Source organism: Emticicia aquatilis (assembly GCF_014644295.1).
GTDB classification, from domain to species: Bacteria; Bacteroidota; Bacteroidia; order Cytophagales; family Spirosomataceae; genus Emticicia; species Emticicia aquatilis.
Genome location: NZ_BMKK01000005.1, coordinates 403700 through 519042 on the forward strand (window position 1 = coordinate 403700; position 115343 = coordinate 519042).

Sequence of the window (115343 nt, forward strand, 5' to 3'; positions counted from 1 at the left end):
ACAATTATTTTTTATTGGTGCAAAATGCTTCTTCGGTGGTTTCGACTTCGCTCAACCAACGAAGAACCGTTGCCTGAGCGAAGTCGAAGGCAGCGGTTGGTTCTTCCCCACAAAATACCGTAATTTGTATTCAATTTTAAAAAGAACTCGTGCAGAATAATTATTATTTCCTTCGTCAGCTTACTAAGCAAATCGAAACCAAGATTGTGGGCTTGAAGCTGATGGAATGTTTTAGTCAGGAAAAAGATGAATTAGTATTTGGTTTTGCGGCGGCTCGTGGCAAAAACCGAAACTATAAAGAGTTTTTTATTAAAGCCGTCATTTTGCCCGATTTTGCTTCATTGTATTTTACTGATAAATTTGAGCGTGCCAGACGCAACAGCGTTGACTTGTTTGAGCAGTTGATGGATTTAGAGGTTACGGGCGTTCGACAATTTCTGAACGAACGTTGCTTCGCAATAGATTTTGAGCAAGATTTTTCGATTGTTTTCAAAATGTACAGTACTCGCTCGAACCTTATTTTGTGTCATAATCAGGAAGTAATTGAGCTTTTTCATAGCCGAATCGTCAGTGATAAAAACTTAGTAATTAATGAGTTAGATAGACCAATTGACCAATCTTATGAGCGTTTTTTGAGCGAAAAACAAGATTTTAGAAAATTATTCCCAACCTTTGGGAAAGTTGTAAATGCTCAGTTGGAAGTTGGTAAAAGCACTTGGGAGGACGTTCAGAAAATAGTTGAACAGCTCGAAAACCCTCGTTATTATTTGGTACGTTGGGAGCATCAACTGCACCTTTCATTGCTACCAGTTGGAGAAATCATTCAAGAGTTTGAGCAGCCGATTGAGGCCATGAATGCCTTTTATATTGCTTATAATAAACTCAATACGCTTGATGATGAGAAAGTAGAAGTACTACGGAGACTCACCAAAGAAAAAAAGCAAACCGAAGCTTATTTACAAAATTCGTATCAGCGAATGGAGTCGCTTGATTCGGAAATAAAAAATGAAGAAATTGGGCATATTCTGATGGCGAACTTGCACCAAATCGAAGAGCGAGCCGAGCGAGTGGAGTTATTTGATTTTTACAGAAATCAGAATATCACAATCAAACTTCGGGCCGACCTTTCGCCACAAAAGAATGCCGAAAACTTTTACCGAAAATCGAAAAACGAAAAAATTGAACTCGAAAAACTGATGGAAAACATCGAAAGTCGAGAACAATTACTGACGGTCATCAATAATCATATCGAAGCTATTGAAGCGGCCGAAAATCTGAAATTTTTGCGTAGTTATCTGAAATCCAACGGTTTATCGCCGAATACAAAACTCAAAATACAGTCTTATAGAGAGTTATTTAAGCGTTTTGAGGTAGAAGGATTCGAGATTTTGGTCGGTAGAAACTCAAAAAACAATGATTTACTCACGCAGCAATATGCTTACAAAGAAGACCTTTGGCTACACGCTCGTGATGCAACTGGCTCGCACGTAGTGGTGAAGTATCGAGCAGGCAAAAAATTCCCGAACTCGGTCATAGAAACTGCGGCATCACTGGCAGCTTATTTTTCTAAACGACGCAACGAAACACTTGCACCAGTAATCGTAACACCTAAGAAATTTGTACGAAAACCAAAAGGCTTTGCCGAAGGACAAGTAATCGTAGAAAAAGAAGAAGTAGTAATGGTAGAACCGAAATTAATCCAATGATAGAATGAAGGAATGATTGAATGATAGAATATTTTTAATTTTTATTCACTCATTCTATCATTCAATCATGCAAAATTAAATTGTTTCCAACCTTTTTAAAACAAAAACAGTCAAGCATGTCAAACAACGATATTTTAAAGAAACTGCGTGTTGCTCTGCAACTACGTGACGACCAAATAGTAGAGATTTTGAAACTGGCCAACTTCAATGCCTCGAAAGCCGAAATTGGTGCTTTTTTCAGAGATAAAGAACACCCCAACTTTAAACCTTGTGGCGACCAAATCCTGAGAAAATTTCTTGACGGACTCATCATACACTTACGTGGGCCAAAAGAAGACAAAAAGCCTTCGATTATTAAGAGCAATATCTTGGTTCAAGACCCCAAAACACCTACCAAATAGTGTTGCGTAGAGCGTTGGCTGGCGTTTCTCTAAAAGTCGAATTATTCACTTTTGGAGTTTTTCTCCGCTAAACCTCAATAACACTGTGAGATTATTATCGCAAAAAATCTTCATGGGCATCGTATGCCTGTGCGTTTTGGCCTGCTCGCAACCTGAATATCAAATCGAACCAATTTCAAAGGAAATAACGATTCCTAAAAACACCGTTACCGTACCCAAAGACATTATTATTGTGCCGAAAAAAGACACGATAGTTGTAAAAAAAGATACAGTGGTTGTGAAAAAAGATACGGTAAAAACAGTAGCTGTACAAGATTCGGTCAAGAAAAAAACTATTGGTGACGAGATTTTTGAGTTTTATGCTATTACTTCGCCCGATATTTCAATCAGTTTACCCTCGCACAGCATCGTGATGATACCCGTAACGAATGTCGGAAAAGACATAGGAGTAGCGAATAGTTTCTGCGAATATTGGCTCTATACAAAAGATGGGAAATTGGTTTGCTATTGCAAAAATACGGTGAGTGGCTTACACCCAGTTTATGGAAATAGTTTCAATACAAATAATCATTTACCGCAGTTTACGAAGAAAATCTCCTACGGAGAATATCGCTTAGTGTATAAAAATATCTCGAAAGACCCCGTGAGACAAGATTTGGTTTTTGGAACTATCATCAGCGAAAACAAAGACCAAATTAATGTAAAAGTAGATAGTGGTGAAACTCGTGAGTTTTGGATAAAAATTTATCCATCAGAGAGTAGTTTCAAAATGAATAATAATAACAAAGAGAAATTGTAGATAGTCAACAGTCGATAGTCCACTGTCCACAGTGGTGTAAATAGTTGCTGACTATCTGTTTTTTATATTCACTATGGTCTATCAACTGTTGACCGTGGACTTCTTAATTATGACTTTCCGAAATCGTTTACAATATTTATTGGTCGTAAGGCTACAAATCTCAAATAAGGAGGCGTTGTACCTTATTTTTTCGGGGAAAATTTTGGTAAATGGCATTGCTGTGAAGTCAAACTGTGAAATCACACAAACCGATGAAGTTGTGTATGAGGGGAAAGTTTTGCAGGAAGCAAAAAAACTAATTTACATTGCCTATTACAAACCACGAGGCATTGAAACAACGCTCAATACGGCAATTGAAGACAATTTAAAAGCAATTTTACCTTTTGAAGAAGAAGTTTTTCCTGTCGGAAGGCTCGATAAAGAATCAGAGGGCTTATTGCTTTTGACTAACGACGGAACGGTTTATGATAAAATTCTCCGCAACGAAAACAAGACTGAGAAAGACTATATCGTTGAAGTAGATAAGTTAATTACGACTGATTTTTTGGAGAAAATGTCAGAGGGAATTGTGATTATGGGCAAGAAAACTTTGCCTTGCAAACTGGCTCAGATTGATGATTTTACCTTCAAAATAACACTAATTCAAGGTCTAAATCGGCAGATTCGACGAATGTGCTATAAACTTGATTATGAGGTTCTGAGCTTAAAACGAGTAAGAATTGGCAATATTCACTTGGAAGATTTAAAAGCGGGGGAGTATCAAATTTTAAAAATGTTGTAGGGGCATATACATAATTGAATTATGCACAAGCCCCTGCAACATCAATTTCTTCCCTTCGGTTTATTACCAACTTTTTTGATTGGTCGTCCATATTTTGCCCATTTTTCGGCCTTAATATCTCTTCTTACGTTTACTTTTTTGTTTTTTTCTGCTTTTTCGTGAAATGCTGGCCCCACATCTTCTTTTTTCGGCACTTTCACCAAAATGTTTTTCATTTTCACCTGTGGCATTTCGGCTTCGGTGAGTTTATCAGAAATTGTGAGATTTTCGGGCAATTCCAATACTGGAACTTTGTATTTCATTACGCTCTCAATGGCTTCGAGTTGCTCTTTTTCTTTCTCAGTTACAAACGTTATCGAAACGCCTTTTTTATCAACACGGCCAGTTCGACCAATGCGATGCACGTAGTTTTCGGGTACTTCTGGCACATCAAAATTTATCACGTGCGAAACTTCCGCAATATCAATACCACGAGCAATAATATCGGTGGCAATCAACATCGTACAGCTACCATCTTTGAAAGCTGTCACGGTATTAAAACGATTATTTTGAGCTTTATTTGAGTGAATTACGCCTACTTTTTCGCCGTATTTCTTTGAGATTTTATCGTAAAGCTGGTCAGACAATTCTTTGGTTGCCGCAAAAATCAATACTTTACTCATACTTACATCTTCGGTAAGTAGGAGTTCAAGCAAATTTACTTTCGTATTGAAATTCGGAACGTGATAAAGCGTTTGCGAGATATTATCCAAAGGCGAACCCGCTGGAGCAGCTTCTACTCTGATTGGCTCATTGAAATAAGTTTGAATCAATTGCTCAACTTCATCGGTGATTGTTGCCGAAAAAAGCAAGTTTTGGCGTCGAACTGGCAATAAATCAAGAATATTTTTGAGTTGAGGTCTGAAACCCAAATTGAGCATTTCATCAACTTCATCAATGATGAGTTTCTTGAGAGATTTTGTCTTGATAAACCCACTTGTGAGCAAATCAATCAATCGTCCTGGCGTTCCTACCAAAATATCCGCACCTTCTTTGAGTTCCAAGATTTGCGATTTGATATTGACGCCACCATACACACCCACAGTCATTACGCTCATGTAGGTTGTTAGTTTTTGGATAGCTTCCACGACCTGCACGACCAACTCACGAGTTGGAACAATGATAAGTACCTGCGGAGTTTTATCTTTTGAAAACTGATATTGACGCAAACTTGGCAACAAATAAGCGAAAGTTTTACCAGTACCTGTTTGTGCGATTCCGCACACATCTTTGCCCGACATTACCACCGAAAAAACCTTTTGCTGAATGGTCGTTGGTGTAGTGTAACCCAACTCTTCGAGGGCATTGAGAAGCTGTTTATTGAGATTTAATTCGTTGAAAGTCATCATATTTTTGTCGATTGACCATCTAAATGGCCGTTTGCTATCAGATTTAGATAACAAAAATTCCTTACTTATGCTAAAAATAGCCCACAAAGGTAACGCTATTTTGGCACAAATAAGGAGTTTTTGACTAATCCGTACTATTATGGTTTGTTTTGGAGAGTTTTTTATCTAATTCAACGCTCAAAAATCATAATTCCAAGACTTGTTTTTCTTTCAAAAGCTCGGTTTTGAGTTGAGAGTATGGAATTTTATGCGGAATAGTTTTAGCATTGATTGCCATCACGGCCGCTACTGCTGCCGACTGCCCCAGAATCATAAAAACAGGTTCCATCCGAATCGAGCCATAAGCAATGTGCGAACTTGACACACAGACAGGTACTAACAAATTTTTACATTCATTTTCTTTGGGCAAAATTGACTCATAAGCTATCGAATAAGGTTTGTCGGGATGCACGCCAATATCGCCTTCATTCTGCACATAGCCATCGGGGCGGCCTTCCGTGGCTTTTACATAACGTTGGGCATTGTGAGCATCTAAAGCATAAGAACCCATTCCGATTGGGTTTGGAACTACGGTTTTGCCCAAAGCATCGGCTTCTTTCATTACAAATTTTCCTATCATGCGGCGAGCCTCACGAATGTAAAGTTGGTGCGGCCAATTTCCGTTATCAATAAATTCATCTTTTGGTAAACCCCATTGTTGCATTTTTTCTTTCACATCATTTGGCACACGACTGTCGTTTTGCAAAAAATACATCAATCCTTTTTGGTATAACTCGTGTTCCTTAATTATCTGTTGACGTCGCTCATAACTTGCTTCTGGATAATCGTAGTTTTTCCCGATATAGTCAGTGCTAAATGGCCCGTGATTATTTGTATCAGTTTTGCGATTTGGAATAGCATCAAACTTATCGAAAGTTTCACGCCAACCGCTTGCAAAAACTCTTGCATAAAGCTCATAACGTGCGGGGTCGTAGCCATCGGGTTTGGTAAACGGAATTCGATTTTCGGGATGATTACTCAAACACATTCTGAAACAATACGCTTGAATTTTATTATCGCCCGAGCCATACTCGCCCGCTGGTTCGGCTGAAATTTCGGGTAGAAGTCCACTTTTGGGGTCGTTTTCTACAATATAAGGACTTATTTTTACTTTAAAATGATGTCCGTGCTGAAAAACTTCGGTCTGAACGCCATTCCATTTTTCGCCATAAACGCTATTGGCCTCACGCCCAACGTGGTAGCTTACGCCAGCAGCAGCCATCAAATCACCTTCGTAAGTGGCATCAATAAACATTTTGCCTTCGTAAACTTGCCCACTCAAAGTACGAAAAGAACGAATACTTCCCGATGTTTTAGTGATGCCTTTAGCTGAGCGGTCAAGCCATTCGTTGCGATAGATAACGAGCTTATTTTCTTTCACGAAATCTTCAAAAACCTGCTCGGCGGCGTGAGGCTCAAAAATCCACATTGTGCGATTTGCTCCATCGAGGGCGGGCGTACCTTGTCCTTTATTGCCATATTCTTCTCTCTTTTGCCATTTCCAAGAATCGGTATTTTGATAATGTGTGTAAAGGCGTTGGTAAAATTCACGAGAAAGACCACCAATGACTTGTTTATTACCTGTATCAGTAAAGCCCAAACCTCCCGACGAAAGTCCACCCAAATGTTTATCGGGCGAAACAACGATAACCGATTTGCCCATCTTTTTTACTTGCACGGCGGCTGTTATTGCAGCGGAAGTTCCACCATAAATAATGACATCGGCTTTTCGGATTTTGGGTTGAGCGAAAGTATATTGAAATAGAAAAACACCGAGAAATATACTCTTATAAAAAGAATACCGCATGACTGTTTGAGTTTGATGGTTAAATAGAAGTTTTCAGATTAAAGTTAGTGAAAAAGTAGGGTTTGTTTTGTAAGTTTTTATAAAAAGACAAAATAAAAATAGCCAGTAGAAGACGTTTCCTACTGGCTATTTTTATTTAAGTACATGGTGAAAATGGTTTATAGTAGAGTGTTTTTGTTCGACCCCATTCGGGGTCGCATATCGGTAGAAAATGGCTTGATTACTACCAATATCTGACCCCGAATGGGGTCAAACTTCAAGTTTTCTGATTAAACTAATTATACAGCTACTTAATTTACTCCATTGCTTTCAACGCAGCAATGAGCATATCAATTTGCTCCATTGTGTTTGATGGGAAATTTGAAATTCTGATTTGTGTATCTTTATTTGGGCCGTAACCACTTCCCACAATCATGTTTTTTTCTTTCAAAGCTTCAATGATTCCCTTTGAAGATTTTTTAGTATCAGCAACTACCACAGTTTTCGAGCGATGCTCTGGATTTTTTACCGCAATGCTGCACAAATTGCTGGTTTCGAGGTATTTATAAATTTTCTTGGCTTTTTCGTCGGTTTCTTTTCTGATAGTTTCGATACCGGTTTTGTTCATTTCTTCGGCAACTTTTCCGAGCAAATAAATTCCCAAAACATTTGGTGTCGCTGGGGTTTCGTAAGTCTCATAATTTTTCCACAAAACTGGTAAATTATGGTGAGCTCCAATCGTTACACCATCGTATTTTGCTAATCGTTTGGCTTTCTCAAGACATTTTTCGTTGGCAATCCAAACGCCCAAACCTGCTGGTAAACCAAAGGCTTTTTGCACCGAAAAGAAGGCCGTATCAATCAAATCTAAGTCAAGTTCTGGAATCGGTGCCGACGAAACCATATCAACCGCCATTAAGCGTTTTTGGTTGCTGCGTTTGAGTTTATGAATATCGGCCTCACGCATTTGCACGCCCGTACTGGTTTCGTTTTGCGTTACGCAGATAAGCTCAGCGTATTCTGGCACTTCTATTTCTCCGTAGCTAAAGCCTTCGCCGATTGGTTTTTCAAACTTGTGGGCGAATTTTTGAGCCGAAACTGCGTATTTGTAGAATTTATCAGAAAACGAACCATTTACTAAGTGAAAGCTTTCGTGTTCTACTAAGTTCAATAAAATACGTTCCCACACTTCGGATGCCGAACCTGTAAAGAAAATACCCGACGACGCAGGAATATTCATGAGTGTGCGTAGGTTTTCAACACAATGTTGATAAATCTTACGAAATTGTCCGCTTCGATGAGAAATTGAACCAATTTGCTCGTCAATAGCTTGACGCATGAACTCTTCAAACTTAGGATTCAATTCGGCGGGACCGGCAGTGAAATAAATATTTTTCATGAATGGTTTTGTTACGGAGAATCCAAAAATAAAAAAAGTCGGTGAGATACTCATCCAACCGACCTTAAATGCTTCAAAAAGTATAATTCTTTCTTGAATTGTTATTATTATGTAGCACAATTTTTCAAATTGTGAAAAATCGCAATTTGAAAAATTGCGTTACTGCTCAGGTAAAAAAGTGAGATAACTCAACTGAGATTCATCAAACATATCATTTGTAATCTCTTGTAGCTGAGTGGCTTCAATGTTTTTTATTTCGGTGAAAATACCTTCCAATGACTCTACTTTTCCAATATCCAAAATGCTTTTGGCCATCATCAACATAAAACTCTGATTACTTTCTTCGGCCATCGCCAACTGACCCATCAACTGCTCTTTTACGGTATGTAATTGGAGTTTTCCGAGTGGTTTTTCTTTCAAAAGTTGCATTTCTTTCAAAATCAACGCATTAGCTTTATCAAGATTCGATTTATCGGTTGCGAAATAAATACCCAAAAAACCAGTATCAGTAAATGGCGAATAAGTAGCATCAATACCATAAACTAAACCGTATTTTTCACGCAAAGTCATGTTTAGGCGAGAGTTCATGCCTGGTCCACCAAAAAGATTGACCAACATAAAAAACGGTAAACGTCGCTCATCGAGCATGGCATACGATGGCCGACCAATAGCACAATGGGCTTGCGTAATTTTCTTCGGAATCGTGATTCGTTGAGGCTTATATTCGCTCGGAGGTGTGCGTTTCAAATCTGATTTTTTTGCAGGAATATCTTTCAAATATTTCTCGGCAACTTTTATGGCTTTGTTGAAAGTAATATTACCCACAATCGACATCACGATTTTCTCTGTGTCTATGTTTTCGGCAATAAAATCTTGTAGCTCCTTGCGAGTGAAGCCTTTAACGCTTTCTTGCGTTCCCAAAATATTTGCTCCGAGCTGGTGATTGGCAAATACGATTTCGTCGAAATCATCTTGCAAAGCATCTTCGGGCGAATCTTGGTACATCGACATTTCTTCCAAAATCACACCACGTTCTTTCTCAATTTGATTTTCTGGAAAAACCGAGTCGAAAGTAATATCAGCCAAAAGTTCTACTGATTTCTCGAAGTGAGCATCAAGTACCGAAGCATAAAAACATATTTTTTCTTTGGTCGTGTAGGCGTTTAATTCACCACCAACCGACTCCAATCTATTAATAATGTGGTAAGATTTCCGCTTTTTCGTACCTTTGAAGGCCATGTGTTCCCAGAAATGGGCAAGACCAAGCTGATTAGGTTTTTCGTCACGGCTACCCATGTCGAGCATGAGTCCACAATGAACCACCTGTGTATAAGGTACTTGTCGGTGTGCAATTCGGATGCCGTTGGGCAAAGTATGTATTTGGTATTCGGTCATAAAACCCCCGCCCCCTAAAGGGGAGGAAAAATATTGATATTAATAATAATTGACAAATTTAAGCAAAAGATAGTTCAATGCGTATAGGATTTGATGCAAAAAGGGCTTTTAATAATCATACTGGTTTGGGGAATTATAGTAGGTTTGTGATTGAAGCCCTGCTAAAATATGCTCCTCAACACGAATATTTGGCATATACTCCAAAACCACCACGAGACAACAAAGCTGGACTAAAACTATCTCCAAAACTGCCCACTACACTCGTGGGTGGCGGACTTTGGCGTAGCTGGCTCATCAATAACGATTTGAAGAAGGATAATGTTGATATTTTTCACGGTTTAAGCAATGAAATTCCTTTTGGAATCAGAAAATCGGGGGTAAAATCAGTCGTCACGATTCATGATTTGATTTTTGTACGTTATCCAGAGCTTTATCCAGCCATCGACCGATTTTTCTATCAACAAAAATTTCGATACGCTTGCGAAAACGCCGATGCAGTGGTGGCTGTTAGCCAACAGACCAAAGATGATATTATGGAGTTTTATAAAATTCCTTCCGAACGCATTCGAGTGATTTATCAGGATTGTCAGCCAATATTTTTCCCTTCGGCTGGAACGCCAGCCGCTACGCTCAGGGAACGGCTTGGAGAGGATATTTTAGAGAAATATTCTCTCAATAAACCCTATATTATTTGTGTTTCATCTTTCAGCGAAAGAAAAAATCAGAAGCGTTTGGTAGAAGCCTTTCAGCAGCTGGGTTTGAAAGATTATGAATTAGTCTTGGTAGGCGGAAAATCGAAGTATGCTGAAGAAATAACTCAAAATTCTCCCCAAAATACAAGGATTTTATACGGAGTTCCTTCTGCCGATTTACCCGCTTTGTATCAAGGTGCTTCCTTGTGCGTTTATCCTTCGTTTTTTGAGGGTTTCGGTATTCCGATTGTCGAAGCATTACATTCAGGGATTCCTGTGGTAGCGGCTACTGGCTCGTGTTTAGAAGAAGCAGGTGGAGATGGTGCGTTGTACGCTAATCCACTTGATGTCAATGATTTAGCTGATAAAATGCGACAGGTTTTGATAAATGATTCGCTAAGAAATGATTTGATTTTGAAAGGGAAAGAGCATATTAAACAATTTTCTTCCGAAAATATTGCGGGGCAATTGATAAAACTTTATCAAGAATTGTAGGATATTGCAACCTGTCAATCAAGCGAAAAATAAATGCCAAATCACACTCAAATCACCCTATTTTCTTAAACTTTTAGCAGTTTTGACTTGTTAGTTTTATAAAATTAACCCCTCGAAAATCAAAATTATGATTCAAGCACAAACACTACAATTTCTTTCAGCACTCAAAGAAAACAATAACAAACCTTGGTTCGATGCCAACCGCAAAACCTACGAAACAGCTAAGAAAAACTTTGCTGAAGTGGTGGAGGAACTCATCAAAGGCATCGAAAAATTTGATAGAGGTATCGAAGAAGCTCAACTGGAGGTAAAAAACTGTACATTCCGAATCAACCGTGATGTGCGTTTTTCTAAAAATAAAGACCCATACAAAACCAATTTTGGAGCATCGTTTAGTAAGGGTGGTAAAAAAGCCCATTCGGCTGGTTATTATCTACACATCGACCCAACCGAGTGTTTTTTGGCGGGTGGAATCTGGATGCCCGAACCCGATGATTTGAAGAAGATTCGCATCGAAATTGATTATAATTTTGATGAATTTAGTAATATTTTAAATGCGGAAAGTTTCAAAAATATTTTTCCAAACGGGCTTGATAGAGACGCTGCAACCGTTCGTCCACCCAAAGGTTATGACGATGCTAATCCTGCCATTGAGTTCATTAAACTTAAAAGTTTCACCGCTTCTTCAATCGTAGATTCAAAAGAAATCTTAAAACCTAATTTTACTGAAACAGTTTTGGAAGGCTTCAAAGCAATGCAGCCATATATTTCTTTTTTGAATCGTGCGATTGAGGGATAAAACTCCCAAAAAACCATAAACAACTAATAATCAATAACTTAAAATTATCAATTATCATTTTTTAATTATTCATTAATCAAGATTGAACTAATTGAAAAATAAATATGTATATACATTAAATGTAAATGTATTTTAATTATGAAAACGATATTTCACAAAGCCGACGAACGTGGACATGCCAATCATGGTTGGCTCAATAGTTATCATTCTTTTAGTTTTGCTGGTTTCCACGACCCAAACAAAATTCATTTTGGTGCTTTAAGAGTTTTAAACGATGATACCGTTTCGGGTGGAATGGGTTTTGGTACGCACCCGCACGACAACATGGAAATTGTTTCGATTCCGCTTTCGGGCGATTTGGAACATAAAGATAGCATGGGTAATACGGCCGTTATCCGAAAAGGCGAAGTGCAAATTATGTCGGCAGGAACGGGGATTTATCACTCCGAAAAAAACAAAAATCATGGCGAAGCCGTGAAGTTTTTACAAATTTGGGTATTTCCGAAACTCCGCAATATTGAGCCTCGTTATGACCAAAAAGAGTTTTCGATTGAAGAACGTAAAAATAAATTTCAGACGGTGGTTTCTCCGCTCGATTCAAACGATGGTGGCGTAGGCATTAATCAAGATGCGTGGTTTTCGCTCGGAAATCTCGAAACAGGTGTTGAAACTTCTTACGAAATCAAACGTCAAGGCAATGGTGTTTATGCCTTTGTTTTGGAGGGAGAAATTGAAATAAATGGTCAGAAATTAGGTCGCAGAGATGCTTTGGGTGTGAGCGAAACCGAGGCGATACAAATCAAAGCAAGCAGCGATGCAGAAGTTTTGTTGATGGATATTCCGATGAGTTTTTGATTCTTTAGTCCACTGTCCGTGGTCAACAAGTCCACAGTAATACAGCTAATTTAAAGTAAGTTGTCTAACTGTGTAAAAGTTGATTATGGTATTCTATTATTTGATAAAGCATTTATGAAAATTGAAATTATTTCGGGTAGCCCCCGACACGAGAGCGTAACGGTAAGAGTTGCGAAGTTTTTGCACAAATTCTTGTCAGAAACAACCACACACGAAGTAAATCTGCTCGATATCAGAGACTTTCCTCTTCCATCCATTCAAAAAGTATGGACATCGCTCGAAGCAGTTCCCGAAGAATGGAAACACTTGGGAGAAAGAATATTTTCGGCCGATGCTTTTATTTTGGTTACGCCCGAGTTTAATGGTGGGTATTCGCCCGCATTGAAGAATCTGCTCGACCATTTTCCAAAGCAAAGCCGCAAGCCTTTTGGAGTTGTTACGGCTTCGGTTGGAGCAATGGGCGGAATGCGTGCAAGCCAGCAAATGTTGCTATTAGTTGCTGCATTTTTTGGAGTGGTTTCACCGCAAATGCTCGTTACGCCATTGGTTGATAAAAAGTTTGATGCCGAAGGAAATCTGCTCGATGAATCATTCCAAAGACAAGTAGATTCGTTTGTGAAAGAATATTTGTGGTTGGCCGAAAGTTTGGTGAAGTAAATATATTTTGAGCGAAGTAGGGTTGTGAAAAATTCTATTTCGCTCTTTTATTTAACGAAACTGGAGTTTCGTTCCACATAGCTTAGGCACTATAAACGTTTGCGAATGTGCTTGTTAAGCCAATTTCTGGTAAAATTGCTTTTAAATGGTGTTTTAAATGCTCGGCATAATCCTGCATAATAAATTCGAGTTTGAAAAGTCCAACGCCATTGATGGTAATCGTGTTTTGCAGAAAATCAGGATTTACAAACTCGATAATGTGTGCAATATGTTGATTATAAGCATACCACAAATCAATTAGTTCTGTCCAAGATGCTTGATTATAATGCTGCTCACTTACCCAAAAATCTTGAGCATAACCCACAAAATCAAGGTGTGGTTGTGCCATCATTCTAACAAATTTCTGCTGATTATTACAGGCCGAATCTATCAAATGCCCTAAAATCTCTTTTTTTGACCATTTGTGGGGTAAAGGCTTAATACTTGCTTCTTCGTCAGTAATAGCTCTTAAAAAAGGCAATATGTAATCGATAGTTTGGCGTAAATGTTGAGCAGTAGCTTGCATGAAATCGAAAATTATCTGGTTTTGATTTTATTATGCATCATTTCTATGGCTTTCAATAGTCTGTTCTGGCGAGTCTCTTCTTTTTTAGCATCTAAAATCCACTGGACGTATTCTTTTTGGTGCGTAAACGATAAACTATCAAAAAATGGTTTTACATCGGCAGCTAACATTGCTTCGAGCAAATCTTGTGGTATCTCGACTACTCGTGGCTGAGTATCTTCTTCAATAGAAATATGCACCGTATCGCCGTAAGTTTTGCCTACTTTATCACGCACCTCTTTGTTCATAAAAAGGCCGTATTTACCACCCATTGGCGTAAGCAGACCACGGTACTCGACCGTATCAATAATAGCTTTGATTTTTAGTCTTTTCTTACCAAAAGTTTCGAGAACATCAAACGGAATATCGCAGTAAGAACCATTGTGTTCTTCGTCTTTTTGGATGATGGCGTCGTATTCGATTTTCATAAAGTATTTAATAAAATTAATCGTTCGTATCATCATTGGGGTTCGACCATCCAATACCGAGTGTAAAGCCTAAGCCCAAAGGTGAAAATGGATGGTTCGATACAGTTTGAAATGCTCCAAGAGAAAATTTTGCACCATAATGTCTTATCGACATAATTCTTTGGTGTGTCGTAAGCCCAATAAAAAAATTGGAAGTTTTTTCAGTTTTAACTACTCCAATTGGCATATGAAACGCTAAGTTACCATACCAATGATTCTTAATTCTTTTATAAATATCTCCTCCCAATAAAAGCGAAACTTCCGTCCACCCCTCATCATTATCAAACTCATAAGGAATTTGGGAGCCATACGTAAAGCAACGACCAATTCCCGTTTTATCATTTATTCGTAATTTGTTTGCATAAGTGGCTTTCATCATAAAACCTCTATTAAAACTCCCCATCTCAACTAAAAAAAGCGATATATCGGTAAACGGGCTTACTGGTGAGTAATTAGTAGTGCTTTTCTGAGACTGTATTAAGAAATTCCACTGAACATTTTGCAATTCGGTTAATACTTTTTGTAACAGCTCTTTGAAGGCGGTTTCAATATCATCAATTTTACTGTATTGTCCTACCTTTTTCTGAGTGATACTCTTAACTAAAATCTCTTTATTTTGATTGAAATCAAAGTATAAATAATCAAAAACCAAATTTATTTCTCTCAAACTATTCGATGTCTCTTTGAGTGAAAAATCCTTGATTATCAGATTGATAGCTACTTGTGAATTATCCGTATGTATAAGTGTTTTTTTTAGATAATTTCTAACCTCAAAACGTACATCTGGTATGCAAACCAAGGATACCTTCGCTCCATTAATGGTCAACATCCCAACTTCTTTTGTTATTCTTTCATCTCGAATTTCATTGATATAAAACCCTCTGTTTTGAAGGTCAAAATTATCATTTTTGAGAAAAAGAGATACTTTTTGAGAAAATACTTGCGTAGAAAGTAATAATAGTAGAATTGTTTTGTTCATTAGTTGTGAATTTTTTCAGATTCAGTATATTGCAAAACAATTTTACAAAATTTCTTTCAGTTCGACCAATTTCTTTATATCAAAAGTTGGTTTTTGTCCAGTCGGAATATTATCTGGGTTATAAAAAACTGTATCCATATTGGCATTGATTGCCCCCAGAATATCGGCTTCATAGTTATCGCCAATCATCAAACTTTCGGCCAAATCGGCTTTTGTGACCTCTACGGCATAATCAAAAATTCGACGGTCGGGTTTTCGAGTCCCAGCCAATTCGTTGGTAATGATTTCTCCGAAATAATGATGTATTTCGGAGCTTTTCATTTTATTTACTTGAATATCATGCCAGCCATTGCTGATAATATGTAATTCATATTTGGGCAAAAGGTAATCAAGAACCTCAACCGCCCCTTCAATCAAATGAGCCTTTTTGGGTAAGAGAGCTAAAAAATATTCATTGATTTCTAAACCAAACGATTTTTTTAGGTCTTTTACGCCAAGATTTTCGAGCGTTTCTTGAAATCTGCGTCGGCGAAGTTCATCATGCGTAATCAGGTTTTGTTCGAGCAAACTCCAATGGTGTTTATTGACAATCGAAAATTCTTGCTGAAAAGCCTCTAAACTACTGATATTAAGACTTTTAAAATCAAAAATTTCATATATATCAGCCAAACATTCAGCCGAGTTTCGTTCAAAATCCCAAAGTGTATGGTCGAGGTCAAAGAAAAGATGTTTGTAAGCCATAAAATTATGCTTTTGGTGCAAATTTTAATTGCAAACGCTCAACAGGTTGGTCGTTTACTAAATGGCTTTCTACGATTTCTTTGATGTCAGATGGCTGTACATTTCCGTACCAAATACCTTCGGGATATACTACAACCGACGGCCCAAATGCACAAACATCTAAACAACCCGATTTTTGAGCTCTAATTTCGGTCAATAAATTTCGGTCTTTTAATTCTTCTTTGAAGGCATCAACCAAGGCCATACCTCTTTCACTTCCACAACATTTCTTTGGTGCTTCTTTATCGTTTGTACAAACAAATACGTGCTTTTTGAATTTCATCTTTAAAACTTTTATATGATATGTATTTAAAACAGGAACGCCACAAAGTTAAGAAAAACTTCGTGGCGTTTGCGTTATTTTTTTGTTGGTTATTACCAGCCAAAAGGATTCCAAAGTCCACCAACACCCCAAAGGATAGTGGCAATTAAACAACCCCAAAATGCCATACGAACTTGGTCTTTGTCGTGGTCAGTAACAAAATACACCAAAGCCAAGCCAACTACTCCAAGGCAACAACCCCACCAAAAACCACCAACTAAAGGCATATCTTTGGTTGGAACTAAGTTAGTGTTTGTGTTAGAAATCAAATCTACGCCCTCTAAAAGCTCTGGTTTTGCCTTTTTTACTTGTTCATAAGTCATGTTTGGGTGTTCGGCCAGATACTGTTCCAATTTATTTACTTTCGCAAACTCATCTTCTACCGTTACGGCCTTATACTCTAAATCGGCGTTGGTGGCGAAAGCGGTGCTGGCAACAAACGATAACATGATAAACAAGAATTTCACTGCTGTCTTCATAAAATTTTGAAATTGTTTAGTGGTTTATAATTTAACGGATATTTACAAGATGATATTATCGGGCAAATCGTTGCACCAGTTTTTTCTTATGACAACTTGAGTTTATTTTTCCCCTATTTGGTTTCAATGAAAGGAAGACTTCGCTTTGAGCGAATGTCGCCCAGCGAAGTCTTCCTTAAAAATTTATGAATTCCAAACCTCCCAAGCTTTTTCGGCTTGCAAATGAAGCATCGGTAAGCCATTATGGGTTTTTGCTCCTTGTTCTTTTCCTTTTTGCAAAAATAGGGTTTCGAGTGGATTATAAACTAAATCATAAAGAAAATGATTTTCGGTCAGAGATTCGTACGGAATAGCAGGACATTGGTCAGATTTTGGATAAGTGCCAACGGGCGAACAGTTGATAATCAATTGATAATCAGCGATTAATGCAGGGGTTTCATCGTAAGAAATATTTTCTTCTGATTTGGTACGAGAAACTGTTTTATAGGCGATTCCTAAATCTTTTAGTGCTGCCACAACTGCTTTTCCTGCTCCACCATTGCCCAAAACAAGGGCTTTAATTGATGGAATATTGACTTCTGAAAGAAAATCTTCGAGCGAAGTTTTGAATCCGTAATAGTCTGAATTATAACCGATTAGACGACCATCCTCCATAAATTTAATGACATTCACTGCCCCAACTTTTTCGGCCGAAGCATCGAAACCATCTAAAAAAGGCATTACCGCCTGTTTGTGCGGAATCGTCACGTTTAAACCTTTCAGATTTGGTTCATCTTTCAATAATTGCGGAAATTGTTGAATATCCGACAACTCGAAAAGTTTGTATTCGTGGGTTTCGGAAAGACCCATTTGCTCAAATTTTTCGGTAAAATATTTTTTTGAAAATGAGTGTCCGAGCGGAAATCCAATTAGGGCGTAGACGTTCATGGATAGTTTATTAGTGGTTGCTTTTCGTAGGATAGGGGTTGCACCCCTATCCTACGAAATATTTATTCGATACTTACTTCTTTTTTCGGCGGCGGACTACGAGTTCTTTGTAGCCAAAGGTTGGGTCGGGTTCTCGTACGAAATCATAATTGGGCATGATTCCGAGTACGATTTCAGCAGTTGTATAAATCAAACTTTCATCGCCCAAATGTCCGCCAATGGTTTTTCCTGTCGAATCGCTCACCGAAATATGAATATGCGAGCCGTTTTTCGACAAAACACCAACCAAGGAAACAATCTCGAAATGCCCTTTGAGCAGTTCGTATTTTTCTTGGTTGGCGTATCTGATATTTACTGATGTCAGGCTACCTACGCAGGTAAGTACGCAAGCGGCCGATATTTGTTTTTCGTCAATGAATCGTTGAAGTTCTTTCTTTAAATCCTGATTGGGTCGTAGTCTAAAAGCATAGCTTTGTGTGACCGATGTCGATGATTGCTGGGCATTGGTTTGCATAGCGAACAGACTGATTATCAAAACTTTAAAGAATAGTTTCATGATTATGCTTTAGCAAATTTTGCTCTCAAGATACCAATAATCATTGGTAAAACTGAGATGAAAACAATTCCTAAAACAACTTTCTCGAAATTGTGCTTTACCCATTCGTTTGAACCTAAAAAGTAACCTAAAAGCGTAATGCTCGTTACCCACAAAACCGCTCCTAAGACGCAAAACGTAATGTATTTACCGTATTTCATGCTACCCGCACCCGCCACAAATGGAGCGATTGTACGAATAATAGGCATAAAACGAGCAATAATTACGGCTTTTCCGCCATGTTTTTCGTAAAACTCTTCGGTTTTTGTGATGTACTCACGCTTTAAGAAAAGTATTTTTTCACGAGATTTGATAAAATTACTGAAGTTTTTCCCGACTAAATAATTCACATTATCACCCAAAAGTGCCGCAATAATTAACATCGGAATTACAAAGGCAATATCAAGCTTGCCAGTGGTAGAAGCCAACAATCCCACCGCAAAAAGCAGTGAATCGCCTGGTAAAAGTGGCATAATGATAAAGCCTGTTTCTACAAAAATAATGAGAAACAAGATAGCATAAGTTAGCGTATCGTATTCGGCCAAAAACCACTGAAGCGTAGTTAATGGGTCTTTCAAAAAATCTAAGATAAAATGTATGAATTCCATGATGAGAGTTCTGAGTATTGGTAACTTATGATAAAGGTAAAAAACATTAAAAAGAGTAAAAGCTTGTTTTAACCACGGAGACACACGAAGTTTTGCACTGAGTAACACTAAGAAGTAGAGAACGAAACTCTGTGAAACTCAGTGTAAGACTCTTTTAACTCTGTGGTAAAAAACTTAAATTATTCTTTATAACTCAAAATTACTCGTCTTGCGTGATACGCTTATCGCCGCTGTATTTGCCGAGTTTGAAACGTTTTTTGGTTTTTTCTGGTAAGAAATTAGCAAAAGTATCTCCACGAAGTCCGATACGGATGGTTTCAAGTGGAATTACTTCGTTTGGTGCAATATTTCCGAGGTTTACGTTTGTTCCAACCAATTTTACGAAGTAAACTTGTTGTGATTTTTGTGGAGCTTCCCAAATGATTTTTTCGGCCGGAATCGCATGAATGATTTCATCAACCAAACCTTGACGTACTTCACCGCTACTACGGAAAAGACCCACATTTCCACCCTCACGAGCTTCACCGATTACTTTCCAAGCACCTGCATCAAGCTCCGACTGCATCATTTCAATCCATTTGTAGGGTGCAAAAATCTTTTCAGCATCTTTCGAGCCTACTTCAGAAAGCACTTTGGCACGAGTAGCCAAACGACGGATGTATTCACATTTTTCATCGCTCGGAATTTCGATTGAACCATCCGAAACTTCGGCGTGTTCGAGTTTGTATTGGTCTAAAACTCGTAAATAATCTTCAAACTGGTCACGAGCCACGAAAGCCTCGAAAAGTGTTCCTCCGAAATAAATCGGAATGCCAGCATCTTGATATACTTTTACTTTATCTTTTAGATTTGGCGTAACAAATGAAGTTGCCCAACCCAATTTTACAATATCTATATGCGGTGCCGAAATCGACAACATATCTTCTACTTCTCTGATACTAAGACCTTTATCCATCACCATCGTTAGGCCAGACTCACGAGGTTTCGCTGTACGTTTCGGGACGTGATTTAAACTATAATTCATCATCTACTTTATCGTTATATTAGAAACATCGGCAAAGATAATAAATTTTGTGTTAAGGGTCTAAGACAAATGGCTTATAAGTCGATAACTATACGTTTGTGTTGGTGAAGTTGCTTTTTTTCAGCACGAAACAGATAATTTTATGACTAAAAAAAACAAAGTCCTGTGAGAAATTCCCACAGGACTTTGAATGTTCGACACCTTCAGTGTCGTAATCAAATTTTTTATTTATTTCCCAAAATTGCATTCTGGGCTATTGGTGTTTGCCCACAAAGTGGTCATTCTTCCTTAATTCTACCACCTTACAACATATATTTCAAGCGAATAACTTCTTTTTCAGTCAAGAAACGCCATTTTCCACGAGGGAGGTCTTTTTTGTCAAGGCCAGCATAAGTGGTTCGGTCGAGTTTCAAGACTTCGTAGCCCAGATGCTCAAAAATACGACGTACGATGCGGTTTTTACCACTATGAATCTTGATTCCTACTACTTCGGCATCAGGCGTAACGAGGGCCAATTCATCAGGCTTGATGAAACCATCTTCCAACTCGATACCGTTAATGATTGCCTCAAAATCTTCGGTCGTAATTGGTTTATCTAACTCAACTTGGTAGATTTTCTTCACTTCGTTTGATGGATGCGAAAGCTTTTCGGCTAATTCTCCATCATTGGTTAGTAGCAATAAACCCGTTGTGTTTCTATCCAAACGACCCACTGGATAGATACGCTCTGGACAAGCGTTTTTCACTAAATCCATCACCGTTCTACGCTCATCTGGGTCTTCGGTAGTCGTGATAAAATCTTTCGGCTTGTTCAATAAAACATATACCAATTTCTCACGACTCAAAATCTTCTTACCGTATTTTACTACATCGTTGGGCTTCACTTTATAACCCATTTCTTTGATTTCCTTGCCATTAACAGTGATTTGTCCAGAAGCGATTAACTCATCTGCGTCACGTCGAGAAGCAATTCCTGCATTAGAAATATAGCGGTTTAGTCTGATTAGCTCATCTTTTCCCGAATCTTTTTCTTCTTTCAAAACTTTCTTTTGAAGTTTCTCGGGTAATCTGCTTTTCAAACGCTCTAAATCGTAGTTAGGTGCTTCTGGTCTTGACGATGTAGCCTGATTTTCTTTTGGCTCAAATTTATTTTTAGATTTGAAATCTCGGTTATGAGGTTCGTTTTTCTGAAAACGAGGCTTGTCGGCCGAATAAGCATTTTTGCGGTCGTTTGAAGTCGGACGACCACTATCATCTCTTTTCTTGAAAGGATGTGCGGGTCTATCACCACCAAATGTTCTTGGTCTATCTTCAAAAGATTTTGGAGCAGCGTCTCTTGTTTCACCATAGGGCTTGCGGTCAGAGCTTTCTTCTCGTTTTTGGTAAGGACGGTCGCTGTTGAAAGGTTTGCGTTCGCCAAATGGCTTGCGGTCAGAGCTTTCTTCTCGTTTTTGATAAGGACGGTCGCTGTTGAAGGGTTTTCTATCGCCAAATGGCTTGCGGTCAGAGCTTTCTTCTCGCTTTTGATAAGGACGGTCGTTGTTGAAAGGTTTGCGTTCGCCAAATGGCTTACGGTCAGAGCTTTCTTCTCGTTTTTGGTAAGGACGGTCGCTGTTGAAAGGTTTGCGTTCGCCAAATGGCTTGCGGTCAGAGCTTTCTTCTCGTTTTTGGTAAGGACGGTCGCTGTTGAAGGGTTTTCTATCGCCAAATGGCTTGCGGTCAGAGCTTTCTTCTCGCTTTTGATAAGGACGGTCGTTGTTATATGGTTTTCTATCGCTGTAAGTTTTATTTTCGCTATCGCTCGTTACAATACGCTTTCTTTCACCGAAACCACCAACGCCATTTTCTCTTTTTTTGAAGGCGGGTTTATCACCAAATGCTTTCTTTTCGCCGAAACCACCACGGTTATCGGCCTTTTTAGGTCTATCTGAATTCCTCATTGGATTTGCAGCATCACTGCTGTAATTAAATAACTACTTGATTATCAAGCACAAAGATACAGCTTTTTAATTAAAAATGTAGAGTTAAGAATTAAGAATTTTGTGTAAAACTCTTTATTAACACAAAAGCCACAGAAATTACTCCGTGGCTTTCATGACTTTTAATCATTCTATTAAATTGGTTTGAAAATCAAATCACGGTAATCTAACATTGATTTACGGATTACTTCGTGGGCATCTTCACGGCCATAAACGTTTGAAATTTCGATGGCGTTTTTCTCGTCTGGTAAGCTCTTGTAAGTCAAGAAATAGTGTTTCAAACGAGTGATGATAGCTTCTGGAAGCTCGCTAATATCAGTATATTTTTGGTAAATAGGGTCAGCAACCAATACTGCAATGATTTTATCATCGGCTTCGCCTTTGTCGAGCAAACAAAGTCCACCAATCGGAATCGCTTGCAATAAAATATCGCCATGCGGAATATGGTGACTCGAAAGTACGCAAATATCCAATGGGTCGCCATCACCTTCTTGTACTTTGTCGGTTCCACGTTCACGAGCCAATTTGGCTACTTCTTCACCACAATAAGTTTGCGGAATAAAGCCATATAACGATGGAATAATGTTAGAGTATTTTTGTGGACGGTCAATTTTCAAATAACCCGACTCTTTATCTACTTCATATTTAATAGTATCTGACGGAACGATTTCGACAAATACTGTAACTCTCTCTGGGGCATTTTCACCTGCCGAAATGCCATGCCACGGGTGTGCTTTGTAAACTGGTTTCATAATCTAAGAATTCAAATTTTACGCAAAGAAACGCAATAAACAAGGATTTGGCAAATCAGATGTGTTATATTAACACATTGACAACAAACACAAAGAGAAAGTTTGAGTAGTTTTACTTAGCTGATTTTTATCTCGGCCCTACTCCCCTAATAAATATTGGGCAAGAAGTTTTAAAGAAATCAAAGATTGGTTAAGTTTGATGAATAAACACTCGCATTGTGTCGAGAATCATTTACCTAAATTTTATCAACAAAGAAAACATCTGATGAAAAAACTCCTAACTCTGGCTCTTTCGTTGTCGGCAATTTGTTCGTTTGGACAAAGCTCATTGAAAGTAAAAATTAATGCAAAAGCTGATGCCATCGACTCAAAAGTGATTACTTGGCGAAGAGACATCCACCAAAATCCCGAACTTGGTAATCGTGAATTTAAGACTGCCGCAAAAATTGCCGCCCACCTAAAATCGCTCGGAATTGAAGTACAAGAAAAAGTAGCTTATACAGGCGTTGTGGGAATTCTAAAAGGCGGAAAACCTGGTCCAGTTGTACTGCTAAGAGCCGATATGGACGCTCTACCAGTAACCGAAAGAGCTGATATTCCTTTCAAATCAAATGTTGTGACGGAATACAATAACCAAAAAACTGGTGTAATGCACGCTTGCGGACATGATACGCACGTAGCGATTCTGATGGGTGTGGCCGAAGTACTTTCGTCGATGAAAAATGAATTGGCAGGAACGGTGAAATTTTGTTTCCAACCAGCCGAAGAAGGAGCTCCAGCGGGCGAAGAAGGTGGAGCCGATTTGATGATAAAACAAGGCGTAATGGAAAACCCAAAAGTGGATGTAGCTTTTGGTTTGCACATCAATTCTCAGACCAATGTTGGGCAAATCAGGTACCGCTCTGGCCCAGAAATGGCTGCTGCTGACACTTATACACTCAAAATTAAAGGAAAACAAACGCACGGAGCAAGCCCATGGAGTGGCGTTGACCCGATTGTGACTGGCTCACAAATTGTGATGGCTTACCAAACAATTATCAGCCGAAATGTAGATATTACCGAAAACCCTGCTATTGTAACGGTTGGGGCTTTCAATGCGGGAATCAGAAGCAATATTATTCCTGAAGAAGCAACAATGATTGGTACAATCAGAACTTTTAGCGAGGCACAACAGCAGCTTATTCATAGAAGAATGCAAGAAATTGCAACTAATATTGCCGAAAGTGCAGGTGCAACGGCCGATTTGAAAATCAATATTGGCGTACCTGTGACCTACAACGACCCAAAATTAACCGAAAAAATGGTGCCAACGCTAACAGCTTTGGCAGGAAAAGAAAATCTGCTTCAAGCACCGCTGGCTACTGGTGCCGAAGATTTTAGTTTCTTTGGCAAAAAAGTACCTGCGTTTTTCTTCTTTTTGGGCGGAAAACCAATCGGAAGCACGGCGGCAGCTCCGCACCATACGCCAGACTTCTTTATTGATGATAGCGGTTTAGGCCTCGGCGTAAAAGCCCTTTGCCACTTGACAGTTGATTATTTTGAGAAGAAGTAAATGGAAAAATAGCGTAATCTATAAATTCATATAAATTTGTAGATTACATTCTATAAATTTATTCAAAACAATAAAAAAATTACTCATGCTATGCGAAGTTTCTGAATTTCGCAAGTGCGTAATACATTCTTTTGAACGCTTTTACAAAATGACATCAGGAGCCTCTGCGAAGATTTAAACTTCGCAGAGCAACCTCCCTACCTAAACCCCACAACCAAAGTAACCACTGACTCAGCAGGTATTTCAATACTCGTACCTTTAATTTTACTATAAGCTAAGTTCTTATCTTTTGATGTTATGTAGGCATTAATTATTTGATTTTTTGTAAGACTTGGCAGTTCAATTTGCTGATTTTGGGCAGGATTTACAATCACTACCACCAACTCTTTTGCACTTTTATAGGCCGAAACCATCAAATCTTTATTGTCGGTTTCGATTTTTATACGCTGCATTTGTGGTCTGACAAATCTTGAAAAATTACCAAATGCCCAAAGGAGTTTTGAGTCATAAACTTCGGCATCGAATTTATTGCTGTCATTTTCGCCTTTTACGCCATTATTGGCTACGTAAATCAAGCCATCTTTATAGTCATTGGCACTGACCGAAAGCCACCAATGCCACGCCGAAGCATTAGCGTAAGTCAAATCGGCATGAATAACTTTGGCTACGTATAAAGCGGTTTTCATGCCTAAATCTTGCCCACCACCTTCAATTTCGCCAGCGTTATCGCCCAAAATACAATATTCCGACTGCCAATAATTGATTTTTTGTTGCTGAATTTTAGCCGATAACTCTTGACGTTTACCGATTAGTTCGCTACTCGGAGAAGTCGTAAAATAGCTATGTCCACAAATCAGTTTTTCGACCGAATTTAAGTTGCCAACGTAGTTTTTGCTCGACTCCGAAAAGAAACTTTCAATCTGATTATCTTGTCCAACTTCGCTTCGGTTGCTCTTCGATTTGTACAAATAATCAATCTGTGCAGCATCCGAAATCACAACTTTTGTGCTTAGTTTTCGTTCGGTCATTTTTGTGTCGAGTTTCCGCACTGCCCAAGCCAAATCTTCATTGTTGATGGGCGTTCCTTCCTGCGAGCCAAATCCCGATTTTGATTTTGGCCCCCAATCCCACTGCGGTTCATTGAATGGACTGATATAATCGAATTTCAGTTTTGCCGAAACTTCCGCCAGAAAACCAGTAAAATCATCAATTTTGTTTTTATCGAAATTCCAATCTCCCAACTTGCCGCTACCAATTGCTAAGCCATTTTTTGTCATCGAAACTGGGGCAGAATTCAAGAAACCCAGCGTAAAATCTACGCCGTTGCGTTTGGCTGCTTCCAAAAACCATTGTTGGCCACGTTGTTTGTTCCAGTTATATTTTCCATTCTCTAAAAAGCACTCGGCTCTACGCCATTCGTTCGTGATTTTGCTATCAATTCCTTGTTCTGTACTGCCCGCACCGATGTTAAATCTCCACATCGAAAGCCCAATTCCTTTTGGATTTCCTGCTTGGTCGAGTTCTTTGCTAAATAAAAGACTCGCAATTTTTTCTCGCTTTTCGACAGGATAATTTTCTCCCACCATCTGCATCGACCAGCAATCCGATGCCCCAAAACTGTGAATCGTTTGGTAGGTAGTTTTTGTGTCTATTTTTAGTTTTTGAGAGAAACTGATTTGAGAAATAAATAAGAGAGAGACGAATAATTGCTTCATTGGCTTTGGTGAATTGAATAAAATGAGACTGCAATTATAAGCAAAATCTCATTACTAATTCTTAATCCTTCAAACTCAATATTTCTTCAAACAAAAGAAACTCTATCACCCAAAGTTGTGTTTATATTCAGATAAGCTATTTCTATTTCTACCCAAAATTATGCAATACAAACTCGTTTCTGACTACAAACCCACTGGCGACCAACCGCAGGCAATTACCAAGCTCGTTGAGGGTATCAAAAAAGGCGAACGCTCGCAGGTACTACTTGGCGTAACTGGCTCTGGTAAAACCTTCACGATTGCCAATATGATTGCTCAGCTCGACCGCCCAATCTTGATTTTGAGTCATAACAAAACGCTGGCGGCCCAACTTTATGGCGAGTTCAAAAGCTTTTTTCCCGAAAATGCCGTCGAATATTTTATTTCTTATTACGATTATTACCAGCCCGAAGCCTACATTGCCACCACCAATACTTATATAGAAAAAGACCTTTTGGTCAATGAAGAAATCGACAAACTCCGACTTTCGGCGGTTTCATCGTTGATGTCGGGGCGGCGTGATGTCATTGTAATTGCATCAGTTTCGTGCATCTATGGTGCGGGAAATCCGACCGAAATGAAACGTAGTATTATTCAGATTGGGGTCGGACAAATCATTTCTCGCAATCAATTCTTGTTTCGTTTGGTCGAAATTCTTTATTCTCGTACCGAAGGCGAATTTATGCGTGGAAACTTCCGTGTCAAAGGCGACACCGTTGACCTTTACCCAAGTTATGCCGACTTTGCTTTTAGATTTATATTTTTTGGTGATGAAATCGAAGAAATTCAACGAATCGACCCATCAAATGGCAAAAAACTAAGTTCTGAAAAGCAAATTGCTATTTTCCCAGCCAATTTATTCGTCACTGGTCGAGACGTAATGGCCAACGCCATGCACCAAATCCAAGATGAAATGGTGAAGCAAGTAAAATATTTTGAATCTGATGGCCGATTATTGGAAGCTCAACGCATACAAGAACGCACCGAATTTGACCTTGAAATGATGCGAGAATTGGGCTACTGCTCAGGTATAGAAAATTATTCTCGTTATTTCGATAACCGTCAAGCGGGGCAACGACCTTTCTGTTTGCTCGATTATTTCCCCGAAGATTATGTAATGGTAGTGGACGAAAGCCACGCTTCAATTCCACAAATCAGATCCATGTGGGGAGGCGACCGCTCACGTAAAGAATCTTTGGTTGAATATGGTTTCCGACTTCCATCAGCCATGGATAATCGTCCGTTGAAATTCCAAGAGTTTGAAGAAATGGTTGGTCAAACCGTTTTTGTAAGTGCCACGCCAGCCGACTACGAAGTACGTTTGACAGATGGCGTTGTTGTAGAACAAATCATTCGTCCAACAGGCTTGCTCGACCCCGAAATTGAGGTTCGCCCAAGTATCAATCAAATTGATGATTTATTGGAAGAAATCAACGTAAGAGTTCAGCGAAAAGAACGTGTTTTGATTACGACTTTGACCAAACGCATGGCCGAAGAATTGAGTAAATATCTCGATAAAGTGGGCATCAAAGGTCGATATATTCACTCAGAAGTAAAAACTTTCGACCGTGTAGAAATCTTGCGTGAATTGCGTTTGGGTGTGTTCGATGTGTTGGTGGGTGTAAACTTATTGCGTGAAGGTCTCGATTTGCCCGAGGTATCGCTCGTGGCCATTATGGATGCCGACAAAGAAGGTTTCTTGCGTGATATTCGCTCTTTGATTCAGACCATTGGTCGTGCCGCACGTAATGAAAACGGCAAGGTTTTGATGTATGCCGATAGAATTACAGGCTCAATGCAGAAAGCTATTGATGAAACCAATCGTCGCCGAGCCATTCAGATGGAATACAATGCCGATAACGGTATTACGCCAAAAACTATCTTCAAATCGAGAGAAGCCATTATGGAACAAACTTCGATTGCCGACAGCAAGGCCACAACCAAGATGTATTACAACGAGCCTGAGCAAATTTCGATTGCTGCCGACCCAATTGTGGGCTACATGACCAAACCACAGCTTGAAAAACTCATAGAAGAAACCCAAAGAAAAATGGAGCGTGCCGCCAAAGATTTGGATTTCTTAGAAGCAGCTCGATTTAGAGATGAAATAGTGCAGTTGAGAGAGAAGATAAAAACCCCTAACCAGTAACGACTGCCGCCCTAAAGGGGGATAAAAGTAAGTTCAAGAGTTGTTTTAACTCTTGAACTTACAAAAAATCGTAGAAACAGAAACTCCCCTTTAGGGGCGGGGGGTGATTAAAACGGCAAATCATCGCTATTTCCACCAGCTAAATCGGGTGGCGGTGGCATCGGAACTGGAGCTGCTTTTGGAGCATAATTATTCGAGCTACCGCTGTTTCCAGCATAAGACGATTGTCCGCCCGATTCCGTTGATTCACCACCACGACGTCCGCCAACTAACTGCAATGTATTTGCTCTGATTTTCACGGTAGTTCTTTCTATATTCTCTTTATCAGTCCATTTTTCGGTTCTGATACGTCCCTCAATGTAAGCCGTGTCACCTTTTTTCAGGTATTGTTCGGCAATATTTGCCAAATTATCCCAAAGTTCAATTCTGTGCCATTCGGTTTGCTCAACACGCACCCCTTCTTTATTATTATAACTTTCTGAGGTGGCAATACTAAAAGTCACTACTTTACCTCCACTCGGAAGCGTTCTGACTTCGGGGTCTGAGCCAAGATTCCCCAATAAAATCACCTTATTTACTCCAGCCATTTTATATAAAATTGTTTAAAGATTGTTACGTAAATTTAACAAAAACTCGATACATCACAACTACTTCTTTGCCGAAAACCACGCACCTTTCAAATACTTTTCAATCAAAATCGGCTTTGGCAAAGCCTCTACTTCATCTAACGAATAAAACTCATATCCCGCAGGAGCAGTAACCTCTTCATTCAGTACAATGTGCCAAAACCTCGCCTCAATTCGTTGATGAGTTAGAATATGCTTGATGCTTTCAGAATATCCCTTAATTATTGCTTTCGACAGAACTTTGTTCAAAAAGTCATCATTGATTTCGTCCAATTCCAAAAGTTTTTCTTCGTTTTCAACCAAATAAAAATCATTCAGTCCAGTCCAAATATCACCTTCGGGGCGTTGGTGCATCAGAAAACTACCGTTTTGTTCAATGACAAAATAATCAAAGAAACGATTCCGCACTTTCACTTTTTTTGATTTTATCGGTAAAATCGCCTGCATTCCTTTGGCATTCGCCACGCACGATTCGGCAAACACACAAAACATACAATCAGGATTGGCTGGTGTGCAGTGAATCGCCCCAAATTCCATAATTGCCTGATTATAAACACTTGGCGACTCAGCCGAAATCAATTCATTGGCCAATTCCCCGAAAACTTTCTTTGCCTCATGACTCGAAATATCGGTCTCAACACCAAAAACTCTCGCCAGAACCCTGTACACATTTCCATCAACCACCGCTACTTTTTCATCAAACGCAAACGAAGCAATTGCTGCCGCCGTATAAGGCCCAATACCTTTTAGTTTTAGTAACCCAGCATAAGTATTCGGAAAAACTCCATCAAAATCATTTACCACAATTTTGGCCGTAGCGTGCATATTTCTCACCCTCGAATAATAACCCAAACCTTGCCAAAGCCGTAGCACTTCCTGCTCATCGGCACTTGCTAAGTCCACGATGGTTGGGTAATTTTCTACAAATTTTTCATAATATGGCGAACCTTGTGCCACCCGAGTTTGTTGGAGAATCACCTCCGAAAGCCAAATTTTATATGGGTCTTTGGTTTTTCGCCACGGCAAGTCCCTCTTTTTTGTGTGGTACCAAGCAATCAGAGCCTCAGAAAAAACATTTGTTTCCAATTTTTATAGAAGTTTGATGGTGTTTTATCGAAAAAATATTGTCTAAAAAGCACTCTTTGCCACCAATATATTTTGTAACTAACTAATTATGAAGTAATTACAAAAAAAAAGTTTAAAACTTTTTGGCAGAGTCTTTATAAATCCGCTATCTTTGCAAACCCAAAAACAAACCAAAGAGTTTGAATGTATCAAAGTGAAGTTTTCAAGACTGAAAATTTTGGTGTAAAAATTGTTGTATTTCACCTTGGTATTTTTTGAAAGTTAATTGATAATCTAAATAAACGTTTTAATCGTGACTAAAGCAGAAGTTATCGTTGCAATTGCCGACAAAACTGGCGTGGACAAAGCAAGTGTATCCACAACACTTGAATCATTTTTTGAAATTGTAAAGGACACATTGGCACAAGGCGATGCAGTTTATGTGAGAGGGTTCGGAAGTTTCGTAAATAAGCACAGAGCAGCCAAAAAAGCTCGTAATATTTCGGCAAAAACTACCGTTATGGTTCCTGCTCATTCGGTTCCAGGTTTCAAACCAGCCAAAGAATTTACTGAACAAGTAAAAGCATCAGTAAAATAATCTTTTAAGAATATTATGATTCTTTGAATAAATCATGGATAGCCCAACAATTTGGCTATCCATGATGTTCTTTAAGAGTATCATACATTCACAAAAACATGAAAAAAAACTTCATCATTCTGATTGTCATTGCGGTAGCCCTCACGGGCTTTCTTTATTCTCGCCCAAAGGTAGTCGTGAAAGACGAAGCTAAAGCGAATAGAGATAAGGTGTCGGAAACAAAGTCGGACGAAAAACATTCCGACGACGATGGCCACGACCACAGCGAGACTTCTCAAGCACCTAAATTATCGGCCGAACAAGAAAAACAATTAGCCGCACTGAAACAAAAACTGGCTTCGGCAAGCGATAAAAACCCTTTGTACGAGCAAATCGCACAGGTATTTATCAATGCCAATCGTTTTGATAGTGCCGCAGTTTATGCCGAAAAAATAGCCATCGCCAACCCAAGCACCGAAAACTGGATGCGAGCTGGCGACACTTATTATCAAGCATTTACGTTGTCGCTCCGCCAAGAAAATGTGGCTAACTACGCCGAAAAAACTCGTGCGTGTTACCAAAAAGTATTGGAGAAAAACCCACGACAACTACAAGCCAAAACAAATTTGGCAATGACCTACGTACAGTCAGACTCGCCAATGCAGGCAATCATGATGCTTCGTGAAGTAATTACCGAAGAACCAAACTTTGAGCCAGCTTTGATGAATCTGGGCGTACTTTCGATGCAATCGGGACAATACGATAAAGCCGCCGACCGCTTCAGACAGGTTATCCGAATCAACCCAAATAATTTCAATGCACTATTGGGATTAGGGTATAGTTTAATCGAATTGAAGGAAAAATCGCAAGCAAAAATTATTTTTGAAGATTTAAAGAAAAAAGTAAAAGAGCCAACTTTATTAGAAGAAGTAAATAAGGCTTTGGAGAGTTTAAAATAATTTGTTATCTTTGCGGTTCGATAAAAGCCTCGTCACCCCAAACCCCTAAAGGGGAGCGACGAAAAACAAAGGAAAATGCTTCTGGCCCAAAAACAGGTTAGAAAAATATATTAAGTTTATAATTATTAATTAAAAATATACTTTCACTCCCCTTTAGGGGTTGGGGGTTTAAATTATTACTATCATGCCTTGCGGAAAAAAAAGAAAAGGTCATAAAATGGCCACGCACAAAAGAAAGAAGCGTCTTAGAAAGAATCGTCATAAGAAAAAATAATTTTTCTTGAGGGTTAATAATCATTCATTACTTAAAGTAAACTATGATTATTAATCCTCCCCTTTTCATAGTCAAACCTAAACAAGTCATTAACCCCTTGATTCTACCTCAACTTTGAGTAACGAATTATATATCAGTACCACACAGAAAGGTGATAGAATAGCCCTTGTACAAGACAAAAGGCTAATCGAATATCACTTTGACGAGACGGAACATCAGTTTGCCGTCGGAGATATCTATTTGGGGGTAGTCAAGAAAGTTGTGCAAGGTAATAATGCCGCTTTTGTTGATGTTGGCTATGATAAAGATGGTTTTCTTCACTACAACGAGATTATCTCGTACAATTCTCTCAACAAATTCGTAAAAGACGTCATTGCCAAACGCCCAGTTAATCTTCGTTTGAAAGGCTTCAAGATGGAACCCGAAATCGAGAAATTTGGCAAAATCAATGATGTTGTTACGAAAAATACTCCCGTACTCGTACAGGTTGTAAAAGAGCCTATCTCTACCAAAGGCCCACGTCTTTCTTGCGATATTTCGATTGCAGGACGAAACGTGGTTTTAGTGCCTTTTGGCAATTCAGTTAATATTTCTAAAAAAATCACGAACAAACAAGAGCGTCAGCGACTACACAAAATGGTGTCGTCGGTGAAGCCCGAAAACTTTGCGGTGATTGTACGAACTGTGGCCGAAGGCAAAGATATGGAAGAGTTGAGCCGTGATATTGAGTTTTGTGTGGAGAAATGGGAAGAAGGAATGAAGGCTTTGCGTGATGCTAAGCCTCGTGACCGTATCATCAGCGAGATGGGTCGTGCATCATCAATATTGAGAGATATGCTCAATGATGATTTCGACAACATTTATGTTGATACTAAAGAAAATTTTGAAGGCGTAAAAACGTTCTTGCATACCATTGCACCCGATAAAGAGAAGATTCTGAAACTCCACACGGGCAAAAACAAACTTTTTGAGCAATACGGTATCGAAAAACAAATAAAATCGTTGTTCGGACGCTCAGTTAGCTTGCCAAACGGAGGCTATTTGATTATCGAACACACGGAAGCACTCCACGTAATTGACGTAAACAGCGGTAATAAATCAACCCAAGAAGACGACCAAGAGTCAACGGCACTGGCTGTAAACTTAGAAGCGGCAAAAGAGTTGTGTCGCCAATTACGTATGCGTGATATGGGCGGAATCATAGTAGTCGATTTCATTGATATGAAGAAAAGCGAGAACCGTCGCATTATTCAGGAAGCAATGAAAGAAGAAATGAAAGGTGACCGCTCGAAATATACGATTCTTCCGATTTCTAAATTTGGTTTGTTGCAAATCACTCGTCAGCGTGTTCGTCCAGAGATGAACATCGTTACTCGTGAAACCTGCCCTACTTGTAGCGGAACAGGCACGATTCAGGCGAGCATCGTGGTGACTGACCTCATCGAAAACAACCTCGATTATATACTTTCTAAACAAAACGAAAGTGGTATAAGCATTGTACTTCATCCGTTTATCTACGCCTATTACAGAGAGGGAATTATTTCAAAACAAATGAAATGGTTCTTGAAGTATAGAACATGGGTAAAACTCATCAAAGACTCTTCTATTGGTATCACCGAGTTTCATTTCCTCAATAAATTGGGCGATGAAATTGAGATTGGGTAATAACTTTATCTTCATTATATTTTTACCACTAAGGTACTAAGTACACAAAGCTGCACTTAGGGGAAATCTTCGTGTGCTTAATTTCTACATTTTATATTTCTTTCGTATCTTTCCAGTCATTTATTTGACCATCTTTTATAACCTCTACAAAACTCATTTTCTATGAAAAAAGTACTCGCTTTTTTGTTATTCCCCTTACTTACATTCGCACAAGAAGTTGATAAAAAAGAATGGAAACAGCTCTTTAACGGCAAAAACCTTGATGGTTGGAAAGTTAAAATCAGAAATTATGACCTCAATAATAATTATGGTAATACTTTTAGAGTAGAAGATGGTTTGATGAAAGTAAGATACGATGCCAGTGCTTATCCTGCTTTCAATGAGCGTTTTGGGCATATTTTTTACAAAGATAAATTCTCCTATTACAAAATTGCGGTAGAATACAGATTTGTAGGCGACCAAGCCATCGAAGGGCCAGGTTGGGCAACTCGAAACAGCGGAATTATGGTACATGGCCAAACTCCCGAAAGTATGGGCAAAGACCAAGATTTTCCGATTTCGATTGAGGTACAATTATTGGGAGGGCTTGGAAAAGGAAATCGTACGACTTGTAATGTTTGTACACCTGGAACAAATATTGTTTATCAAAACAAATTAGACAAACGTCATTGCATAAACTCGACTTCAAAAACGTATGATGGCGACCAATGGGTAAGAGCGGAAGTGACAGTTTTGGGTGATTCAGCCATTATTCATTACGTAAATGGTGAGAAAGTTTTGGAATACCTAAAACCACAAATTGGTGGTGGAAATGTAAGCGGACACGACGAAAAACTCATGTCCGAAGTTAAACTCTTGAAAGAAGGTTCGATTTCATTACAGAGCGAAAGCCACCCCGTTGATTTCCGTAAAGTTGAGTTATTGAATCTTTGTGGTTGTACCAACCCAAAAGCATCGAATTATAAATCTTACTACGTAAAATCTGATAATACTACTTGTGTTTATAAAAAGAAGAAAAAGAAGTAATTTCTCGATAGAACTAAGTGTATTTTCTATGAAAAAAATAATGTTATTGGGCATTTATTGCTTGATTTTATCATCAGTTTTTGCCCAAAAACAACCTCTTTGGTGGAAACAGAATAATCTAAGAGTTATTCAGACAAACCTACCCGCCTACGAAGCCGCTACCTTAAACCCTGATTCATTAGTCAAGGATTTAAAAGACTTTTCAGCCAATACCCTCTTGATAAATGCGGGCGGAATTATGGCTTTTTACCCAAGCAAACTTCCATTTCATTACATCAACCCGTACATGAAAGATAATAATATGTTGGGAGAAGTGGTGCGAAAATGCCATGAAAATAATATCAAGGTAATTGTCAGATTTGATTTTAGTAGAGTACACGAAAGTATCTTTAAAGTTCATCCAGATTGGTGTTATATTTCTCCCAAAGGTGAACGCATCATTAATACTGATATGTATGTGGTATCTATCAATGCACCTTATGTGCAGGAGTGTGCTTTTAAAACCATTGAAGAGGTGATTGACAGTTTTCCGATTGATGGGATTTTCTTAAATATGCCAGGTTATCAAGTCAATAATCCGTATGAGGGAAAGTATCATGGAATTGACCAAAATGAAGCCGATAAAAAGCGGTTTGCAGAATTTAGTGGTGGATTGAAATTACCAATCGAAGAAAACAAAGCCGATAGTGTTTTTCAAAAATATCTCGAATTTAAGAAATTCACGGTTGAAGATTGGGCCGAACGATTGAACAAACTTGTAAAATCGAAAAACGAACAAATTGCGATTTGTACTTATTTCGATAAACACGTTGATATTATTCGGCATGAATCTCAGACGAATAGCTTGCCTTATTGGCCTTATTCTGCCTCCGAAAACGTCAATAGTGCCTCAACTTCGTTTCCAACACATATTATCAGTAATAGTAGTATTCAGCAAATTTCATTTCAGTCTCGGTATAACGCCGTTGAGCCAGAGGAAGTTGGAATTAGGCTCTACGAAAACATTGCCAATGGTTCAGGCTTGGATATTAGCATGATGGGCGATATGAGAGGCTACGAGGATGAGCGTAATTTTGATGTTATAAAAAAGATATATGCTCATCACAAAAAGCATGAACCGTATTTTGGGAAATATACTTCTGTTGCTAAAATCGCTATCGTTGCTCCAGGTTCGTGGCCGAGTGGTTTGCCAATGCAGGAATATCGAGGAATTCAGTTGATACTAAAAGAGGCCCATATTCCCTTTGATTTAATCGAAGATTCGCAAATCGGTCATTTATCTGAAAAAATAAAGCAGTACAAATTATTGATTTTACCAGATATAACTTACCTAAACTCAGCTTCGATAAAAACACTTAGGGAAGCATCTGAGCAAGGTGTCAATTTGATTGCGACCAACACTACGATGTCTGATAATCCTGCGTTACTTTTAGAACTTTTTGGTGCCAAAATCATAAGCAAAGACAATGAAGGAAGTGGAAATTACTTGAGTCCGACCAATAAAGAACTTTTCAAGCGATTTGAGAAGCAAAAAATGCTATTTTGGAAGTTTAATTTAGGCAAATATGATTTTAGTGCAGCAGATTCGGTTTTTCTTCCAATATTAGCCAAAGGCCGTCCTGGCCCTCCCGAAATTATTGGTGGCCATGAGCCAACTGGTTTTTATGGTATGGGGGTAAAGATAAAAAAGCAAAGTAAAAACATTTTATTACCAATTAATTTAGGACGACTTTATTATTTGCATGGTTATGAAGAGCATAAGAATATATTGCTTGATGTGATAGACTATGTTTTTCCAGAAGCAAATGAATTGATAACAACGAATGCACCCGAGCGAGTAGAACTTATTTTGCAAAAATATAGCAGAAATATAGTCGAAAATAAGCAGAAGACTACGAATGATGGTATGATTCTGCACCTTGTAAACCTGACAGGTTTTAGTGGTAATACTTATTTTGAACCATTACCTGTTTACAAACTTGATTTCAAGATAAAGGCTGATTTCAAACCTTCAAAGGTATTTTCGATGGTGAGTGAGAAGCCTCTTAAATTTGTTTGGAAAGATGGTTATGTAGAATTTCAGCTCAATCAACTCAATGCTTTTGATGGAGTAGTTATTGATAGATAGATAGAAAATGAAATAAGCTCTTCCGAAAAATCCGAAAGAGCTTATTTTTATTTACAGAATTTTTTACTTCAATGAATTTATCCAAGCGGCTATCTTCAAGGCATCGGCTCTCGGAACTTGCGGCATTGGAGCCATTTCGGTGGCATATTCTGGCCAGTTTTTAGGCTGTGGTTTATAGATTAATTCTACAATTTTCGTGTCCGAATATTTTCTTTTTGCTACATCTTTAAACGCAGGTCCAACCATGCGTTTGTCGGCTTGGTGGCAAGCCACGCAAGTATGTTTCTGCAATAATGGTTTTACCTCATCAAAAGTTGGTGCTTTTGCTACGGCTGCGGTTTTCTTAGCATTCACATCATCAGGCGTTGAAAGTTTTACTACGGCAGTTGCCTTGGCATCTACTTTCAAATTAGCTGGGCGTGGAATATAGCTACTCATTTTTTCTCCACTCGGAATATTATTGAGTGTATAAAATGCCAAACCGTGTAAAAGCGTTTTTCCTTCGGTGTCTTTTACTCCATCAGCTTTTAGTTCGTGAATATAATGCTCACGCAGGCCATCAACCAATAATCTTACTTTCATACCATCGTCTGATATTTTTAAACCTTTCACGGTCAAAAACTTCTCATCAACGGTTGGGCTACCGTAAACTGGTTGATATTTGTAAATAAAGCTACGGATTTGATAGTTTTTGAAATCAGCGGCTATTGCTTTATTCACAGGCTTCGTAAACTCAACCTCAAAACCATCTGGTGTGGCCTTCATTGTTTTCATCTCAAAAGGCATTTTTCCTGTCCAAACCAAGCGTTCGATACCAGCAGTTGTTGTACCTGCCGACCCCCATCCACGATTGGTTTCACCGACAAACATTGAGCCGTCATTACCAAAAACCATACGAAGCGTTCCCGACTGAAAACCATCTTTAAAAGGAAATGCCGCACCTTGATATTCGCCATTTACTTTTTCAATGAAAACACGTGTTAAGTTACTTTTTCCTTGGTCGCCCACAAAAAGTTGACCTGCAAATGGGCCAAAAGCACCATTTGTCTCGTCTTTAATAATTTCAGAAGTAGAAATACCCAAAACTCCGTGAGGCAACCAAACGGCTGGCAATTTTAGCTCTGGAATATCTTTTTTCATTTCAAAAAGATACTTTCCACGCTCAGTTTCGATGTTTTCGGGCTTTATATAATAACCATTAGCATCTTTAGTTTTGCGAGGGTCGATTTTTGCATAAAGTTGCTCAGTAGTTAGTTTTACTGGTGAATTTGGCTCGCCAGTCCAACGCAAACCCGCTGGATGCCCCATGAAATCGCCTTTGTTTACTTGAGCAATAAAGCCCGAGCCCATCCAGTCGCCTTGATTATCGCCGTACCAAAATTCGCCATCAATTGCACCGATTCCGCACGGAGAACGCATACCCGTTGCATAAGGCTCGACTTTTCCATCTTCCGAAATCTTCATTGCCCAACCTCTACCAGGTCGGCGACTTTCGCCTCTCCACCATTCTTCATCACCAAATGCTACGTTTCCAGTAATAATCATTGAGCCATCTGGCATCAGTTTAGGACCAAAAGTATATTCGTGGTAATGCCCCGAAATTGGTAGATTAGCCACAGTTTCATAAGAATCAGCACGACCATCGCCATTTTTATCGGTCAATTTGGTCAATTCGCCACGTTGAGCACAATAAAACGAGCCATTTTTATAAACCAAACCCAAGATTTCGTGCAAACCACTCGCAAATTTTCGGTAATACGGAGCAGTGCCAACATTCATGTAAGCGTTGTTGATAATCCAAATATCACCACGACGTGTAGCCAAAGCCACATCGCCCGAAGGCATGGTTGTGATACCGCCCACTTCCAAAAGCATTCCTTCGGGAACGGGTAGCGTTATGATGCGGTAATACTCATTTTCGGCAGTATTTTGGGCAAATACGCTCGAAAATGTCATTAACGAAATAAATATTTTTATGATGTTTTTCATTTGAATTCTTTTTAAGTTTTTAGAGACGCCTCAATTTTACCAAATAATCGAATAAGTAATTTTCTCACCTACTGGAGCAATCAATTCTTTCATTCCTGCTGATTCACGGATGCTTGGCGTACCTTCGATCACTTTTATATAGTAGCTGTTTTCGCCGATGATAAATAAACCTTCGCTTGCCTTTGTAATATTTTTGGCAACTGCCAATCTTGCGTAAAGATTTGCTGCTGAACCTTTTACCGTAATCTCACGCTTAAACATTTTTCCGTCTTCGCTTGGTGTGGTTTTATCCGATACGTTCACGCCTGCGTAATCATACTTAAATGTTGGTTGGCCTGCTTCATCTAACTCATAGCCACGTGGGCGATAAGACGCATCTAAATCTCCCCATGCAGCAGATGCAGAACTAAGTACATTCAAAAGTGGAGCATCGCCAAGCGAAGTCAAACTTCCCATTGGTTTTGAGCTACCATCACCACGGTCGTTCCACATTGGTGTTGTGTTTAAGAAACCACCTTTCCAGATTTGGAATAAAGCAGCGTTATCTAAATCATAAGTAAAATGAATATTTTCTTTGTTTCCGACCGAAACTGCGTGCACAACTCGTTTACCTTTTTCGCCTTCACGAATATCCATGAACGAACGAAAAACTACTGGTTCGGTCGTTGGGTTAAGCATAATTGGTGAAGTTGGATTAGCCACCAAAGTAGAGTTTGCGTAGTGAAGTGCTTGTTTACGAATCGTTGCTGATTCAGCATAAAGTCCCAGAGCGGGAGCTAACCAACCATCGGCTTTCCAATAATACATTTCAAAATCAACATCGCCCGCTGGGAGGTCAATCGTTGCTTGGCGACTTTCGCCCGAATTTAACCAACCATTTTTGAAAGCATCTACTCCGTTGATTTTCATTTGAGTGTTTCCACCGTGAACTGCCGTAAAAGTATATTTTCCAGCATCTGGTACATTGATTTTACCAATATATTTTACAGCAAACTCATTCTCGGCATTGCTCACATTCCAATTTAAGAGAGCCACATTACCACTTGTTTCGGGCTTGATTTTCTCAATATCAGCTACTGTGCGGAAATTTCCTTTATAAACACCAAATTTCAAATCTTTAAATGTAAGAAATTTTTGATTGAAGCTTTTGTATTTGATATTGCGAAAAGCCACATTACCATGGTCACCTTGAAAACGCAACGGACCTTGCAAAACTTCGTTATCCACCAATGCTCCACGAGTTGGGCCTGTGAGTTCGACGTTTTCGTGAATCAGAACACCATTTAAAATGATTGATAAGATTTTTGCATTGCTGATTTTCTTTCCTGCGGCATCGAAGCGTGGAGCTTGAAACGAAATCTTGATGTTTTGCCACAAACCTGGGGCTTTGGCTACATTTAGGCGTGGTGCAATACCTTGATAACCTTTTGAACCTTCAGGTTTTGATTCGTCCCAACGTTCGTAAATTCCACCAACATCACCATATTTAGGATTTTTCTTTCCCCAGCTATCATTCAACTGAATTTCGTAACGACCTTGTAGATAAATACCAGAATTAGAGCCTTTTGCCATCATAAAATCAAGGTCGAGATCTAAATCACCGTGTTCCATTACGGTCAGAATATCTTTGTCGATGCCATATTTCCCGATTTCGTGCTTGCACGATAAAATGCCTGTGCCTGGTTCGGTTGCTGTAATATTTGTTTGGTCGATACTTGCAGTGATACCGCCAACAATACTCCAGTTTTCTTTGATAGGTCTGAAAGCTGACATATCATTGAGCGGAAGCACTTGTTGGGCGTAAGTTGTACTTGCCCAAAGGCCACAAAAAATGATGTTTTTAATGAAGTTTTTCGTCATTATTGAGATATTAAGGTTAAGATAACAAAGATAGAAGCAAAAAATGATTTGAAACAGAGTTTTTAAAAAATTTTAATATTCCAAGATTTGTAATTTCCTCTCGTGTTTTGTCGTAAACTTGCACTGAAGTAGCACAATTCGGAGAATTGTGTTTGCGTTAATCACAATTCTGATATCGGGTCGCCGAAGCGATTGTGCTACAAATACTCAAATTATTTTACATGAAATCTAATCGTATTATTCTGATTTTAATTTTTTTTGGAGTTGGATATCTACTCTACTACAAAGATAAGGCTGGCCCAATTGGCAGCTTTTGGAAAACTGTAACAGGTGTTTTTGAATCGAAAGGCTCAAAATCAGAAGAGAAAAACCCATACAAAGCCCCCGAACCAGACACCGAAGCAACCGCTACTAAAGGCGATGAAAAATATGATGATGTAGCGACGGCAAGCAATAAAAAAGACGAACAAAAAAGTAATGACAAGCAAGAAAAAGAAGATGATTCGTCGATTTTTGATAAAATAAAAGACAAAGTTTTTAATACCGATACCCAAGAAGAAAGCACTGATAATGGCGAGATTCCTGATTTTACATTTCCTGCCATTCATAAAGGTGATGAAATCATCAAACACAAAAACTATACCCTTCGCTACGAAGAAGACTACGAAGTACCTGCATGGGTAGTACATAAATTGCGTGGAGAATATACTCGAGGAACTGCCAGCCGAGGCGATAACCAATTTATGCCCGACCGCAAAGTAAAGGATAATTCGGCTCTCTCAGGCGATTACAGCAGCACTGGCTATGACCGTGGACACATGGTACCTGCTGGTGATTTTAAATGCTGCCAAGAGTTAATGACCGAAACTTTTTATATGAGTAATATTGCTCCGCAAGTACCCGACTTCAATCGTGGTATTTGGGAAAATATTGAAAGTAGAATCAGAGGTTGGGCGGTGCGAGACGAAGAATTATTTATAGTTACGGGGCCAGTTCTGAGGAAAGGGTTACCTACCATCGGTCGATACAATAATGTAGCAGTACCTGAGTATTTTTATAAGATTGCGTTATTTTACCAGCCAAAATCGGGTAAAAGCCCTCGAATGATTGCATTTTTATTGCCAAATGAGGCTTTGTTTGGCAAACGAATGAATAGTTTTGTTGTTTCGGTTGATGAGGTAGAGAAAGCGACAGGCTTAGACTTTTTTGCCAAACTTCCTGCCGATATTCAAACTAAACTGGAAGCCAATAGCAGTTGGAGCGATTGGACAAAAATTCAGTAATCCAGAATAATTCTCAATTACTCATTCTCAATTTTCAATTAAACTCCTAAATCATGCGTTTTAAATAGAATGCGGCTACTTTCAGCTCGCCTTTTCTTCTGAAGAAAAACTCTACTTCTTTGCCTTCTTTACGAGACAAAATCTTGTATATCTCACTGATAGTCAAATCTTTTACATTTTGACCATTGACAAATATTAATTCATCACCTTCTTGTAAACCCGCTGCATCGGCCGGCGAGCCTTCGATTACTTTATTAACCACATATTGATTAAAATTATCTCCTTTTGCTCGTACATCTAAGCCGCTCATATCATGCTCAAATGATTCTTTCATTCGGTTTCGCAAAGGCTTCATAATCATATAGCCATCACGGTAATTGAGCGTTACGGTAAAGCGACGTAATAATTCACAACCTATACTGCCTTGACGTTTGGTATCATCAGCAGTGAATTTCATACTGAACGATAAACTATCGGGAAACGACGCCAAAATATTCTTCATTTCGATACTTCCCATCTTGATTTTATCAACACGACCAATATTTCCGTTGATTTCGCCGTTTAGTCCACGGCCCAAATTGGCACGCATCACTCTATCTGGCAAATGAATTGGTTCTTTTTCGCCTGCATTCAACAAAAGTGCATGACCAGCACCAGTATCTATTACCAACCGCATCGGAATTAGTTTTTGGTCGTTGCTTACCATCGCAATCGCATCGGTATATGGCTTCGATTGAGTCAATACAATCGGATACTGTGTGCCCATTGTTTTTTTGTACTTAAACTTTTTTGGGTCAGTAAGGGTGAGTTTTTTATTCTCAAAATCAATGGTTACGACGAAGTTGCTGAAAATATCATGTCCGAAAATACCATGAATCGGCACACCCAAAAACTCTGATAATTGAAGCACATCATCATCTAACACTACCAAACTTTGCTGACGGGCAACCACATCGCCAATGCGGATGGTATGACCCACCGAAACATTCGCCATCAAAGCCTCTCCCTCGCCAGCACCTGCAATTTTCACACGACGCACGTATCTAACCCCCAAAGATAAAGCACGTTTGGGGTCGGTAACGATTGTTGAACTAACGCCAGTGTCGAGTATAAAACGAAGGGTATCAGAACCATCAAGTTGGGCTTTTAGTACAATGAGATTGGCGTGTAGGTCAAAGTCAAATTTAGCTACTTTCTGATGTTTCCCAATAAAATGATAGCCATAACGGTCATCCTTTTTCCTTTCTTTTTGAGCAAAAGTCAACTGACTGATTATCAATAAGATAGCTATCAAGCGGAGTTTTAGTAGATTTTCCATAGCTATTTCAAATGTAACACGAGATAATATAATATAATTTTAAGGAAAAATAGTGTTTTTCCACGAATAACAACACGAATTTATGTAAAATAGTTTGAGATTTCATACTTATTTTTGAATTATTTTCAAGAAAAAAGGCTCCAAAAGACACTTTTTAGAGCATTTCGAAGAATCTTCTCATAAAAAGCTCTGGCTGCTTATGAGAATGTAATTTTTAGGAAAATAAAAGCCTATTTTTGTGGGTCATTTAAAACAAAATTTTGTCGATGAAGATTCTGCTTACAGGAGCAACGGGTGGTCTGGGATTTCGGACTTTAGAACGTTTGATTGAAAATCCGAAAGTCGAAAAAATAATAGCTACTGGGAGAGTAATCAGACCAACACATTTTGTTGAAAACAGCAAAGTAAATTATCAACTTGGCAATTTAGAAGATGCCGATTTTGTCTCGCAACTCGTTGAGCAAGCTGATTATATCGTTCATGCAGCCGCACTTTCTTCACCGTGGGGAAAATATGCTGAGTTTGAAAAAGCCAACGTATTCACGATGAAAAACTTGATAAATGCTGCTAAAAAGCACCATATCAAGCGATTTGTGTATGTTTCGACTCCGAGTTTGTATTTCAACGGCCAAGACAGATTTGATGTAAAAGAATCTGACCCATTACCAACAGCGTTTGTCAATGCCTACTCAAAAACAAAATATGAAGCAGAGGTGGCTTTAGAAAAATCAGGTATTCCGTACGTGACTCTGAGGCCACGTGCTTTAATTGGTCGTGGCGATACGATTATTATGCCTCGATTAATCAGGGCTTTTGAAGAAGGAAAACTAAAAATTATTGGTGATGGAAAAAATATAGTAGATTTGACCTCGCTCGCCAATGTAGCCGACTCGATTGAACTTTCATTATTTGTTGGCGATACTGGACTCTATCAGATTTACAATATCACCAACGGCGAGCCAGTAAAACTTTGGGAAACGATTGAAAAAGTGCTTTCAATGTTGGGTCATGAAATGAATAAAAAGAAAGTCCCCTACTCGGTGGTAAAATTCATTTCGCAAATCATGGAATTGAAAGCAAAACTTACCAATTATAAAGAACCAGCCTTAACAACTTACGGTGCAGGAATTTTAGCAAAATCATTTACGATGGATATTTCAAAGGCAAAAACGTTTTTAGGGTATTCACCAAAAGTATCAACCGATGAAGCAATTGATGAGTTTGTGAGTTGGTATTTAGTGGAATCATGAAAATCACCTCATCCCAACCCTTCTCCTTCGAGGAGAAGGGCTTAAAAATCAGAACTTAAAAGTACTGGTCTAAAGGTGAAGAGAGTTGTAACCCTCTCCTTCGGGGAGAGGGCAGGGTGAGGTCAGTACTTTAATAAATTCCATTGCAAATAATGAAAGAAGTCAAATTATATCTCGGCTATGCGGGTTATTGCGAAGCCAAAGAAAGCCACAGCATCAGAGGTGGAGCAAATAAAGGCATCAAGTTTCATGCGTTATTTGGGCTGATTCAGCACCCCGAACAAGGCTGGATTTTGTATGACACTGGCTACACAAAACGATTTTATGAGTGTACGAGAAATTACCCGAATAAAATCTATGCCAATATGACCAAAGTTTTTGTGACTGAAGAAGATGAAATAAAGAATCAACTCAAGCATTTCAACCTCAAACCAAATGATATTAAGCACATTATCATTACTCACTTTCACGCCGACCACGTGGCAGGTTTGAAAGATTTTGATGAAGCAACTTTCTATTGCTCAGGAGCAGCGTTTAGTCAATACAATAAAATCAGCAAATTTTGGGCTTTCAGTAAAGCAATTTTAAAAGACCTAATTCCCGAAGATTTCGAGAAAAGGCTGAAAATTATTGAAGATTATGGAAAACTCCTCAACGATGAAATATTTGGTAAAAAATATGATTTATTCGGTGACGATTCTTTAATAATCTACGATTTACCTGGCCACGCTGCTGGACAAATCGGCGTAGAATTAAAGACCCAAAAACAGCAATATTTTCTGATTGCAGATGCTTGTTGGAACAGGAAATCTTACGAACAGATGTTGCTTCCGCCATCAATCGTCAGGTTATTTTTTGATTCTTGGCAAGACTTCAAGGATAGCCTTCAAAAAGTAAACTTATTTCATAAAAAATTTCCAGAGATAACGATTGTGCCTACGCATTGCTCGGCAACAACGTCGGCTCTTGTTTCAACTCATTACGACCTTGATGCTCTTTAAATTATCCATTTTATATTATTTAGCAGAAATAAAACTATCGAAATGGCTTTACGTCAACAACATTGGTTTTAGACGAAACTGGATAATCAAAAAACTCATTCAACATTGCTCTACAAGTTTATTTTATAAGGATTTCTCTCAGAAGGAGAATAGTTTCGCAGCTTTCCCAATTATCAATAAAGCCATTTTTATGGCAAATTTTAATGCTATCAATACTGTAAATATCATACTCGAAAAAGCTTTGGTAGTTGCGATAAAATCGGAAGAAAATAGAGATTTTTCGCCAACTATCAAGAGTATTACAGTCGGCTTATCGTCGGGTACGAGCGGAAACCGAGGTGTGTTTTTGGCAAGTGAAAAAGAACGAGCCTATTGGGTAGCTTTGGTGTTAGATAGGGTGTTGGGATTTTCATTCAAAAAACGAAGCATTGCATTCTTTTTACGAGCCAATAGCAATCTTTATGATTCAGTAAAATCAAAATTACTGGCATTTCATTTTTTTGATTTGCTCAATCCGATTCACACTCACATTGAACGTCTAAATGCCTTACAGCCAACTATTTTGGTAGCCCAACCCAGTATGTTACTTGAATTAGCGAATGCGATTGCAGCCAATAAACTTGACATAAAACCAACAAAGGTTATTTCGGTAGCAGAAGTTTTAACGCCCGAAGATAAAGCCTATTTGAGCAACATTTTTAAACAAACCATTCATCAAGTTTATCAATGCACCGAAGGTTTTTTAGCCAGCTCGTGCGAACACGGTACGTTGCATTTCAACGAAGATTTTCTGATAATCGAAAAGAAATACATCGACCAAGAGCAAAGCAGATTTCACCCAATTATCACTGATTTAAGGCGGCGTTCACAGCCCATCATTCGATATGAATTGAATGATATTATTCAAGAAAAAACAAATTGCCCGTGCGGCAGTAAATTTTTGGCTATCAAAGCCATCGAAGGGCGTTCAGATGATATTTTGATTTTTAAGAATATTGATAATCAAGAAGTTAAAATCTTTCCTGATTTTTTCAGACGTGCCATTATTTTATCTGATAATACCATCAGTGATTACGCTTTAATTCAAAACGAGCCGAATCATTTAATGCTTTTTATAAAAAGTCAGCACGAAGAATCATTTAAACTGGCTTATGCAGCAATTCAAGATTTACTAAAAAAAAATAATATTTTTGAGGTCGAAATAAGTCAAATAAATCATAACCATACCCTCAGAGGCCAAAAACTTAGAAGAATAAAAAATGATGTCAGGAAAACCTATTAAGATAGTCGGTTTGGGAAAATATCTCCCGCAGGAAGTTTCATCGGCCGATTTGGAACAAAAACATGGTCTTCCTCAAGGTTGGTCAGAGAAATATTCGGGCGTAAAATCTCGGCATCATATTACATTTGAGTCGATTGGCTACATGGGAGCAAAAGCCATTGAGCAAGCCTTAGAAAAATGCCAAATGGAGCTGAACGATATTGATTTGCTGATTTCGGCAAGTGCAGGTTTTGATTACCCGTTGCCGAGCCAATCGAGCATCATTAAGAGCGAACTCAAAGATGGAATGACGGTCAATATTCCTGCTTTGGATGTCGATTCGAGCTGCTTGAGTTTTGTGAGTGCATTTGAGATTGCATCAAGTTTGTTAGATGGCAAAAAGTATAAAAATATTGTCATTGTCAGCAGTGAAATTGCCTCAACTGGCCTAAACCCTAATAACTGGGAAACGCTAACACTTTTTGGTGATGGAGCTGTGGCGGCCATTTTACAATTCGACTCCAATACTGATTCGGCTTACCTAAAAAGTACCATGCAGACTTATTCCGAAGGTGTTTATGACTCAACTTTCAAAGGTGGCGGCATGAAATTATTCTTCAAAGACAATCCTTACGACCCCGAAATACATTCGTTTGCCATGAATGGCCGAAAATTATTGCGTTTGGCTAAAACTCATTTGCCCGATTTCATTGATGCGTTTTTCGAGGATATACCTATCAAAATGGAAGAAACCAACGCCATCATTCCGCACCAAGCTTCAAAACTGGGTGTTTCAATTTTATCAAGTTTATATAAAGTAAAAGAAAACCAAGTTTTGGGTAATTTGGCTACTTACGGCAACTGCATTGCCGCTTCCATTCCGCTGGTTTTGCATGATGCAGTTGAGTCGGGTGCAATCAAACGAGGTGATATTTGTTTCATTATCGGTACTGCTGCAGGCTTTTCGATTGGGGGGCTTTTATTGAAATTTTAGTTTTTCAATTTAAATTCATTTCCGTCTGCTTTAGCTGACGGAAACTGTAAAAAATTATAATCGGCTTCAGCCAAACTTTCGACTAAAGTCGATTGGAATTTTATTCATTTTTATCTGTCAGCTAAAGCAGACGGGGTCGCCCAGACAGCAATGAAATGAAGGAATATTTACTTCAATCACAAAAACAATGTTCAATAAAATAGGAGAATTAATCAACTACTGGCATGTCATTGCCTTATCGAGCGAACTGGAAAAAGGTAAATCTTTGAAGCGAAATCTTTATCAAGTTCCTGTATTACTATGGCGAGATAAGGCTTTGCAAGTTCATGCTTTGCTGGATGTTTGTTCGCACAAAAAAGCTCCTTTAGAAGTTTGTGACTTTGCACAAAACCATGTTTTATGCCAATATCATGGTTGGAAATACAATGATGAAGGCCGATTGATTGATATTCCAAGTTCTCAGCATTTGATTCATAAAATGAAGTGTAAAGTTGATAATTACTCAATTATTGAACAAAATGGCTTCGTTTGGATATATTTAGATACGGAAAATACATCCAAATCATCGCCCGAAGCACTGAGCGAAGTTTCGAGCGAAAACTGGAAACACTACCAAACTTCGATGCTTTTTGAGACAAACGAAGAGCTTTTGGTAGAAAACTTCATGGATGCTACGCATACACCAATGGTGCATGACAAACTGATTAGAGACAACGATAAAAAAACAAAGCACTCGATAACAATTACCCAAACCAGCGAAACCGTGCATGTCAGCTACGCCGAAACCAACGAAAAAATAGGCTTGGGTCTTGATTGGATGCTGGGCGGAAACTTGAGCGTTTCGCACACCGACGAGTTTCTGATGCCTAATCTGGTGAGGGTCAATTATTACATCAACAAAATACATCGTTTTCAAGCTTTTATTGCTTGCACGCCTCTGCAAGATGGCCAAACCATTGCTTTTGTGCGGCTATCTTTTCAGTTTAAATGGTTTAATCTGCTGATAAAATTGGTCATCCCTTTTTTGGCAAAAAAGGTTTTGAAACAAGATTTCATTATTACTCAAAAACAGTTTGCCAATATGCAGATTTTTAAAACTCAACCCGACCAAAACATTGATTACGACGCCATGCACAACAAAGTGAAGAAGATTAGAAACAACAAAATTAATAATTTGCCAACGAGAGACGAAACCACAACGCAGCGAATTGATTTGACGTTGTGATTTAGTCCATTTTTACCTTAAAACCATCTACCTCATAAAATTCAACCCTAATCTTGGCAAATTCATTTTTTGAAAAAATAAATTATTCAGCTTGTAACGAAGATAGCGAATCGGAAAGAAAAGCCTTGCGTCTGACGGCCAATGATACAGTTTTGTGTATCACGGGGAGCGGTGCGAGGCCACTTGATTTGTTAGTCGATAACCCAAAAAAGATAATCAGCGTTGATTTTAATGTTACTCAAAATCATCTTTTGGCTCTCAAAGTTGCAGCTTACAAATCGTTTAACTATACCGAATTCAAATCTTTTATTGGTTTAGAAAATACCTTTTCTCGAAAAGATTTATACGCAAAACTATCGCATTTACTTTCTTCAACTACCAAAAACTATTGGGATAAAAACTTCAATCTGATTGAAAATGGACTTTTGTACTGCGGAACTTGGGAGCGATTTCTCAGAATGATGGCCAAAGCAGCATTTTTCAGAAAAAAAGATATAGAAAAATTGATGGCGTCAGAAACCTTGGAAATTCAACAAGAATTTTGGGCAAAACATTGGGATAATACTATCTGGAAATCATTTCTGAAACTCGTTTCTAATCGTTTTTTATGGACAAAAATCATTCGTGAACCTGGTGCATTATTAATTCCGCAGGAATTTGATGTATATGAATATATGCGTTCACGGATGAATCATTTGGCCAATAATCATCTTCTTCGCACCAATCATTTTGCCAATCTTTTGTTTTATGGCGAATACAAATCCGATTGTATTTTGCCGCTTCATCTGAGAGAAGAACACTTTGAAAGCATCAAAAGCCAAGTACATAAAATCGAAATCATCACCGATTCTTTGCTTAATGTGCTTGATAATAAACAATTGACTGAATCAATCACGGCTTACTCGCTATCAGATTTTTCGTCGTATGCTGATATTGAAATATATGATAAAATTTGGACAAAAATCATTCAACACTCAACTAATGACACCAAATTTTGCGAACGCTTTTTCCTGGTAAAACGTCAGCCAGAAATCCTTCACCCACAACTCGAAAGAGATTATTTATTAGAAAAACAGCTATCTGACCAAGACCTCACGGCAATCTATACTTTTTGTGTGGGGAAATTGAGCAAATAATCTTTCTTAAATACAACATTCTTCAAACATCTATCTCAATTTCGGGTTTATCGGATAGACCGTTTGGCATACTAACTTTTTATTCGTTTTTTTGGCATCAAAACATCAACACTTTTACTATGAAAAAAAATCTATTAGCCGCAGCGGCTATTTGTTTGTTTACTAATCTCGGATTTAGCCAAGCTCGCTTGGTAGAAAAAGTCGAAAAAAAGGGGAGTGAATTGGTCATTCCTTACGAAAAATATGTTTTTCCTAACGGCCTCACGCTCGTTGTGCATGAAGACAACAGCGACCCAATCGTACACGTCGATGTAACCTACCACGTAGGTAGTGCAAGAGAAGAAATCAAAAAGAGTGGTTTTGCTCACTTTTTTGAACACATGATGTTTCAAGGAAGCGATAACGTGGGCGATGAGCAACATTTCAAAATCGTAACGGCAGCGGGTGGAACGCTCAACGGTAGCACCAACCTCGACCGTACGAATTATTACGAAACTGTACCGAACAATCAACTCGAAAAAATGCTTTGGCTCGAAGCCGACCGCATGGGATTTTTGTTGGATGCCGTTACTCAGAAGAAATTTGAGGTACAACGAAGTACCGTAAAAAACGAAAGAGGACAAAATTATGATAACCGTCCGTATGGTTTAGTGGGCGAATTTACGAGCAAAAATCTCTATCCTTACGGCCACCCATATAGCTGGTTGACAATCGGTTATTTAGAAGATTTAGACAGAGTTGATGTAAACGACTTGAAAAAATTCTTCTTGCGTTGGTACGGTCCAAACAATGCCACATTGACTATCGGTGGCGATGTAAAAGCAGCCGATGTAGTGAAAATGGTTGATAAATATTTCGGTAGTATTCCATCTGGGCCGGCGGTTGAAAAAACTATTTTGCCAGCCGTAAAATTATCGGGCGATAGATACGCTTCTTTCACTGATAATTATGCTCGTTTGCCGATTTTATCAAAAACTTACCCAACCGTTCCGAATTATGATAAAGATATGGGAGCTTTATCGTGCCTTGCTCAAATCTTGGGTCAAGGTAAAAACTCTATTCTTTATCAACAAATGGTAAAAAATCAAAAAGCTATTTCGGCCAGTGGTTTCAGCCGTTTCAATGAGTTAGCGGGTGAATTTTCATTCCAACTAACGCCCTTCCCTGGTAACTCGCTCGCAACGATGGATAGTTTATTCAAACAATCATTATTGGTTTTTGAAAAACGTGGCGTAACTGATGAAGACATTGAGAAATTTAAAGGTGGCATTGAAGCACAGTATATCAATGGTCTGCAAAGTGTATCGGGAAAAGTGAGTCAATTGGCGGCTTTCAATACTTTCACGGGCAACCCAAATATGATTGGTAAATTATTGGATATGTATCGCTCGGTAACTAAAGAAGATGTTTGGAGAGTTTATAACCAATATATCAAAGATAAACCTTGCGTAACAATCAGCGTACTGACGAAGGGACAACCTGTAAAACCAGCCGCACCTGATAATTATACGATTGATACCCAAAATTATACCGCACCAAATTATGGTTATGATGGTTTGAAATACACGAAAGCCAAAGATAATTTTGATAGAAGCAAAACACCAGGAAATGGAGCGAATCCAGTAGTGAAAGTACCTCCTTTCTGGAAAAAAGACTTGCCAAGTGGAGTTAAAATTATTGGAACAGCCAACAACGAACTGCCAACCGTTACGATTTCGATTTCGATACCGGGTGGACATTTAGCTCAAGCAGCCGATACCTCTAAAATTGGTTTGGCAGGTATGGTTGCTGATATGCTCAACGAAGACACAAAAAAATACACAGCTGAACAAATGGCGGTTGAACTTCAGAAATTAGGTAGCTTCATCAGTGTATCTCAAACATTAGATGGTATTAGCTTCAATGTACAATGTTTAAAGAAAAATGTTGATAAAACGTTGGAATTGCTCGAAGAAAAAATGTTCAGTCCAAATTTCACGGCTGATGCTTTCAATCGTTTACAAAAACAATCATTGGAAGGGTTTAAGCAATTAAAATCTCAACCTGCGGCCATTGCTTCTACTGTAATTGATAAACTCAACTACGGCACAGGCAATATCTTAGGTTTAAGCGATAATGGCACCGAAAGTACAGTAAAGAGACTCAGCCTAAAAGATGTTCAAGATTATTACAACAATTATATGACATCGCAAGGTACGAAAGTGGTAGTTGTAGGCGATATTACAGAAGGTGAAATATTACCAAAATTGGCGTTTTTGAATAAATTACCAAACAAAAAAATCAATTTACCAAATCCAGCTCCTGCTCCTGCTATCGAAAAAACTAAAATTTATTTGATTGATGTACCAAAAGCAGCACAAACCGAATTTAGAGTAAGCAATGTTACTGGTTTGAAATACGATGCAACTGGCGAATACTACAAAGCAGGTTTGATGAACTTTGCTCTTGGTGGTGCATTCAATAGCCGTGTGAACCTCAACTTACGTGAAGATAAAGGTTGGACTTACGGTGCTCGTGCTGGTTTTGCGGGCGATAAATACACGGGAGAATATCAGTTCAGCTCAGGAATCCGTGCCAATGCTACCGATAGTGCCTTGGTAGAAGTAATGAAAGAATTGAAAAACTACGCAGCCAATGGTATCACTGGCGAAGAATTAGCCTTTATGAAAAGTGCTATTGGCCAACAAGATGCCTTACGCTACGAAACAGGCAATCAGAAGGCTGGCTTTGTTGGTCGAATTCTGACCTATGATTTACCAGCCAATTTTGTAGAAACCCAAAATAAAATTTTAGCATCACTCACCAAAAAAGAAGCAGATGCACTGGCTAAGAAATGGATAAACCCTGACAAAATGAACATTTTATTGGTAGGAGATAAAGCTAAAATCTTACCTGGACTACAAAAACTCGGTTATGAGATTATAGAATTAGATATCGACGGGAATAGAAAATAGATTTTCTAATTTTAAGTTAAAGGCAGGAGTGTAGTCATTTTGACCATCTTCCTGCCTTTTTTATTTACTTTAAAATAGATAGAAGACTTTTTTCATTAACTTTGTTAATACCCAAAACAGAGTTAATGCATCAAAAAAGTCACGTCAGAAAACCAATTATGAAAGTAGCTTACACCAACGACCTATGATTGAATTTGATGAAAACGGTTTCTTAAAACCTTATGATATTATAGAAACCGATTTGGCAACTATTGAAAAAATATTTGTTGAGGGTATGCAATTATCCACCACCCGAAAGGCTATTTTTGAGAGTTATTTGAGTTATAACGAAGAACTCCGAAAGATTATACCAACGGGGTTTATACAATGGATTGATGGTAGTTTTACTACAAAAAAAGTAAACCCAAACGATATTGATATTGTAACATTTGTTGATTTTGATGTTTACAACGCCAACGAAAAACAAATTGACGAACTAAGAAGAACCCGACAAACTACCAATAGAATCATTGATGGGTATTTTGTTAAGGTTTATCCAGAAAATCATAAAAACCGTAATTGGTATGATACTGACCGTATGCAATGGATATTTACTTTTAACCGAGTAAAGAACTCAAAACAATCAAAAGGATTTTTACAAATAAATTTCTAAGACAATGGAAGACAAAGAATTTTTAAGTTATCACGAATGGGGCATTAGAGTTTCGAGACTCATGGAACTAATTGCCATGACCAACCGCACCATTCAAGTACATAAAGAAGGCGGCGACTCTCCACTTTACGTAAAACAATATGAAGAACTTTTAGAGGAACACACCTTAGAGCTAAATCAGTTAATGCAAGTCATGGGCTTATCGGTACAACTTTCTGCATTAAAAAATGTTGCTTAGTTCTATCAAAGCTATAGGCTTAAAACATATAAAACAACATCCATTAAACTCTACACAAAACAAAAATCCCTCATAAACAATTGTCTATAAGGGATTTAGAGTATTCTGTGTTCCCGAAGGGATTCGAACCCCCATCGTCAGAACCGGAATCTAAAATTCTATCCATTGAACTACGGGAACATATTTTCTGGCACAAAGTTATAAAAAATTTCTGCATCGTTTTAAACCTTTTCTACTCTTATTCATCCAAACGATACAAAGCCAGAAAAACTATTCATCTTAAAAACAAAATTCAGCTATGAAAACTTCAATCAAATTACTCGGATTCGCTCTTGCACTAATTACATTTTCAAACATTGATGCCAATGCCCAAGGTCGTCGTGACCGTAGAGAAGACGTTCGTGACCGCCGTGAAGATGTGCGTGATAAAAGAGAAGACCGAAAAGATAAAGCCGAAGACCGCCGTGACCGTGCAGAAGATGTGCGTGATGCAAAAGAAGACATCAGAGACGCTCGACATAATGGTGGCAGAAAAGACAAATTAGAAGATATTCGTGATGCGAAAGAAGACGTACGTGATGCAAAAGAGGATGTAAGAGATAGACGTGAAGACCGAAAAGATAAAGCCGAAAACGTGCGTGACCGCAAAGAAGACCGTCGTGACCGTCGTCGTGGCACTTGGTAAGAATTTTTAAGTTTTAGGGTTTATAACGCAAAAAAGACGAGCATTTACTCGTCTTTTTCTTTTAAGTAGCTATTTAAAAGGTATTTATACCATAAATATCTCTTTTAATTCTATTGCTTCTTCTGGCTTCATTCTACCTGCCAGCACAAGCCTTAACTGACGACGACGCAACGCTCCTGCATAAAGTTCTTTTTCTTCCTCAGTTTCTGGCTCGACTGGCGGAACCTCAATCGGACGTCCAGTTTGGTCAACTGCCACAAATGTCAAAAAGGCCTTATTGGTATTTACCTTTGTTCCCGCAGGAATATTCTCAGCCCACACTTCCACCACCACTTCCATTGATGAGTTAAAAGCACGTGTTACTTTTGCTTGAAGCGTAACCACACTACCAAGTGGAATAGCCTCCTTAAACTGCACATTATCGACCGATGCCGTTACCACGATTCGGTTACAATGTTTTTGGGCGGCAATAGCCCCCGCAATATCGAGTAATCTCATTAAATTTCCTCCCATCAGATTTCCAAGTGTATTGGTATCGTTCGGGAAAACCATTTCGGTCATTACCGTTAATGATTCATTTGCTTTCTTTGGTTTTGGCATTTTTTAAAGTTTGTTGGGAAGTTTTTTATTTGCTTAGAAAATTTATAAATAGTTCATTACCAGCCCGTGGCGGTATTGAGTTAGTACATCTCTCGATAGTTTTTAAATCAAAATACGGACTGAAATAAAGAATATATTCGGCCTTCGAGCCACCAAACGGAGGTCCACCCACAAATTCACGGTCGAATAATAAACCAACTAAACGTCCAGTCGGTTTGAGTAACTCGCTCATTTTTTGAGCGTATTTTGGGCGTAAAGTCGGGTCAATGGCACAGAAAAATGTTTGTTCAACAATTAAATCATAGCTACCCGAATGTTCAAAAAAATCTTGATGAATGACTCTACAAACGCCTTTTTCTATATAATCTTTGAGTTTTTCTTGCAAATTCTGCACTAAAATACCCGAAATATCAATCAAGGTTATATCCGTAAAACCTTGCTGAAGCAGATATTCGGCTTCGTAGGCATTTCCACAACCTGGAATCAGAATCGACAATGATTGAGTGGTCAGTTGGTCGAAATAATCTTTCAGAGCAGGGCTCACCTTTCCTACATCCCAGCCTGTCTGTGATTTTGCGTAGCGTTCGCTCCAATATTGTTCATTGAGCATATATTTTCGATTTTTCTGCAAAACAACTAACTTCGCTCGAAGAATCCTAATCTCACTCATCAATGAACGCACTAAAAACACTCATTTTTATAGTTATTTCGAGCTTTTTTACGGTAAATGCTTTTGCACAAGTCAGTTTTTCATCACAGAAACTGGTGCTTGCAAAATAACGTTTCTATGATATTCAACTATCTGAAGAAGCCACTGCTGCCAATATTATTCTTAGCCCCGAACAAAATTTTTCAAATACATACTTACATACTTAGTTGCCGAAACCGACACTTTTTTACTCACTAAAGATACCGATTTTAGTGAAGTGAATCGCAGTCAATTACTTATTTTTGGAGAACCAATAAAAAAACTGACTTTATTTTCTGGAAGCCTCGAAGGTAGTATTACCCTCATTACACAATTCGTCAAACCGCTATCTATCAGCCATTTACCCCTCCGACAAAAAGCTGACAGTTGCGACAAACCAGCCATAATTGCAGCCTCTGAATGGCGAAAAGGCTTGACTCCGCCCAAAGAAGCTCCTTCAAAAACCACTGTTAAACACATCATTGTGCATCATTCGGCAGGCTCAAATACTACAACAAATTTTATGGAAGCAGTCAGAAACATCTATACTTTTCATACCACTCCCCCACCCAACGGCAACGGTTGGAATGATGTAGGCTATAATTTTTTGATTGCCCAAGATGGCACAATTTTTCAAGGGCGAGACGGACAAGGAATTATGGACGGTGATAATGTTTTGGGAGCTCATTTCTGCGGCAAAAATAGCGGAACGATGGGCATTTGCTTACTCGGAAATTATAATGAAGTACAGCCAAGCAATGCTTCCATTAAGTCGCTCATCAATTTGGCGGGTTGGAAACTGGGTAAAGAAAAATTACCCGTAATTGGGCAATTTCAACACACCGATGGTCTATTAAATATCATTTCTGGGCATCGTGATGGCTGTGCTACCGAATGCCCAGGTAATAATCTTTATGCAAAATTGGCCGAACTTCGTCAAAAAATAGCGTTGGTTTGTACTTACACCAATGCTTTTATTACGGCTATTGAAGCCCCACAGACACAATCTTTCAAGATTTACCCTCAGCCAAGTTCAGAGTTGCTGATGGTTGATATACTGAATGATTTTTCTGAGAAAAACTCGCCCCAAGTTTTTGATATTCAAGGAAAAAAAATCTCATGTGATTTTGTTCGTATAACTGAAAACCAATGGAAAGTCAACATCAAGCATTTGCCTGAAGGTGCTTATTTTTTGAGGTTAGGAAATGAACAAAAAGGTGCTAAGTTTGTGAAGTTATAGGTTAGCTACTTCTGCCCAAGGAAGTACGCTCATTTTGTCGTTAATTACATCGTCCGACATTCCACCATATAACAATACCGACTGGCTGTTGGGTTGAAGTTTTTGCCAATATTTTAAACCTCTCAACATACTATCGTCCATTTTTTTACTTGATTTTATTTCTATAGCCAAAGCACGTCCATCTTTCTCATTGATTAAATCAACTTCATTGCCTGCACTATCTCTGAAATAATACATGCCTTCGGTTTGTGCTGCATTAAAATTATTTTTTCTTATTTCTGAGATTATCCAATTTTCAAAAATAGCCCCATAAGCAGCATTACTTTGCAAGACAGATTCGGTTTTTATACCCAAAAGGTGACATAATAATGCAGTATCATAAAAATACAATTTAGGGCTTTTTATGATTCGCTTATTCATGTTGTTATACCATGGCTGCAACTGAAAAATCACATAACTATTTTCTAATAAACCCAACCATGCCAAAATTGTCTTTGTATCTACTCCTGTTTTTTGGGCTAAATCGTCTCTATTTAAAATCTGGCCTGCATAGTTGGCACATAGATAGATAAAACGATTGAATGTAGCCAAATTAGTGATATTTCTGAGAAGCCTAACATCTCTTTGCACGTAAGTCTGAATATAACTGTTCATCCAAATGCTCGGATTAAGTTTTTCATGCCAAATTTCGGGGTATCCACCTGTTAGTATGTGGTCATTTATATTATCGCTTGCTAAATTATTTTCAACCAACTCGGCATAACTCAATGGTAAAAGAGATAAGTAGCCTGCCCTACCCGCCAGTGATTGAGAAACCTGCTCTTGAAGCAAAAAATTATTAGAACCCGTAAGTATAAACTGCCCTCGTCTGTTATTATTATCAAGGATTTCTTGCAAATACCTAAAAATATGAGGTACTCGCTGAATTTCATCAAAAACAGCTCCTTCCAGATATTTGCTCAAAAAAGATTCGGGATTCTGTTCGGCTTCAAACTGAACCGTTGGATTTTCAAAATTTACATAAGGCTTCCCTTCAAATAGCTTTTTACTCAAAGTTGTTTTGCCACTTTGACGAGGCCCCGTGATACACAAAGCACGAAATTGAGTAAGTGCGTGCTGTGCTTCAGATAGTATCTGTCTTGTTATCATAAGTCAATTCCATTTTTGCAAATATATGTAAAAATGGAATCAAATTCCACTTTTACATTTTATTGTAAATATGGAATCGGCACTTACTCATACACTTTCTCCCCCTTATTGCACCAAACACCCCATTTCCAGTTGTAGCCGTGAATTTTGTTGGTGGGCTTTCCTGCCATATCATAAACTGGGTTTCCTTGATTGACCCATTCAAATATGCTTCCATAAAAATTATGGACGTTAGTGTAGCCTGCTTGCATTAATTTTTCGCCAATTTTACCACTTCGTACACCAATCGAGCAGTAAACTACAATATTGGCGTCTTTCGGAATAGCAGCCACGCTTTTCAAATCAAACTTCTCAAAACCTACCCAACGAGCATCTTTTAGGTGGCTCACTTCATATTCTCGTTTTTCACGAGTATCGAGCAGCACCACATTTTTCATTTTCTTAATGTCTTCACAGCCAACCGTCGGAACTGATTTTGTGACCATTACATTCAATAGGCTGTCAAAAGCTTTACTTTTTACTTGTGCGTTGGTCGTTTTCGATAAAAACATAAGAAAAATCAAGAAAAGGAGTCGGTTCATTAGTATAAATCTTTTATGTGCAGATAAAAACGTCCAATTTGGACGTTTCTACTAAGCGGTAACATTTCAATATATAAATTCATACGTAAATCAAATCATTCGTATTTCTTTTCATAACAGACTTTTCTCACAAAAAAGTCCTAAAAACTCATTAAAAAATAAAATATTCATGCTTTTTTTCTACTTTCGCAATCGTTAAACTTCTAAACACTCTTACCCAAATCAATGAAATTAGTAAAATTTATCATAAGTCTCTTGGCTGCCGCTGGTTTGACTTATGCGTTAAACCGTCCACTCGGGCCAGTTCCCGCTCTCGGGCGACTCTTTAGTCCATTCGAGGGTTTTTGGCAAAACGGAGAATCGAAACTTGACCTCCCCCCGACCGACCTCCAACTCGATGGCGTACAGGACGAAGTAAATGTAGTATTCGATGATAACCGAGTGCCGCACGTTTTTGCTAAAAACGACCATGACGCTTATTTCACGCAAGGATACCTTATGGCTCGTGACCGTCTATGGCAAATGGAGTTTTATACACTCGCTGCCTCTGGTCGGCTGGCCGAAGTTGTAGGCGAGCGTGCCTTAGAACTCGACCGTTATAGCCGCCGAATGGGCATGGCCGATGCCGCAAAAAAAGTCTATGAAAACGGCAAAACCAATAAAATTTTTGATGAAGTGCTTAATGCGTACGCTGCGGGCGTAAATGCCTACATCAAGCAACTCAAATATAAAAACCTTCCTGTCGAATACAAAATTATTGGATATCAGCCCGAAGAATGGTCGCCGTACAAAACCATTCTGATGATGATGAATATGCGTAATGTGCTAAACGGTGGCAGTGATGATTTCCGTATGTCGAATGCTCTTTCAAAATACGGAATGGAGGTTGTGAAAGATTTATTTCCAAATTATCCGAGTAATGAATCTCCGATTATTCCTGTCGGCACAAAATGGAATTTTACTCCCGTACCAGTGCCAGCAGTTCCTGCTCAGACAACCGCCACTTTATCTACCAGCGAAACTGTGGCGTTTGATGTGCCACAACATTCACCCGAAATTGGTAGTAATAACTGGGCAGTTGGTGGCGAAAAATCAGCAACAGGTTTGCCAATTTTGGCCAATGACCCCCACTTACAGCTTACTTTACCTTCGATTTGGTACCAAATGCAACTTTGTACGCCAACCATGAATGTTTATGGTGCGTGTTTGCCTGGGGCTCCAGGTGTGGTGATTGGTTTCAACAAAGACGTAGCTTGGGGCGTAACCAATGTTGGCTCTGATGTGATGGATTTTTACCAAATCAAATTTAAAGACAATACAAAAAAAGAATATTGGTACAATGATGCATGGAAACCAACTTCAATGCGAATCGAAGAATTTGTGGTAAAAGGTCGCCCCGAATCTTTGAAAGATACGGTTTATAGCACGCATCACGGCCCGATTGTTTATAATGCAGCTTCTGATAAAAATTTTAATCAAAATGTGCCAGTCGGACACGCCATGCGTTGGGTTGCACACGAAAAAGAAGGCACTGATTTGATGGCCTTTTATTATCTAAATCGTGCAAAAAACTACGATGATTATCGCAAGGCTCTAACATATTATGTTGCTCCTGCCCAAAATTTTGTTTTTGCGAGTAACCAAAATGATATTTCGATTACACCAAATGGCAAATTGCCTTTGAAATGGAAAGAACAAGGCAAGTTTATCATGGATGGCTCAAATCCTGCCCATGATTGGCAAGGTTGGATTCCTGTTGACCAAAATCCGACTGTAAAAAATCCTCCGAGAGGTTTTGTGAGTTCGGCTAACCAGTTTTCGGCTGACCCAACTTATCCTTATTATTTAGGTTGGAGATTTGCTCCGAGCGAGCGTGCAATTAGAATCAACGAACGTCTCGAAAGAATGCAAAAAGCCACCGTTGATAGCCTAAGAATGCTACAAAATGATAACTTTAATGTAGAAGCACGCAGAATTTTACCTGTTTTGATGAAGATTTTGAATGCCGATTCATCAGAAACTAAAAACCCTGCGTATCAGACTTTGGCTAAATGGAATATGAAAAACGATGCCAACGAAGTGGGTGCAACCATCTTTGAGCGTTGGGTGAAAGAACTTCGCTACACAGTTTTTGATGATGAGTTCCCGATGAAAGACCTCAAAGCTCCGATGACTTATCCTTCACGCAACCGAATGTGGGATATGGTTGTGAAAGAACCAACTGCAAAGTGGTTTGATAATGTTTCGACCAAAAACAAACAAGAAACCCTTCAAGATGTAGTAAAGCAAAGTTTCAAAGCAAGTATTGACTCTTTGACACAAAAACTGGGACCGATGAACGCTGAAACTTGGGCTTGGAATAAAGTCAAAAGTACGGACATCAATCACTTAGGCCGTCTGCCAGGTTTTGGTCGCCAAGATATTCCAAATGGTGGTGGTGCAGGAATTGTGAATGCAACTACCGAACTCAACGGCCCATCGTGGAGAATGGTGGTTCAGCTCGACAAAGGTTGGCCAAAGGCGTATGGTCTTTATCCAGGCGGACAATCAGGCAACCCAGCGAGTCCATTCTACGACAACATGATTGATAAATGGGCAAAAGGCGAACTCAACGAGCTACTTTTCATGAAATCGAAAGATGAAAAAAGCAGCCGTATTTCGGGAACAGTTAAAATAAGCAAAAAGTAGTTCTGAATTCTGAGTTTAGAGTTCTGAGTCGTGAGTTTTAACTCTTCGTCTTATGAATTTTGAACTCAGAACTCAGAACTCTAAACTCAGAACTCTAATGACTTACATTATCATACTAATCGTCAGTGCAGTTGCACAATATTTTTTACCGTGGTGGGTGATTGCACCCATTGCCTTTGCCATCGGTGCTTGGAAATCAGAAACCGCTCTCGGAGCGTATGCCGCTGCCGCTGGAGCTATCGCCACACTTTGGGTGGGGTATGCTACATTTTTGAATTCGGCCAACGAAGGAATTATGGTGCAGAAAATCGGTGGTTTATTCTCCGAAAACATCAAATTTTTGAAAAATCTACCAGTTACTCCAACCTTTTTTACGATTATGACCATCATCGGCTCGCAGGTGGCAGGACTCTCAGCTACGGCTGGCTACCATTTTAGGCAGCTTTTCAAATAAAACTAACGAAAATCCCTCCGAATCGGGGGGATTTTTTTATATTTGCGAACTTTATTTATTCAAAAACCATTAAAAAAACAACGTTATTAGCTTTTAGAGTCGAAGATTTGATTGTCATTTTACTCCTTAGCTTATTTACTAATTTAATTTCTCATGAAAAATTTTTCTATTGTAGCTCTTTTACTTTCAGTAATTATCTGGGGTTGTGACAAATCTGCTTCTACTACAACAGCAGGAGGCAAGCAAGTGGCTGGTCGTATTGTGTATGTAAATACCGACACTCTTTTAAATCAATACGATTACTATAAAGACATCGTGAAGTCTTCTGAAAATAAACGTTTCCGTCTTGAAACAGACATTGCAAACAAAGCAAAAAACTTCCAAAATAAAGTAGCGTTCTTCCAACAAAAAGTTCAACAAGGTGGCATGACGCAAGAGCAAGGACAAACCGCTCAGGCTCAGTTACAACAAGAAGAGCAATCAATCATGGCATACCGTGATAAAGCCGCTCAAGATTTAGCGAAAGAAGATGCAAAGAAAACCGAAGATGTATTGAACAACATTCAATCATTCTTGAAAGAATTCAACGCTGGTGATAAATATGACATGGTAATCGGTTACTCGAAAGGCGGTGGTGTATTATTTGCCAAAGAAGATTTAGACATCACGAAAGCCGTTTTAGAAGGTTTGAACAAAAAATACGCAGACGATAAAAAATCGGGTAAAATCAAAGCTGATACTACCGCTGCAAAGAAGTAATTAATGAATGGTTTGAAAGAAAATAATATACTCTTTTTTCAAACCATTCTACATTTTACATTTTACATTCTACATTAAGTAAAAATGCCTTTAGACCAAACACCCTATTTTGATTACGACGACGAAGAGAAAGAATCGGAAGGCAAAGAAATGGGTTTTCTTGACCACCTCGAAGAACTTCGTTGGCATTTAATCCGTGCAGCTATTTCGATAGTTTTCTTCATGGTTTTTGCATTTGTTTTCATTGAAGAAATCTACAATAAAGTAATTTTAGGCCCTGCCAAAACCGATTTCTGGACTTACCGAATGATGTGTAAGTTGGGCAATTTGGTTGGAGCTCCCGGGCTGTGTGTAGATAAACTCAACTTTGAATTAATGAGTCGTGAAGTGTCGGGGCAATTTGTAATGGCACTTACTTCGGCGGCTATCATCGGTTTAGTTTTTGCGTTTCCTTATGTCTTCTGGGAAATTTGGCGTTTCGTCAAACCTGGCTTGAAACCTTCGGAAAGCAAATCGGCACGTGGAGCAGTTTTTTATGTAACCTTCTTATTCTTTTCGGGAGTTTCGTTCGGTTATTTTATTGTTTCACCTTTGGCTATTAACTTCTTAGTTAATTTCCAGATTGACCCAAGTATCAAAAACCAATTTGATATTGGTTCGTATATATCAATCTTGGCAACCCTTACATTGGCTTGCGGTGTGGCTTTCCAGCTACCAGTAGCCATTTTTGTTCTAACAAAAATAGGTGTAATCGGGCCAGACTTTATGCGTACCTATCGCAAACACGCAGTGGTAGTTATCTTGATTGTAGCGGCTATTATCACTCCATCACCCGATGTAACAAGTCAGATTTTGGTAGCTTTCCCGCTATATATTCTTTACGAAGTAAGTATTATTATTTCGGCAAGAGAAGAAAAACGAAAATTGGCCGAAGAGAAGGCCGCTGGAATTACAGATTAATTTCTCAGAAGATTATAACATAAAAAAGCGTAGAATTTCAAAAATTCTACGCTTTTTTACTTTTGGAAATCTATATTAATTATCTATTCCATCTTCCTCTGTAAAGATTTATACCTATCCAATAAAAAAACAATATTGGTATTAATGAAATAATATTCGCAGTAAAATCGAATATAAAATCATTTGAAGTATAATTCTCTGCTTTCAAAACTCGCATTACAGAAAGGAATGTCATAAATAAATACGATATAAAGAATATACCAACAAAAATAAGTATAAGTAAACCTAAATACTTCATATAGATTTTTTATCTAATCACAAAACTTACATCTTTCCGACATTTTTTCGCTACTTAACGAATAGATAACCCATTTATCATTATCTTTAGACAGTACACCAGTGAATTTTATTGAACCTTTGGTTCCCATAAAACGCCATCAAAACTAAGAGTATCAGTCAAATTTGGATGAAAATTAAAATATTTTGAATTTATATTTTCACCAATATGATTAGCCAAATCTGAATCTTTTTTTATGATTTCTAATAAATCATGATTTAAGCTTTTATCAATGGTATCATTAAATACATATCTACTTACAATTTCCATTGAAACAATTAGTATTAGTATAAGTATGACAACAAAATAGATATTTAACTACTCCGCCTATTTGTTGAATACCTACGGCATTCTTGCTATACTTTTTCAACAATTTAATTGGAAAGGTGTATATTATAAAACATGATAGCTATCCGTCATACAATTTTACCCCTCAAATCCCACCTTCACGTGCGAGCCATCGCAGTAAGGTTTATTATTTGATGCTCCACAACGGCACAGTGCAGTTGTTTTAAATTTCTTGGTCAGATTACCATCGGCGTCCTTGATTGAGATGTTTCCATAGACCAACAAAGGGCCATTTTGGAGTGGCTCAACGATGGTTTCTACTTCCAAATTTTGTGGTTCTTCCGCATGTTTGATATACGATAATGCTCCCGACGGACATTCATCAATTTGCTTCATAATCGCTTCACTTTCAGCACCTTCTAAGGTTATCCACGGGCGTTTTTGTGGGTTAAACACTTTTGATAAACCTCTGAAACAAATAGCAGAGTGAATACAGATATGTGGTTGCCAAACGACCGTAATATCATCGTTTTTATAATGCTTTGTAATTTTCTTTTGCTCTTCCATGATTAATTAGTTAATGACCAAAGTTGAGAAAAATTCTGCCGATTTCAAAAAAGATAGTTCCAAAACTTCTACATAATTTTAGCACCATACTCATAAAAATATCATTTATTAGTGATTAATTTGTATCCTTATTATATTTTAGTTCTCAATGACTTTCAAGTGTATCATTAAATATATCATTTATTTGTGTTTTCCTTTGTTGAGTTTTGCCCAAAGAAACATCGAAGGCAGAGTAATTAGTGGAGATGACCGAAAACCGCTTTCTTTTGCCAATGTGTTTATCAGCAATTCAACTAAAGGCCAACAAGCCGACGATAAAGGCCGATTTAAACTAACCAATGTGCCAGCTGGCGTGCTTGATTTGGTGGTGAGTTTTATTGGCTACGAAACTATTTCTATAAAAATCAAGGCTGATACACTCCGAAAACCTCTGCTAATTATGCTTTCGCCTGATGCTATTGCTCTGCAAGGCGTTACCGTAAAAAGGCTTAAAAATGGTTTTGAGAGATATTACCCACTTTTTAAAGAACATTTCTTGGGTCGAACGGCTTTTTCGGAATTTTGCATTTTGAAGAATCCGAAAGCACTTTGGTTTTCGCTGAGTGATGATGAGTCAGAATTGACAATCAATGCCGACGAACCCTTAGAAATTGAAAACAGAGCGTTGGGATATACGATAAAATATGATTTAGAAGAGTTTAAGTATAGTTTCTCGCAAAGCTATGTAACGTATTATGGTTTTCCGTTTTTTCAAGAAATGACTACCAAAAACGAAAAGAAACAACAAAGATGGCACGAAAATCGAGAAAAAGCCTATTTTGGTTCACCACAACATTTTTTTAAATCGGCTATTAATCACGATTGGGCCAATGCTGGTTATAAAGTTTATACGATGTATCGAGAAGAAAAAAGGTTCTTTATGGTTCCTCTTTTTCCCGAAATCAAAGATAGTTTGGGCAATATTATTCAGCATGCTGCAAAGGCAAAAAAAGAGGTTGACTCGACCGATATTATTTTGAGCAAAAATAGTTGGTTGCATAAGGTTCCAAACCCCAAACGCTCGCCGTATGTGCAGTATTTGCACAAACTACCATTAGACGAAAATTGCATTTTTGATGTAAAAAACAACCTTCCTTACCTTAATTTCGAGAATTATCTCTACGTTTTCTACGAACGAGAATTTGAAGAGCCACAATTTGCCGATTTAGGAAAAAAAGACGCTCCACAAGTTTCAATTCTGACACTTTTAGAACCACGAACCTTGATTGAATCAACGGGGCATTTGGTCAATCCTTTAGCTGTTTTGTTTGAAGGTCGTTGGGGAATCGAAAAAATGGGTGAATTCTTACCGATTGATTACGAGCCAGAGTCTTTTTAATATCCACAACCACCAATATTTGCTTTAAAACTACTCCCCGTTTTTGCTTCAAAACCCGTAGTTAGTAAAATTGATTTTGTGCCTGTAAATGAAGATGTTCCTCCACTAAAAATCTTATTAGTTGCGTTGATTGTTGCAGCCGAAATGGTATTATATTCTTGCGAAAGAACATCATTTAGTGGACTACTCAATGAACTTGTTATACCTGAGGATACATTTAAAGGAGTAGTGCTTTTAGCAATACTTCCTGCACTGTATATGTACAAATAACCACAATCGTCCCATACCATTTTCCAGTAAGAGCCGACAAAACCCGCAACAGCGGTAAAAGTAGAAGTAGCAGTAAAGGGCGGAGAAATAGTAAATAAGGCTGGTACACCTTGCCCAGTTGTGGTGCAGTAGGCTTTGCCAGAATTATCAAAAATAATATCGGTGACACCTTTGTAATCGGGTAATACTGTACTCAAAAAATTATTATAAGTAGTACCATTATCAGTCGAAAAACGAAGCGTTCGTTGTCCTCCAGCAGCAACAATTATATCGCCAGTTGGTGAGACTTCAATGATAGCAACATTACTATTAAGACCTGGTATTGCGTATAAATTAAAAGTATTTCCGCCATCAGTTGAACGAAACACACCATTAGATTCTCCTGCCACAAACATATTTCCTGCGGCATTGGCCGCTGTGCAGTAACCTAAACCACTAATTACGTTTAAATCTGTCCAATTGCTTCCGTGGTCGTGCGATACGGCCAAACTCGAACCTACAACCGTTGCCAATGGTAGTTGCGACCCAAAACCGTGGGAACAAATCAAATCGCCGTTAGGTAACTCGGCCATTTCGATATACCGCCAATCTTTCGCTATATTCACTGGAATCCATGTATTTCCATCATCTTTCGATTTATACAAAACGCCATCTCCAAAACCTACACTTTCTGTGCCGAGGTATCGCCAAACAGCACAAAATAAATTTCCCTGCGAATCGGCTTTCAATAGTGAAACATTATGTCGAGTTAAGCCATTATTGGCAGGTTGCCAAGTTACACCCCCATCTACAGATTTAAACACACCTTCATCAGTGCCATAAAAAAGATGGTGGTCGGGCGAAGCCGTTATCGCCAAATTGCCATTTGTATTAAAAATACCTCCCGATAGACCTGTTTTAGCAGACGCCCAATTCACACCATTATCAGTTGATTTAAATACACCCCAGCCTGCCGCCAAAACCGTATTATTGCCAGTAAATAATAGATTTCTAAAAGCCGTTGAAGCAATATTTGATGCTATCTGCGACCAGCCTGTTCCACCATTTGTACTTTCATACAGTTTTCCATTGAGCGAACCAATTTGGTCGAAATTTGCTCCAGTACCTACAATAATATGTTGTGTATTGGTTGGGTCAATCGCAATACATCTAATCGTTTCTGATGGAAGACCTACGCTGAGTGAAATCCATGAGGTTGCTCCATTCGGTAATTTAAAGACACCATTATTGGTACAAGCAAATAAGTCGCCTGTCGATGAAAATACAAGTTTATTGACCCCAATAGTGCCTAATCCATTATTAACTGCCGACCAAGCACTACCATTATAACTAAAAATGCCTGCTTCGGTACCTGCAAAAACTTTTGATGAAATTGGGCTAATAGCAATCGTGTTGACATCGGTATTACCCATACCACTGCTAATGCTTGTCCAAGATGAGCCATTATATTTATACAAATCACCAGTCGTAAAGCAACTCGTGTAGCTGTGAGCCCCAGCATAATAGTTGCCTGCTGCATCAACTGCAATCGTCCTAATTGGAATTGTAGTGCCGCAACTCGTCAGAAGTCCACTATTAATGGCCGTCCAAGATGTGCCATTCCAAACCCTCACACCTCCTTGCTCGGTTGCAGCTATTAGTTGGTTAGCATTATTAAAAACAAGTGCATTGGCTTGTCCAACGCCAAAAGTATTTCCGCCCAGACCAGTCCAGCTTTGTCCACCATCTACCGAGGTGAATATGCCTTTCGTATGAGAAGCCAAAAACAAATTTCCCGAATTATCTTTGATAATATCATGAAAAGTAGTGAGCGGCCCTTTGATAAAAGTAAAAGATTGAGCGTAAATTAAAGCCTTTGAAAAAGCTAAAATCGTTAATACTACATATTTTTTCATACCAAAATTGCTAACAAATACATTTTTCAATACCCACAACCACCAATATATGCCCTAAAGATACTCCCACTCTGGGCCTCAAAGCCTGCTTGAAGTGTAATAGAATTTCCTCCGTTAAAAGTTACATTAGTTCCTGACAGCACTCGGGTCGAAACGCCATTTTGTGTGGTAATCGTTGCTGCGGCATCGTATTTTCCTGCCGTAAGATTTCCCGAAAAAGTTTGGGTATTGGGGCAAGGTGGCGAAATATCAACTTCCTGAATCAGGATATTATCTAAAAACAGCCGATTACCCCAACCTCCCATATTTTCAAAAACCAATTCGACCGTTTTCCCCGCAAAAGCATTTAGATTAATGCTTTCACTTCGCCATTGACTACAGTCTGTTGGCGTAAAAGATGCCGTTTGGTCGGGTACTGTTGCCAATGTACTTCCTGCTTTATCATAAATAAGTTGTTGTGTGCCATCGCATTTTATGGCATAGACTTTCAATCTATCAAATTTTACGGCATCGTACCGAGCATAGGCCACATCAAAGGTCAGTTTGGCAAAATCCATGTTGGAGAGGTCAACGAATTTTCTGAGCCTATCAATCTTTCCTGTATTATCGGCTGCTCGGTTATCAATCATGGCCGAATTTGTGCCACAAACATTACTTTGGGTTGTCCACGTAACTGCATCATTATCAAGGTTTTGGTTCATCCAATTAGCCAAATTTGTAATGAATTTTTCGTTGACGGCCTCAGCAATATATTTTGTGGGGTCATTCGGAAAAGCATCATTTATATCTTTTATTCCATCATTATCACTATCAACCGCTTTTACGTGATTCAACAAGGTTGTGAGTGCTTGCGGAGCATTCGATGGTGAAGTATTTCCTGCTTGATTAAGCGTACTTTCTCCATGACACGAAGTACAAGTACGAACCTCCCCCGACCGTGTGCTTAACCACAGGCGTTCTCGTACTATACCTTTATTATTGGCATCGGTCAACTGCCAGGTCAAGGCACGTTCGGCAGGTACAATCATTGCTGCTGAGCCATCAGGATGAATGTTGGCACTTCCTTGCGAACCAGTCGTTGGCGGATTATACACCATTGCCGTAGGGTCATGCAAAAATCTCGCAAGTCCTCTTCGGCCTGCTTTTGGAGTATTCATGCCCCCAATGCCTCTTACTAAATCATTTTGTAAAAACTGTACGTGTTTTACTTCATAAATATTGGTTGGTTTATTCGGATTAATGGTTTGGTGCGACGAACCAGAAACTTTCAGATTAAAAGGTTGTTGTTGGTCGGCATCGTCACGACTCGTTACGTCTCTAATTGCCAAAACGGATAATTTATTACGGCGAAGAAACTTCTTAAAATCATGTAGGTTCACGCCCGCAGCCGTAAAAAGTGCTTGTTCGGAAGGAGCAACGGTTTCTAAATTATTGGTTGTAGTCGTCGGAATTGGTCGAGCTTTTACTTCAACTGGATACAGCTCCCAAAGTACACCATTATAACTATACATTTCGTCAGGACTCCACCACGTAATACTCTTCGTAATACCTGCACCAGTGATGGCCGTATTTCCTTTCAAATAACCATTACCTGCCGATTCGAGTAGCCTAATTCTGAAATCATACTTACTTTGTGGAGCAGTAGAAGTGCCAATATTTGAATCTTGTTGTGTTGAAGACGAATGAGCTACCAACACTTGCCCATCAGATAATGGTGTAGGATTTCGATATAAACCCGAATGATTGGCACTTGGCGTATTATCGGTCGAGCGTGTATCGGGGTGAGTTTTGTACGTAAAAGTAATTTGCTCAGGGTGCATTCCAGGGGGAGCATTGACAGTAACTACCATTCCCGAACCATGTGTTCCAAACTCAGGTGCTTCGATTCCGTAATAAAGTCCAGGTGTAACGGGTGATTCTTTAATATGGAACATCGCCCGAATCGGTGTAGGACTTATCGGCGTATAAAAATCCGTCAGATTAGGGTCATTCGTGAAATTATTCAAAATATAGTTTCCCATTTCATGCCTTCCGACGTGGTTGAGCATTTCCATTTCTGTTCCATCCTCATTCATCATCCACGGATTGAAAATATTGAACGTCTGCGGATTCGTATTCGCCCATTCTGGTAAAGCAAATAAATCCGTTCGGCCATTGCGTGGCTCTGGAAAAATCTCAGCATCAGGCAAAATACCCGATTTTGTGGCATTGGCAGTTTCATCGGCATAATTGAAAGTGCCGTACAGATAATTACCTGTATTATTCAGAATATTATAAACATCAGCATCGGCTTGTTGGTCACGTTGGAGGTGGTCCCATCTTGTAAAAATCAATCTTCCTGCTTGGTCGATGCTTGGCGTAAAGTCTCCCGATGGCGAGTGAGTAATCATTTCAAGTCCACTGGCTATCGAGCAAGCATTGGGGTCGAGTTTCCAAATACCCGAAACCGTCGGCGAAGACTCGTATTCATCATGCTGTGGATACAAATGTGTCAAACCTCCTCGTGGCATATCAGAAGTAAAAATAATGCGGTCGTCTGTGCCATAAATCGGCTGAATATTATTGTAGCCAACTGGTTGATTAGGCACCAGCGTGATTACTGGCGTATCGGTTTTGCCCAAACCTGTGATTTCGTATATCTTCCAAGTATAGTTTTGTACTTGATAACGTTGCGTAGCCGAACCGATTGCCATACTAAAAACGGCCTTCGTTCCACTCCAATGCACCGAAGGGTCACGTACAGCAATGGCATTTGCTCCTTGCATACCTGTTTGTCCGTAACCAGCAGCTTGAGTGAGGTTTTTCAGTGAACCATCGGTGTAACGAATATATAAATCGCCACCACGAGGTGCCGCATAGGTACTTGCTTGATGATTTCCGAAGGTTTCAAAGGCAGTTCCGAAACCAGATGGCTGAGGTACTTGCGTGCAGAACATTATCGGATTTGGCAATGTTTGTGCAACAATAGTGAAGGAATAAAACCAAAAAACGCTTAGAATAAAACACTTTTTCATAAAACAATCATGAATAAATAGGAAGTATAGTTTTTAGCTTTTGATGAAACAGCAGAAGGACAACAAATATAAAAACTCGTTTTTTGACAGGCAATTATATCAGTAACTTTCATGTTCGAAGTTTACTGGGCGGTAATTTCTGTGTTCAGAATAAAAATAATCTAAAAAATATTTTATGAATATTTTGATAAATAATTGAATAATTTCTACATTGCTTCACAAACATAATCCGAACGATTGCACTGTGAAATTAGCCGTAATTAGGGAAACCAAACCATTTGAACGCCGAGTAGCTCTCACGCCAGAAGTCTGCAAACAATTAATCCAAGCAGGATTTGAATGCCACCTCGAACACGACGCAGGAAAAACATCTTTCTTTGACGATACCGCCTATACGGCCGTCGGAGTAATTATTCAGAATGATAAATCTGCATTGCTTGCCGCTGCTGATGTAGTTCTGAAAGTAAACCCTCTCACTACCGACGAAATCGCTTCTATGAAAAAAGGAGCTGTGGCTATTTCTTTCATGTATGCCGCTACCAATCCAGAAATGGTTGAAGCAGCCGCCAAGCAAGGTATTTCGGCATTTTCGGTTGATGCGATTCCTCGCATTTCGAGAGCTCAAAAAATGGATGCTTTGAGTTCACAGGCAAACTTGGCTGGTTATAAATCGGTCATCATCGGAGCGTATCATTTGGGTAAAATCTTCCCTCTACTCATGACGGCCGCAGGTACAATCAAACCTGCCAAAGTAGTAATCATGGGTGCAGGTGTGGCAGGTTTACAAGCCATTGCCACCGCCAAACGCCTCGGTGCAGTAGTTGAAGTAAGCGATATTCGCCCCGAAACAAAAGAGCAGGTAGAATCTTTGGGTGGAAAGTTTATTGAAGTAAAAGGCGATGATTCTATCAAAATCGAAGGTGGATATGTAAAAGGTGTTTCAGAAGATTTCTTGAAAAGACAACAGGAAGTTATCTCAAAACACATCTGCGAAGCTGATTTGGTTATTACAACTGCATTAATTCCTGGCAAAAAAGCTCCGATGTTAATTCCAGAGGATGTGGTAAAAAACATGAAGTTTGGCTCAGTGATAGTCGATATGGCAGTGGAACAAGGCGGAAACTGTGCTTGCAGCGAATTTGCTAAAACTGTTGAAAAACACGGAGTAACCATTGTGGGCGAGGCAAATATTCCATCAATGTTGCCACTCAATGCCAGCGAACTTTACGCTAAGAATATTGCTACTTTCTTGCTACACCTCGCAACAAAAGATGGGTTCAAATGGGAAATAGAAGAAGAAATCACTAAAGGCTCATTGATTGTTCACAATGGACGTATATTGAAATAGTTGGCTTCGACTTCGCTCAGCCACCAAAAAATCATAAATCGTAAATCTAAAATCGTAAATATGTTTAGCGAAATACTCACTTTTCTCGGCGAAAATATTCAGATGATATACATTATTATATTATCTGTTTTTGTAGGCGTTGAGGTTATCGGCAAAGTTCCAGCCGTACTGCATACTCCTTTGATGAGTGGAGCAAACGCCATTCACGGTGTTGTGATTGTTGGAGCAATCATTGTTATGCTCAATACTCCTGCCGAAAATATCTTGGCTTTGGCTCTTGGTTTCGTGGCGGTCGTATTCGGCACACTCAACGTAGTCGGTGGCTTTGCGGTTACTGATAGAATGTTAGAAATGTTTAAAAAGAAAAAATAACCCTTCCCTTCGGCTACGCTCAGGGAACGAGGATAGTTAAATTCATCGTAGCATCTTCTTGACTAAAAATGGAAATAAAATATATTCTTGACATTATTTATTTAGTTGCTTCGGTGACTTTCGTGATTGGTTTAAAGATGCTCAGTCACCCCGATTCGGCTCGGAAAGGCAATCTTTATGCGGCTTTTGGTATGGCATTGGCAATTGTCGGCACAATCTTCCTATACAATCATGCCGACGGTTATACTACCCGTGAACCAATCAAAATCATCTTGATTTTAGCTGCAATCGGAGTCGGAACCATAGCGGGTTGGCTGACAGCAAGCAAAGTTCAAATGACCAAAATGCCCGAACTCGTTTCCCTCTTCAACGGAATGGGTGGAGCTTGTGCCGCTATCATCGGTTTGATGGAATATGAGCATAATCTGGGTAAAACTGGTGCATTAGCAACAATCATCGCAGGACTTATCATCGGTTCGGTTTCATTTAGTGGAAGCGTCATTGCGTTCTTGAAACTCAACGAAACCATGAAAAAGCCAATCAGAATTCCTTCATATAACATTCTGAATACGGTTGTGATGATTGCCCTCATTTTATTTGGGGCATACATTGTTTACGCACAACCCGAGCATCTGCTTTTGGTGGTTTTATTATTCGTTTTTGCCTTAGTTTATGGTGTATTATTTGTGATTCCAATCGGTGGAGCAGATATGCCTGTGGTTATTTCATTACTCAATTCGTTTACAGGTTTGGCCGCTGCTTTTGGTGGATTTTTATATCAAAACCAAGTCATGCTCACAGGTGGAATTTTGGTTGGTTCGGCAGGAACAATCTTGACATTGGCCATGTGTAAAGCCATGAATCGCCCACTAAGCAATGTAATCTTCGGAGCATTTGGTGGTGGAGCTGCTGCTAGCTCAGGTGCAGAGGTCAATGGAAGTATCAAAGATATTTCTATTTCAGATACAGCTATTTTGATGAATTATGCAAAGAAAGTAGTTATCGTTCCTGGTTACGGCTTAGCGGTTGCACAAGCCCAACACGTGATTCACGAATTAGAACTTTTACTTGAAGAGCGTGGTGTGGAAGTGGTTTATGCCATTCACCCTGTTGCTGGACGTATGCCGGGCCACATGAATGTATTGTTGGCTGAAAGTAATGTTTCGTATGATAAATTGGTCGAAATGGAAGACATCAACCCACAATTTGCTACCACCGATGTTGTTTTGGTAGTAGGAGCAAATGACGTGGTAAATCCAGCCGCTAAAACTGACCCATCTTCACCTATTTTCGGAATGCCAATTTTGGATGTTGAAAATGCAACAAATATCATCGTCAATAAACGAAGCATGAATGCAGGTTACGCAGGCATCGACAACCTTCTTTTTTACCAACCAAAAACAAGTATGCTTTTTGGTGATGCCAAAGGCGTTTTGGCAAAGTTGGTGAGTGAGTTGAAGCAGATGTAAAACTTGTATTAAATTAACAAAAACTCATATAATAATTGCCATTTTCAATATTTAACAAAATAATATTTGGCAATACTTTTTAAAATTAAGTAGTTTTACCTACCGATTTCAATTTAAAACTATTCAACCATTGGAACCAACAAATGTACACGACCCCGAATATTATCATAAGGTCGTAGATTGTCAGTATGCTTGCCCAGCTCATACACCCGTACCTGAGTACATCAGACTCATTGCTGCCGAAAAATACACCGAAGCCTACATGGTCAATTGGGAATCGAATGTTTTCCCTGGTGTTTTAGGTCGAACTTGTGATAGACCCTGCGAACCAGCGTGTCGCCGTGGTCGTGTTGACGAAGAGCCTGTTGCCATTTGTCGTTTAAAGCGTGTAGCTGCCGATAACAAAGGCGATATAACTCATTTGCTCCCTAAGATTCCTTCAAAAGGAAATGGAAAACGCATTGCCTTGATTGGTGCTGGCCCTGCTTCGCTCACAGTTGCCCGTGATTTAGCACCATTGGGCTACGAAATTCACGTTTTTGATGAGCAAATCAAAGGTGGAGGTATGATGCGTAGTCAGATTCCATCTTTCCGTTTGCCTGAATCTGTTTTGGACGAAGAGGTGAATAATATCCTCAATTTGGGTATTCACCAACACTTCAAAACTTATGTTTCGAGCTTAAAAAGTGTCTTAGATGATGGTTATGATGCCGTTTTTATCGGAACTGGTGCTCCTCGTGGTCGTGATTTAACAAATCTTCCTGGCCGTGCTGAAGGTGGAGCAAATATCCACGTTGGTATCGAATGGTTGGCAAGCGTAGCTTTTGAACATACAAAATCAATCGGCAAAAAAGTAATCGTTTTAGGTGGTGGAAATACCGCTATGGACTGCTGCCGTACTTCACGCCGTTTAGGTGGCGAAGATGTGAAAGTAGTTGTTCGTAGTCCATATTCTGAAATGAAAGCTTCTCCGTGGGAAAAAGAAGATGCCCAACACGAAGATATTCCGATTTTGGATAATCACGTACCAGTTTCGTTTGTTGCTGAAAATGGCAAACTGAAAGGTATGATGTTCGAGAAAGTTCATGCAGTTTACGATGAAAAAGGCAAACGTTCACTCGTTCCAACTGGCGAACCGCACGTTTTCATCGAAGCTGACGATGTTTTGGTAGCAATCGGACAAGAAAATTATTTCCCTTGGATTGAGCGTGATTTAGGAATCGAATTCGATAAATGGGATATGCCAAATGTCGATAGCACTACTTTCCAGTCAACAAATCCGAAAGTTTTCTTTGGTGGAGATGCAGCTCTTGGCCCTAAAAACGTCATTACGGCTGTTGCACAAGGTCACTCAGCAGCAGTTTCAATAGATTTATATTGTCAAGGAAAACCGCTTGATGTTCGCCCAGACCCATTCACAAATTTGGTTTCTCAGAAAATGGGAATCCACGAATGGAGCTACGATAGCATTGTTACGAACGACGACCGCTTTGTTGTGCCACAAGCCGAAAAAGCACTTACATTAAAAGACCGCAAAAAAGAAGTTGAACTCGGTTTCGATAAATTAGTAGGTTTCAAAGAAGCCGAACGTTGCCTCAACTGCGATGTACAAACCGTTTTCACCGAAAATCGTTGTATCGAGTGCGATGCTTGTATGGATATTTGTCCAACCGACTGTATCACATTTACGGTCAATGGTACAGAAGAAGACCTTCGTACACGCCTCAAAGCACCTTCTTTACACTTAAATCAAGACCTTTTGGTGTCTGATACTTTGGCAGCAACTGGCCGAGTAATGGTAAAAGATGAAGATGTTTGTCTGCACTGCGGTTTGTGTGCAGAGCGTTGCCCTACTTCGGCTTGGGATATGCAGAAGTTTTTCTATAATACAACTAAGGCACATCATGGTTGCGGAAGCCATTGATGTAGAACAAGTCTCCGACTTGTTCCTTTGCAATAAATTAAATGAAATTTCCTCTTTTTGAGAATGTTAATATGACACAAGTTAACGATTTTGTAGTACGCTTTGCCAACGTAAACGGTACTGGTTCGGCCAGTGCCAATAGTATGTTTGCTAAAGCTATTTTTAGGATGGGAGTTCCTGTTACACCAAAAAACATTTTCCCATCCAATATCCAAGGATTACCGACTTGGTACGAAGTGCGAGTAAGCGAAAAAGGTTATTTGGGTCGCCGAGAAGGTATTGATTTGATGGTTTCGGTCAATCCACAAAGTATGTTGAAAGATGTACAAAGTGTGCGTTCGGGCGGATATTTTATGTACGATAGCACCAAACCGCTACACAAAGAATATATTCGTGAAGACATTACTTATCTCGGAATTCCGTTGATGGGTATTTGTATGGAACAATACACCGACCCTCGTCAACGCCAATTATTCAAAAATATTATTTATGTTGGAGCATTATCAGCTCTATTGGATATTGAATTTGCAGTTTTAGAACAACTTTTAGCTGAACAATTCAAAGGCAAAGAAAAGTTAATTCCAGCCAACGTTCAAGCTTTACAGTTGGGCGTAAAATATGTGCAAGAAAATTTTCAATTTCCGCTCGAAATTCGTGTCGAAAGACGTGATTTAGTAGGAAACCGAATCATGTTTGATGGAAACGGTGCTTGCGGACTCGGTGCTGTTTATGCAGGAGCAACCGTAGCAGCTTGGTATCCAATCACGCCATCTACTTCGGTAGTAGAGAAGTTTGAAAAATATGCCAAGAAATTCCGTACGGATAAAGAAACTGGCGAGAAAAATTACGCAATCGTTCAAGCAGAAGATGAACTTGCCGCCATCGGCATGGTTATCGGAGCAAACTGGAATGGTGCGAGGTCGTTTACTGCCACTTCAGGCCCAGGGGTTTCGTTGATGAACGAATTTTTGGGTTTAGGATATTTTGCCGAAATTCCAGCCGTTTTGATTGATGTGCAGCGTACTGGCCCTTCAACGGGTATGCCAACTCGTACACAACAATCAGACATTACAATTTCGGCTTATGCTTCACATGGTGACACAAAACACGTTTTACTTTTCCCGAGCAATCCGAAAGATTGTTTTGAACTAACAGCCGATGCTTTCGATTTGGCCGAAAGATTACAAACGCCAATCATCGTTTTGACAGATTTGGATTTAGGCATGAACGACCACATGAGCGAGCCGTTTGAGTGGAATCCTGAACGTAAATATGACCGAGGTAAGGTTTATACTGCCGAAGATTTAGAAAATATGGGACGTTTCGGGCGTTACTTAGATTCTGATGGCGACGGTATTCCGTACAGAACTTACCCAGGTACGCACCCAACCAAAGGTTCGTATTTTACTCGTGGTACTTCTCGTGACGAATATGCAGTTTATACCGAAGATAGTGCTGTTTATGTAAGAAATATGCAGCGTTTGGAGAAAAAATGGGAAACAGCCAAAGACCTTGTGCCAAAACCATATTTCTACCAAGAGAAAAATATGAGTCCGCTGGGCGTGATTTTCTTCGGAACTTCTACTTATTCATCGGAAGAAGCAATCGACTTATTGCGTGAACAAGATGTGGTGCTTGATGCCATGCAATTGAAAGCTTTTCCTTTCAATAAAGACGTGGAACAATTCATCGAAGACCATGAGGTTGTTTTTGTGATTGAGCAAAACCGTGATGCCCAAATGCGTTCGTTGCTTATCAATGAACTCGAAATTAATCCTAAGAAATTGATTCGTGTCTTGAATTATGACGGAATGCCAATTACGGCTGATAAAATTGTGAAAGAAATTAGTAAAAATCTGACTATTGCTTAGGTTTGGATTGAATCTAAAAACAGTTTATCAAACATTAATTAAAGCGTCTAAATTTTACATAAAGAATTGCCTGTAAACGAACTAACATTCGTAAATCGTAATTCATAAATCGTAAATCAAAAATATGACATACGTTCGTCCGACCTTTAGGCATCCAGATTTGCCAAAAAACAAAATAAATTTTACTAAAAAAGACTACGAAGGAGCTTTATCAACGCTTTGTGCTGGTTGTGGACACGATTCTATCAGTGGAGCAATCGCCCAAGCTTGTTTTGAACTTTCGGTTGAGCCACACCGAATTGCCAAGCTTTCGGGTATCGGTTGTTCATCAAAAACTCCAGCTTATTTCCTCGGAAACTCGCACGGTTTTAATTCAGTCCACGGACGTATGCCTTCGGTGGCTACGGGTGCGTACTTGGCTAACCGTGACTTGGTTTACTTTGGTGTTTCGGGCGATGGCGATTCTGCTTCAATCGGAATGGGGCAATTTGTTCATGCCATTCGCCGTAACCTTAATATGGTTTACGTAGTAATGAATAATGGTTGCTACGGCCTTACAAAAGGGCAAGATTCTGCTACGGCAGATAACGGCTCAAAAAGTAAAGCTGGCTCAACAAATCTCTTTAATGCCATTGATTTAGTGGGTTTAGGGCTTGAGCTGGGAGCTACTTTTGTGGCTCGTAGCTTCTCAGGCGATAAAACGCAGTTGATTCCGCTTATCAAAGCCGCTATTTCTCACCCAGGTTTTGCTTTGATTGATGTCATTTCTCCTTGTGTAACTTTCAATAATAACGTAGGTTCTACAAAATCTTACGATTATGTGCGTGAGCATATCGAAGCTACTTCAACCGTAGATTTCGTACCAGTGATGGAAGAAATTACGGCAAGTTACGATGATGCCAAAGAAGTAACGCTGCACGATGGCTCAGCATTGCACTTACAAAAATTACATCAAGGCTGGAATCCAGAAGATAAACTTTCGGCCATGAATGCCATTCAAAATTCAAAAGAAAAAGGCGAAATCTTGACAGGCTTGATTTATATAGAGCCAAATACGAATGCTTTGCACGATGTGCTTCAAACAACCAAAACTCCATTGAACACCCTCAAAGAAGACCTTCTTTGTCCAGGTGTTGATGCTTTGGAAGCTTTGAATCAAAGTTTGAGGTAGAAAATGTTTTAAGATAAATTGAAAACGCTCAGGAGATTTTGGTTTCTTGAGCGTTTTTTATAGTATAGTTTAACAAAATGGCGAACAATTATTTTCAAGTCAATTAATCAAATGAAAAAAGCATTGAGTGTTCGGATTAATCTAATAAACCCACCTATTGGGGTAGATTTTGGCTTACAAAAAGGCTCTGGAAATAATTACACAATTATCCAAAAGCAACGTGCTACCACTAATGATTTGATTTTTGAATTTTCAGTTCTAATAAAAGATGATGCCGAGAAAAAGCATTCACCGAAGTTTTCGGGTGATTTTGTTCAAGGCTCAAGTGATAAATTCGTTTACATCGGTATCGGGGCTTTTGTTGGTCAATTCGATTGTATTTGGTCGAGGAGGCTCAAAGTTCCTCTGACTGGAATAACTTGGGAGCAAGTGGAGCAATTATACAATAATCCTAAGGCAGTTTTAGAAACTTATGTGCCAGGTACAGGAAAAGATGGTAGTCCAAATTGTGCAACAGTAAAACCATTTGCAGGATGGCTCATCAAAGAGTAAATAAAAAATCACAGTTGGTCATTGATAAATACTTTAAGTATGGCTAAACCCTCATATCCCCCGCTGGTGCAAGTCTCTGACTTGTACCAAATTTATCGCAAGCAGCTCCACTCGTACCTTTTTAATATCAATTATCGGTTGATTGCTTACCTTCAACGACTTTTTTAGGCAATACTTTTTGTATTGGCATATCATCAATTGAACTTGGGCCTTCAACGACTCGCTTAGCATCAGCTTTACGAATATTACTAATATTAGCCTTTTCGTTTTCAATATAATTAACTCCCATTGAAACTGGTTTCTGATGAGCCTCTGGTGTGTAGTATTTTCCTTTAGCATAAGTAGGTTTTTCTTCTTCAGCAGCCATTGTATTGACATACTTCATATAGCCATCATTTCGAGTTGCTTTTACCTCCCAACTTACTTTTACATTTGGCTTACTTGTTTCTATTACAAATTCATTTCCCTTTATCTCTTCGCTAACGATTGCTTGAGCAAAAGTGCCAATAACTGTTAATTGGTAACGAAAATCTTTATTTATGGCTGCAAAATAATCTGGAAGTTTGACAGTTGCTTTGCCGTTTGCATCGGTTGTAGTATTTCCACTGTACATATTCAATACATCTGGGCTTTCGATGGCAAAATGGTGAAGAATTTTATTCTCTGGGTCGAGAGGGTGGTCTATTGTAAAAGGCTTAGGCCCTGTAGTTGTTAGGGTACCACTCACATAAACTTTTCCTATAAAATAACCAGCGTAAGAGGTAGCGTTATTGATATTATCTTTTGAAAAAAGAGAGATATTATAACTTGCACCAGTTCCAGTGGTATTTGTTTCTGAAAAAATACCAAAGTTTTGGCTTGTTCCTCCGTCAGCACACGAGTATATTCCTATTTTATTTGACCCTACTCCATTTAAATCTTTAGTTGCCATTATTGTGGTTGCTGTAAAACTACTTGTAGTTGTATAGGTATTATTTGTACTATTTACTCCACTTATCTCAACTTTTGCTACAGGGTTATCTTGACCTATACCTACATTCCCTGTCCCATTCTGAACCACAAAACGGCTACCTCCTCCACCTAATTCAAAAATTTCCAAATTATCGTCCGCAGGTCTATTCCTAAGATTCCATTGGTTAACTCCTGCTCTTGCAAAACGTATCGCAGCATCACCAGAAGCACCATCTATGTCAATCACAGAAAATGATGATGAGGACTTATTACGAATACCGGTCGAACCACCATGCAAGACATCCAATCGGTAGGAGGGTGATGTTGTTTCCCCAATACCTACATTCCCTGTTCCGTCTTGAATGACAAAACGGCTACCTCCTCCACCTAATTCAAAAATTTCTAAGTAATCGTCCGCAGGCCTATTCCTAATATTCCACTGATTAGTTCCTGCTTTGGCAAAACGTAGAGCTGCATCACCAGAAGCACCATCTATATCAACAACAGAGAAGCTACCCGTAGATTTTGAACGAATTCCTGTAGAACCAGAATGAATAATATCATTCGGATACTGTGCTTTTGCTACAAAAGAAAGTAGTACAAGTAAAGTAAAAAAATATTTTTTCATGTTATTTATTAAATTATAAGTTAATCTTAATCAAATCTATAAGATATTTTTTTTCTTATACATAGGTTTTTACTAAGTGGTAAGAAATTTTACTGAGTGGTCTTTTAAGCATTACCTTTTGGGGATATAACATAAAAATACTTTACTGCTATTTCTTTAAAATTACAGTTTTCTACATTTTTTACTGTCTCATGTCTATAATATGTTACAAAGAATATTACAGGCATTTTTATGATTTCACTTGTAGATATGACAAATTGTAAATTAAAAATTATCTATATATATTTGATTCTCTAACTTAAAATTAAGCTTTTTTTCATAAACAAATATTCTACAAACTTTGATGAAGAATTTATCCATACTATTTTTTATTACTTTATCGTTTTTAAAATCTTTCGGGCAATCTACAGTTATTACTCCTGGAAACTCTTCTCCTAATATAGTAACTACGTCTAATAGCAATGGTATCATACCGACGAAAATCACATCCAGTCAAAGGGATGCAATTGTAAATCCAGAAGAAGGTTTACTAATATATAATACTACTTCGCATTGTTTAGAGATTTTTAGGAATACGGGATGGTTTAATTTATGTACGAACTCTTTCATTTCTAATAAATTAAACAAACTATTCGGTGGAAGTAATAATGAATTTTCTACCCTTGGAGATGGGAATGTTGTTATTATAAAAAACACATCTGATGGTGGGTATATTTTAGCGAGTTCTACTATGTCCTCATCGAATGGGGATGTTACAAACATAAGTCATGGGGGATATGATATTTGGATTGTAAAATTAGATAGTAATGGAAATATACAGTGGAATAAGCTGATTGGAGGTAATCAAGATGATATTGTCTATGCTTTGCAACAAACATCTGATAATGGGTACATTATTGCTGGAACTTCATGGTCTTCTGGAAATGGAGATATTACAAATACAAATCATGGATTATCCGATTTTTTAGTAGTAAAGTTAAATTCATCAGGTGATATAATTTGGAATAAATTATTAGGTGGCAGTAGTTTGGATGACCTAAGGAATATGCAACAAACTTCCGATGGAGGTTACATTCTTGTTGGTTATTCTCTTTCATCCAATAGTGGCGATGTAACAAACACAAATCACGGAATTAAGGATTTTTGGGTTGTAAAACTTAATTCTTTAGGAACGATAATTTGGAATAAATTATTAGGTGGAGACCAAAGTGACCAGCCTTTTAGTGTTCAACAAACAAGTGATGGTGGTTATATTATTTCAGGAGTGAGTGACACAAATAATAATGGAAGTTTCCCTAATGTCAATAACGGATATTATGATTTTTGTGTTATTAAATTAGATAATACAGGAACTACTTCATGGCAAAAATTTTATGGAACAATTAAGTATGATGATGGGTATTCAATACAACAAACATCAGATAATGGATATATAATTGTCGGTGTAACCCAATCTGCATCTGCACCAGCTAACACCTTTGGACTCTATAGTGATGCTAAAATAATAAAAATAGATGCCTTAGGTAATGTTACTTGGGAAAAAGTAATAGCTGGAAGTGGTAATGATTTTGCCGTTTCGGCAAAAATAACAATTGATGGGGGTTATATTTTTGTCGGTTATTCCGACTCATCTAATAGTGGAGATATTACAGATATAAACCATGGAAGTTACGACTTTTGGGTTGTTAAATTGGACTCGTCGGGTAATACTTTATGGAATAAGCTTTTAGGTGGTAGTGGAGATGATAAAGCCTATTCAGTACAGTTAACCTCTGATGGGGGATATATCATTGCAGGAACTTCTACCTCCTCTGCAAGTGGCCAAGTATTTAATAATAATCACGGTAGTGGAGATATTTGGATAGTTAGAATAGATAGTAACGGTAATATTTACTAACTCGCTGGTGCAAGTCTCTGACTTGTACCAAATTTATCGCAAGTAGTCTCAGACTGCAATTCCTCCAAAGGTACAAGTGGTGCTTCACTTAACACTTACACCAGCTAAAAATCCATTCCATGACAAACGTCATGTTTCGGTTAGAAGATTTTACGTTGCTTTGTCAAATTTTCTTACTAAGCAATGATACAAACACCTGCACATACCTTCCATATTCCCGTAATGGGCTTGGGTTTCACGATTGATACGCCACTAAAAGTAGCACGTTTTGGCATTTCTTCGGTAATTTCGATTATCGAACACGAACTCATTGAAAAAATGCGAGAATTTCACTGCCGAGAAAACGGTGAAGTTTATGAGCCAATCACCGAAAAAGTGGAAGATTACAGAGCCAAAAGAATTACTGAATACCTGAATCTTTTGGACAAATTAATAAATAAGCAAGTAGAAAAACTACGCTTAAAACCTTTCGTAGAAGGCTCAGAAATTACAAAATATTTTGAGTTACTACCAGAAACTTCGCCAATTAAGCAGATGTATATCGGAATGCTACAACTGGAAGATAGTTCGGTAAAAAAACAAGTACAAGATGAACTTCGCAATGCGATTGTGGCAGGTTCGATTGATGTAAACGTGATGTCGAAAGTTGATAGAACGCATTATGATGAAAACGGTGAAATGTTACCGAAAGAGTTTTCTGATGCTCTTTCATCGTTTCGTGGTTATGCACAAAGCAATTTAACTTCGAGTATTGTCTTTTCTGCTGGCTATAACCCACGTTTGTATGGTTATATAGATGCTTTCAACGACTTTTTTCCTAATGAAAAAGGTTTCTTGAAAAAGAAAATCATCTTGAAGGTAAGCGATTATCGTTCGGCTCTTACGCAAGGAAAAATCTTAGCAAAAAAAGGTTTGTGGGTGTCGGAATTCAGAATTGAGTCGGGACTAAATTGCGGTGGACACGCTTTTGCTACTGATGGACTTTTGCTTGGCCCAATCATGGAAGAATTCAAGCAAAATCGTGCAACTTTACAAAAAGAAGTATTTGATATTTGTAATCAAGCATTGCTTGGTAGAGAAATGTCACCGTTTCCATCAATTCCAGCCATGAAAATTACGGTACAAGGTGGCATCGGAACGGCCAACGAAGATAATTTCTTGCTCGAATATTATGATGCCGACGGCACTGGTTGGGCGAGCCCGTTTTTATTAGTTCCAGAAGCTACCAATGTCGATGATGCTACGCTCAATAAAATGGCAAATGCACAAAAAGATGATTATTTTTTGAGTAATGCCTCTCCTTTGGGCGTTCCATTCAACAATTTCAAACATACAAGTGGCGAAGAACAACGCTTGATTCGTATCAATAAAAATCGTGCGGGAAGTCCGTGCTATAAAAAGTTTCTTTCTACCAATACAGAATTTACAAAAGAGCCTATTTGTGAATCTTCTCGTGAATACATTCACGCAAAAATAAAGCAAATTGAAGCAAGCGAAATGACCGCTGAGCAAAAGGCAGAAAAAATCAATTTTCTTAATCAAAGAGATTGTTTGTGCGAAGGTTTGGGTGTTTCGGCATTGTTGAAACACGACATAAATCCTGCTCATAAACTTACCGCCGTAACGGTTTGCCCAGGGCCTAATTTGGCTTACTTTTCGGGAGTTTTTTCGTTGAAACAAATGGTTGACCACATTTATGGCCGAACCAATATTCTGAACTCATTGAAACGTCCGAATATGTTTGTGAATGAATTGGCTTTGTATGTAGATTACTACAAAAATCAACTCAATAAGCAAGTTGAAAATCTCTCAACTGCACAAGTTCGGACACTTAAAGCTTTTCATACTAACTTATTATCAGGAATTGACTACTACAAGTCATTGGTTTCATCTTTTAAAAACGAAACTGAGCGATACATTGAAGAAATGAAGGAAGAACTTGCCAACTTAGAACAAGCTGTTAGCAATTTACAGTTACCGTTTGAGGTTGCGGTGAAGTAAATTTCTTGGTTCAACTTTGATTTATACTGAGATGAACGCTGGCAAGGTTTTGAACCTTGCCAGCGTTAGTCCAAATTATGAATTATTTATATTTTCCCTCAAAATCAACTTCTTTCTCCATTAAACCTGCCAATCGAACAGCTATTTCGCTGCGAGAAATGGGCAAATTTTGCTTATCCGAACTAATATTTTTTTCTGAAATACTCTGAGCTAATGGGCTTTTGATTGAAGCCAAGAATTGCTTAAACTGACTCAAAATCCCTTCAAATTCAGCAAAATTCATCCTTTTTTGCTCAGAAATACCTTTATAAGTGAATTTTGGCTCAAAATCTTTCAAGCCTTTTAAAAATTCATTGGTCGAAATTGTAGAATCGGGGTAGAACCAAGTTCGATTTGACCAGTTGACGGATTGACCAACTCCTTTCAAAATTCCAGTTGCTCCTACTCGTTGGATTGCCTCCCAATTTGGGTGTGTTGGCGGCACATCGAAATAAGGCATTAGATACACTTTTGAGTGCAATAATGTTTGCTGAATTGCTCGTACCGAAGCTTTTTCTGGAGAAATTTTATTCAACACACTGTAAGCTGCCAAAGCACCAGCCGCTTGTCCGATTTGCATCACAGCGGGCTGCAAACGAGACGCTCCATTGACCAAATTACTTACCGATATTGATTTTTCAGCTACGATAAAATTAGTTTTTTGCTTCGGAATAAGGCTTCCCAAAGGAATATTAAACGAAGGTACTGGCACAAAATGCAAGTCGGGAGCGGCAGGGTTTTTATCGTGATGATGGTCAATGGCGTAATCACCCACAGCAATACCAGTTCGATAAAGTGGCTGAGGCTGAACAAAAGGTTTCTCGATGTGATTGGTATTCATTCTGACCAAACCATCAATTCGGCGACTCTCTCGGTGATACGGAATCAAAGGCAATTTATCGGCAGTTGGATATTCATCATCGGCCAAACCAAAGTTTTTAAAACCCAATTCGGTTTGCAGAAAATACACAAAACGAAGCGTAACAGCTTTGGCCTCCTTGATGGCTTCTTGCCTTTCATTTTCCGACATTTCGACCATATTTGCGTAATAATCATTGCCATTGATTGGCCAATTGATTAAAACTTTACCATTCGGAAGTTTAGCGTAAGTCATCAAATTTGCACACGGATTCTGCCTTTTAGCATTCGGATTATCACAAAATTCTTTGCAAGCACAATTAAACTCCAAAGCCGAATAATTGGCTGGTTTGGGCAGAGTTTTATCAGCATTTGCTCCGTAATCTTTCAAAATTGCGGCATAAGTAAGGTCTTGTATGATTTTATTGGCTTTTTCGGGAGCAATTGGTTCATTATAAGTCGATTGGGCATCCATTCCTAAATCGTATTTGATGCCCACTTTGGCCGCAACATCGCCCAGTTCAGTAGCATCTATCAGAATCTTCGTTTGGATTGTTTTCCCATCTGAAAATTTTACTTGCCAACCATTTGTAACTTGTTTAATATCAGTTAGTTTGACACCAAAAATTAATGTAAGATTCTTTTCAGTATCGCACATTTTTCGTAGAACTTTTTGCCCGACAGATGGTTCGAAAAGTGTATTACTCACCCAGCCCGTAGAAACTTTATCCGCTCCGCCGTAGTAATTTCTTATCTGCTCTCGAAATTCGCCCCACAAACCCGATGGCATACTATGATTGCCATCAATGGCCGAAACTCCTGCCGAAGTGAGCATTCCTCCCAGCCACGGAGTTTCTTCTACAATCATGGTTTTTACGCCCATGCGTGCCGACTGTATGCCCGCCATTGTGCCAGAGGTGCTTCCTCCGATTATCAAAACATCGGTTTGCTGGCCTTTTTGAGCGTTTACTTGTGAGAAAATACCGATATAAAAAACGAAAAGTAGAACTTTTTTCATAATAAAAACTAAGTTGCTGGACTGCTTTATTCTTCAATAACAATGGCAATTTTATTGCCTTTTATGGCCATCCGACTAATTTTTCGCTTCGGAAGCATATCGGGTAAAGTAACAGCTTTCCATTCTTTAGTTATTAAATTGTAACTAAAAATATCAGTATTGCGGCTTTCAAAAATGATATTTTCTGATAACCAAGCATTGTAATGCTCAGAGTCAATATGACTTTCTCCTATATCAGTAATGGTATTTTTTTGAGGATTGAATGAGCGAATTAGCCATTTTCTATCAATTTGCTGCACGAAACTAAAGTTCTTTTGTTTGGGAATGAGGTGCAATGAACGCCCAATATTTTGAGCAACGACAATATCTTTTTTTGTAATAAGATTTTGATAATGAAGCGTTTGTGGCTCTCCCAAAACGAAAGTAATAAGTTCATTTGGATTTAACCATGCCTGATAACCAATCTTACCAGTTTTCTGTGACTCAAAAATCATCTGAGTTTCAGTCGGATTTTTGATATTGTATTTTACCAAGTCTTGGTCGCCATTTGATTTTCGCTGAACAATGCACGACAAGTATTTTTTATCGGGCGTAACGGTTGGAGAATATTCTGAATCAATGGTATTGGTTATTTGTAACCCAACGCCAGTTTTGAGATTATACGACCAAATATCAGTCTGGCCATCTTGCATGGCCGTGTAGTAAAGCAATGGTTGATTAGGATGAAAAAACGGTTGATTATCGTAGCCTCGGCGATTGGTAATATTTTTAGGGTTAGAAAGCGTAATATTTCCACCTGATTCTGAAATATCTAATAGAAAAATTTCGGTTCCGTTTTGGGCAAAAAGTAAATTGGATACGAATAGTAGGGCGAGTAGTTTCTTCATAGGTGTAGTTTTGTTTGTTAGCGAAAATACCGAGAATTAGGCTAAAAAACAAATTTTGCTACTGCATCCGTTGGTTAAAACCAACGGCAATGAAATTAGCTTTCTCTACTACTGTTGCTAGTCTTCACTGACTTGTACCATAATCATCGCTGGCAGTCTCAGACTGCATTTTATTATTAGGTACAAGTGACGACGCTTTGCTTAACACTTGTACCAGCATTCCTTTATCCTTTCATAAATCGAATCAGCAAAGTTTCAATAAATAAAAAGGCTAAAGCGAGCATTACGCAGTATTTCCAGAGTGGCGTGCCTACATTACTCTCTTGGAAGGTTTTTACGAAATCTCCATCGAGTAGGTTATCGAAAATTGTGATATTTTTTTGTCCCGCAAAGAATGTTCTTAGTTCTTCGGGCGAGTAAAAATCCATTTTTGATTCTTCGTTGTCGTGGTTGAGGGCTATAAGTTTTTCAGTTTTTCCATCTAATTGCAACTCATAATATCCTGATTCAAGTACCTGATTATCTGATAGTTGTGAAGACTTTGGCAATTCTAAAGTAAGTGTATTACCTACGGTTCGTTGCACTGGAATTATCTCAATTTTATTATTTACAGTCGAAACATTTTTGAGTTTATAAGTAGCATTTTTCTTGACATTTGGCAAATCTAAATTGATGCTTCCTTCACTGAAATTATAGGCTGCACGCTCTTGTTTCGTACTCATTGAGGCAATTTTAAACATCGTTGGCACAAAGAATGCGTGTTCAGCGAAGTTTCCGTAAGGCTTATCAAGTGGCGATGCACACACGTACACTCGCCCCTGTGAAGCCTGCGTAGATGTAATGAAATTTTGCATATTCTTGAAAGTCAGAATTTTTTCTCCTACGCCACTCCACGTCCATGCGGGTTGCATTGTTGGTGTGTTTACTACACCTTGCGAAGTTGTGCGTTCAAACACATCAATATAAAACGGATTTTGTCGGTTAGGCTCAGCAATCGCTTGCTGACTTTGTGCCAAAACTGGTTGATTGTTAAGGTTGATTCCTTGAATACCAAATCCGCCCAAAAATTGGCTGTATGACGTAACATCTGGTCTTGCCGAAGGGAAAATCAAGAGATTTCCACCATTTCTCACAAATTCTTCGAGACTCGCACGGAACGTTCCTGCTACGGTTTCTACCCCTTCCAAAACTATCAAATTGGCATTTTTGAATTGACCTACATCGACATTTGTAGCACTGTATGCTCGATAATTGAAAAGACTATCGTTATCAAAAACTTTTCCGATATAATCTACCGCACTGCGTTCTTGGTAAAGATGCAAAACTTGGATTGTTGGCGAAGCATTTAGCACAAAATAATAATCGTTGTCGAAAGTAATTGGCTGGTCATCAAACGAGACTTTCCCACGATGAAAACCTTTGTCTTTTACCGTAAAGTTGAAAGTTGCCGTTGCCGAACCATTCGGAGCGATATCCACCGAAGCCGTTGAGGCTTGGGCGTTGTCAATAAATAGTTTTACAGGTAGTTTTTCAACTTCTTCACTGCCCGAATTGAACACTTTTACGTAAAGAATATTATTCTGCATTTCACGAATGAATGGCGAAGCCAACCAAACCGAATCTGTGAAAACATTCTGGTTTTTCTTGCCTTGAACTGGCACTAAAAATAATTTATTGAGCGTATCGGTCTTGATTTTACGTAAATCGCCCGATGTACTTTTCTGAAAATCAGAAAACCAAAAGAATTGGTTATTGGCACTCGGATTATGTTTTTGAGCAAGATTATTCTGACGTTTATAAATACTTTCAAATGTACGTGGATTCGACGAAAAACCTACTGAAGTAAGACGGTCTTTTACTTTTGTAGCATTGGTTACGGCTTGGTCTTCTCCCGAAAAATCGTTTGTAATTAATTGAATATTAGGCGATTGACGAAACAGTGTAAGCAATTCATCAATTTTTGTAACGGCTAAATCAAGGTAACGTTTGTTTTCGGTGGTATTTTGCATACTCAAAGAATTATCAAGATAAAGGCTATTTACACCCAAACCCGAACTACGATTTGTTGAGGCATTTTTGGCGGGTAAAAAAGGTTGTGCAAATGCCAAAACCAAAAACAAAAGGAACAAAAGTCGTGAGGCCAAAATAAGCCATTGCTTGATACGACGAAACGAAGACGTTTGTGTTTCGACGGCCTTCAAGAATGCCACATTGGTAAAGAATACTCGCTTGGTTCGACGAAAATTGAATAAATGAATAATCAAAGGCACCGAAAGTGCCGCTAAACCCCAAAGAAAAGTCGGAAAAAGAAATTGCATATACCCCAAACCCCTAAAGGGGCTTAATTTTTTAGTTTATTATCCTAACGTAAAAGTCTGAAAATACTTTCAATAAATTGTTATACTTTCTTCACTCTTTTGAGCGAAGCAGGCCTGCTTCCCACAAAAAATGCCAATTATTATGCCAAAGCAAATCACATGGATTGAATAATTGGTCACAAAGCTGGAGGAGTTCGTCCCATCTGTTTTCTGCTCTGTTTTCGATGCTCTATTTTTGAATCAACAAATCAAAAACCTCCACACAACTTTTTGCCGTACAAAATTATTAGATAGCTATTACTTTTTATATTTAAAACTCGTATTTGACCACCAAATTCGAAACTCAAAACATTATAAAACTGTGAAACAATGACAATCAAGAATCTAAAACTTTATCAGACAATTTCGGGGGTATTAATGCTGGTATTCTTTGGTTGCTACCTTTATCTGCAATTTGTGCTTCACTATGAAGGTATTTATTACAGCTTATGCAAAGGTATCTACGAATTATTGCTTGCTCTTACTTTTCATTTTAGTTTATCTTATATAAAACTTACAAAACCCCAAAACTATAAAGAATCGCTTCATAAAATGGTTGTTCTACTTTGGAGTATAATGGGCGGAATCCACATCATCGAATTTATTGCTAAACTGTTTTAATGAAAATGTTAAGATTTTCTAAATCTACCTAACTTACAAATTTCCCTTACCCTGCGTAAGGGTTTTTGTTTTGTAAATGTTCTATGGTAAATTTGAGGCGAATCACACAAAACTCACAAATTCTATTATTATTTATGGACGAGCTTAATTTTTTGCGTAAAAAAACAGGCATGACAATCGGAAGGGCATGGATGTTGATGGTTTCGTGTGTGATAATCTTTCTTTTTGGTTCGGGAGTTATCGGAGTAATTGCTGGAATTGCTGGGTATAATCATATCCAACAAAATGGTTTTCTTGAAAAAGGAGTGTTGGTTCTGATGGCTTTGATTCTGATGATTTCAAGTCTATGGGGATTTTTCATCAACAAAAAACAACTTCCTTTCTTTAATAAACAACCTCTTTCTATTACTTTATCTTGCTTAGCAATTGCTTTAGCTTGGAGTTTTATTAGCCCTCTTATTGTCGATTTTCTACCTTTCGATGAAACCGCAGCCGATGGCTTCGAACGAATCGGCATGGATTTTATCTTGGGTATTGCCGTCACTATACTTTTTACCTTTCTGCAAATTGGGGTTGTTGGCCACGGTTTACTGAAAAACTACCTTTTTAAGCAAGTTATTCTGACAGTTGCGGCCGTCAGTATCGTGATGGTTATTCCACAAGCCGTCATTGGCTTAGTCTTCCAGACCCTCATTATGTTTTATATCTATTACCGAACGGCATCTTTTCAGCTTCCACTAATAATGACAGCCACATATAGTATCGTAGAAGATTCTTTTAAGTGGAGATTAGGGGGAAATATTGTCACAAAAAATTATATTAGACTTCACCTGACACCCAATGACAATATCTATTACGTAGGCTTGCTTATTGCTTTTTGTGTGATTTTGGCGGGTCTATACTTCATAAAACAGCAAACTACGCCCATCAGTTGGCAGCGTCCCGAAGAAGACGAAGATATTGCCCTCTTATAAGTTTTCCAGTACCATTCTTTTCAAAACTCATGGCTTTAGCGTCATGAGTTTTTTGTTTTCACACCATTTTCTGAGTTCATCACACGGTTCTGAGACTTCGTCACATCTGTTTTCTACACTGTTTTTCTTGCTATACTTTTGAATCAACAAACAACAACATAATAATTTATCCAACAAAAACGGCGGTTATTCGCTCACAAAATTATGAAAACGAAATCAATCTTATTCGCAGCTTTAGTAACACTTACATTCGCTACAACTTCTTGCCAAGACGAGAGCATCAGTCCTTCGATTATAGACTACCGTTCGGGCGAAACTATGAGCAGTAGCACAGAATCAAAAACTTTAATTGATGGAAATGAGGCTTTGATTGATGAACAAACAACGCCAAATCAAGAAATAAAAAACACAACTAAGCCAGTACTTAATAAATCCAACAACGTCCCGGTCAATATCATGCAAATTGATAGCGATGAAGTAAAATAATAAGCACTCACTTACATAAACCTAACAAGAGAAATGAAAAAGTTTGAAATTATCAGAGTGTCAGATTGGTGGTCAACAAGTTCGTTGATGGAGAAAGCCGAAAACACAGCCAATCAAAAAAGCCAAGAAGGCTACCAAATTGTCAATATTTCTTTTGGTTATAGCATTTGGTTGGCTCCATCAGCCTATATCACCATAACAAAAGCAGCATAGTTCATCACAAATTTGAGGGAGTTCATCACAACGTTTTTTAAGAAAAAGCAATTTTAAACAAATTTGAAACAAGAAATCTAACACTTACCATTATGAGATATTTAACGCTTAACATCAACCCAAACGCTCGAATAGACATTGACAATGATATTTGGGGAAAAGAAACCATTAGATACAACGGCGAGATTGTTTCGGAAAAGAGTTCAGTTTTTGGTTCAGTTCACTCTTTTGAAAAAGAAGAAAATGGCGAAATAGCCAAATATGAAATCAGAATCAGTCTGAAATTTTTAAGAATCGGTTTCGACATTTTCAGAAACAACCAAGCAATTCTTTTAAACTAACAATACTATGAAATGGGTTAAAGATAATTCGGAAACAAATTATGTGCTAAAGTATAATGATGAAGTAATCTTAGAAATGCACTTTGATTATGGCAAAAAAGGTGTAAAAGCTATTTGCCAAAGTATTACTGAAACATTTGTTATTGAAACCGAAAGCTTTTGGAAAAGTAATGTTCTCATCAAAGAAAATGAAATCATTATTGCTAAAACCACCACTGATAAATGGTATAGCAGCCTTAGCACGTTGGACATAAAAGAGCAGAAAATCAAGTTTAAATTTCGGAATAACCCATTGGCAGAAATAGTATTTTTTACTGAAACCGAAGAAAATTTACTACTTTCCTGCGGCTTAAAATCCGACAAAAAAGGAATGATAGAAACAGTACTGAATGTTGGAGCAAACCTTACCGAAAACCCCATAAAGAACTATCTATTAGCACTTTGTTGGTATATATTCAAACCTATTGCAGAAGAAAACACAGTTGATGCCCTTACATTGATAATTTCATAACTATATCTTTTAGACAATGGAAACAACTACTAAACAAGACAAATTACTTTTCTTCGGAATCTCGTTTGCGGCTTTGGCGGCTCTAATATTCATTATCAATTATGTAAATCCGATTACGGGCTTTGGTGTAGCATATATCTTTCTTTTAGCAATACTCTTAGCGGGTATTATCACGGTATTAAAATTTGATTTCGCCAAAATCACTGAAAAGTATAAGAGTACAAATCCTTATCTAATTTCAGGTATCTTTTGGAGTGCTTTAGCAATAATGAAATGGCTAAAATACATCCGAAAAGATAATTTCGACTGGATTATTGCTTCTTTATTCGCACTGGTAGCTATTATTAATTGGATAAGTTATTTCAAAAAATCCAATAAATAAGCTACTAAATCCACACCATAACATGGAAAAAAGCCTTAATTTCGCCCCAAAACCAATTAACCAACCAATGGAGTTTTCGTTTGGAAATATTTTTACTAAAGCATACTGGAAAGAAACGGTTATTCCTTTCGCAAAAAAACATTGGATAATTATTGTAGCGGTTTTAACGGCTATAAGCGTAGCTCACACTATTTGGTATTTCAGCTATTCTCATCCACTTTCAACAATTGTAGATGATTTTTTTAAAGCTACCAAAGTTAAAGGAAGTACTCGAAACTATTCTCGATGGTACAAATTAGGTTATTTGGTAGCTGCATTTTTGGGTTCAAAAAGTTTCTTTTTCAGCTTGATAGGCACAACCATTCTGATTGCCGAATTTAACTTTCAATTTCTCTTCAAGAATTTATTCGTTGATGAAGGCCGAAAGGGCAAGTTCTTTTACTTCATTGTATTAGTATTTTTCTATTTCTTCATTTTTGTTATCTTACTAACCTCATTTGGAATAAAAGCCGAGCCACTTGGCTTGCATACGTTTATCACCAATATCTGGATAGGCTTTTCGGTTATTTACTCAGTTATTCAGTACGTTTCTGAGTCGCACAAAAGACTACGAGAATTGGCCGTTCAGAAAACAAAAGTTGAACTTTCGGCACTAAAGGCACAAATAAACCCCCATTTTTTATTTAATGTACTCAATAACCTTTATGGTACCGCAATCGTAGAAGATAGCCCCAAAACTGCCGAAGGAATCCAGCAGCTTTCGAGCATTATGAGGCACGTAGTAGAAGGCACAAAAAACGAACGGATTTCGGCCGAAAAAGAAGTGCAATTTCTCTATGATTTTATTGAGCTAAATAAAATGCGTATCCCTAAGCGAGATAATATCAAAATAAAAATCAATATCGACTACGATGAACAACCGACACAAATTGCTCCGCTTTTGGTGATTCCGTACATCGAAAATGCCTTCAAATATGGCATTAGTATTACGCAAGAGAGTTTCATAGAAATTGATTTTAACATAGAAAATCAAAAGCTTCATTTCTTATGCCGAAATAGTATAATCAAACAATTTGATAAACTGGAAGTTGGAACTTCGACAGGCTTAGAAAACACTCGCCGCCGACTGACGCTCAACTATCCACATCGACATACTCTAAAGATTTCTAACAAAAACAATATTTTTGAGGTCGTTTTAGATGTAGATTTGAAGTAAGTATAGCACGCAACCACAATCATAACCACCTAATAAAATGCTCAAAGCAATTGCCATAGATGATGAGCCAATGGCTCTCGAAGTAATCAAAGCCCACGCCCAAAAAGTAACTTTTCTGGATTTGAAAGAAACTTTTGTAAGTGCAATGGAAGCCCTGTCTTATCTAAAAGAAAACCCCGTTGACTTGGTTTTCTTAGATATAAATATGCCCGATATTACAGGCCTTGATTTCTCGCAGCTTTTACCACAAAATACATCGGTTATTTTCACGACGGCCTATTCTCAATACGCAGTAGATGCCTTCAATATCAATGCTCTTGATTATTTACTGAAGCCCATTGATTTTAGTAGATTCATGAAAGCCTGCCAAAAGGCCTATGAAAGTGTGAACGAAGAAGCACCTAAATTGCCGTATTTATTCGTAAAAGATGGATATGATTTGGTCAGAATAAGCATCGAAAACTTACTTTTTGTAGAATCAGAAGGCAATTACCTCACCTTCAAGGAATCTGATAAAAAGACGGTTACTCGCATGACCATGACCGAAGCCATCGAAATGCTACCAAAGTCTGACTTTTTTAGAGTACATAAATCATTTGTAATCAATCTCAATCACGTCAAAAAAATCGAACGTCACCAAGTTTGGGTAGGCACAGAAGCCGTTCCAATCGCAGCTAATTATCGAGATGATTTAATGGAAATTTTAAAGAAAATCTGGATGGTAAAGTAAAGCCTAAAGATTCTCTCGGCTCTTAAAAGCATAGAATCGGAGAACGTGATTTACGATTAAAAATTCACCGATTGTATTGATGACTCTTATAAAAATATAAGTGAGTTCATAAACTCGTTCTTCTGGAGGTAATATGTAATATAAATCAGCTGTAACCGTGAAAAACAAGCCTACAAGAAATAAAACCCTAACATTGTTTTGATGAACTCTAAGCTGAATTCCAGCAAAAAGAAAAGCCATTATTCCTACCCAATATAAATTAAAGGAAAGCATGGGCGTTCTGGGGTGAAGGTTCAGAAGATAGAGAAAATACAATCCTCCAGTAAGTCCGAAAGTAGCTAAAAGTATATTTCTAGTATCGGATAAGGCGAGTTTCTTTATACCCATTTCAAAGAAAACTCCAGCCAAAAGCAACCTCAAAGTAGGTTGAACATACGAATAGACAACATCAAACTCTTTTTCATCAACGATAATAAACGAAGAAAGACCGATACAGAAAAGCCCTCCGTAGCAGATGGCAAGCAATACTAAAGGCTTTTTAAAGTTTTTTAAAAGTTTGGAGAAAATATAAACAAATAAAAAGAAATAGTCGAACTGAAAAAGGAATAGAGCCAGCAATCTATCCATTTGATTCTTTAGTTCATTAGGCTCAATCTTTGCAAAAAAATAGATATTCACCAAAAGAACCAATGTAAAAAACATACTGGTAAACCTTTCGCTCATTTGAAGGATTCTTTAAAAGTAAATCTAATATACTTACAAATAAGAGTCCAATTAATGACACCAATCATAAACTTAGTAAGTGGTAGCTTTTTGATTTCAATAAATCAATACCATCATACTTCTTGCTCCGTGAGCTCCAATAACTAACGACTGCTCAATATCAGCTGTTTTTGAAGGACCAGCTATAAAAACACCATAACTACCCACATTTTCGAGTTTATTATAGGCTTGCTGCATATTGGCAACAATATTGTTTTTATCAAGCACCAAAACTAAATGTTGCGTAATAAACGGTAATGCACGGTTGAGCATATTGATTTCAGGTACCCAAATTGTACCATTTTCGGCAACACCTATTTCACCTTGAATCACGGCCAAATCAACTTGCTCTAAAATCTCTTTAGTTGTATCAAGATTTACGGCAACGTTTGCTTTAACAATATCAGAAGCCACATTTTTTAAATCGCTGTAATACTTGTCGATAGCTGCTTGACAATCAGCTTTTGAAGCCACTTCTATGACTCGGCCACCGATACCTTCCAATACAGTTTTGAACCGCTCAATGCTTCCGTCACCTTCAAAAATTGGCACATTTGGCAGTGTCGTCAAGGCAGGTTTATTACTGGCTATACTATTTAATATTTTTTCTCTGCTGGTCACAAGTAGTTATTAGTTATTGGGTAATTAGTTACTGGTATTTTAGAAAGTTTTATTTCCTGTTTTCCTCATACCATTCCTTAAAACTCTGCTTTGGAGCGTCAGGCAATTCTCTTGCTTTTGCCCACGGATTCATGCTTTGGTTATGCGTAAGTCCATGCGGAAGCACTCGCAAGGCTCCACGAGCCAATTTCCCGCCCAAATCATACACTTTTGGCATCGAAAGCACTTTTGCCAAGCCTTTCATGCCCCATTTTTTGGCAGCAGGAAGTTCGTTCGCTTGACCAACAATTTGTCGCCATTTATAAAGTTGCACGTGAATATCAATTTTCACAGGGCAAACATCCGAACACGACCCACAAAGTGTAGAGGCAAAAGGCAAACTACTGTATTTATGCAAATCAATATTTGGCGAAAGAATGGCACCAATTGGGCCTGGAACTGTAAAGTCATAACTATGTCCGCCACTTCGGCGATAAACTGGGCAAGTATTCATGCAAGCTCCACAACGAATACACTTCAACGAATTTCTGAAATCAGCTCTACCAAGTTGTTGCGTTCGTCCATTATCCACAATTACGATGTGCATTTCTTTGCCTTCGGCTGGCTTTGTAAAATGTGATGTATAAGTCGTAATTGGCTGACCAGTAGCACTTCTGGCAAGCAATCGAGTATAAACTGATAAATGATGGAGCTTAGGAATCATTTTTTCGATACCCATACTCGCAATATGCACTTTTGCCAAATTTACGCCCAAATCGGCATTTCCTTCGTTGGTACAAACTACAAAACTACCAGTTTCGGCAATGGCAAAATTTACCCCTGTCAGAGCTACATCGGCTGCTACAAACTTTTCTCTGAGGTGCTGACGAGCCGCTTCGGTCAGAATTTGCGGGTCTTTTTCGCCTTTGGTTGTGCCTAAATGTTCATGAAAAGTTTCGCCTACATCTTCTTTTTTGAGGTGAATAGCGGGCATTACAATATGGCTCGGTGGTTCGTCACGAAACTGAATGATGCGTTCGCCCAAGTCAGTATCAACTACATCAATGTTATTTTTTTGCAAAAAAGCGTTCAAATGGCACTCTTCTGTAAGCATCGATTTGCTTTTCACCATTCGAGTATTTCGCCCCTCGACTTTGCAAGAACTTTTGATAATGTCCATCACAATTTGATTATGCTCGGCAGCATCGGCTGCCCAATGCACTTTTACGCCATTTTTTATGGCATTTTGCTCAAATTCGATGAGATAATTATCAAGATTGCTCAGCGTATGGTCTTTGATTTCGGACGCAAGTGTGCGTAAATCCTGAAATTCGGGAATTGGATAAACCGCTTTGTCTCGTTTCTGACGCACAAACCAAAGCGTTTCGTCGTGCCAAGTCGTACGCTCAAAATCTTTGTTGAAAGCTTCGGCTAATTCTGGGTGATTTTGGTGGTTCATGGTTGATTTCCGTTCAAAATTTCGGCTATGTGCATTACTTTTATTGGTGCGTTTTGGCGTTTTACGATGCCTTCGAGGTGCATCAAACATGATACATCTCCTCCTGTCAAAACCTTTGTGCCGTTGCGAAGGTGGTCAGAAATTCGGTCTTGTCCCATGCGTGCCGACACGGCTTCTTCGGCCACACAAAATGTTCCACCAAAGCCACAACATTCGTCGTTACGGTCGAGTTCGGTGAGTTCGATACCTTTTAGTTTACGTAATAATTTTGAGATTTGTCCATCTCGCACGCCAGTAATTTCGGAAGCATTGGCTTGGCGGAGTCCACGCTGACCGTGACAACTCAAATGTAATCCAACTTTGTGCGGAAAATCGACAGGAATTTCTTCTATTTTCAGCACATTTTCAATAAAATCGACTAATTCATAAACCGATTTTCTGACCTTCTGCACGGCTGGCGTTTGTTCGATAATATCATAATGTTTTTTGATGTGATACGTACAGCTTCCCGAAGGCGTAACGATGTAATCAAACTCGGCAAAGGTATCAACAAAGTGTGCATAAACGCCTTTTGAATCTTGTTCGCAGCCACTATTAGCCATTGGCTGCCCACAACAAGTTTGTTTCATCGGAAATGCGACTTCTACCCCCAATTTTTCGAGTAATTGAAGCGTAGCAATACCCACATTCGGATAAAACTGGTCGATATAACAAGGTATAAATAAGGCTACTTTCATTATTTAGTTTTATAAACCTTTAGTTTTCAATAACTAACATTTAGGCGTATTCAATTCTTTTTTACTTATCCATATTGGTTCTTGGTGTGGTTTTACAACTAACACATCAATCGGCCCGCCAACTGTTTTTTCTTTTTGCTGAAACCTCATAGTGTCGATTGTTGTTCGGACACCATAAACCGCAAAGTCGAGGGCATCTTGCAAAGTCATGAAATTCCAAGGAATTGAGTTGTTGCCTAACTCGACCCAATCTTCTCCACTTGGCATTTTGACAGTCAGAAGTAATCTTGAAAGTACCTCTGTTTCTCCTCCCCAGTTAGTGCCATGAAAAGTAGTTTCACCATCAAAATTTGACCTGTGATATACCTTTTCAGCAATATTGATTGAGTAAGTATGCGGAACAGACACGCCATCTTCTGTTTTATAGCCAACCAAATAAAAATAGGTTGCTGGATAATCAAATTTCTCTCCAAAAAACGAAATCAATAATTGCGGAATCTGGTCAATAGTGGTCTCAGCATCTATGTTTTCCTTTACAAATTGATTAATAAAACCACAAATATTAACCTCATTGACATAGACTGTACCAAAAACTCCAAGTCCAAACTTTTTGGCAATTAGGAATACTTTTTCGTAAGAATCCGATGTTGTTATCGAATTATATTGCTCGCCAGTTTGGGTTTTATCAGTCCAATTTAATGTAAGTCGACTGTCTCCAGCCAGCACAATTCCCTCAGCAACATAGACAGTTATTATTAATGACATTTATTTATGGTTTTAGTGGTTGTTTGTTGTTTTGAAAAATCCTCTATAATTCCTGCTGAAATTTTACACAGCGGAACATCAACGGTGTTCAACATGAATAGCCCCGATTTTCAATCGGGGAGAATAAATCAGAAAAGTATCTCCCTAACCCTAAAAGGGTTAAACTTAAATATGGCATTATGTTGTTCAACCCCTTTTCAGGGTTGATTTTGCTTCTTATTTCTTGACCCCGATTTTTCAATCGGGGCTATTCGAGTTTAACGCTTTCAGCGTTTTTCAATGCTATTTTAAAATTCTTAAAGTTCAGTTGTACTAAATTTCTAAACTAAGCACAACAGAAGTAACATTGGTTTCTCTATGTTTCTTTTTTTCATTAATATAGTAAAAAACTATAAAAGAAATGATAACACAAATCAAAACCCCTACAAAAGCCCATTTTTTGTTTTTTATACTTTTGAATAAAACAAAAAATAAAGAATGTACACCAAAGAACATAATTGAGAGAAATATATAAATGATATCTCCTCCATCTGAATTAAATGAGTAATAAGTAATAATGAATATTGCTATTATACCAATTAAGGTATTTGTAAATAAAGTTCTCATTTATTCTCTATTTCCCTCATTCATACCATCAAACCTACAACCCCGTAGCCACGCTAAAGCCTCTTTTATCAACCAAGCCACTTCTGATTTTTGCTCCACGGAAAGTGGCAATTGGGTCAATTGCTCCACCTGCTTGGCGACTTGCCTCCGCCACCAACGCTCTTGCATCGGTCAAGAAAGTATCACGCAATAATTCTTCGGCACGCAGCACATCGTTGTTTTCTTGAGCATCAGCCAATGCTACTCTATCAACCAAAAGTGCTTTTGCATAAGTCGTCAGAATCGCATTGACCGACTGTAACAAATCTTCGATTGGGTCTTTTGTGTTGTGGCTTGCATCAATCATCCATGCCAACGGCGGATTTTTTACGCTTGGGTCTTGCATTCCATCAACCAATTCGTTGAAAATCAAGAAGAATTGGTAAGGTTTAATACTTCCCGTTGTCAAATCATCATCGCCGTACATTGAGCCATTGAAGTGAAACCCACCGAGACGACCGAAGTGCATCAAGCGTCCAACAATTTGTTCGATGTTTGTGTTTGGCAAATGATGACCCAAATCTACCAAAACTTGGGCATTTTTTCCCACCGTTTGGCAAAGCGAATACGAAGTTCCCCAATCAGGAATCACCATTGAGTAGAAATGCGGCTCGTAAGGCTTGTATTCAATCAACATCGTCCAATCATCAGGCATTGATTTGTAAATACTTGATAATGAATCGCTTGTACGTTGATACGCACTTCTCAAATGCGATTGTCCAGGGAAGTTCGAGCCATCAGCCAACCAAACTGTAAGCACCTTAGAATCAAGCATTTTACCATATTCTACGCACTGAATATTGTGTTCGATGGCCAAATCACGCACCTCGCTTTTGGTGTGCGAAAGCGAGCCAAATTTATACGAATACGGTTGGTCTTTTTGGTCTTGAAAAGTATTGGAGTTTACCGAGTCAATCGTCAAATCATTGGCTTTCAATAATTGTTTGATAGCATTGGCATCCGATGGAATATCCCAAGGAATATGCAACGAAATCGAGTTTGATGAGCGATTTAGTTGGTGAATCAGACCTACATCTTCGATTTTTTCTTCTAAATTTCTTGGCTCGCCACCATTCGGAAAACGCCCGAAGCGAGTGCCACCCGTACCCAAAGCCCAACTCGGAATAGCTACTTGAAAAGCCTTAATTTTATCAATAATTGTTTGAATATCAATACCTTTACGGTCGAGGAGTTCTGTCAAATATGCCAATCTAAACTGGTGGTCGGCCTGTAATTTTTCGTTATGCTGTTGAATAATATCGTTACTGAGCATCTTCGTCAATGATTAATGTTGAATGATAAATGTTTAATTCGGTTCGACGTTTTACTAATTTTTTCAAAAAACAGACTGCAATTTTCTCTCAAAAAAACAATAAAACTATCCTGTACTTGCCTGTGTATTTTGTCCTTATTCCCCTTTAGGAGTTAGGGGTTTTCGATACTCTCTTGTCCAATTAATTGCTCCGAAAAGTGCAATTACACAAAAAATGGCATATAATAACGAGTATAACTTCACCTCTTTCACAAAATACATATAAGTGCTTATGATGTCAATGGCCAGCCACATCCACCACGCTTCAACTTTTTTTCTGATGAGTAGAAATGTAGCAAAAATACTCATGACAGTCGTGAACGAATCCATGTACGGAAAAGCACTTGGTTTGCTGAAAAGTTGCGGAATTAGCTCGCTCAAATTCTTGGCAAAGGTGCCGAGCAAATAAGTACAAACTAAGCCAACTGCCGAATAGACAGCAAACTGCTTCAAAGATAACTGACTGATTTTCAACTCATTTTTTAAGTTAGCTTCTTGCTCTTTCGGAAATTTCCATTGCCAAAAACCTATGATATTTGTAATGAAAAAGAACACCTGTAAAAACATATCGGGATAAAGCTGAATCTGATAAAACATCACAAATGCCAGCACGACATTTAGCAAGCCCAACACCCAACTCCACACATTTTCACGTACCGACAATATAACTGCCACCAAACCAGTAAGCGTTGCGTAAAATTCAAGGTAGCTCATTTTTACCCCTAAAAACTCAAAAAAGATATTATTGATGTCGAAGAAATTCATTTGCTTAGTTATTTCCCATTATTTGCTTACGATGCTCAAGTCCCCAATTTCGAAGTTCAGTTATCATTTTTTCGAGCGATTTCCCGTGTTCTGTAATCGCATACTCAACCGTTGGCGGAAAAGTATCGTGAACGGTTCGCTTTACTAATTGATTTACCTCCAAATCCTTCAATTCTTTCGATAACATTCTATCCGTAATGCCATTGATGTCTTTCGAGATTTGTTTAAATCGTTTTGCCCCGAAAGTTAATGAAAGAATTATTGGCAATTTCCATTTACCATTTAATATTTCTAAAGCATCTCGCACGGGTACAATCATTTTTGTACACTCTTCTGGGTTGTGTTGTTGCTTACATTCTGTCATAATTGTATCATTTTAGTATTACTACCCTCAATGATAGTGCTATACAAGAGTATAGTGCTATCAGATGTATAGCAAATATAAATAAGTTTGTGTCAGATTCTAAACTAAATTTTAAAATTCATGAAAAAAGACAAAATTATTTACTGGGTTACTACGGGGCTTTTCGGAGCTATGATGCTTTTTAGCGGGTATAGTTATTTTGCAAATCCGCAAATGGCAGAAGGATTTAAACACATGGGTTTCCCTGATTTCTTTCGTGTAGAATTAGGGGTTGCCAAAATAATCGGAGCATTGGTATTACTTATTCCGCAGATTCCGACCAAAATCAAAGAATGGGCTTATGCTGGCTTTATTATTACTTTAATTTCGGCGGCTATCACGCACATTAACGCTGGCGACCCTACTGCTAATGTAGTTACACCGCTCGTGATGTTAGTTATTTTGCTCGTTTCTAATTTTTACTTACCAAAAGCAAATACAGTCACTGCGTAATATCCCTTCAAACAAGCAAAAAGTGTCACCAAGTTTTTTCTTGATGACACTTTTTGTTTATATTCTTTAATACCAAAAAGGCATTAATCATTAACAATTCCTATCTAATCGCCAGGGGCAAATCTATGAAGAAAGTCGTGCCTCGGTCGGTTTCGGTTTCAAACCAAATGTTTCCACCTGCGTGTTCTACGCCCCTACGGGCCATTGCCAAGCCAAGTCCTGAGCCACCAACTTTGGTCGTAAAGTTTGGAATAAATACTCGCTGACGAATATTTTCTGGAATACCCGAGCCATTATCTTGTATTTCTATGATAGCAATGTTATCATCTTCGTTTCGGTACAATCGAAGATTAATAATCGCACGTTTTTCTTTCGGCACTGACTGTATCCCGTTGATAATCAGGTTCGTAATCACTCGACTCATAAACTGGCGGTCGCCCACAACCCACGCTTCTTTTTCTTTGATGTAGGCATTGAGCGAAATTCTTTCATCTTCAGCATACAAATCAGCCGATTTCTGAATCAACGGCACGAGGTCGAAAACCTCATTACGTGGTACAGGCATTTTGGCAAATTCTGAAAACGAATTGGCAATTTCGCTGATATTATCAATCTGCTCGGTCAGTGAGTTTAAGGCACGAGCAATGCGTTCTTTAGTTTTCGGATTATCAACCACAATCGTGCGTTGTAATTGCTGAATCGAAAGTTTCATTGGTGTCAGCGGATTCTTGATTTCGTGAGCCACTTGCTTCGCCATTTCTCGCCATGCGGTTTGTTTTTCACTCATCGACAACGCCACTTTACTTTCTTCCAATTTCTTCAACATTTTATTATACTCACGCATCAAAATACCAATTTCATCGTCCGAATTCCATTCTAAACGGTCGTTCAATTTATCCAAATTGGTCTTTTTCAACTTCTGAGCCACCATGCGTAGCGGATTTGTCAGAATATTCGAGGCGAAATACGATAAAATCAATAAAATCAAGAATAACCAAGCGAAAACGCTCAAAATCGAAGCCACAACATCAGTTACTTGTCGGTCGAGAGTTGGTTTGGCATCAAAAAACGGAATTCCGATTACACCAATTGGCTTGCTATCATGCCCTTTGATGCTCATGTAGGCGGTTTTGTAATTTAAACTTCCGAGCGATTCTGATAAAAGGGCTTCGTTTTCTTTTTCTTCTATAATTCTATGGTAGGCTTCTGGATTGATAAAATTCGATAACAAACCGTATTCATAAACCAACGGTCGGGTCGTTAAATCGAGCTTTCCATCGAGGCTATAAAAATTAATATCGAGCTTGGTATCACGAGCCAAATCATTGATTTCTTGCTCCAAAAATGCCCTACTCATGCGTTTTTGAATAAAACTTTCGAGCTGAAGCTGAACCGTTGAGGTAATATTTTTGGTGTTATCAAGGTAGCCTTTTTCTTGATTACTAATAAATGTAGAGTCGATAACGCTCAATGTAATGATAATGACCAACAATAGCGGTAACAAAAATGCAGCATTGATATAAAGCTGTATTTTGGTAGCGAAATTGACGTTAAGATTCTTCAAACCGTACCGAATCGCATACAAAATCATGACAACGATGATGAAAAGCACCGAAAGCAAAAACAAAAAAGAGAAATTAGAAAATAGGTTTCGCCATGCTTGGTATTTGGCCGAAATAACGATTTTTCGCCCGTTTTGACCGATTTTCCCGACGTGTTTGAAATCGTTTAGTTCAATACCTTTTTCGTAGAGCGTCGAATCCGACAAAACACTTACAGGTAATTTTCTTACGTAGTTATAGCTTCCCGAACTGAATATCAAGCGATTAGACTTGTCAAAAATGGCATAACTATAATTTTTCGTGTCGGGCGTTTGCGTGAATTTTTTATCCAGCAATAATTCAGGATAAACACTTTGGGCAAATTCATCACGGAGTTTTAAATCAAGTACAACGTACCCCACCAAACTCGCATTATCTTGAATCGGAATAAAAGCCAAATACTGTTTAATGAAGTTATTGCCTACATCATTGATAAAAAACACCGAAGGATTTGATGTTTTGTAAGAAGGCTGCTTGAAGGTTTCTTCATAAAAAGAAAGATTCTTTGAACCTTCGGTAATATCAAGCGAATTTCCGTTGCGGTCAAAGGCCAGCACTTCTGTATCGTAGCGGTCGAAGTACAAGTCAAGGTGCTTGCTCTTTACCAACTGCTGTGTTTGTTCTCGTGCGAGCGTTTGGCGAGTAATCGCCTGTCTGATTGCGGTATCCTGCCCTACGGTCTGAATTACTCTTGTCAGTAGGCCTTCGCCCAATAAATCGTTTTCGGCCAAATATTTTTGTCCAAAATTCTGCTTATCAAAATAGTCTTTTTTCTGTTCCTCTGCTCGAATCACATACATAGCAATCAAAGCAAACACAAAAGCTCCCGTAAAGAAGTAAATCGTGGTTTTATACTTGAAACTGTATAAAAAACGTGGGTATTTGTAGAGATAAACCAACAAAAAATATAAGCCTGTCAGTACATAAATCCACTTGAATTGCTCCAAAATAGTAATGATTATCAAGCCAATTACTAAGCCAATCAACCATTTTATGATGCCTTGTCTTGCATTTTTATTGAGTCTCAGAAACAAACTACTCAATAAGTGTATTACCAAAAAGAATATGACCGATAAAAGCAAATAAAAAACTAAGGTGGCTACCTTCAAAGCAGAGAATGAAATGCTCAGAGCAAGGTCGAGACTAAACTGCGATTTTTCGTAGATATTACAGAGATTTCGATAACAAACAAATGTAAAAAGTACCGAAAGTATCACCAACGTAACCGAAACAATATTTTGAAAAACCTTCGGGGCTTTAAATAATTTATAATAGAGCGTTGAACGATAAAAACTCTGCACCAAATAAACAACCAATATAAAAATAACGACTGAATTGAGCAACACATCGCCCAAAGACGGTGCTAACTCATTGACAGTCAGAAACTTAGGATTAAACAAACTCGACTCATAGAAAATAAACGGAATACTATTAGCGAGCATCACCAAACGCACAAAAAACAAATAGAACATCAATAAAATAAATGCTCGGCCAAACTGATGTTTTTTACGAAGTCGAGAAATCCAGATAATGATATAAACACCAAAAAGTAAAATACTGATAGCCAACAACAAAAGTGTGTTGGTCGGAATATTTGGTGAATTAATCTTTTCGATTTGAGGCGGAACCACCGTAAACAAAAACTTACCGTTTTCATCGTCAATGTTATAGAGACTTTTGCTACTCGGTATATTCGTTATTTCTTTAGGTTCAGTAATAAAAACCTCATGGTTGTAGCCATTCTTGAGGTAATCATTTTCGTTTCTAAACTTTCGGTAAAGATTTATCAACGAAAAAATTTCAATCTTACTGCCTTTAAAATTGAAGGTAGTCGAATTGGTGATATATTTACCGTTTTCGGTACTTAATAATTTTGCTTGTTCGCCTTTTGTTAATTGTTGATAATCAGGCACATAACGGTGGTCAGACCAGTAAACTAACTGGCCATTGCGGAAGATATAATACGGATAAACAGTAGGTGTTTCAAGACTCAAAAAGGCATTTCCTGAAGTTTTTTGATATTGCGTAGCAACGTTTACCAACTCCCCTTTAGATACCAATATTTTCGACTTCACCCTACTCCTAATCGAAGATATATAATGTTGCTCAGAAGCCCCGGGTGCATCTTTCTCAAAAATGAAAAAGTTTAGTGCGGCTCCTCCAAACAATACTACAGAAAGAATTAGGAAAATATGTTTTTTAAGAAACTCCAAAGCTTTTTTGATAAATTATTACCATTCTTATTCATCGAAAACCATGCCAAAGACAGTTGTAAAATTTATGATTTCGGATTTACGATTTTGGATTTACAAAAACCAGTAATAATTCTTTCTTCAGAACCCAAGCTAAGCTTTCGTTATCGTGAAGCCCATTCCCGAATCTGTCTCGGCGTAATCAATTTTTACCCCAATCAAATACATCAAATGACGCCTATCTATCAGCACCTTAACGCCCTCTACTTCGTAAAGTTCATCGTTTTCGGCAGCTTTATCAAGCCCCAAAAGGTATGTTGCCGAGCAGGCTCCGCCTTTCAAACCTACCCTCAGAGCATATCCTTCGGGAATCTGAGGAGAATTGAGCGTTTTTAATATTTCTGTTCGTGCTATTTCTGAAAATCTTACCATGTTGCAAATATATATGAAAATCCAAAGGAAGACTTCGCTTAAAGCGAAGTCTTCCTTTATTAATCGCAGTCTTCCTCAAAAAAATTTTGAACCCGTACACACTTAGCTTACTTTTGCAATGGACAAAATTGAAAAATATGCAAGCTATCGTCGAATTACTAAAAATATTGATTCCAGCAGCGGCCGTTCTATACGGAATGTATCTCACGATTCAAACTTTCCTACAAAAACAATTTGAGCAGAAAGAAGTAGAAATCAAACAAAAAACCATTGAGATAACCACGCCCATTCGCCTACAAGCCTACGAGCGTATGACACTCTTTTTGGAGCGAATCACTCCCGCCAATTTACTTATCAGACTTGGAAGCCCCGACATACAAGCCATTGATTATCAACGACTTTTATTACAAGAAATCAGAGAAGAGTTTAATCATAACCTTGCTCAGCAAATATATATTTCGCACGAATCTTGGGAGAAAATTCGTGGAGCAATGAACGATGTGGTAGCTCTGATTAATACATCAGCCGCCGAGGTTTCTTCTGATGCGACTTCGATTAATCTCTCAAAAAAAATCTTTGAAAAGGTAATCAACGAAAATCAGCAACCAACTGCCGATGCACTCAAGGCTCTGAAAGCCGAAGCCCAAAAGATGTTTTTGTGATAATTACTGCACATCTCCCAAAGTCTTATGAACCCGCTTTTTGCGGGTTCTTGCTTTAAAATCTTCCGATAAAACACTGATATTTCCATCAACTTCGAGCATCGCTAAGTTGACTTTCTCTATGCTATCAACACCGTGTTCTCTTACGGCGGCGTCTAATTCTTGCATCGTAAAGCCTGCTCTTCTCACATTTTGTTTCTGAATCTTGCCATTATAAATCAATACAATTGGCTCTCCTTCAATAAATTTTTCGATAGGCTTAAAACGAAAAATGAGTTTTTTCAGGATATAATTTATCACAAAGAGCGTTCCTGCTGCTACCAAACCACCCAAAAGCGAAGTATTTTCTCCAACCATTGCATTCTGTACAGCATTGCTTATCAGCAAAATAAACACCAAATCCACCACCGAAAGCTGAGATAATTCTTTCTTACCAAAAAGCCTAATAGCCACTACTATAAAAACATATACTGCACTTGCTCGCAGCATTAAATCAAAATATTCCGTCATTGTAGAAAAAGCTTTCATTATTTATCAAATATAAACTATCTTGAGTATAAATCAATCTCAATTTTTGGGGCTGCTTTGCTTGTTTAATGTTTTTTGATTAATATTGATATAAATTAACCTATTTTACGCAACCATTTAGCTAATAAGTACGTAATTACTCCATGGCGAATAATCTGCCAAATGAAACCCCTGAAGAACTCCTCTATAAAAGCGTGAGAGGCGACCGCAAGAGTCAAGAAAAACTCTATCGGCAGTTCTATGGGTTTGCTATGGGCGTATGTATGCGATATACTCAGAGCCGTGACGAAGCTCTGGAAATCGTAAATGATGGTTTCTTGAAGATTTTTACTAAAGGAGACCAATACGATTCAAAGTTTCCTTTTAAAGCGTGGTTTAGACGAATTATTGTCAATACCGCTTTGGATTTTTATCGGAGTCAGCAAAAACATTATTTCCACGAAAACATTGAAGAAGCTTACGAAGTTTCTTCAAATGATAGCAGTCCTCTAAGCCAACTCAATCACGAAGAAATCATCGGTCTTGTCCAACGGCTTCCGTCTGGATACAAGATGGTGTTTAATTTATTCGTTATTGATGGTTTTTCGCACGAGGAAATAAGTAATCAACTCGGAATCTCTGTTGGAACATCAAAATCAAACCTTTCACGGGCCCGAGAAGCTCTAAGAAAAATGATTTTGCTTGAAGAAAAGGCTGTACCAAGCCCAAACTTCAAGGACAATTAACCACTTTTTATTAAATGAACATAAACAAACATGAAATGTCAGATGACGAGTTAGACCATCTTTTCAGAGAATCAGCTGAAAGCATGGACTTTGACTTTGACCCTGACTCATGGACAAAAATGAGCCAAAAGCTTGATGCGGTTGCACTGCCGCCATCGAGTGGCCGAGGTGCAAGCCCTTGGCCCAAGCGAAGTTTGTTACTATTGATTGGTTTATTAGTTTTCGTTGGAGGGTATTATTCATTAAAATCTTCAACAAACCAATCGGGCGAAGCTACGGATAGTGCCACCCAAGCTTCTAAAAATGAAACGACAAATACTGATTCAAAAAAATATGTAGTAACAGACAAAGTAGATACAGACAATTTAAGTAAAAACGAAACTACAAAAGCTGAAGAAAATAAAACCAATAATGAAATAGCCGAAAATACGCCAACAACCAATAAAGAAAATAGAACAAAGAACAAAATTTCAACACCGACAACCGAAAATGCTGAAAGTTTTGAGAAAAAGAAAATTGTTGATAAAACGATTGTAACTGAGAAATCTATTTCTAAAAACTCTGTTGTGAATACGAAAAATCGCACAGCATTGACTAAGAAGTCTTACAAAGAAATTTCAACAAGAAATAGTAGCTCTTCGGTGGTTGTTGAGAGAAAATTAGTAGAAAAATCGGAGAAAAACAATGTTAATTCGGCTGAAAAAGAGATGTACTCAAGGAATAATGCTGAGGTAATAAAAACGAAGGAAACGAAAAGTCGAAAACGCAGTACAGAAAATATTCCTTCCTCAAATACTAATGAAGGTATAAATACTTTGGCACAAGGCAACAGCATTCTGAATAATGGTGCAACTCAACTATCCAATGCTCCGACGGGGTCTATTATCGAAGAAAACCGTTTAGCTCTTAAAAATCTTGATTTACTTGCACCAAAAGGTACATTTATCAAGTCGAGTATAACTTTACCAATAGTTGCGTTTGAAAATCCGCAAACACAAGCACCCATTATTCCCAAAAGTACATCACAGTCATTCAAAAAAGGCTTATATCTCAGAGTTGGAATTTCACCAGATGTGAGCTTTGTCACGAGTGACGAACTCACCAAGTTTGGTAGCAATTCAGCTATACTTTTGGAGTATCGGTTAAATAAACGATTGAGTGTACAAAGTGGCGTACTTCGCTCAATGAAGTATTACGATGCTTATCCAGAATCGTACGAATGGCCTTATAACTGGCCTTCACCACCAAAACTTATTGACATTAATGCCACTTGTAAAATGCTCGATATTCCGCTTAATATCAGATATGACCTTAGCCAAAAGCCACTTTCTCGTTGGTTTGTAAGTTTCGGAGCTACGAATTACGTCATGCTTAATGAAAAGTATGTTTATAACTACGAAAACCCCAACGACCCTAAAATCAAGTGGAAAATGTGGCAAGGCAAAACTGGAGCTTATTATTTTGGTGTATTGAATTTCTCTGTGGGTTACGAATATCAACTATTCCGCAAACTGAGCATTCAAGCCGAACCGTTTTTCAAAATGCCAATCGCACAAGTTGGCTTCGGACATGTTAAATTATCGTCGCTGGGCTTATTAGTTTCAGCCAAATATCCGATTTTTACTAACAAATAAAGTTTTGATTTTTCGGTATAGTTTTTGCAATTTAGTGTCGTTATAGACCTTCTATAATAATCATTTAAGCAAAATCGTTTTAAGATAAAAATCAATAAAATGAAAAAAATATACCTTTTTATAGCATTAATTAGTCTGTCAGGCGGCGTTTTTGCCCAACAAAAGACTGCTTCGGCAAAAAAAGAAGTTGAGTGGCTCACGATTCAAGAAGCATACGCACGCACCCAAAAAGAACCTCGCAAAACAATAGTTGATGTTTATACGGCGTGGTGTGGTTGGTGCAAAGTTATGGATAGAGAAACCTACACAAACCCCGAAGTGATTGACTATCTGAATAAGAATTTTTATATGGTAAAACTCGACGCTGAGTCGAAACAAGATATAATAATTGGCAATACAAAATACATTTTTGATGCCAACAGTGGTGCAAATCAAGCAGCGATTGCTCTTTTACAAGGAAAAATGAGTTATCCTACTACTGTGTTTTTAGACGCTCAGTATAATATGATTCAACCATTGCCAGGGTACTTGAATGCTAAGGCATTTCATGAAATAGTGACTTATTTAGGCGGAGATTATAACAAAAAAGAGCCCTTTGAGCAATATAAAGTAGGTACCTACAAAGAAGTATTTAAGAATGCTCTACCGAAACTTTAATTGATTTTGACATATAATAATTAGCCCAACTTTCGATTCAGAAAGTTGGGCTTTTATATTGTTTCATGGCCTACATCATTTGTCTGAATGTGGCAGCGGGAAAATGAACTTTGTTCACAGCAAGCAATGTTAAGCCTTTTTTTTAGTTTCATGGCTGATTTCTAATCAGCAAGAGTTATTTTAGGTTCACCTGAGACTTTACAAAAGTTTGGATTTAGTACTTTATTTGTTCTTTCATGGCTTAACAAAGCATAATGCAAATTTAGGCTCTAAAACGCATACCAGAACAGCGTAAAAATACCTGTTTTAGCAAGTATTTTTACGCATTTTTAGTTTTGCATCAATACCTATTTAGATTTTTCGCCTTAGAAGAATAATATCCTCATCCATGTAAGGCCACATGGTTAGCCCGATAAGAGGGTCTTCAACAAAAACTCCTCCATTAGGGATATTCCAATCTATTGCTTTGGGGCTGTTTGGTTCAATGATTTCTAAGATGACAGTTTGGTATTTCTGTGAATCATGATGAGTAATTTCTACTACGTCACCCAACCTCACCTCTTTTCCATTTAAGTAGTTCATTTATTGCGGCTTACTACAAAATCGGCCTCTTGTACTAATCCTTCGGGCGACATCATTCCTTCAATTCGGTGAATAACTTTTCCTTCTGGACTAATAAATAAATAAGTAGGATACGAATCTACTCTATAAATAATGCCGACGTTAACCCCTTCAAAAGAATCACCATCTACTTTATAATTCAAGAAGGTTTTATTGAACTTCTCAGCCACACGAGTATCAATAAAAGTATTTTCATCCATCCACTTACAAGGCCCACACCATGTTGTATATACATCGACAAACAAGATTTTTTTCTGACTTTTTGCTTGAGCCAGCATCTGTTCCATTGTTTTATCGTTGTTTTTTACGAAACTTATTTGTTTTACATTTCCTCTACCACAGGCATACACCAATACAATGAGACACACGATGCTCACTGCTAAAATCATTTTTTTCATTAATAATGCTATTGTTTGCATAATGTCAATCACAAAATCCTTGCCTTTTTTGGGGTTACTGGAAAAATTAGTTATTGGTTATTGGAAAATCCGTGTTCCACCAAAATCAACTTCGCTTAATATCTTTCAGTGTTTGTTGTAAATCTTTTGTATCGCCGCCCTCTTTTTTAGCCAATTTAATGGCTCTCTTCTCTGCCTTGATTGCTTCTTTTTTTCTACCAAGCTTACTTAGCAAATTAGCATAGGTATCCAAATTGGCTGGCGATTCTACCAATTCTATTGCCCGCTCCGACCATTTTAGTGCTTCCTCTAAATCTTTCGGAGTGTTTATCATCTGTACGTAACCCCAAGCATATTCGTTGAGTTGAAATGAAGTTATTTTTTGAGCGTTATCAGTTAAATTATCTAAAATCATCTTGAACTGGGGCGTAGATTCATCTATGTTTTTTGCTTTTGCCCCTTCTTTAAAGTTAATGATTTTCATTTGGGTTTCGGCAACTAAGTCCTCTGATGTCTTGGCCATCAATTTTGCGGACTCTTTAGTGGCAATTTTCTTGAAATTATCTCCATCTCTTGTAATCTTGGCATATTCTAAGCGGAACTGTTTTTCTTCGGCCTCGAACCCCGCTTCGCTATATGAAGTGGCTCTCACGGCATCAATCAGCCTTTCGAGCAATGCTTTATCTCGGCTATCAACAGCTTTCTTGAATGTATTTCTTTTGGCTTTTGAAATACCATTCAATACATATTTTTGCTGTGAAGTTGTCATGTTTAGATACCTATCTAAGGCATCTCGCAAAATCACAAAAGCTTTCGATTCTATCGTTCCGATATTTTCGGAAATGAGAGCCAGCACTTTCTCTGTTTTGTACAGCGACGTTGGTATTGCGGTCAAATATTCATCTAATAAGGCCGAACTCTCGCTCCCATTGAGGCTTTTTCGTTTCATGTACTCGTACAGAAAATCAGCATCTCGCTTACCTTCTTTAAATTCTTTTTCCAGTTCGACCGATGATTTATAGCTTTTTCCTGCCACAAGGGCTTTTTCTGACTCATTAATAAATTTATCGGCTGACATCGCCCCTATCGAACGATAAACCAATTCGCCACCAGCATTTACAAAAAGATAAGTTGGATAGGCAGTAATCGCATACGTTTTGGCCAATTCGATGCCTTCTCCTTTTTCGGCATCAATCTTATAATTGATAAACGATTCATTAAATTTTTCACCAACACTGGGGTCAGTAAAAACCTTCGCCGACATAGTTTTGCAAGGCCCACACCAAGTTGTGTAAATATCAATAAAGATGAGTTTATTTTGTTTTCTGGCTTCACTCAAAATATTAGCCCATGAGCCTTCGGTAAACTTAATGCCTTTATCATCAGCCGCATACGACGAAAAAGATAGTATTATCAGTAAGTATAAGATTTTATTCATCGCTTTGTGTATAAGTAAATTTTTGAATATCTTTTTGAAGGCTCTTTTATAGTGTGGACTAATTAAATTTCAAGCAAAAATCATACGAATATCTACATTCCAAAAAAACTTCTACTATTTTTAGGAATATTTTCTTTTGAATTTTGTTTACTATTTGTGGGGCGAGCCGAACGACGGCCGTATCCTATTCACCCGTGAAGCGGAAAGATTTTACATTACTTCATGACAACAACCATTATTGAAAATAAAAATTCTCGTCAAGACCTTTGGAATTCGGCAAAAAACTTGGCTTTTCCAACTGCTATTTGGCGTTTGCCTCGACAAACTGAAAAACATTTTCTGACATCGTTTGGCGAAATACCTCAACAATCAAAAATAGATTTTGAAGAACTTGGTGCTGGCTTTGCTTTTTCGCCTTTTGTTAACCCTGATGGAAATAAAACTTTCTTTCTGAAAGCCGATTTACACTATATCTTCAATACTAACGGGCCAACTCAAAACGAATTAATCAAAGAAGTTATTACACCTTCATCGCTCAAT

Annotated in this window: 106 protein-coding genes and 1 tRNA gene (1 of these 107 cut by a window edge); 56 read left to right on the forward strand and 51 right to left on the reverse strand. The window is 38.3% G+C overall.

What is annotated here, in order from left to right; translation table 11 throughout:
• Positions 1–11: 11 nt before the first annotated feature.
• The gene (locus IEX65_RS28130; protein WP_262891868.1) at positions 12–134 is read right to left on the reverse strand and encodes a hypothetical protein; all 123 of its coding nucleotides are present in this window, start codon (positions 132–134) and stop codon (positions 12–14) included.
• Positions 135–149: 15 nt separating this feature from the next.
• Between IEX65_RS28130 and IEX65_RS14305 the strand changes: the two genes are divergently transcribed.
• The 4 genes from IEX65_RS14305 to IEX65_RS14320 all read left to right on the forward strand — a co-directional run bounded on the left by IEX65_RS14305 (position 150) and on the right by IEX65_RS14320 (position 3687).
• Positions 150–1706: an NFACT RNA binding domain-containing protein gene (locus IEX65_RS14305; RefSeq protein ID WP_188766763.1), complete on the forward strand. Its 1557-nt coding sequence runs from the start codon at positions 150–152 to the stop codon at positions 1704–1706.
• A 116-nt stretch (positions 1707–1822) separates the two neighbouring features.
• Positions 1823–2107, forward strand: a complete 285-nt coding sequence (locus IEX65_RS14310; RefSeq protein WP_188766764.1) for a DUF1456 family protein — start codon at positions 1823–1825, stop codon at positions 2105–2107.
• 85 nt (positions 2108–2192) lie between these two features.
• Positions 2193–2906 carry a hypothetical protein gene (locus IEX65_RS14315; protein ID WP_188766765.1) on the forward strand — a complete coding sequence of 238 codons (714 nt, stop codon included), beginning with the start codon at positions 2193–2195 and terminating at the stop codon, positions 2904–2906.
• A gap of 94 nt (positions 2907–3000) precedes the next feature.
• The gene (locus IEX65_RS14320; RefSeq protein ID WP_229250684.1) at positions 3001–3687 is read left to right on the forward strand and encodes a pseudouridine synthase; all 687 of its coding nucleotides are present in this window, start codon (positions 3001–3003) and stop codon (positions 3685–3687) included.
• Positions 3688–3728: 41 nt separating this feature from the next.
• Here IEX65_RS14320 and IEX65_RS14325 read toward each other — a convergent pair whose 3' ends face one another.
• From IEX65_RS14325 to IEX65_RS14340, 4 genes are all read right to left on the reverse strand, one after another.
• Positions 3729–5072, reverse strand: coding sequence for a DEAD/DEAH box helicase (locus tag IEX65_RS14325; protein ID WP_188766925.1), 1344 nt, complete (start codon positions 5070–5072; stop codon positions 3729–3731).
• Positions 5073–5259: 187 nt separating this feature from the next.
• Positions 5260–6921 carry an FAD-dependent oxidoreductase gene (locus IEX65_RS14330; protein WP_188766766.1) on the reverse strand — a complete coding sequence of 554 codons (1662 nt, stop codon included), beginning with the start codon at positions 6919–6921 and terminating at the stop codon, positions 5260–5262.
• A 295-nt stretch (positions 6922–7216) separates the two neighbouring features.
• Entirely contained in the window at positions 7217–8299 is a 1083-nt protein-coding gene (locus IEX65_RS14335; protein WP_188766767.1) for an aminotransferase class V-fold PLP-dependent enzyme, read from the reverse strand.
• Positions 8300–8458: 159 nt separating this feature from the next.
• Positions 8459–9694 carry a M16 family metallopeptidase gene (locus IEX65_RS14340; RefSeq protein WP_188766768.1) on the reverse strand — a complete coding sequence of 412 codons (1236 nt, stop codon included), beginning with the start codon at positions 9692–9694 and terminating at the stop codon, positions 8459–8461.
• 77 nt (positions 9695–9771) lie between these two features.
• Here IEX65_RS14340 and IEX65_RS14345 point away from each other — a divergent pair, with 77 nt between their 5' ends.
• From IEX65_RS14345 to IEX65_RS14360, 4 genes are all read left to right on the forward strand, one after another.
• Entirely contained in the window at positions 9772–10881 is a 1110-nt protein-coding gene (locus IEX65_RS14345) for a glycosyltransferase family 4 protein (protein WP_188766769.1), read from the forward strand.
• A 127-nt stretch (positions 10882–11008) separates the two neighbouring features.
• On the forward strand, positions 11009–11680 hold the full coding sequence (locus IEX65_RS14350; RefSeq protein WP_188766770.1) for a DUF2461 domain-containing protein: 672 nt from the start codon (positions 11009–11011) through the stop codon (positions 11678–11680).
• A 138-nt stretch (positions 11681–11818) separates the two neighbouring features.
• A complete protein-coding gene (locus IEX65_RS14355; RefSeq protein ID WP_188766771.1) occupies positions 11819–12535 on the forward strand; it encodes a pirin family protein in 717 nt (238 codons plus the stop codon).
• A 114-nt stretch (positions 12536–12649) separates the two neighbouring features.
• The gene (locus IEX65_RS14360; RefSeq protein ID WP_188766772.1) at positions 12650–13192 is read left to right on the forward strand and encodes an NADPH-dependent FMN reductase; all 543 of its coding nucleotides are present in this window, start codon (positions 12650–12652) and stop codon (positions 13190–13192) included.
• A gap of 82 nt (positions 13193–13274) precedes the next feature.
• On the opposite strand, the gene IEX65_RS14365 is transcribed toward IEX65_RS14360, so the two are convergent.
• The 12 genes from IEX65_RS14365 to IEX65_RS14420 all read right to left on the reverse strand — a co-directional run bounded on the left by IEX65_RS14365 (position 13275) and on the right by IEX65_RS14420 (position 22708).
• Positions 13275–13757 carry a DinB family protein gene (locus tag IEX65_RS14365; RefSeq protein WP_188766773.1) on the reverse strand — a complete coding sequence of 161 codons (483 nt, stop codon included), beginning with the start codon at positions 13755–13757 and terminating at the stop codon, positions 13275–13277.
• Between the two features lie 11 nt (positions 13758–13768).
• Positions 13769–14224, reverse strand: a complete 456-nt coding sequence (locus tag IEX65_RS14370) for a YdeI/OmpD-associated family protein (RefSeq protein WP_188766774.1) — start codon at positions 14222–14224, stop codon at positions 13769–13771.
• 16 nt (positions 14225–14240) lie between these two features.
• The gene (locus tag IEX65_RS14375) at positions 14241–15242 is read right to left on the reverse strand and encodes a hypothetical protein (protein ID WP_188766775.1); all 1002 of its coding nucleotides are present in this window, start codon (positions 15240–15242) and stop codon (positions 14241–14243) included.
• 42 nt (positions 15243–15284) lie between these two features.
• Positions 15285–15983, reverse strand: a complete 699-nt coding sequence (locus IEX65_RS14380) for a YjjG family noncanonical pyrimidine nucleotidase (protein WP_188766776.1) — start codon at positions 15981–15983, stop codon at positions 15285–15287.
• Positions 15984–15987: 4 nt separating this feature from the next.
• The gene (locus IEX65_RS14385) at positions 15988–16305 is read right to left on the reverse strand and encodes a (2Fe-2S) ferredoxin domain-containing protein (RefSeq protein ID WP_188766777.1); all 318 of its coding nucleotides are present in this window, start codon (positions 16303–16305) and stop codon (positions 15988–15990) included.
• A gap of 92 nt (positions 16306–16397) precedes the next feature.
• A complete protein-coding gene (locus IEX65_RS14390; protein WP_188766778.1) occupies positions 16398–16823 on the reverse strand; it encodes a hypothetical protein in 426 nt (141 codons plus the stop codon).
• A gap of 183 nt (positions 16824–17006) precedes the next feature.
• A complete protein-coding gene (locus IEX65_RS14395) occupies positions 17007–17750 on the reverse strand; it encodes a shikimate dehydrogenase family protein (RefSeq protein WP_188766779.1) in 744 nt (247 codons plus the stop codon).
• A gap of 73 nt (positions 17751–17823) precedes the next feature.
• Positions 17824–18306: a PPC domain-containing DNA-binding protein gene (locus IEX65_RS14400; protein WP_229250686.1), complete on the reverse strand. Its 483-nt coding sequence runs from the start codon at positions 18304–18306 to the stop codon at positions 17824–17826.
• Positions 18307–18308: 2 nt separating this feature from the next.
• The gene (locus IEX65_RS14405) at positions 18309–18953 is read right to left on the reverse strand and encodes a VTT domain-containing protein (protein WP_188766780.1); all 645 of its coding nucleotides are present in this window, start codon (positions 18951–18953) and stop codon (positions 18309–18311) included.
• 199 nt (positions 18954–19152) lie between these two features.
• Positions 19153–19977: a phosphosulfolactate synthase gene (locus IEX65_RS14410; RefSeq protein ID WP_188766927.1), complete on the reverse strand. Its 825-nt coding sequence runs from the start codon at positions 19975–19977 to the stop codon at positions 19153–19155.
• A gap of 302 nt (positions 19978–20279) precedes the next feature.
• The gene (locus IEX65_RS14415; RefSeq protein ID WP_188766781.1) at positions 20280–21917 is read right to left on the reverse strand and encodes a pseudouridine synthase; all 1638 of its coding nucleotides are present in this window, start codon (positions 21915–21917) and stop codon (positions 20280–20282) included.
• A 173-nt stretch (positions 21918–22090) separates the two neighbouring features.
• Complete coding sequence (locus IEX65_RS14420) at positions 22091–22708, reverse strand: inorganic pyrophosphatase (protein ID WP_188766782.1); 618 nt, start codon at positions 22706–22708, stop codon at positions 22091–22093.
• Positions 22709–22973: 265 nt separating this feature from the next.
• On the opposite strand from IEX65_RS14420, the gene IEX65_RS14425 reads away from it, so the two are divergent.
• The gene (locus tag IEX65_RS14425) at positions 22974–24260 is read left to right on the forward strand and encodes an amidohydrolase (protein ID WP_188766783.1); all 1287 of its coding nucleotides are present in this window, start codon (positions 22974–22976) and stop codon (positions 24258–24260) included.
• 197 nt (positions 24261–24457) lie between these two features.
• Here IEX65_RS14425 and IEX65_RS14430 read toward each other — a convergent pair whose 3' ends face one another.
• Positions 24458–25975, reverse strand: a complete 1518-nt coding sequence (locus IEX65_RS14430; RefSeq protein ID WP_188766784.1) for a glycoside hydrolase — start codon at positions 25973–25975, stop codon at positions 24458–24460.
• Positions 25976–26135: 160 nt separating this feature from the next.
• Between IEX65_RS14430 and uvrB the strand changes: the two genes are divergently transcribed.
• On the forward strand, positions 26136–28163 hold the full coding sequence (uvrB, locus tag IEX65_RS14435; RefSeq protein ID WP_188766785.1) for an excinuclease ABC subunit UvrB: 2028 nt from the start codon (positions 26136–26138) through the stop codon (positions 28161–28163).
• 107 nt (positions 28164–28270) lie between these two features.
• On the opposite strand, the gene IEX65_RS14440 is transcribed toward uvrB, so the two are convergent.
• Both IEX65_RS14440 and mutY read right to left on the reverse strand, forming a co-directional pair.
• A complete protein-coding gene (locus tag IEX65_RS14440) occupies positions 28271–28750 on the reverse strand; it encodes a single-stranded DNA-binding protein (protein ID WP_188766786.1) in 480 nt (159 codons plus the stop codon).
• A 60-nt stretch (positions 28751–28810) separates the two neighbouring features.
• A complete protein-coding gene (gene mutY / locus IEX65_RS14445; RefSeq protein WP_188766787.1) occupies positions 28811–29875 on the reverse strand; it encodes an A/G-specific adenine glycosylase in 1065 nt (354 codons plus the stop codon).
• Positions 29876–30167: 292 nt separating this feature from the next.
• Here mutY and IEX65_RS14450 point away from each other — a divergent pair, with 292 nt between their 5' ends.
• The 5 genes from IEX65_RS14450 to IEX65_RS14470 all read left to right on the forward strand — a co-directional run bounded on the left by IEX65_RS14450 (position 30168) and on the right by IEX65_RS14470 (position 36483).
• A complete protein-coding gene (locus tag IEX65_RS14450) occupies positions 30168–30452 on the forward strand; it encodes an HU family DNA-binding protein (RefSeq protein ID WP_188766788.1) in 285 nt (94 codons plus the stop codon).
• A gap of 98 nt (positions 30453–30550) precedes the next feature.
• Positions 30551–31390: a tetratricopeptide repeat protein gene (locus tag IEX65_RS14455; RefSeq protein WP_188766789.1), complete on the forward strand. Its 840-nt coding sequence runs from the start codon at positions 30551–30553 to the stop codon at positions 31388–31390.
• A gap of 388 nt (positions 31391–31778) precedes the next feature.
• Entirely contained in the window at positions 31779–33329 is a 1551-nt protein-coding gene (locus tag IEX65_RS14460; protein WP_188766790.1) for an Rne/Rng family ribonuclease, read from the forward strand.
• A gap of 162 nt (positions 33330–33491) precedes the next feature.
• Positions 33492–34355 carry a 3-keto-disaccharide hydrolase gene (locus IEX65_RS14465; protein WP_188766791.1) on the forward strand — a complete coding sequence of 288 codons (864 nt, stop codon included), beginning with the start codon at positions 33492–33494 and terminating at the stop codon, positions 34353–34355.
• A 28-nt stretch (positions 34356–34383) separates the two neighbouring features.
• On the forward strand, positions 34384–36483 hold the full coding sequence (locus IEX65_RS14470) for an alpha-amylase family protein (RefSeq protein WP_188766792.1): 2100 nt from the start codon (positions 34384–34386) through the stop codon (positions 36481–36483).
• Positions 36484–36546: 63 nt separating this feature from the next.
• On the opposite strand, the gene IEX65_RS14475 is transcribed toward IEX65_RS14470, so the two are convergent.
• The gene (locus IEX65_RS14475) at positions 36547–38472 is read right to left on the reverse strand and encodes a c-type cytochrome (protein ID WP_188766793.1); all 1926 of its coding nucleotides are present in this window, start codon (positions 38470–38472) and stop codon (positions 36547–36549) included.
• Between the two features lie 36 nt (positions 38473–38508).
• Complete coding sequence (locus IEX65_RS14480; RefSeq protein WP_188766794.1) at positions 38509–40332, reverse strand: 3-keto-alpha-glucoside-1,2-lyase-like domain-containing protein; 1824 nt, start codon at positions 40330–40332, stop codon at positions 38509–38511.
• A 221-nt stretch (positions 40333–40553) separates the two neighbouring features.
• On the opposite strand from IEX65_RS14480, the gene IEX65_RS14485 reads away from it, so the two are divergent.
• The gene (locus tag IEX65_RS14485; protein WP_188766795.1) at positions 40554–41615 is read left to right on the forward strand and encodes a DNA/RNA non-specific endonuclease; all 1062 of its coding nucleotides are present in this window, start codon (positions 40554–40556) and stop codon (positions 41613–41615) included.
• A gap of 46 nt (positions 41616–41661) precedes the next feature.
• Here IEX65_RS14485 and IEX65_RS14490 read toward each other — a convergent pair whose 3' ends face one another.
• A complete protein-coding gene (locus tag IEX65_RS14490) occupies positions 41662–42933 on the reverse strand; it encodes an aspartyl protease family protein (protein ID WP_188766796.1) in 1272 nt (423 codons plus the stop codon).
• 266 nt (positions 42934–43199) lie between these two features.
• Here IEX65_RS14490 and IEX65_RS14495 point away from each other — a divergent pair, with 266 nt between their 5' ends.
• The 9 genes from IEX65_RS14495 (at position 43200) to IEX65_RS14535 (ending at position 53644) form a co-directional block, all read left to right on the forward strand.
• A complete protein-coding gene (locus IEX65_RS14495; protein ID WP_188766797.1) occupies positions 43200–44183 on the forward strand; it encodes an NAD-dependent epimerase/dehydratase family protein in 984 nt (327 codons plus the stop codon).
• Between the two features lie 152 nt (positions 44184–44335).
• Positions 44336–45184 carry an MBL fold metallo-hydrolase gene (locus tag IEX65_RS14500; RefSeq protein ID WP_188766798.1) on the forward strand — a complete coding sequence of 283 codons (849 nt, stop codon included), beginning with the start codon at positions 44336–44338 and terminating at the stop codon, positions 45182–45184.
• Positions 45174–46466 carry a F390 synthetase-related protein gene (locus IEX65_RS14505; protein WP_188766799.1) on the forward strand — a complete coding sequence of 431 codons (1293 nt, stop codon included), beginning with the start codon at positions 45174–45176 and terminating at the stop codon, positions 46464–46466. Before IEX65_RS14500 ends, IEX65_RS14505 begins: the two co-directional genes overlap by 11 nt.
• Positions 46444–47439, forward strand: coding sequence for a 3-oxoacyl-[acyl-carrier-protein] synthase III C-terminal domain-containing protein (locus IEX65_RS14510; protein ID WP_188766800.1), 996 nt, complete (start codon positions 46444–46446; stop codon positions 47437–47439). The genes IEX65_RS14505 and IEX65_RS14510 overlap by 23 nt, the downstream gene beginning before the upstream one ends.
• A gap of 187 nt (positions 47440–47626) precedes the next feature.
• A complete protein-coding gene (locus IEX65_RS14515) occupies positions 47627–48664 on the forward strand; it encodes a Rieske 2Fe-2S domain-containing protein (protein WP_188766801.1) in 1038 nt (345 codons plus the stop codon).
• 53 nt (positions 48665–48717) lie between these two features.
• A complete protein-coding gene (locus IEX65_RS14520; protein ID WP_188766802.1) occupies positions 48718–49800 on the forward strand; it encodes a DUF3419 family protein in 1083 nt (360 codons plus the stop codon).
• 119 nt (positions 49801–49919) lie between these two features.
• Positions 49920–52754, forward strand: coding sequence for a M16 family metallopeptidase (locus tag IEX65_RS14525; protein WP_188766803.1), 2835 nt, complete (start codon positions 49920–49922; stop codon positions 52752–52754).
• A gap of 184 nt (positions 52755–52938) precedes the next feature.
• A complete protein-coding gene (locus tag IEX65_RS14530; protein ID WP_188766804.1) occupies positions 52939–53406 on the forward strand; it encodes a DUF6932 family protein in 468 nt (155 codons plus the stop codon).
• A 4-nt stretch (positions 53407–53410) separates the two neighbouring features.
• On the forward strand, positions 53411–53644 hold the full coding sequence (locus IEX65_RS14535) for a hypothetical protein (RefSeq protein WP_188766805.1): 234 nt from the start codon (positions 53411–53413) through the stop codon (positions 53642–53644).
• Positions 53645–53752: 108 nt separating this feature from the next.
• Here IEX65_RS14535 and IEX65_RS14540 read toward each other — a convergent pair.
• A tRNA-Arg gene (locus tag IEX65_RS14540) sits at positions 53753–53824 on the reverse strand.
• 118 nt (positions 53825–53942) lie between these two features.
• On the opposite strand from IEX65_RS14540, the gene IEX65_RS14545 reads away from it, so the two are divergent.
• The gene (locus tag IEX65_RS14545) at positions 53943–54329 is read left to right on the forward strand and encodes a hypothetical protein (protein ID WP_188766806.1); all 387 of its coding nucleotides are present in this window, start codon (positions 53943–53945) and stop codon (positions 54327–54329) included.
• A gap of 84 nt (positions 54330–54413) precedes the next feature.
• On the opposite strand, the gene IEX65_RS14550 is transcribed toward IEX65_RS14545, so the two are convergent.
• Together IEX65_RS14550 and IEX65_RS14555 are read right to left on the reverse strand one after the other, a co-directional pair.
• A complete protein-coding gene (locus IEX65_RS14550) occupies positions 54414–54929 on the reverse strand; it encodes an acyl-CoA thioesterase (RefSeq protein ID WP_188766807.1) in 516 nt (171 codons plus the stop codon).
• 25 nt (positions 54930–54954) lie between these two features.
• Complete coding sequence (locus tag IEX65_RS14555; protein WP_188766808.1) at positions 54955–55539, reverse strand: methyltransferase; 585 nt, start codon at positions 55537–55539, stop codon at positions 54955–54957.
• Positions 55540–55855: 316 nt separating this feature from the next.
• On the opposite strand from IEX65_RS14555, the gene IEX65_RS14560 reads away from it, so the two are divergent.
• Positions 55856–56857 carry an N-acetylmuramoyl-L-alanine amidase gene (locus IEX65_RS14560; RefSeq protein WP_188766809.1) on the forward strand — a complete coding sequence of 334 codons (1002 nt, stop codon included), beginning with the start codon at positions 55856–55858 and terminating at the stop codon, positions 56855–56857.
• Here the strand turns inward: IEX65_RS14560 and IEX65_RS14565 are convergent.
• Both IEX65_RS14565 and IEX65_RS14570 read right to left on the reverse strand, forming a co-directional pair.
• The gene (locus tag IEX65_RS14565) at positions 56852–58006 is read right to left on the reverse strand and encodes an ATP-binding protein (RefSeq protein WP_188766810.1); all 1155 of its coding nucleotides are present in this window, start codon (positions 58004–58006) and stop codon (positions 56852–56854) included. The genes IEX65_RS14560 and IEX65_RS14565 overlap by 6 nt on opposite strands.
• Before the next feature lie 83 nt (positions 58007–58089).
• Positions 58090–58587, reverse strand: a complete 498-nt coding sequence (locus IEX65_RS14570; RefSeq protein WP_188766811.1) for a rhodanese-like domain-containing protein — start codon at positions 58585–58587, stop codon at positions 58090–58092.
• 225 nt (positions 58588–58812) lie between these two features.
• Between IEX65_RS14570 and IEX65_RS14575 the strand changes: the two genes are divergently transcribed.
• From IEX65_RS14575 to tatC, 4 genes are all read left to right on the forward strand, one after another.
• Positions 58813–61275: a penicillin acylase family protein gene (locus IEX65_RS14575; RefSeq protein ID WP_188766812.1), complete on the forward strand. Its 2463-nt coding sequence runs from the start codon at positions 58813–58815 to the stop codon at positions 61273–61275.
• 97 nt (positions 61276–61372) lie between these two features.
• A complete protein-coding gene (locus IEX65_RS14580; RefSeq protein WP_188766813.1) occupies positions 61373–61729 on the forward strand; it encodes a hypothetical protein in 357 nt (118 codons plus the stop codon).
• 153 nt (positions 61730–61882) lie between these two features.
• Complete coding sequence (locus IEX65_RS14585) at positions 61883–62488, forward strand: OmpH/Skp family outer membrane protein (RefSeq protein WP_188766814.1); 606 nt, start codon at positions 61883–61885, stop codon at positions 62486–62488.
• A gap of 84 nt (positions 62489–62572) precedes the next feature.
• Complete coding sequence (gene tatC, locus IEX65_RS14590) at positions 62573–63448, forward strand: twin-arginine translocase subunit TatC (protein WP_188766815.1); 876 nt, start codon at positions 62573–62575, stop codon at positions 63446–63448.
• 406 nt (positions 63449–63854) lie between these two features.
• Here the strand turns inward: tatC and IEX65_RS14595 are convergent, their stop codons facing one another.
• Entirely contained in the window at positions 63855–64055 is a 201-nt protein-coding gene (locus tag IEX65_RS14595) for a hypothetical protein (RefSeq protein ID WP_188766816.1), read from the reverse strand.
• Positions 64056–64211: 156 nt separating this feature from the next.
• On the reverse strand, positions 64212–64640 hold the full coding sequence (locus tag IEX65_RS14600; RefSeq protein ID WP_188766817.1) for a (4Fe-4S)-binding protein: 429 nt from the start codon (positions 64638–64640) through the stop codon (positions 64212–64214).
• 148 nt (positions 64641–64788) lie between these two features.
• On the opposite strand from IEX65_RS14600, the gene IEX65_RS14605 reads away from it, so the two are divergent.
• The gene (locus IEX65_RS14605; RefSeq protein ID WP_188766818.1) at positions 64789–66018 is read left to right on the forward strand and encodes a carboxypeptidase-like regulatory domain-containing protein; all 1230 of its coding nucleotides are present in this window, start codon (positions 64789–64791) and stop codon (positions 66016–66018) included.
• Here the strand turns inward: IEX65_RS14605 and IEX65_RS14610 are convergent.
• Positions 66015–68183 carry a 3-coathanger stack domain-containing protein gene (locus IEX65_RS14610; RefSeq protein WP_188766819.1) on the reverse strand — a complete coding sequence of 723 codons (2169 nt, stop codon included), beginning with the start codon at positions 68181–68183 and terminating at the stop codon, positions 66015–66017. The two genes, IEX65_RS14605 and IEX65_RS14610, sit on opposite strands and share 4 nt — an antisense overlap.
• A gap of 26 nt (positions 68184–68209) precedes the next feature.
• Positions 68210–71197, reverse strand: a complete 2988-nt coding sequence (locus IEX65_RS14615; RefSeq protein ID WP_188766820.1) for a 3-coathanger stack domain-containing protein — start codon at positions 71195–71197, stop codon at positions 68210–68212.
• Positions 71198–71441: 244 nt separating this feature from the next.
• Here IEX65_RS14615 and IEX65_RS14620 point away from each other — a divergent pair, with 244 nt between their 5' ends.
• The 7 genes from IEX65_RS14620 to IEX65_RS14650 all read left to right on the forward strand — a co-directional run bounded on the left by IEX65_RS14620 (position 71442) and on the right by IEX65_RS14650 (position 79904).
• Positions 71442–72545 carry a Re/Si-specific NAD(P)(+) transhydrogenase subunit alpha gene (locus IEX65_RS14620; RefSeq protein ID WP_188766821.1) on the forward strand — a complete coding sequence of 368 codons (1104 nt, stop codon included), beginning with the start codon at positions 71442–71444 and terminating at the stop codon, positions 72543–72545.
• Positions 72546–72605: 60 nt separating this feature from the next.
• Positions 72606–72917, forward strand: coding sequence for an NAD(P) transhydrogenase subunit alpha part 2 (locus tag IEX65_RS14625; RefSeq protein WP_188766822.1), 312 nt, complete (start codon positions 72606–72608; stop codon positions 72915–72917).
• Between the two features lie 68 nt (positions 72918–72985).
• Positions 72986–74386: an NAD(P)(+) transhydrogenase (Re/Si-specific) subunit beta gene (locus IEX65_RS14630; protein WP_188766823.1), complete on the forward strand. Its 1401-nt coding sequence runs from the start codon at positions 72986–72988 to the stop codon at positions 74384–74386.
• A gap of 130 nt (positions 74387–74516) precedes the next feature.
• Positions 74517–76310, forward strand: coding sequence for an FAD-dependent oxidoreductase (locus IEX65_RS14635; RefSeq protein ID WP_188766824.1), 1794 nt, complete (start codon positions 74517–74519; stop codon positions 76308–76310).
• Positions 76311–76381: 71 nt separating this feature from the next.
• Positions 76382–78181, forward strand: a complete 1800-nt coding sequence (locus IEX65_RS14640; RefSeq protein ID WP_188766825.1) for a 2-oxoacid:acceptor oxidoreductase subunit alpha — start codon at positions 76382–76384, stop codon at positions 78179–78181.
• A gap of 124 nt (positions 78182–78305) precedes the next feature.
• The gene (locus IEX65_RS14645; protein WP_188766826.1) at positions 78306–79352 is read left to right on the forward strand and encodes a 2-oxoacid:ferredoxin oxidoreductase subunit beta; all 1047 of its coding nucleotides are present in this window, start codon (positions 78306–78308) and stop codon (positions 79350–79352) included.
• A 111-nt stretch (positions 79353–79463) separates the two neighbouring features.
• Entirely contained in the window at positions 79464–79904 is a 441-nt protein-coding gene (locus tag IEX65_RS14650; RefSeq protein ID WP_188766827.1) for a DUF5990 family protein, read from the forward strand.
• A 127-nt stretch (positions 79905–80031) separates the two neighbouring features.
• Here the strand turns inward: IEX65_RS14650 and IEX65_RS14655 are convergent, their stop codons facing one another.
• Positions 80032–81483 carry a hypothetical protein gene (locus IEX65_RS14655; protein ID WP_188766828.1) on the reverse strand — a complete coding sequence of 484 codons (1452 nt, stop codon included), beginning with the start codon at positions 81481–81483 and terminating at the stop codon, positions 80032–80034.
• A 343-nt stretch (positions 81484–81826) separates the two neighbouring features.
• Here IEX65_RS14655 and IEX65_RS14660 point away from each other — a divergent pair, with 343 nt between their 5' ends.
• Positions 81827–83380: a phage tail-like protein gene (locus IEX65_RS14660; RefSeq protein WP_188766829.1), complete on the forward strand. Its 1554-nt coding sequence runs from the start codon at positions 81827–81829 to the stop codon at positions 83378–83380.
• Positions 83381–83563: 183 nt separating this feature from the next.
• A complete protein-coding gene (locus tag IEX65_RS14665; RefSeq protein ID WP_188766830.1) occupies positions 83564–85381 on the forward strand; it encodes a hypothetical protein in 1818 nt (605 codons plus the stop codon).
• Positions 85382–85463: 82 nt separating this feature from the next.
• Here IEX65_RS14665 and IEX65_RS14670 read toward each other — a convergent pair whose 3' ends face one another.
• The 3 genes from IEX65_RS14670 to IEX65_RS14680 form a co-directional block, all read right to left on the reverse strand.
• The gene (locus IEX65_RS14670; protein ID WP_188766831.1) at positions 85464–87296 is read right to left on the reverse strand and encodes an FAD-dependent oxidoreductase; all 1833 of its coding nucleotides are present in this window, start codon (positions 87294–87296) and stop codon (positions 85464–85466) included.
• 26 nt (positions 87297–87322) lie between these two features.
• Positions 87323–88183, reverse strand: a complete 861-nt coding sequence (locus IEX65_RS14675; RefSeq protein ID WP_188766832.1) for a TolB family protein — start codon at positions 88181–88183, stop codon at positions 87323–87325.
• A gap of 224 nt (positions 88184–88407) precedes the next feature.
• The gene (locus IEX65_RS14680; protein WP_188766833.1) at positions 88408–90501 is read right to left on the reverse strand and encodes a BatA domain-containing protein; all 2094 of its coding nucleotides are present in this window, start codon (positions 90499–90501) and stop codon (positions 88408–88410) included.
• A gap of 369 nt (positions 90502–90870) precedes the next feature.
• Between IEX65_RS14680 and IEX65_RS14685 the strand changes: the two genes are divergently transcribed.
• The 9 genes from IEX65_RS14685 to IEX65_RS14725 all read left to right on the forward strand — a co-directional run bounded on the left by IEX65_RS14685 (position 90871) and on the right by IEX65_RS14725 (position 96014).
• The gene (locus tag IEX65_RS14685; RefSeq protein WP_188766834.1) at positions 90871–91161 is read left to right on the forward strand and encodes a hypothetical protein; all 291 of its coding nucleotides are present in this window, start codon (positions 90871–90873) and stop codon (positions 91159–91161) included.
• A gap of 134 nt (positions 91162–91295) precedes the next feature.
• The gene (locus IEX65_RS14690) at positions 91296–92135 is read left to right on the forward strand and encodes a hypothetical protein (RefSeq protein WP_188766835.1); all 840 of its coding nucleotides are present in this window, start codon (positions 91296–91298) and stop codon (positions 92133–92135) included.
• A 204-nt stretch (positions 92136–92339) separates the two neighbouring features.
• Complete coding sequence (locus IEX65_RS14695) at positions 92340–92621, forward strand: hypothetical protein (protein WP_188766836.1); 282 nt, start codon at positions 92340–92342, stop codon at positions 92619–92621.
• 33 nt (positions 92622–92654) lie between these two features.
• Entirely contained in the window at positions 92655–92834 is a 180-nt protein-coding gene (locus tag IEX65_RS14700; RefSeq protein ID WP_188766837.1) for a hypothetical protein, read from the forward strand.
• A gap of 92 nt (positions 92835–92926) precedes the next feature.
• Complete coding sequence (locus tag IEX65_RS14705) at positions 92927–93175, forward strand: hypothetical protein (RefSeq protein WP_188766838.1); 249 nt, start codon at positions 92927–92929, stop codon at positions 93173–93175.
• Between the two features lie 7 nt (positions 93176–93182).
• The gene (locus IEX65_RS14710) at positions 93183–93686 is read left to right on the forward strand and encodes a hypothetical protein (RefSeq protein WP_188766839.1); all 504 of its coding nucleotides are present in this window, start codon (positions 93183–93185) and stop codon (positions 93684–93686) included.
• 16 nt (positions 93687–93702) lie between these two features.
• Positions 93703–94068, forward strand: coding sequence for a hypothetical protein (locus tag IEX65_RS14715; protein ID WP_188766840.1), 366 nt, complete (start codon positions 93703–93705; stop codon positions 94066–94068).
• Between the two features lie 22 nt (positions 94069–94090).
• Positions 94091–95284 (forward strand): sensor histidine kinase, encoded by a 1194-nt coding sequence (locus tag IEX65_RS14720; RefSeq protein WP_188766841.1) that lies wholly within the window; start codon positions 94091–94093, stop codon positions 95282–95284.
• Positions 95285–95321: 37 nt separating this feature from the next.
• Positions 95322–96014: a LytR/AlgR family response regulator transcription factor gene (locus tag IEX65_RS14725; RefSeq protein WP_188766842.1), complete on the forward strand. Its 693-nt coding sequence runs from the start codon at positions 95322–95324 to the stop codon at positions 96012–96014.
• Between the two features lie 3 nt (positions 96015–96017).
• Here the strand turns inward: IEX65_RS14725 and IEX65_RS14730 are convergent, their stop codons facing one another.
• The 9 genes from IEX65_RS14730 to IEX65_RS14770 all read right to left on the reverse strand — a co-directional run bounded on the left by IEX65_RS14730 (position 96018) and on the right by IEX65_RS14770 (position 103423).
• Positions 96018–96737: a hypothetical protein gene (locus IEX65_RS14730; protein ID WP_188766843.1), complete on the reverse strand. Its 720-nt coding sequence runs from the start codon at positions 96735–96737 to the stop codon at positions 96018–96020.
• Positions 96738–96833: 96 nt separating this feature from the next.
• Positions 96834–97397, reverse strand: coding sequence for a LutC/YkgG family protein (locus IEX65_RS14735; RefSeq protein ID WP_188766844.1), 564 nt, complete (start codon positions 97395–97397; stop codon positions 96834–96836).
• A gap of 49 nt (positions 97398–97446) precedes the next feature.
• Positions 97447–98835: a lactate utilization protein B gene (locus IEX65_RS14740; protein WP_188766845.1), complete on the reverse strand. Its 1389-nt coding sequence runs from the start codon at positions 98833–98835 to the stop codon at positions 97447–97449.
• On the reverse strand, positions 98832–99572 hold the full coding sequence (locus tag IEX65_RS14745) for a (Fe-S)-binding protein (RefSeq protein ID WP_188766846.1): 741 nt from the start codon (positions 99570–99572) through the stop codon (positions 98832–98834). The genes IEX65_RS14740 and IEX65_RS14745 overlap by 4 nt, the downstream gene beginning before the upstream one ends.
• A 33-nt stretch (positions 99573–99605) precedes the next feature.
• Complete coding sequence (locus IEX65_RS14750) at positions 99606–100337, reverse strand: hypothetical protein (RefSeq protein ID WP_188766847.1); 732 nt, start codon at positions 100335–100337, stop codon at positions 99606–99608.
• A 312-nt stretch (positions 100338–100649) separates the two neighbouring features.
• Positions 100650–100943 (reverse strand): hypothetical protein, encoded by a 294-nt coding sequence (locus IEX65_RS14755; protein WP_188766848.1) that lies wholly within the window; start codon positions 100941–100943, stop codon positions 100650–100652.
• Positions 100944–100977: 34 nt separating this feature from the next.
• Positions 100978–102255, reverse strand: coding sequence for a sugar isomerase (locus IEX65_RS14760; protein WP_188766849.1), 1278 nt, complete (start codon positions 102253–102255; stop codon positions 100978–100980).
• A gap of 135 nt (positions 102256–102390) precedes the next feature.
• Positions 102391–103059 carry a nicotinamide riboside transporter PnuC gene (gene pnuC, locus IEX65_RS14765; protein ID WP_188766850.1) on the reverse strand — a complete coding sequence of 223 codons (669 nt, stop codon included), beginning with the start codon at positions 103057–103059 and terminating at the stop codon, positions 102391–102393.
• A gap of 4 nt (positions 103060–103063) precedes the next feature.
• The gene (locus tag IEX65_RS14770; protein ID WP_188766851.1) at positions 103064–103423 is read right to left on the reverse strand and encodes a winged helix-turn-helix transcriptional regulator; all 360 of its coding nucleotides are present in this window, start codon (positions 103421–103423) and stop codon (positions 103064–103066) included.
• A gap of 120 nt (positions 103424–103543) precedes the next feature.
• On the opposite strand from IEX65_RS14770, the gene IEX65_RS14775 reads away from it, so the two are divergent.
• Positions 103544–103915 carry a DoxX family protein gene (locus IEX65_RS14775; protein ID WP_188766852.1) on the forward strand — a complete coding sequence of 124 codons (372 nt, stop codon included), beginning with the start codon at positions 103544–103546 and terminating at the stop codon, positions 103913–103915.
• A 100-nt stretch (positions 103916–104015) separates the two neighbouring features.
• On the opposite strand, the gene IEX65_RS14780 is transcribed toward IEX65_RS14775, so the two are convergent.
• Complete coding sequence (locus IEX65_RS14780) at positions 104016–107729, reverse strand: sensor histidine kinase (RefSeq protein WP_188766853.1); 3714 nt, start codon at positions 107727–107729, stop codon at positions 104016–104018.
• A gap of 132 nt (positions 107730–107861) precedes the next feature.
• On the reverse strand, positions 107862–108140 hold the full coding sequence (locus IEX65_RS14785; protein WP_188766854.1) for a HesB/IscA family protein: 279 nt from the start codon (positions 108138–108140) through the stop codon (positions 107862–107864).
• A 137-nt stretch (positions 108141–108277) separates the two neighbouring features.
• Here IEX65_RS14785 and IEX65_RS14790 point away from each other — a divergent pair, with 137 nt between their 5' ends.
• Positions 108278–108802 carry a DUF7935 family protein gene (locus tag IEX65_RS14790; protein WP_188766855.1) on the forward strand — a complete coding sequence of 175 codons (525 nt, stop codon included), beginning with the start codon at positions 108278–108280 and terminating at the stop codon, positions 108800–108802.
• 3 nt (positions 108803–108805) lie between these two features.
• Here IEX65_RS14790 and IEX65_RS14795 read toward each other — a convergent pair whose 3' ends face one another.
• Entirely contained in the window at positions 108806–109330 is a 525-nt protein-coding gene (locus IEX65_RS14795; protein ID WP_229250689.1) for a DUF421 domain-containing protein, read from the reverse strand.
• Between the two features lie 143 nt (positions 109331–109473).
• Between IEX65_RS14795 and IEX65_RS14800 the strand changes: the two genes are divergently transcribed.
• The 3 genes from IEX65_RS14800 to IEX65_RS14810 all read left to right on the forward strand — a co-directional run bounded on the left by IEX65_RS14800 (position 109474) and on the right by IEX65_RS14810 (position 112346).
• Positions 109474–110055: an RNA polymerase sigma factor gene (locus IEX65_RS14800; RefSeq protein WP_188766856.1), complete on the forward strand. Its 582-nt coding sequence runs from the start codon at positions 109474–109476 to the stop codon at positions 110053–110055.
• A gap of 14 nt (positions 110056–110069) precedes the next feature.
• Positions 110070–111689, forward strand: coding sequence for a porin family protein (locus IEX65_RS14805; protein ID WP_188766857.1), 1620 nt, complete (start codon positions 110070–110072; stop codon positions 111687–111689).
• 99 nt (positions 111690–111788) lie between these two features.
• Positions 111789–112346, forward strand: a complete 558-nt coding sequence (locus tag IEX65_RS14810; RefSeq protein WP_188766858.1) for a thioredoxin family protein — start codon at positions 111789–111791, stop codon at positions 112344–112346.
• Positions 112347–112697: 351 nt separating this feature from the next.
• Here the strand turns inward: IEX65_RS14810 and IEX65_RS14815 are convergent, their stop codons facing one another.
• The 3 genes from IEX65_RS14815 to IEX65_RS14825 all read right to left on the reverse strand — a co-directional run bounded on the left by IEX65_RS14815 (position 112698) and on the right by IEX65_RS14825 (position 114803).
• Positions 112698–112928, reverse strand: a complete 231-nt coding sequence (locus IEX65_RS14815) for a hypothetical protein (protein WP_188766859.1) — start codon at positions 112926–112928, stop codon at positions 112698–112700.
• A complete protein-coding gene (locus IEX65_RS14820) occupies positions 112925–113365 on the reverse strand; it encodes a thioredoxin family protein (protein ID WP_188766860.1) in 441 nt (146 codons plus the stop codon). Before IEX65_RS14820 ends, IEX65_RS14815 begins: the two co-directional genes overlap by 4 nt.
• A 106-nt stretch (positions 113366–113471) precedes the next feature.
• Positions 113472–114803: a thioredoxin family protein gene (locus tag IEX65_RS14825; protein WP_188766861.1), complete on the reverse strand. Its 1332-nt coding sequence runs from the start codon at positions 114801–114803 to the stop codon at positions 113472–113474.
• 222 nt (positions 114804–115025) lie between these two features.
• On the opposite strand from IEX65_RS14825, the gene IEX65_RS14830 reads away from it, so the two are divergent.
• On the forward strand, positions 115026–115343 hold the 5' end (the start) of the coding sequence (locus IEX65_RS14830; protein ID WP_188766862.1) for a chorismate-binding protein. 915 nt of this gene lie beyond the right edge of the window; only the first 318 of its 1233 coding nucleotides appear in the window; it begins with the start codon at positions 115026–115028; its stop codon lies beyond the right edge, outside the window.

Excerpts from the sequence above, each read along its gene's own strand:
- IEX65_RS14810 (WP_188766858.1), top strand. The coding sequence starts at position 111,789 with ATGAAAAAAATATACCTTTTTATAGCATTAATTAGTCTGTCAGGCGGC.
- IEX65_RS14430 (WP_188766784.1), bottom strand. The coding sequence starts at position 25,975 with ATGAAGCAATTATTCGTCTCTCTCTTATTTATTTCTCAAATCAGTTTC.
- IEX65_RS14695 (WP_188766836.1), top strand. The coding sequence starts at position 92,340 with ATGAAAACGAAATCAATCTTATTCGCAGCTTTAGTAACACTTACATTC.
- IEX65_RS14795 (WP_229250689.1), bottom strand. The coding sequence starts at position 109,330 with ATGAAAGCTTTTTCTACAATGACGGAATATTTTGATTTAATGCTGCGA.
- IEX65_RS14530 (WP_188766804.1), top strand. The coding sequence starts at position 52,939 with ATGATTGAATTTGATGAAAACGGTTTCTTAAAACCTTATGATATTATA.
- IEX65_RS14750 (WP_188766847.1), bottom strand. The coding sequence starts at position 100,337 with ATGTCATTAATAATAACTGTCTATGTTGCTGAGGGAATTGTGCTGGCT.
- IEX65_RS14805 (WP_188766857.1), top strand. The coding sequence starts at position 110,070 with ATGAACATAAACAAACATGAAATGTCAGATGACGAGTTAGACCATCTT.
- IEX65_RS14330 (WP_188766766.1), bottom strand. The coding sequence starts at position 6,921 with ATGCGGTATTCTTTTTATAAGAGTATATTTCTCGGTGTTTTTCTATTT.
- IEX65_RS14730 (WP_188766843.1), bottom strand. The coding sequence starts at position 96,737 with ATGAGCGAAAGGTTTACCAGTATGTTTTTTACATTGGTTCTTTTGGTG.
- IEX65_RS14535 (WP_188766805.1), top strand. The coding sequence starts at position 53,411 with ATGGAAGACAAAGAATTTTTAAGTTATCACGAATGGGGCATTAGAGTT.
- IEX65_RS14575 (WP_188766812.1), top strand. The coding sequence starts at position 58,813 with ATGAAATTAGTAAAATTTATCATAAGTCTCTTGGCTGCCGCTGGTTTG.
- IEX65_RS14675 (WP_188766832.1), bottom strand. The coding sequence starts at position 88,183 with ATGAAGAAACTACTCGCCCTACTATTCGTATCCAATTTACTTTTTGCC.
- IEX65_RS14370 (WP_188766774.1), bottom strand. The coding sequence starts at position 14,224 with ATGAAAATCGAATACGACGCCATCATCCAAAAAGACGAAGAACACAAT.
- IEX65_RS14515 (WP_188766801.1), top strand. The coding sequence starts at position 47,627 with ATGTTCAATAAAATAGGAGAATTAATCAACTACTGGCATGTCATTGCC.
- IEX65_RS14400 (WP_229250686.1), bottom strand. The coding sequence starts at position 18,306 with ATGAAACTATTCTTTAAAGTTTTGATAATCAGTCTGTTCGCTATGCAA.
- IEX65_RS14685 (WP_188766834.1), top strand. The coding sequence starts at position 90,871 with ATGACAATCAAGAATCTAAAACTTTATCAGACAATTTCGGGGGTATTA.
- IEX65_RS14365 (WP_188766773.1), bottom strand. The coding sequence starts at position 13,757 with ATGCAAGCTACTGCTCAACATTTACGCCAAACTATCGATTACATATTG.
- IEX65_RS14790 (WP_188766855.1), top strand. The coding sequence starts at position 108,278 with ATGCAAGCTATCGTCGAATTACTAAAAATATTGATTCCAGCAGCGGCC.
- IEX65_RS14645 (WP_188766826.1), top strand. The coding sequence starts at position 78,306 with ATGACATACGTTCGTCCGACCTTTAGGCATCCAGATTTGCCAAAAAAC.
- IEX65_RS14470 (WP_188766792.1), top strand. The coding sequence starts at position 34,384 with ATGAAAAAAATAATGTTATTGGGCATTTATTGCTTGATTTTATCATCA.
- IEX65_RS14610 (WP_188766819.1), bottom strand. The coding sequence starts at position 68,183 with ATGAAAAAATATGTAGTATTAACGATTTTAGCTTTTTCAAAGGCTTTA.
- IEX65_RS14355 (WP_188766771.1), top strand. The coding sequence starts at position 11,819 with ATGAAAACGATATTTCACAAAGCCGACGAACGTGGACATGCCAATCAT.
- IEX65_RS14615 (WP_188766820.1), bottom strand. The coding sequence starts at position 71,197 with ATGAAAAAGTGTTTTATTCTAAGCGTTTTTTGGTTTTATTCCTTCACT.
- IEX65_RS14665 (WP_188766830.1), top strand. The coding sequence starts at position 83,564 with ATGATACAAACACCTGCACATACCTTCCATATTCCCGTAATGGGCTTG.
- IEX65_RS14595 (WP_188766816.1), bottom strand. The coding sequence starts at position 64,055 with ATGGAAATTGTAAGTAGATATGTATTTAATGATACCATTGATAAAAGC.
- IEX65_RS14570 (WP_188766811.1), bottom strand. The coding sequence starts at position 58,587 with ATGAACCGACTCCTTTTCTTGATTTTTCTTATGTTTTTATCGAAAACG.
- IEX65_RS14375 (WP_188766775.1), bottom strand. The coding sequence starts at position 15,242 with ATGAACAAAACAATTCTACTATTATTACTTTCTACGCAAGTATTTTCT.
- IEX65_RS14600 (WP_188766817.1), bottom strand. The coding sequence starts at position 64,640 with ATGGAAGAGCAAAAGAAAATTACAAAGCATTATAAAAACGATGATATT.
- IEX65_RS14415 (WP_188766781.1), bottom strand. The coding sequence starts at position 21,917 with ATGAGGAATTCAGATAGACCTAAAAAGGCCGATAACCGTGGTGGTTTC.
- IEX65_RS14335 (WP_188766767.1), bottom strand. The coding sequence starts at position 8,299 with ATGAAAAATATTTATTTCACTGCCGGTCCCGCCGAATTGAATCCTAAG.
- IEX65_RS14345 (WP_188766769.1), top strand. The coding sequence starts at position 9,772 with ATGCGTATAGGATTTGATGCAAAAAGGGCTTTTAATAATCATACTGGT.
- IEX65_RS14710 (WP_188766839.1), top strand. The coding sequence starts at position 93,183 with ATGAAATGGGTTAAAGATAATTCGGAAACAAATTATGTGCTAAAGTAT.
- IEX65_RS14630 (WP_188766823.1), top strand. The coding sequence starts at position 72,986 with ATGGAAATAAAATATATTCTTGACATTATTTATTTAGTTGCTTCGGTG.
- pnuC (WP_188766850.1), bottom strand. The coding sequence starts at position 103,059 with ATGAATTTCTTCGACATCAATAATATCTTTTTTGAGTTTTTAGGGGTA.
- IEX65_RS14340 (WP_188766768.1), bottom strand. The coding sequence starts at position 9,694 with ATGACCGAATACCAAATACATACTTTGCCCAACGGCATCCGAATTGCA.
- IEX65_RS14390 (WP_188766778.1), bottom strand. The coding sequence starts at position 16,823 with ATGAAGACAGCAGTGAAATTCTTGTTTATCATGTTATCGTTTGTTGCC.
- IEX65_RS14350 (WP_188766770.1), top strand. The coding sequence starts at position 11,009 with ATGATTCAAGCACAAACACTACAATTTCTTTCAGCACTCAAAGAAAAC.
- IEX65_RS14715 (WP_188766840.1), top strand. The coding sequence starts at position 93,703 with ATGGAAACAACTACTAAACAAGACAAATTACTTTTCTTCGGAATCTCG.
- IEX65_RS14720 (WP_188766841.1), top strand. The coding sequence starts at position 94,091 with ATGGAAAAAAGCCTTAATTTCGCCCCAAAACCAATTAACCAACCAATG.
- IEX65_RS14440 (WP_188766786.1), bottom strand. The coding sequence starts at position 28,750 with ATGGCTGGAGTAAATAAGGTGATTTTATTGGGGAATCTTGGCTCAGAC.
- IEX65_RS14555 (WP_188766808.1), bottom strand. The coding sequence starts at position 55,539 with ATGCTCAATGAACAATATTGGAGCGAACGCTACGCAAAATCACAGACA.
- IEX65_RS14660 (WP_188766829.1), top strand. The coding sequence starts at position 81,827 with ATGAAGAATTTATCCATACTATTTTTTATTACTTTATCGTTTTTAAAA.
- IEX65_RS14740 (WP_188766845.1), bottom strand. The coding sequence starts at position 98,835 with ATGAACCACCAAAATCACCCAGAATTAGCCGAAGCTTTCAACAAAGAT.
- IEX65_RS14580 (WP_188766813.1), top strand. The coding sequence starts at position 61,373 with ATGACTTACATTATCATACTAATCGTCAGTGCAGTTGCACAATATTTT.
- IEX65_RS14770 (WP_188766851.1), bottom strand. The coding sequence starts at position 103,423 with ATGACAGAATGTAAGCAACAACACAACCCAGAAGAGTGTACAAAAATG.
- IEX65_RS14425 (WP_188766783.1), top strand. The coding sequence starts at position 22,974 with ATGAAAAAACTCCTAACTCTGGCTCTTTCGTTGTCGGCAATTTGTTCG.
- IEX65_RS14640 (WP_188766825.1), top strand. The coding sequence starts at position 76,382 with ATGACACAAGTTAACGATTTTGTAGTACGCTTTGCCAACGTAAACGGT.
- IEX65_RS14565 (WP_188766810.1), bottom strand. The coding sequence starts at position 58,006 with ATGATAACAAGACAGATACTATCTGAAGCACAGCACGCACTTACTCAA.
- IEX65_RS14775 (WP_188766852.1), top strand. The coding sequence starts at position 103,544 with ATGAAAAAAGACAAAATTATTTACTGGGTTACTACGGGGCTTTTCGGA.
- IEX65_RS14380 (WP_188766776.1), bottom strand. The coding sequence starts at position 15,983 with ATGGCTTACAAACATCTTTTCTTTGACCTCGACCATACACTTTGGGAT.
- IEX65_RS14310 (WP_188766764.1), top strand. The coding sequence starts at position 1,823 with ATGTCAAACAACGATATTTTAAAGAAACTGCGTGTTGCTCTGCAACTA.
- IEX65_RS14680 (WP_188766833.1), bottom strand. The coding sequence starts at position 90,501 with ATGCAATTTCTTTTTCCGACTTTTCTTTGGGGTTTAGCGGCACTTTCG.
- IEX65_RS14405 (WP_188766780.1), bottom strand. The coding sequence starts at position 18,953 with ATGGAATTCATACATTTTATCTTAGATTTTTTGAAAGACCCATTAACT.
- IEX65_RS14755 (WP_188766848.1), bottom strand. The coding sequence starts at position 100,943 with ATGAGAACTTTATTTACAAATACCTTAATTGGTATAATAGCAATATTC.
- IEX65_RS14455 (WP_188766789.1), top strand. The coding sequence starts at position 30,551 with ATGAAAAAAAACTTCATCATTCTGATTGTCATTGCGGTAGCCCTCACG.
- IEX65_RS14545 (WP_188766806.1), top strand. The coding sequence starts at position 53,943 with ATGAAAACTTCAATCAAATTACTCGGATTCGCTCTTGCACTAATTACA.
- uvrB (WP_188766785.1), top strand. The coding sequence starts at position 26,136 with ATGCAATACAAACTCGTTTCTGACTACAAACCCACTGGCGACCAACCG.
- IEX65_RS14625 (WP_188766822.1), top strand. The coding sequence starts at position 72,606 with ATGTTTAGCGAAATACTCACTTTTCTCGGCGAAAATATTCAGATGATA.
- IEX65_RS14705 (WP_188766838.1), top strand. The coding sequence starts at position 92,927 with ATGAGATATTTAACGCTTAACATCAACCCAAACGCTCGAATAGACATT.
- IEX65_RS14655 (WP_188766828.1), bottom strand. The coding sequence starts at position 81,483 with ATGAAAAAATATTTTTTTACTTTACTTGTACTACTTTCTTTTGTAGCA.
- IEX65_RS14420 (WP_188766782.1), bottom strand. The coding sequence starts at position 22,708 with ATGAAACCAGTTTACAAAGCACACCCGTGGCATGGCATTTCGGCAGGT.
- IEX65_RS14325 (WP_188766925.1), bottom strand. The coding sequence starts at position 5,072 with ATGACTTTCAACGAATTAAATCTCAATAAACAGCTTCTCAATGCCCTC.
- IEX65_RS14360 (WP_188766772.1), top strand. The coding sequence starts at position 12,650 with ATGAAAATTGAAATTATTTCGGGTAGCCCCCGACACGAGAGCGTAACG.
- IEX65_RS14800 (WP_188766856.1), top strand. The coding sequence starts at position 109,474 with ATGGCGAATAATCTGCCAAATGAAACCCCTGAAGAACTCCTCTATAAA.
- IEX65_RS14690 (WP_188766835.1), top strand. The coding sequence starts at position 91,296 with ATGGACGAGCTTAATTTTTTGCGTAAAAAAACAGGCATGACAATCGGA.
- IEX65_RS14725 (WP_188766842.1), top strand. The coding sequence starts at position 95,322 with ATGCTCAAAGCAATTGCCATAGATGATGAGCCAATGGCTCTCGAAGTA.
- IEX65_RS14550 (WP_188766807.1), bottom strand. The coding sequence starts at position 54,929 with ATGCCAAAACCAAAGAAAGCAAATGAATCATTAACGGTAATGACCGAA.
- IEX65_RS14475 (WP_188766793.1), bottom strand. The coding sequence starts at position 38,472 with ATGAAAAACATCATAAAAATATTTATTTCGTTAATGACATTTTCGAGC.
- tatC (WP_188766815.1), top strand. The coding sequence starts at position 62,573 with ATGCCTTTAGACCAAACACCCTATTTTGATTACGACGACGAAGAGAAA.
- IEX65_RS14465 (WP_188766791.1), top strand. The coding sequence starts at position 33,492 with ATGAAAAAAGTACTCGCTTTTTTGTTATTCCCCTTACTTACATTCGCA.
- IEX65_RS14485 (WP_188766795.1), top strand. The coding sequence starts at position 40,554 with ATGAAATCTAATCGTATTATTCTGATTTTAATTTTTTTTGGAGTTGGA.
- IEX65_RS14815 (WP_188766859.1), bottom strand. The coding sequence starts at position 112,928 with ATGAACTACTTAAATGGAAAAGAGGTGAGGTTGGGTGACGTAGTAGAA.
- IEX65_RS14510 (WP_188766800.1), top strand. The coding sequence starts at position 46,444 with ATGATGTCAGGAAAACCTATTAAGATAGTCGGTTTGGGAAAATATCTC.
- IEX65_RS14650 (WP_188766827.1), top strand. The coding sequence starts at position 79,464 with ATGAAAAAAGCATTGAGTGTTCGGATTAATCTAATAAACCCACCTATT.
- IEX65_RS14700 (WP_188766837.1), top strand. The coding sequence starts at position 92,655 with ATGAAAAAGTTTGAAATTATCAGAGTGTCAGATTGGTGGTCAACAAGT.
- IEX65_RS14670 (WP_188766831.1), bottom strand. The coding sequence starts at position 87,296 with ATGAAAAAAGTTCTACTTTTCGTTTTTTATATCGGTATTTTCTCACAA.
- IEX65_RS14385 (WP_188766777.1), bottom strand. The coding sequence starts at position 16,305 with ATGAAATTCAAAAAGCACGTATTTGTTTGTACAAACGATAAAGAAGCA.
- IEX65_RS14480 (WP_188766794.1), bottom strand. The coding sequence starts at position 40,332 with ATGACGAAAAACTTCATTAAAAACATCATTTTTTGTGGCCTTTGGGCA.
- IEX65_RS14825 (WP_188766861.1), bottom strand. The coding sequence starts at position 114,803 with ATGAATAAAATCTTATACTTACTGATAATACTATCTTTTTCGTCGTAT.
- IEX65_RS14505 (WP_188766799.1), top strand. The coding sequence starts at position 45,174 with ATGCTCTTTAAATTATCCATTTTATATTATTTAGCAGAAATAAAACTA.
- IEX65_RS14525 (WP_188766803.1), top strand. The coding sequence starts at position 49,920 with ATGAAAAAAAATCTATTAGCCGCAGCGGCTATTTGTTTGTTTACTAAT.
- IEX65_RS14820 (WP_188766860.1), bottom strand. The coding sequence starts at position 113,365 with ATGAAAAAAATGATTTTAGCAGTGAGCATCGTGTGTCTCATTGTATTG.
- IEX65_RS14490 (WP_188766796.1), bottom strand. The coding sequence starts at position 42,933 with ATGGAAAATCTACTAAAACTCCGCTTGATAGCTATCTTATTGATAATC.
- IEX65_RS14395 (WP_188766779.1), bottom strand. The coding sequence starts at position 17,750 with ATGAACGTCTACGCCCTAATTGGATTTCCGCTCGGACACTCATTTTCA.
- IEX65_RS14745 (WP_188766846.1), bottom strand. The coding sequence starts at position 99,572 with ATGAAAGTAGCCTTATTTATACCTTGTTATATCGACCAGTTTTATCCG.
- IEX65_RS14410 (WP_188766927.1), bottom strand. The coding sequence starts at position 19,977 with ATGAATTATAGTTTAAATCACGTCCCGAAACGTACAGCGAAACCTCGT.
- IEX65_RS14585 (WP_188766814.1), top strand. The coding sequence starts at position 61,883 with ATGAAAAATTTTTCTATTGTAGCTCTTTTACTTTCAGTAATTATCTGG.
- IEX65_RS14495 (WP_188766797.1), top strand. The coding sequence starts at position 43,200 with ATGAAGATTCTGCTTACAGGAGCAACGGGTGGTCTGGGATTTCGGACT.
- IEX65_RS14605 (WP_188766818.1), top strand. The coding sequence starts at position 64,789 with ATGACTTTCAAGTGTATCATTAAATATATCATTTATTTGTGTTTTCCT.
- IEX65_RS14760 (WP_188766849.1), bottom strand. The coding sequence starts at position 102,255 with ATGCTCAGTAACGATATTATTCAACAGCATAACGAAAAATTACAGGCC.
- IEX65_RS14785 (WP_188766854.1), bottom strand. The coding sequence starts at position 108,140 with ATGGTAAGATTTTCAGAAATAGCACGAACAGAAATATTAAAAACGCTC.
- IEX65_RS14500 (WP_188766798.1), top strand. The coding sequence starts at position 44,336 with ATGAAAGAAGTCAAATTATATCTCGGCTATGCGGGTTATTGCGAAGCC.